The 115,343-nt window shown below is 46.8% G+C and carries 105 protein-coding genes (2 of these 105 cut by a window edge); 31 read left to right on the top strand and 74 right to left on the bottom strand.

What is annotated here, in order from left to right; genetic code table 11:
• Positions 1 to 6, top strand: partial view of a glutathione peroxidase gene (locus H8K32_RS05080; RefSeq protein ID WP_186911391.1) — the final stretch only. 477 nt of this gene lie to the left of the window's left edge; the window shows 6 of its 483 coding nt (coding positions 478–483); the start codon falls outside the window, past its left edge; its stop codon occupies positions 4 to 6.
• A 32-nt stretch (positions 7 to 38) separates the two neighbouring features.
• Here H8K32_RS05080 and H8K32_RS05075 read toward each other — a convergent pair whose 3' ends face one another.
• The 11 genes from H8K32_RS05075 to rplM all read right to left on the bottom strand — a co-directional run bounded on the left by H8K32_RS05075 (position 39) and on the right by rplM (position 8,748).
• On the bottom strand, positions 39 to 764 hold the full coding sequence (locus H8K32_RS05075; protein WP_186911390.1) for an LrgB family protein: 726 nt from the start codon (positions 762 to 764) through the stop codon (positions 39 to 41).
• Positions 761 to 1,093 carry a CidA/LrgA family protein gene (locus H8K32_RS05070; RefSeq protein WP_186911389.1) on the bottom strand — a complete coding sequence of 111 codons (333 nt, stop codon included), beginning with the start codon at positions 1,091 to 1,093 and terminating at the stop codon, positions 761 to 763. Before H8K32_RS05070 ends, H8K32_RS05075 begins: the two co-directional genes overlap by 4 nt.
• A 13-nt stretch (positions 1,094 to 1,106) precedes the next feature.
• The gene (gene glcF, locus H8K32_RS05065) at positions 1,107 to 2,348 is read right to left on the bottom strand and encodes a glycolate oxidase subunit GlcF (protein ID WP_186911388.1); all 1,242 of its coding nucleotides are present in this window, start codon (positions 2,346 to 2,348) and stop codon (positions 1,107 to 1,109) included.
• A gap of 6 nt (positions 2,349 to 2,354) precedes the next feature.
• Positions 2,355 to 3,443: a glycolate oxidase subunit GlcE gene (glcE, locus tag H8K32_RS05060; protein ID WP_246447132.1), complete on the bottom strand. Its 1,089-nt coding sequence runs from the start codon at positions 3,441 to 3,443 to the stop codon at positions 2,355 to 2,357.
• A 37-nt stretch (positions 3,444 to 3,480) separates the two neighbouring features.
• Positions 3,481 to 4,968: an FAD-linked oxidase C-terminal domain-containing protein gene (locus H8K32_RS05055; protein WP_186911387.1), complete on the bottom strand. Its 1,488-nt coding sequence runs from the start codon at positions 4,966 to 4,968 to the stop codon at positions 3,481 to 3,483.
• A 147-nt stretch (positions 4,969 to 5,115) separates the two neighbouring features.
• Complete coding sequence (gene erpA, locus H8K32_RS05050) at positions 5,116 to 5,466, bottom strand: iron-sulfur cluster insertion protein ErpA (RefSeq protein ID WP_186911386.1); 351 nt, start codon at positions 5,464 to 5,466, stop codon at positions 5,116 to 5,118.
• Between the two features lie 50 nt (positions 5,467 to 5,516).
• Positions 5,517 to 5,909, bottom strand: a complete 393-nt coding sequence (locus H8K32_RS05045) for a bactofilin family protein (protein WP_186911385.1) — start codon at positions 5,907 to 5,909, stop codon at positions 5,517 to 5,519.
• A gap of 89 nt (positions 5,910 to 5,998) precedes the next feature.
• On the bottom strand, positions 5,999 to 6,679 hold the full coding sequence (locus H8K32_RS05040) for a DUF6776 family protein (protein ID WP_246447130.1): 681 nt from the start codon (positions 6,677 to 6,679) through the stop codon (positions 5,999 to 6,001).
• Positions 6,680 to 6,730: 51 nt separating this feature from the next.
• A complete protein-coding gene (gene argC, locus H8K32_RS05035) occupies positions 6,731 to 7,768 on the bottom strand; it encodes an N-acetyl-gamma-glutamyl-phosphate reductase (protein ID WP_186911383.1) in 1,038 nt (345 codons plus the stop codon).
• A 149-nt stretch (positions 7,769 to 7,917) separates the two neighbouring features.
• On the bottom strand, positions 7,918 to 8,310 hold the full coding sequence (gene rpsI / locus H8K32_RS05030) for a 30S ribosomal protein S9 (protein WP_162039944.1): 393 nt from the start codon (positions 8,308 to 8,310) through the stop codon (positions 7,918 to 7,920).
• Positions 8,311 to 8,319: 9 nt separating this feature from the next.
• Entirely contained in the window at positions 8,320 to 8,748 is a 429-nt protein-coding gene (rplM, locus tag H8K32_RS05025) for a 50S ribosomal protein L13 (RefSeq protein ID WP_186911382.1), read from the bottom strand.
• Between the two features lie 507 nt (positions 8,749 to 9,255).
• On the opposite strand from rplM, the gene H8K32_RS05020 reads away from it, so the two are divergent.
• On the top strand, positions 9,256 to 9,711 hold the full coding sequence (locus tag H8K32_RS05020) for an OsmC family protein (RefSeq protein WP_186911381.1): 456 nt from the start codon (positions 9,256 to 9,258) through the stop codon (positions 9,709 to 9,711).
• Between the two features lie 38 nt (positions 9,712 to 9,749).
• Here H8K32_RS05020 and H8K32_RS05015 read toward each other — a convergent pair whose 3' ends face one another.
• The 16 genes from H8K32_RS05015 to H8K32_RS04940 form a co-directional block, all read right to left on the bottom strand.
• Positions 9,750 to 10,523: a BPSS1780 family membrane protein gene (locus H8K32_RS05015; protein ID WP_186911380.1), complete on the bottom strand. Its 774-nt coding sequence runs from the start codon at positions 10,521 to 10,523 to the stop codon at positions 9,750 to 9,752.
• Entirely contained in the window at positions 10,520 to 11,485 is a 966-nt protein-coding gene (locus H8K32_RS05010) for a homoserine kinase (RefSeq protein ID WP_186911379.1), read from the bottom strand. The genes H8K32_RS05015 and H8K32_RS05010 overlap by 4 nt, the downstream gene beginning before the upstream one ends.
• A 31-nt stretch (positions 11,486 to 11,516) precedes the next feature.
• Complete coding sequence (locus H8K32_RS05005) at positions 11,517 to 11,969, bottom strand: hypothetical protein (protein WP_186911378.1); 453 nt, start codon at positions 11,967 to 11,969, stop codon at positions 11,517 to 11,519.
• 198 nt (positions 11,970 to 12,167) lie between these two features.
• Complete coding sequence (locus tag H8K32_RS05000; protein WP_186911377.1) at positions 12,168 to 13,217, bottom strand: porin; 1,050 nt, start codon at positions 13,215 to 13,217, stop codon at positions 12,168 to 12,170.
• Between the two features lie 383 nt (positions 13,218 to 13,600).
• Positions 13,601 to 14,836, bottom strand: coding sequence for a multidrug effflux MFS transporter (locus H8K32_RS04995; RefSeq protein WP_186911376.1), 1,236 nt, complete (start codon positions 14,834 to 14,836; stop codon positions 13,601 to 13,603).
• Positions 14,837 to 14,939: 103 nt separating this feature from the next.
• Positions 14,940 to 16,427 (bottom strand): NAD-dependent succinate-semialdehyde dehydrogenase, encoded by a 1,488-nt coding sequence (locus H8K32_RS04990; RefSeq protein WP_186911375.1) that lies wholly within the window; start codon positions 16,425 to 16,427, stop codon positions 14,940 to 14,942.
• Between the two features lie 151 nt (positions 16,428 to 16,578).
• Complete coding sequence (locus tag H8K32_RS04985) at positions 16,579 to 17,790, bottom strand: THUMP domain-containing class I SAM-dependent RNA methyltransferase (protein ID WP_390312141.1); 1,212 nt, start codon at positions 17,788 to 17,790, stop codon at positions 16,579 to 16,581.
• A gap of 149 nt (positions 17,791 to 17,939) precedes the next feature.
• Positions 17,940 to 18,362 carry a CopD family protein gene (locus tag H8K32_RS04980; RefSeq protein WP_186911374.1) on the bottom strand — a complete coding sequence of 141 codons (423 nt, stop codon included), beginning with the start codon at positions 18,360 to 18,362 and terminating at the stop codon, positions 17,940 to 17,942.
• Positions 18,363 to 18,387: 25 nt separating this feature from the next.
• A complete protein-coding gene (locus tag H8K32_RS04975; protein WP_186911373.1) occupies positions 18,388 to 19,653 on the bottom strand; it encodes a glutamate-5-semialdehyde dehydrogenase in 1,266 nt (421 codons plus the stop codon).
• A gap of 200 nt (positions 19,654 to 19,853) precedes the next feature.
• On the bottom strand, positions 19,854 to 20,873 hold the full coding sequence (gene holA / locus H8K32_RS04970) for a DNA polymerase III subunit delta (protein ID WP_186911372.1): 1,020 nt from the start codon (positions 20,871 to 20,873) through the stop codon (positions 19,854 to 19,856).
• Between the two features lies 1 nt (position 20,874).
• Complete coding sequence (locus H8K32_RS04965) at positions 20,875 to 21,384, bottom strand: LPS-assembly lipoprotein LptE (RefSeq protein ID WP_186911371.1); 510 nt, start codon at positions 21,382 to 21,384, stop codon at positions 20,875 to 20,877.
• 22 nt (positions 21,385 to 21,406) lie between these two features.
• On the bottom strand, positions 21,407 to 24,043 hold the full coding sequence (leuS, locus tag H8K32_RS04960) for a leucine--tRNA ligase (RefSeq protein ID WP_186911370.1): 2,637 nt from the start codon (positions 24,041 to 24,043) through the stop codon (positions 21,407 to 21,409).
• Between the two features lie 84 nt (positions 24,044 to 24,127).
• Positions 24,128 to 24,556, bottom strand: a complete 429-nt coding sequence (locus H8K32_RS04955) for an ExbD/TolR family protein (RefSeq protein WP_186911480.1) — start codon at positions 24,554 to 24,556, stop codon at positions 24,128 to 24,130.
• Between the two features lie 35 nt (positions 24,557 to 24,591).
• Positions 24,592 to 25,266 (bottom strand): MotA/TolQ/ExbB proton channel family protein, encoded by a 675-nt coding sequence (locus H8K32_RS04950; RefSeq protein ID WP_186911369.1) that lies wholly within the window; start codon positions 25,264 to 25,266, stop codon positions 24,592 to 24,594.
• 9 nt (positions 25,267 to 25,275) lie between these two features.
• On the bottom strand, positions 25,276 to 26,082 hold the full coding sequence (gene dapB / locus H8K32_RS04945; protein ID WP_186911368.1) for a 4-hydroxy-tetrahydrodipicolinate reductase: 807 nt from the start codon (positions 26,080 to 26,082) through the stop codon (positions 25,276 to 25,278).
• A gap of 12 nt (positions 26,083 to 26,094) precedes the next feature.
• Positions 26,095 to 26,661: an outer membrane protein assembly factor BamE gene (locus H8K32_RS04940; RefSeq protein WP_186911367.1), complete on the bottom strand. Its 567-nt coding sequence runs from the start codon at positions 26,659 to 26,661 to the stop codon at positions 26,095 to 26,097.
• A gap of 76 nt (positions 26,662 to 26,737) precedes the next feature.
• Here H8K32_RS04940 and fur point away from each other — a divergent pair, with 76 nt between their 5' ends.
• Entirely contained in the window at positions 26,738 to 27,169 is a 432-nt protein-coding gene (fur, locus tag H8K32_RS04935; RefSeq protein ID WP_186911366.1) for a ferric iron uptake transcriptional regulator, read from the top strand.
• 59 nt (positions 27,170 to 27,228) lie between these two features.
• On the opposite strand, the gene H8K32_RS04930 is transcribed toward fur, so the two are convergent.
• Genes H8K32_RS04930 through H8K32_RS04920 form a run of 3 tightly spaced genes read right to left on the bottom strand, consistent with a single transcriptional unit; the run spans position 27,229 to position 29,372 of the window.
• The gene (locus tag H8K32_RS04930) at positions 27,229 to 27,609 is read right to left on the bottom strand and encodes a response regulator (protein ID WP_186911365.1); all 381 of its coding nucleotides are present in this window, start codon (positions 27,607 to 27,609) and stop codon (positions 27,229 to 27,231) included.
• A 12-nt stretch (positions 27,610 to 27,621) separates the two neighbouring features.
• Positions 27,622 to 28,641 (bottom strand): heat-inducible transcriptional repressor HrcA, encoded by a 1,020-nt coding sequence (gene hrcA, locus H8K32_RS04925; protein ID WP_186911364.1) that lies wholly within the window; start codon positions 28,639 to 28,641, stop codon positions 27,622 to 27,624.
• Between the two features lie 44 nt (positions 28,642 to 28,685).
• A complete protein-coding gene (locus tag H8K32_RS04920; RefSeq protein ID WP_186911363.1) occupies positions 28,686 to 29,372 on the bottom strand; it encodes an HAD family hydrolase in 687 nt (228 codons plus the stop codon).
• A 74-nt stretch (positions 29,373 to 29,446) separates the two neighbouring features.
• On the opposite strand from H8K32_RS04920, the gene H8K32_RS04915 reads away from it, so the two are divergent.
• From H8K32_RS04915 to H8K32_RS04895, 5 genes are all read left to right on the top strand, one after another.
• Positions 29,447 to 30,340: an NAD kinase gene (locus H8K32_RS04915; RefSeq protein WP_186911362.1), complete on the top strand. Its 894-nt coding sequence runs from the start codon at positions 29,447 to 29,449 to the stop codon at positions 30,338 to 30,340.
• Positions 30,341 to 30,417: 77 nt separating this feature from the next.
• Positions 30,418 to 32,064, top strand: coding sequence for a DNA repair protein RecN (gene recN / locus H8K32_RS04910; protein ID WP_186911361.1), 1,647 nt, complete (start codon positions 30,418 to 30,420; stop codon positions 32,062 to 32,064).
• A 20-nt stretch (positions 32,065 to 32,084) separates the two neighbouring features.
• The gene (hemH, locus tag H8K32_RS04905; protein WP_186911360.1) at positions 32,085 to 33,191 is read left to right on the top strand and encodes a ferrochelatase; all 1,107 of its coding nucleotides are present in this window, start codon (positions 32,085 to 32,087) and stop codon (positions 33,189 to 33,191) included.
• 7 nt (positions 33,192 to 33,198) lie between these two features.
• Positions 33,199 to 34,023 carry a symmetrical bis(5'-nucleosyl)-tetraphosphatase gene (locus tag H8K32_RS04900; protein ID WP_186911359.1) on the top strand — a complete coding sequence of 275 codons (825 nt, stop codon included), beginning with the start codon at positions 33,199 to 33,201 and terminating at the stop codon, positions 34,021 to 34,023.
• Between the two features lie 435 nt (positions 34,024 to 34,458).
• A complete protein-coding gene (locus tag H8K32_RS04895; protein WP_186911358.1) occupies positions 34,459 to 37,344 on the top strand; it encodes a DUF1631 family protein in 2,886 nt (961 codons plus the stop codon).
• A 67-nt stretch (positions 37,345 to 37,411) separates the two neighbouring features.
• Here H8K32_RS04895 and H8K32_RS04890 read toward each other — a convergent pair whose 3' ends face one another.
• From H8K32_RS04890 to H8K32_RS04865, 6 genes are all read right to left on the bottom strand, one after another.
• Positions 37,412 to 38,149 carry a lysophospholipid acyltransferase family protein gene (locus tag H8K32_RS04890; protein ID WP_186911357.1) on the bottom strand — a complete coding sequence of 246 codons (738 nt, stop codon included), beginning with the start codon at positions 38,147 to 38,149 and terminating at the stop codon, positions 37,412 to 37,414.
• 259 nt (positions 38,150 to 38,408) lie between these two features.
• Positions 38,409 to 39,695 (bottom strand): dihydroorotase, encoded by a 1,287-nt coding sequence (locus tag H8K32_RS04885; protein ID WP_186911356.1) that lies wholly within the window; start codon positions 39,693 to 39,695, stop codon positions 38,409 to 38,411.
• A gap of 81 nt (positions 39,696 to 39,776) precedes the next feature.
• The gene (locus H8K32_RS04880) at positions 39,777 to 40,751 is read right to left on the bottom strand and encodes an aspartate carbamoyltransferase catalytic subunit (protein ID WP_186911355.1); all 975 of its coding nucleotides are present in this window, start codon (positions 40,749 to 40,751) and stop codon (positions 39,777 to 39,779) included.
• A complete protein-coding gene (gene pyrR / locus H8K32_RS04875; protein ID WP_186911354.1) occupies positions 40,744 to 41,259 on the bottom strand; it encodes a bifunctional pyr operon transcriptional regulator/uracil phosphoribosyltransferase PyrR in 516 nt (171 codons plus the stop codon). The genes H8K32_RS04880 and pyrR overlap by 8 nt, the downstream gene beginning before the upstream one ends.
• Positions 41,256 to 41,666: a Holliday junction resolvase RuvX gene (gene ruvX, locus H8K32_RS04870; protein ID WP_186911353.1), complete on the bottom strand. Its 411-nt coding sequence runs from the start codon at positions 41,664 to 41,666 to the stop codon at positions 41,256 to 41,258. Before ruvX ends, pyrR begins: the two co-directional genes overlap by 4 nt.
• Positions 41,666 to 42,346: a YqgE/AlgH family protein gene (locus tag H8K32_RS04865; RefSeq protein WP_390312150.1), complete on the bottom strand. Its 681-nt coding sequence runs from the start codon at positions 42,344 to 42,346 to the stop codon at positions 41,666 to 41,668. Before H8K32_RS04865 ends, ruvX begins: the two co-directional genes overlap by 1 nt.
• An 85-nt stretch (positions 42,347 to 42,431) precedes the next feature.
• Here H8K32_RS04865 and H8K32_RS04860 point away from each other — a divergent pair, with 85 nt between their 5' ends.
• Positions 42,432 to 43,925: a cryptochrome/photolyase family protein gene (locus H8K32_RS04860; RefSeq protein ID WP_186911352.1), complete on the top strand. Its 1,494-nt coding sequence runs from the start codon at positions 42,432 to 42,434 to the stop codon at positions 43,923 to 43,925.
• Positions 43,926 to 43,984: 59 nt separating this feature from the next.
• On the opposite strand, the gene H8K32_RS04855 is transcribed toward H8K32_RS04860, so the two are convergent.
• The 6 genes from H8K32_RS04855 to H8K32_RS04830 form a co-directional block, all read right to left on the bottom strand.
• Positions 43,985 to 50,356, bottom strand: a complete 6,372-nt coding sequence (locus tag H8K32_RS04855) for an Hpt domain-containing protein (RefSeq protein WP_186911351.1) — start codon at positions 50,354 to 50,356, stop codon at positions 43,985 to 43,987.
• Between the two features lie 99 nt (positions 50,357 to 50,455).
• Positions 50,456 to 52,789, bottom strand: coding sequence for a methyl-accepting chemotaxis protein (locus H8K32_RS04850; RefSeq protein WP_186911350.1), 2,334 nt, complete (start codon positions 52,787 to 52,789; stop codon positions 50,456 to 50,458).
• Between the two features lie 56 nt (positions 52,790 to 52,845).
• Complete coding sequence (locus tag H8K32_RS04845) at positions 52,846 to 53,430, bottom strand: chemotaxis protein CheW (RefSeq protein ID WP_186911349.1); 585 nt, start codon at positions 53,428 to 53,430, stop codon at positions 52,846 to 52,848.
• 81 nt (positions 53,431 to 53,511) lie between these two features.
• On the bottom strand, positions 53,512 to 53,877 hold the full coding sequence (locus H8K32_RS04840) for a response regulator transcription factor (RefSeq protein WP_186911348.1): 366 nt from the start codon (positions 53,875 to 53,877) through the stop codon (positions 53,512 to 53,514).
• A gap of 27 nt (positions 53,878 to 53,904) precedes the next feature.
• Positions 53,905 to 54,306: a response regulator gene (locus H8K32_RS04835; protein ID WP_186911347.1), complete on the bottom strand. Its 402-nt coding sequence runs from the start codon at positions 54,304 to 54,306 to the stop codon at positions 53,905 to 53,907.
• A gap of 118 nt (positions 54,307 to 54,424) precedes the next feature.
• Entirely contained in the window at positions 54,425 to 54,577 is a 153-nt protein-coding gene (locus H8K32_RS04830) for a rubredoxin (protein ID WP_186911478.1), read from the bottom strand.
• 165 nt (positions 54,578 to 54,742) lie between these two features.
• On the opposite strand from H8K32_RS04830, the gene thiD reads away from it, so the two are divergent.
• On the top strand, positions 54,743 to 55,558 hold the full coding sequence (gene thiD / locus H8K32_RS04825; RefSeq protein WP_186911346.1) for a bifunctional hydroxymethylpyrimidine kinase/phosphomethylpyrimidine kinase: 816 nt from the start codon (positions 54,743 to 54,745) through the stop codon (positions 55,556 to 55,558).
• Between the two features lie 204 nt (positions 55,559 to 55,762).
• Positions 55,763 to 57,043 carry a glutamate-1-semialdehyde 2,1-aminomutase gene (gene hemL / locus H8K32_RS04820; protein ID WP_186911345.1) on the top strand — a complete coding sequence of 427 codons (1,281 nt, stop codon included), beginning with the start codon at positions 55,763 to 55,765 and terminating at the stop codon, positions 57,041 to 57,043.
• 106 nt (positions 57,044 to 57,149) lie between these two features.
• On the opposite strand, the gene H8K32_RS04815 is transcribed toward hemL, so the two are convergent.
• Entirely contained in the window at positions 57,150 to 58,421 is a 1,272-nt protein-coding gene (locus H8K32_RS04815; protein ID WP_186911344.1) for an amidohydrolase family protein, read from the bottom strand.
• 195 nt (positions 58,422 to 58,616) lie between these two features.
• On the opposite strand from H8K32_RS04815, the gene H8K32_RS04810 reads away from it, so the two are divergent.
• Entirely contained in the window at positions 58,617 to 59,624 is a 1,008-nt protein-coding gene (locus H8K32_RS04810; protein WP_186911343.1) for a LacI family DNA-binding transcriptional regulator, read from the top strand.
• Between the two features lie 61 nt (positions 59,625 to 59,685).
• Here the strand turns inward: H8K32_RS04810 and H8K32_RS04805 are convergent, their stop codons facing one another.
• A complete protein-coding gene (locus H8K32_RS04805; protein ID WP_186911342.1) occupies positions 59,686 to 60,246 on the bottom strand; it encodes a YggT family protein in 561 nt (186 codons plus the stop codon).
• A gap of 3 nt (positions 60,247 to 60,249) precedes the next feature.
• On the opposite strand from H8K32_RS04805, the gene H8K32_RS20655 reads away from it, so the two are divergent.
• On the top strand, positions 60,250 to 61,374 hold the full coding sequence (locus H8K32_RS20655) for a hypothetical protein (protein ID WP_222613014.1): 1,125 nt from the start codon (positions 60,250 to 60,252) through the stop codon (positions 61,372 to 61,374).
• Positions 61,375 to 61,550: 176 nt separating this feature from the next.
• On the opposite strand, the gene H8K32_RS20555 is transcribed toward H8K32_RS20655, so the two are convergent.
• The 7 genes from H8K32_RS20555 to H8K32_RS04770 form a co-directional block, all read right to left on the bottom strand.
• Complete coding sequence (locus tag H8K32_RS20555; RefSeq protein ID WP_281388390.1) at positions 61,551 to 61,673, bottom strand: hypothetical protein; 123 nt, start codon at positions 61,671 to 61,673, stop codon at positions 61,551 to 61,553.
• A gap of 86 nt (positions 61,674 to 61,759) precedes the next feature.
• Positions 61,760 to 62,902 (bottom strand): ribonucleotide-diphosphate reductase subunit beta, encoded by a 1,143-nt coding sequence (locus H8K32_RS04795; protein ID WP_186911340.1) that lies wholly within the window; start codon positions 62,900 to 62,902, stop codon positions 61,760 to 61,762.
• Between the two features lie 123 nt (positions 62,903 to 63,025).
• A complete protein-coding gene (locus H8K32_RS04790) occupies positions 63,026 to 65,947 on the bottom strand; it encodes a ribonucleoside-diphosphate reductase subunit alpha (protein ID WP_186911339.1) in 2,922 nt (973 codons plus the stop codon).
• A gap of 574 nt (positions 65,948 to 66,521) precedes the next feature.
• Positions 66,522 to 67,961 (bottom strand): sigma-54-dependent transcriptional regulator, encoded by a 1,440-nt coding sequence (locus H8K32_RS04785; RefSeq protein ID WP_186911338.1) that lies wholly within the window; start codon positions 67,959 to 67,961, stop codon positions 66,522 to 66,524.
• A 2-nt stretch (positions 67,962 to 67,963) separates the two neighbouring features.
• Positions 67,964 to 69,715, bottom strand: coding sequence for a two-component system sensor histidine kinase NtrB (locus H8K32_RS04780; protein WP_186911337.1), 1,752 nt, complete (start codon positions 69,713 to 69,715; stop codon positions 67,964 to 67,966).
• A 21-nt stretch (positions 69,716 to 69,736) separates the two neighbouring features.
• On the bottom strand, positions 69,737 to 69,967 hold the full coding sequence (locus tag H8K32_RS04775) for a PP0621 family protein (protein WP_186911336.1): 231 nt from the start codon (positions 69,965 to 69,967) through the stop codon (positions 69,737 to 69,739).
• Positions 69,964 to 70,773 (bottom strand): cytochrome C assembly family protein, encoded by an 810-nt coding sequence (locus H8K32_RS04770; RefSeq protein ID WP_186911335.1) that lies wholly within the window; start codon positions 70,771 to 70,773, stop codon positions 69,964 to 69,966. The genes H8K32_RS04775 and H8K32_RS04770 overlap by 4 nt, the downstream gene beginning before the upstream one ends.
• 357 nt (positions 70,774 to 71,130) lie before the next feature.
• On the opposite strand from H8K32_RS04770, the gene H8K32_RS04765 reads away from it, so the two are divergent.
• On the top strand, positions 71,131 to 73,293 hold the full coding sequence (locus tag H8K32_RS04765) for a S46 family peptidase (protein WP_186911334.1): 2,163 nt from the start codon (positions 71,131 to 71,133) through the stop codon (positions 73,291 to 73,293).
• A 156-nt stretch (positions 73,294 to 73,449) separates the two neighbouring features.
• Here H8K32_RS04765 and H8K32_RS04760 read toward each other — a convergent pair whose 3' ends face one another.
• Complete coding sequence (locus H8K32_RS04760) at positions 73,450 to 73,797, bottom strand: GlpM family protein (protein WP_186911333.1); 348 nt, start codon at positions 73,795 to 73,797, stop codon at positions 73,450 to 73,452.
• A gap of 189 nt (positions 73,798 to 73,986) precedes the next feature.
• Here H8K32_RS04760 and H8K32_RS04755 point away from each other — a divergent pair, with 189 nt between their 5' ends.
• From H8K32_RS04755 to H8K32_RS04745, 3 genes are all read left to right on the top strand, one after another.
• The gene (locus H8K32_RS04755) at positions 73,987 to 75,495 is read left to right on the top strand and encodes a pyridoxal phosphate-dependent decarboxylase family protein (RefSeq protein ID WP_186911332.1); all 1,509 of its coding nucleotides are present in this window, start codon (positions 73,987 to 73,989) and stop codon (positions 75,493 to 75,495) included.
• Between the two features lie 62 nt (positions 75,496 to 75,557).
• Complete coding sequence (locus H8K32_RS04750; RefSeq protein ID WP_186911331.1) at positions 75,558 to 76,805, top strand: ATP-grasp domain-containing protein; 1,248 nt, start codon at positions 75,558 to 75,560, stop codon at positions 76,803 to 76,805.
• Positions 76,802 to 78,283: a hypothetical protein gene (locus H8K32_RS04745; protein ID WP_186911330.1), complete on the top strand. Its 1,482-nt coding sequence runs from the start codon at positions 76,802 to 76,804 to the stop codon at positions 78,281 to 78,283. Before H8K32_RS04750 ends, H8K32_RS04745 begins: the two co-directional genes overlap by 4 nt.
• Positions 78,284 to 78,377: 94 nt before the next feature.
• Here H8K32_RS04745 and H8K32_RS04740 read toward each other — a convergent pair whose 3' ends face one another.
• The 4 genes from H8K32_RS04740 to H8K32_RS04725 all read right to left on the bottom strand — a co-directional run bounded on the left by H8K32_RS04740 (position 78,378) and on the right by H8K32_RS04725 (position 81,918).
• Entirely contained in the window at positions 78,378 to 78,803 is a 426-nt protein-coding gene (locus tag H8K32_RS04740) for a flagellar protein FlaG (protein WP_186911329.1), read from the bottom strand.
• A gap of 474 nt (positions 78,804 to 79,277) precedes the next feature.
• Positions 79,278 to 80,072, bottom strand: coding sequence for an ABC transporter ATP-binding protein (locus H8K32_RS04735; RefSeq protein ID WP_186911477.1), 795 nt, complete (start codon positions 80,070 to 80,072; stop codon positions 79,278 to 79,280).
• Between the two features lie 7 nt (positions 80,073 to 80,079).
• Positions 80,080 to 80,898, bottom strand: coding sequence for an ABC transporter permease (locus tag H8K32_RS04730; RefSeq protein ID WP_186911328.1), 819 nt, complete (start codon positions 80,896 to 80,898; stop codon positions 80,080 to 80,082).
• 72 nt (positions 80,899 to 80,970) lie between these two features.
• A complete protein-coding gene (locus H8K32_RS04725; protein WP_390312187.1) occupies positions 80,971 to 81,918 on the bottom strand; it encodes an ABC transporter substrate-binding protein in 948 nt (315 codons plus the stop codon).
• Between the two features lie 329 nt (positions 81,919 to 82,247).
• On the opposite strand from H8K32_RS04725, the gene ffh reads away from it, so the two are divergent.
• Together ffh and H8K32_RS04715 are read left to right on the top strand one after the other, a co-directional pair.
• The gene (gene ffh / locus H8K32_RS04720; RefSeq protein WP_186911476.1) at positions 82,248 to 83,615 is read left to right on the top strand and encodes a signal recognition particle protein; all 1,368 of its coding nucleotides are present in this window, start codon (positions 82,248 to 82,250) and stop codon (positions 83,613 to 83,615) included.
• Positions 83,616 to 83,864: 249 nt separating this feature from the next.
• Complete coding sequence (locus H8K32_RS04715; RefSeq protein WP_186911326.1) at positions 83,865 to 84,263, top strand: SWIB/MDM2 domain-containing protein; 399 nt, start codon at positions 83,865 to 83,867, stop codon at positions 84,261 to 84,263.
• Between the two features lie 127 nt (positions 84,264 to 84,390).
• Here the strand turns inward: H8K32_RS04715 and H8K32_RS04710 are convergent, their stop codons facing one another.
• The 3 genes from H8K32_RS04710 to H8K32_RS04700 all read right to left on the bottom strand — a co-directional run bounded on the left by H8K32_RS04710 (position 84,391) and on the right by H8K32_RS04700 (position 87,702).
• The gene (locus H8K32_RS04710; protein ID WP_186911325.1) at positions 84,391 to 85,074 is read right to left on the bottom strand and encodes a hypothetical protein; all 684 of its coding nucleotides are present in this window, start codon (positions 85,072 to 85,074) and stop codon (positions 84,391 to 84,393) included.
• Positions 85,071 to 85,616 carry a lytic transglycosylase domain-containing protein gene (locus H8K32_RS04705; RefSeq protein WP_186911475.1) on the bottom strand — a complete coding sequence of 182 codons (546 nt, stop codon included), beginning with the start codon at positions 85,614 to 85,616 and terminating at the stop codon, positions 85,071 to 85,073. Before H8K32_RS04705 ends, H8K32_RS04710 begins: the two co-directional genes overlap by 4 nt.
• A gap of 352 nt (positions 85,617 to 85,968) precedes the next feature.
• Positions 85,969 to 87,702 carry a proline--tRNA ligase gene (locus H8K32_RS04700; protein WP_186911324.1) on the bottom strand — a complete coding sequence of 578 codons (1,734 nt, stop codon included), beginning with the start codon at positions 87,700 to 87,702 and terminating at the stop codon, positions 85,969 to 85,971.
• Positions 87,703 to 87,927: 225 nt separating this feature from the next.
• On the opposite strand from H8K32_RS04700, the gene H8K32_RS04695 reads away from it, so the two are divergent.
• Together H8K32_RS04695 and H8K32_RS04690 are read left to right on the top strand one after the other, a co-directional pair.
• Complete coding sequence (locus tag H8K32_RS04695) at positions 87,928 to 88,503, top strand: RNA pyrophosphohydrolase (RefSeq protein WP_186911323.1); 576 nt, start codon at positions 87,928 to 87,930, stop codon at positions 88,501 to 88,503.
• Between the two features lie 3 nt (positions 88,504 to 88,506).
• The gene (locus H8K32_RS04690; RefSeq protein ID WP_186911322.1) at positions 88,507 to 89,067 is read left to right on the top strand and encodes a CNP1-like family protein; all 561 of its coding nucleotides are present in this window, start codon (positions 88,507 to 88,509) and stop codon (positions 89,065 to 89,067) included.
• Between the two features lie 114 nt (positions 89,068 to 89,181).
• On the opposite strand, the gene proB is transcribed toward H8K32_RS04690, so the two are convergent.
• The 4 genes from proB to rplU all read right to left on the bottom strand — a co-directional run bounded on the left by proB (position 89,182) and on the right by rplU (position 92,509).
• Positions 89,182 to 90,300: a glutamate 5-kinase gene (proB, locus tag H8K32_RS04685; protein ID WP_186911321.1), complete on the bottom strand. Its 1,119-nt coding sequence runs from the start codon at positions 90,298 to 90,300 to the stop codon at positions 89,182 to 89,184.
• A 216-nt stretch (positions 90,301 to 90,516) separates the two neighbouring features.
• Positions 90,517 to 91,629: a GTPase ObgE gene (gene obgE, locus H8K32_RS04680; RefSeq protein WP_186911320.1), complete on the bottom strand. Its 1,113-nt coding sequence runs from the start codon at positions 91,627 to 91,629 to the stop codon at positions 90,517 to 90,519.
• Positions 91,630 to 91,895: 266 nt separating this feature from the next.
• Positions 91,896 to 92,153 carry a 50S ribosomal protein L27 gene (gene rpmA / locus H8K32_RS04675; RefSeq protein WP_186911319.1) on the bottom strand — a complete coding sequence of 86 codons (258 nt, stop codon included), beginning with the start codon at positions 92,151 to 92,153 and terminating at the stop codon, positions 91,896 to 91,898.
• Between the two features lie 44 nt (positions 92,154 to 92,197).
• A complete protein-coding gene (gene rplU, locus H8K32_RS04670) occupies positions 92,198 to 92,509 on the bottom strand; it encodes a 50S ribosomal protein L21 (protein ID WP_186911318.1) in 312 nt (103 codons plus the stop codon).
• Between the two features lie 285 nt (positions 92,510 to 92,794).
• On the opposite strand from rplU, the gene ispB reads away from it, so the two are divergent.
• The 7 genes from ispB (at position 92,795) to H8K32_RS04635 (ending at position 99,702) form a co-directional block, all read left to right on the top strand.
• Positions 92,795 to 93,775 (top strand): octaprenyl diphosphate synthase, encoded by a 981-nt coding sequence (gene ispB / locus H8K32_RS04665; RefSeq protein ID WP_281388386.1) that lies wholly within the window; start codon positions 92,795 to 92,797, stop codon positions 93,773 to 93,775.
• A 336-nt stretch (positions 93,776 to 94,111) separates the two neighbouring features.
• Positions 94,112 to 95,839, top strand: a complete 1,728-nt coding sequence (gene pilB, locus H8K32_RS04660) for a type IV-A pilus assembly ATPase PilB (RefSeq protein WP_186911317.1) — start codon at positions 94,112 to 94,114, stop codon at positions 95,837 to 95,839.
• A gap of 15 nt (positions 95,840 to 95,854) precedes the next feature.
• Entirely contained in the window at positions 95,855 to 97,081 is a 1,227-nt protein-coding gene (locus H8K32_RS04655) for a type II secretion system F family protein (RefSeq protein ID WP_186911316.1), read from the top strand.
• Positions 97,081 to 97,944 carry a prepilin peptidase gene (locus tag H8K32_RS04650; RefSeq protein WP_186911315.1) on the top strand — a complete coding sequence of 288 codons (864 nt, stop codon included), beginning with the start codon at positions 97,081 to 97,083 and terminating at the stop codon, positions 97,942 to 97,944. Before H8K32_RS04655 ends, H8K32_RS04650 begins: the two co-directional genes overlap by 1 nt.
• Positions 97,944 to 98,567, top strand: a complete 624-nt coding sequence (gene coaE, locus H8K32_RS04645; RefSeq protein ID WP_186911314.1) for a dephospho-CoA kinase — start codon at positions 97,944 to 97,946, stop codon at positions 98,565 to 98,567. Before H8K32_RS04650 ends, coaE begins: the two co-directional genes overlap by 1 nt.
• Positions 98,568 to 98,705: 138 nt before the next feature.
• On the top strand, positions 98,706 to 99,461 hold the full coding sequence (gene zapD, locus H8K32_RS04640) for a cell division protein ZapD (protein WP_186911313.1): 756 nt from the start codon (positions 98,706 to 98,708) through the stop codon (positions 99,459 to 99,461).
• Between the two features lie 58 nt (positions 99,462 to 99,519).
• Positions 99,520 to 99,702 carry a DNA gyrase inhibitor YacG gene (locus tag H8K32_RS04635; protein ID WP_186911312.1) on the top strand — a complete coding sequence of 61 codons (183 nt, stop codon included), beginning with the start codon at positions 99,520 to 99,522 and terminating at the stop codon, positions 99,700 to 99,702.
• A 41-nt stretch (positions 99,703 to 99,743) separates the two neighbouring features.
• Here H8K32_RS04635 and H8K32_RS04630 read toward each other — a convergent pair whose 3' ends face one another.
• The 9 genes from H8K32_RS04630 to H8K32_RS04590 all read right to left on the bottom strand — a co-directional run bounded on the left by H8K32_RS04630 (position 99,744) and on the right by H8K32_RS04590 (position 111,557).
• The gene (locus H8K32_RS04630) at positions 99,744 to 101,303 is read right to left on the bottom strand and encodes a sigma-54-dependent transcriptional regulator (protein ID WP_186911311.1); all 1,560 of its coding nucleotides are present in this window, start codon (positions 101,301 to 101,303) and stop codon (positions 99,744 to 99,746) included.
• Between the two features lie 29 nt (positions 101,304 to 101,332).
• On the bottom strand, positions 101,333 to 101,920 hold the full coding sequence (locus tag H8K32_RS04625; protein WP_186911310.1) for a hypothetical protein: 588 nt from the start codon (positions 101,918 to 101,920) through the stop codon (positions 101,333 to 101,335).
• A 2-nt stretch (positions 101,921 to 101,922) separates the two neighbouring features.
• Entirely contained in the window at positions 101,923 to 103,209 is a 1,287-nt protein-coding gene (locus H8K32_RS04620; RefSeq protein ID WP_186911309.1) for a D-amino acid dehydrogenase, read from the bottom strand.
• A 70-nt stretch (positions 103,210 to 103,279) separates the two neighbouring features.
• Positions 103,280 to 104,398: an alanine racemase gene (alr, locus tag H8K32_RS04615; RefSeq protein WP_186911308.1), complete on the bottom strand. Its 1,119-nt coding sequence runs from the start codon at positions 104,396 to 104,398 to the stop codon at positions 103,280 to 103,282.
• Positions 104,399 to 104,862: 464 nt separating this feature from the next.
• Positions 104,863 to 105,297, bottom strand: coding sequence for an NUDIX domain-containing protein (locus H8K32_RS04610; protein WP_186911307.1), 435 nt, complete (start codon positions 105,295 to 105,297; stop codon positions 104,863 to 104,865).
• Positions 105,290 to 106,168: an ATP-binding protein gene (locus H8K32_RS04605; protein WP_186911306.1), complete on the bottom strand. Its 879-nt coding sequence runs from the start codon at positions 106,166 to 106,168 to the stop codon at positions 105,290 to 105,292. The genes H8K32_RS04610 and H8K32_RS04605 overlap by 8 nt, the downstream gene beginning before the upstream one ends.
• Before the next feature lie 11 nt (positions 106,169 to 106,179).
• Complete coding sequence (gene argJ / locus H8K32_RS04600; RefSeq protein ID WP_186911305.1) at positions 106,180 to 107,418, bottom strand: bifunctional glutamate N-acetyltransferase/amino-acid acetyltransferase ArgJ; 1,239 nt, start codon at positions 107,416 to 107,418, stop codon at positions 106,180 to 106,182.
• 246 nt (positions 107,419 to 107,664) lie between these two features.
• On the bottom strand, positions 107,665 to 110,424 hold the full coding sequence (gene secA / locus H8K32_RS04595) for a preprotein translocase subunit SecA (protein ID WP_186911304.1): 2,760 nt from the start codon (positions 110,422 to 110,424) through the stop codon (positions 107,665 to 107,667).
• Positions 110,425 to 110,594: 170 nt separating this feature from the next.
• Positions 110,595 to 111,557 (bottom strand): M23 family metallopeptidase, encoded by a 963-nt coding sequence (locus tag H8K32_RS04590; protein WP_186911303.1) that lies wholly within the window; start codon positions 111,555 to 111,557, stop codon positions 110,595 to 110,597.
• A gap of 70 nt (positions 111,558 to 111,627) precedes the next feature.
• Between H8K32_RS04590 and H8K32_RS04585 the strand changes: the two genes are divergently transcribed.
• Entirely contained in the window at positions 111,628 to 112,140 is a 513-nt protein-coding gene (locus tag H8K32_RS04585; RefSeq protein ID WP_186911302.1) for a DciA family protein, read from the top strand.
• Positions 112,141 to 112,169: 29 nt separating this feature from the next.
• Here H8K32_RS04585 and H8K32_RS04580 read toward each other — a convergent pair whose 3' ends face one another.
• Positions 112,170 to 112,721, bottom strand: a complete 552-nt coding sequence (locus tag H8K32_RS04580) for a cob(I)yrinic acid a,c-diamide adenosyltransferase (RefSeq protein WP_186911301.1) — start codon at positions 112,719 to 112,721, stop codon at positions 112,170 to 112,172.
• Positions 112,722 to 112,963: 242 nt separating this feature from the next.
• Between H8K32_RS04580 and H8K32_RS04575 the strand changes: the two genes are divergently transcribed.
• Both H8K32_RS04575 and trhA read left to right on the top strand, forming a co-directional pair.
• Entirely contained in the window at positions 112,964 to 113,869 is a 906-nt protein-coding gene (locus H8K32_RS04575; RefSeq protein ID WP_186911300.1) for a LysR substrate-binding domain-containing protein, read from the top strand.
• 230 nt (positions 113,870 to 114,099) lie between these two features.
• Positions 114,100 to 114,714, top strand: coding sequence for a PAQR family membrane homeostasis protein TrhA (gene trhA / locus H8K32_RS04570; RefSeq protein WP_186911299.1), 615 nt, complete (start codon positions 114,100 to 114,102; stop codon positions 114,712 to 114,714).
• A 16-nt stretch (positions 114,715 to 114,730) separates the two neighbouring features.
• Here the strand turns inward: trhA and H8K32_RS04565 are convergent, their stop codons facing one another.
• On the bottom strand, positions 114,731 to 115,343 hold the 3' portion of the coding sequence (locus H8K32_RS04565; RefSeq protein ID WP_186911298.1) for an aldo/keto reductase. The gene runs 311 nt beyond the window's last position; 613 of the gene's 924 nt are visible here — the last part of the coding sequence; its start codon lies off the right edge, out of view; the stop codon is at positions 114,731 to 114,733.

The raw sequence follows: 115,343 nt of genomic DNA, 5'->3' as shown, positions 1-115,343 counted from the left end.
GAATAAGTCAGCAGTATTATTTTGAGACAACCGCGATTTTAAATTACCCCGAGAAGACGTAGTCCAAACGGTAAGAAAATCGCGGTAATCAATCCTGACAAACCCATCGCCAGTCCGGCAAACGCACCCATTTCCTGATTGATTTGAAACGCTCTGGCAGTGCCTATTCCATGCGCACTAACACCCAAAGCAAAGCCACGAATTGCATGGTCTCTGATTCTCAAAACATCGAGAATACCCGCCGCCATCATGGCACCGAGTATACCGGTGAGCATGACTAAGGCCGCAGTCAAAGAAGGTAGGCCACCTACTTTTTCACTCACACCCATAGCAATTGCCATCGTCACCGATTTCGAAGCCAGAGAAAGCACGGTAACCCGCGAGGCTCCCAATACATTCGCAATTAACATAGCGGTGGCAATCGCCGAAGCACTGCCTAATACCGCTCCCACCAGAAAAGCTTTCCATTGATATCGAAGTCGATTCATCTGCTGATACAGCGGAACGGCCAAGGCTACTGTTGCAGGACCGAGCAGAAAATGCACAAACTGCGCACCAGCGAAATACGTTTGATATGAGGTATGCGTACTCAGCAAAACCGTGACTATCAATGCAACGGAAATCGCAACGGGGTTAGCGAGAGGGCTGAATTTGCATTTGGTATAGATAAAATAAGCGATCTGATAAGCAATCAGCGTGGCGGTCAATCCTAACAAGGGTGACGCAGCGAGATAAACCCAGACCGCCGATAGTTGGTGATTCATTTTTGCAGCCACTTCACACAAACAGCGGTAACTACAATCGATACCGCCGTACTCACAATCAAAGCGATACTCAATGGCAGCCACTCTTCCGTGACCATTTTTCCGTGCACCATGATTCCTACGCCTGCGGGAATAAACAAGAGGGACAAATGTCCTAATAAAGTTTGAACACCGGGAACAAGTTTTGCTACTTCGCTTTTTCTTAGTACGAGGTAAATAAACAAGAACAACATACCAATCACTGGCCCGGGCACAGGTAATCCTGTCGCATAGACCATCCCCTCCCCCAGGCATTGGAAAATCAGTAAAACGGAAAAAGTTCGTATCATTTGTTCCTGGATTTTATTCAGAAAGCGCGGAATTCGCGAGTGCTCTGTCGATGAGTTCTATCCAATGTTTTACTGGCGTTTCCGTTCCCGATTGCAAATGCGTGAGACAACCAATATTGGCGGACAAGACCATGTCTGGCTTTGTCGCGAGCAGATTGTGTAATTTATTATCACGAAGCTGGTAAGAGATTTTTGACTGCAAGACCGAATACGTTCCCGCCGACCCACAACACAAATGGCTATCAGCGCACAATTGCACATCAACGCCCAAGGCCTTGAGCAAGCCTTCGACTTTGCCACGGATTTGCTGTCCATGTTGCAAAGTACAAGGCGGATGCCAGACGATGCGCTGCGATAATTTTCCTTGCAGTTTCTGGACTAATTGCGCTTCAAATTCCGGCAAAATTTCACTCAGATCGCGGGTCAAGGCTGAAATACGTTCCGCTTTTTGTGCATAGTTGGCATCATGCGCCAACATATGGCCGTATTCTTTTACGGTGACACCACACCCCGAGGCCGTCATGACGATGGCCTCAGCCCCCGCTTCTACTAGTGGCCACCATGCATCGATATTTCTGCGCATATCATCTAATGCCGCCTCATGATCGTTCAGGTGGTGACGTATCGCACCGCAACAGCCCGCCTTAGGGGTGACGATCAATTCCACACCAAGACTACTTAGCACACGCGAAGTGGCAGCATTGATATTCGGTGCCATGGCGGGTTGCACGCAACCATCGAGCAGTAACATTTTACGCACATGCGAGGTATGTGCCCAGCTTCCTGATTCCTGCCGGACGGGAACTTTATTCTTCAGACTTTGCGGTAATAGCGGACGCAAACTTTGCCCTAAACGCATGGCAGGCTGAAATATCCATGGTCTTGGCAAGATCGCCTTCAGCGTTTCTCTGACGATTTTTTGTGACAAGGGTCGTTGCACTTGCTGCTCTACAACCTGGCGCCCAATATCGAGCAAACGCCCGTACTGGACACCTGATGGGCAGGTGGATTCGCAATTTCTGCAGGTCAGGCAACGATCCAGATGTTGCTGCGTTTTTTCCGTCGCAGGCTTACCTTCCAGAACCTGTTTAATCAGGTAGATACGACCACGCGGGCCGTCCAACTCGTCGCCCATCAATTGATAGGTTGGGCAAGTCGCCGTACAAAAACCGCAATGCACACACTTACGCAGAATGTCGTCGGCTTCTTTGCCGGCACGTGTATTTTTTATAAAATCAGCGAGATTAGTTTGCATAGCGAATTAAAAGTCCTTGTACAAACGGCCTGGATTAAATATCCCAGCAGGATCAAATGCATCTTTAAGGCGTTGGTGTATGTGGAGCAAAGGCGCAGGCAGCGGCGTAAACACACCGATGCTTTTGTTACCGCCACGGAATAAACTGGCATGACCGCCAGCCGCGCTCGCAGCGGCACGTATGACCTCCGGCGTTTCATCGCTAAATAGCCAACGTTGTGCGCCCCCCCATTCGATCAAGGATTTTCCGGTTAAAGGCAATGCTACGGTTGTGGATGGCACAGACAAACGCCACAAACCATGCTCTTCATCTTGAGAAAAAAAGTCTTGTGTCTGTTCACGTAAAGCAGTCCAATAAGCTGCCGCGTCGTGCATCTCTTCACCGCCCAAAACTTGTCGCGCAGACCGTACTGCTGCCTCGGCACCGGACAATCTGAGCATTAAGCGACCAACATGCCAGCAACTGCCAGAAATTGGTAACGCTTGCCCTGCCCACAGATTCATTTTTTTTATCGCGTCAGCCTCAGATAAAGCAAATACCAAGGTCGTTTCTGCAAAGGGGCGCGGCAGTACCTTGATCGAAATATTTAGAACTAAGCCCAGACTCCCCATTGCTCCCGCTAACAAGCGCGACACATCGTAGCCAGCCACATTCTTCATGACCTGACCACCGAACTCTAAAATTTCGCCTTTGCCATCCATTAAAGTCGCACCAAGAACAAAGTCGCGAACAGCACCAACATAAGGGCGACGAGGACCGGATAAGCCCGATGCCAACATGCCACCCAAGGTTGCGCCGACACCAAAGTGCGGCGGTTCAAAAGCAAGCATCTGATTTTGCTCAGCCAATACGGCTTCGATTTCAGATAAAGGGGTTCCGCTACACGCGGTTAGTACTAATTCGGTTGGCTCGTAAGCAATGATTCCGCGATATAGACGGGTATCTACCACATTCCCAACAGGTTCTTGACCATACCAGGATTTGCTCCCGCCGCCGCGAATCTGCAAGGCGGTGCGCTGCTCCTTTGCCTGCAAAATTTGCTCTCTGAAACCTTGCAAAATAGTCGTCATTTCTGCCATTTTCTCTGTCGTCATCTCTGTCTTCATCAGTCAAATTATTTTTTGTTAGAGATTAAAAACGCGGTAAATCGGGAAATGCCAGGCGTCCTTGCTTGACATGCATGCGGCCATATTCAGCACACCGATGCAAGGTCGGGATCGCCTTATCCGGATTCAATAGAGAGCGGGTATCAAACGCACGTTTGACGGCAAAGAAGGCATCCAGCTCTGCGCGGGAAAATTGCACGCACATCGAATTTATTTTTTCTATGCCAACGCCATGTTCGCCGGTAATGGTTCCACCAACAGTCACGCAGAGCTCCAGAATTTCTGCACCAAATGCTTCGGCGCGCTCGAATTCACCAGGTTGGTTCGCATCAAACATAATCAGAGGATGCAGATTTCCGTCGCCCGCATGGAATACATTTGCACAGCGCAGTCCATATTTGGTCTCCATATGCGTAATGCCGATCAAGACTTCGGCCAGACGTTTGCGAGGAATCGTTCCATCCATGCAGTAATAGTCGGGGGAAATACGACCAGCAGCAGGAAACGCATTTTTACGTCCTGACCAAAAGCGCAAACGCTCTGCATCACTTTGAGATACCGCAATCGCTGTCGCACCGGCTTGTTCAAGCACAGCAGTCATGCGGGCAATTTCTTCTTCCACCTCTTCATTGGTACCGTCAGATTCACACAGCAATATCGCCTCGGCATCAATGTCATAGCCAGCTTTAACAAATGGTTCAACCATACGCGAAGAAGTCTTGTCCATCATTTCTAAACCTGCAGGAATAATGCCTGCTGCAATAACATTCGCCACGGCGTTTCCGCCTTTGACCACATCATCAAACGAGGCCATGATGACACGCGCTACCTGCGGTTTGGGAATCAATTTCACGGTCACTTCGGTGACGATACCTAACATGCCTTCGGAACCAATAAACACGGCTAACAGATCCAAGCCAGGCGCATCCAAGGCTTCACTGCCGAGTTCGACTACGTCACCATCAACGGTGACAACACGCACCCGCAAGACATTGTGTACCGTCAGCCCATATTTAAGGCAGTGCACACCACCAGAATTCTCGGCGACATTGCCGCCTATCGTGCAGGCAATTTGTGAGGATGGATCTGGGGCGTAATATAAATCGTGCGCAGAGACGGCTTCAGAAATAGCGAGGTTGCGCACGCCAGGTTGTACAACAGCTGTTCTGGCATAGGCATCGACTTTGAGAATTTTATTCAGCTTCGCGGTGGACAACACAATGCCATCGGCAATCGGCATCGCACCACCAGACAAGCCCGTACCTGCACCACGCGGCACAATAGGTACTTGCAAACGACGACAAACTTCCAGCGTAGCGATAATCTGTGATTCGTTTTCTGGCAAACAAACGACCATAGGGAGCTGGCGAAATGCCGCCAGTCCATCGCATTCGTAAGGACGGGTATCCTCTTCATTGTGCAACACACAGTGCTCAGGCAACACCTGACGTAAAGCGCGCGCCACGTCTCTTTGCCGCATTGCAAAAATCTGCTCTGAACTGATTTGCTCCATACCGACACCTATTTATTTTTTTATCAGTGTAATCAGCTTTGATTCAGCTTGCGATGAATAGTTTGCGCCAACTTGACTGAATTGTTTTCAACGCATAAAAAAAGGACGCCGCAGCGTCCTTTTTACATGATCATCTATCCGGTAAAATCAGACCGAGAAAGAAGAACCACAACCACAAGTTGTGGAAGCGTTGGGATTTTTAATCACAAACTGTGCACCTTCGAGATCGTCTTTGTAGTCAATCTCAGCGCCAACCAGATATTGGTAGCTCATGGAATCGATCAACAGATGTACGCCATTTTTTGTCATGGTTGTATCATCTTCATTGGTAATTTCATCGAAAGTAAATCCGTATTGAAAACCTGAGCAACCGCCACCCTGCACAAATACGCGCAATTTCAGGTCTGGATTACCTTCTTCTTCAATCAATTGCGCAACTTTAGCAGCAGCGCTTTCAGTAAAAACAATCGGTGCTGGCATTTCGGCAACGGCATTCATTTCTTGCTCCTTCAATCTAAGATACTTCCATTATAGTCCTGCTTGCAAAACTATGCATTGGAAGCCGCCAGCATTAATAAAGCGGGTTCCTGCAAAACATCATGGGTTAATTTACCTGAGACCAAAGCACCGCTTAGCATCTCTAAGGTTTTGTAGTGTACGTCGCCAGAAATTCTGGCTTTCGGCTGCAATTCCAGCAATTCAGTTGAAAAGACGGGGCCGTTAATGACACCATTGACCACCACATGGGCGGCACGAACTTCGCCATCAATGACTGCCTGTTCAGAAATCACCAGCATACTGGATCCATTAACATCAGCGATCACATTGCCACAGATGTGTCCATCGATTCGTAAGCCACCTTTAAAATGAAGATCCCCTTCAATTCTGGTGGTCGCACCAATGAGACTATCTATCGTATTCTTTGCTTTTCGGGTAAACATGAAATTTTCCTTTTTCAGGAAGTATTCAAAATGCGATACTTGCTATTCACGTTTATGCACGTAATACCAGTCAGCGATTTTGAAAAAGTTTATAAATTAACAGCCTGCTGCGCGCGAATCACGCCTCGGTCCAGGACTTTTACCTGTACATTTTTCGCTGTCGCGCCATCGGGGAGAGTAATCACTCCCTCCAATCGCTGGTAATGTTTAAACGACAATTTTAATTTACCAGCATCACCCGATTTAACATCAGGGAACTGCATCGTAACAGGTTTTCCTGCCTGAACCAAGCTCACAAAAAATTGCAACTCGCCTTCAAAGTCTTTGGTGCTTTTCACCCCTTGCATCACCAAAGCACGGTAGCGTAGTTGTCCTGGTGCCTGTAGTTCAACTTTCAGATTCTGCACGGTGATGCCGTCCATACCGGTCCCGGATGGCATCAAACCTTCGAAAAAAGCCAAGTCATCTTTGAGCTTTTGATTTTCCGTAGTCAGAGTTTTAACTTGATCAGCTAACTGCTTTTGCATCGAATGATCAATATTGAGCTTACTTTCTATCGTATTGGCTTCGAGTTGCAACTTATCGCGCTCGGACGTCAGTTGCTCTAACTTAGTTTGCAAGTCTTGAACCTGGTCTCTATTAATTCGTGGACCAAAGGCAAAACTACGTCCTAAATCATATGTCCACCAAGCCAGCACGGCTACCAACGCGAGAACCAAGACTGCAATTCCAGCTTTGACATACCAAGGCCAGGCATGGGTAATCGTCATTTTTGGCGCCAGATAGCGCCTCTGCGAGAAACGTGATTTGCCCATATACTGTTATGGCATCACCGGAACATGGTGCAGTCCTGTGGTTTCCTCTAATCCGAACATCAGATTCATACACTGCACAGCTTGCCCTGAAGCACCTTTCACCAGATTATCTTGCACCACCAAAATGATCACGGTCTTACCATTGTTTGGACGGTGCAAAGCGAGGCGCAACATATTCGATGCGCGGGTAGAGCGCGTTTCCGGATGCGCCCCAAACGGCATCACATCAACGAAAGGTTCATCTTTATAAGCTTCAATAAACAAGGCTTGCAGTTCTTCATTGCTGATGTCACGCGTCAGACGCGCATACAGAGTCGAATGCATGCCGCGTATCATTGGCACCAAATGTGGAGTGAACAGCAATTCAACATCTTGCTTGGTCAGACGTTGTAATTGTTCGGTCGTCTCAGGAGTATGACGATGGCCAGATACGCCATACGCCTTAAAACTGTCACTGGTTTCCGAAAAAAGAATGCCTATTTCAGCTTTACGACCTGCACCGGAAACACCTGATTTACAGTCGGCAATCAAACTAGTGGCATCAATCACATCCGCCTTCAACAAAGGTGCATAACCAAGCTGCATGGTGGTTGGATAGCAACCTGGATTGCCAATGACCCGTGCGGATTTAATCGACTCACGATTCAGCTCTGGCAAGCCATACACTGCTTCTTTCAAAACGTCAGTGCAAGTGTGAGGAATGCCATACCATTTCTCGAATTGAGCCACGTCTTGCAGACGGAAATCGGCCGCCAGATCAATGACCTTGACGCCAGCCGCCAACAACTCCTGAGCCTGTGCCATTGCGACGCCATGAGGTGTAGCAAAGAACACTACATCACATTCTGTTAAGTTAGCTTTGTCAGGAGCAGAAAATGCCAGCGCCACCTTGCCGCGCAAAGACGGGTACATATCAGCAACGGGCAAGCCATCTTCTTTACGTGAAGTAATGGCTGTCAATGTTACATCGGGGTGGGTTGACAATATACGTAACAATTCCACGCCGGTATAACCGGTGCCACCTACGATACCTACTTTGATCATATATTTTCCTTGCAAGAAATTTTTCACTATTTTAACAGCAGAGCTAACGATCTCAACGACAGTGTTAAAACTCGTTACATGAAAAAACAGAAAGCAGAAAAAGCAAAAAAGCCGCCCAAAGGACGGCTTTTTGATCCAGCGAAAAAAAATTAACGCTTGGAGAATTGTTTTGCGCGACGTGCTTTGCGCAGACCAACTTTTTTACGTTCAACTTCACGTGCATCACGTGTAACGAAACCAGCTTTTGACAGCTCAGATTTCAATGTTGCATCGTAGTCGATCAGTGCACGGGTGATACCGTGACGAACTGCACCAGATTGACCAGATTCGCCGCCGCCATGAACGTTAACCATAATATCGAATGTTTCGAGATTGTTAGTTAATTCCAGTGGTTGACGGATAACCATCAGGCCAGTTTCACGAGAGAAATATTCATTTGCTGGTTTGCCGTTCACAACGATCTTGCCGCTGCCGGACTTCAGGAATACGCGAGCAACTGCGCTCTTGCGACGGCCAGTTCCGTAGTTGTAATTACCGATCATGGCTAATCCTTAGATGTCGAGTACTTGTGGTTGCTGTGCTGCGTGCGGATGCGTTGCATCTGCATACACTTTCAGCTTCTTGATCATTGCATAGCCGAGTGGGCCTTTAGGCAACATGCCCTTAACAGCTTTCTCGAGTGCACGACCTGGAAAACGCGCTTGCATTTTCGTAAAATTTGTTTCATAGATACCGCCTGGGTAACCAGTGTGACGGTAGTATGTTTTGTTCAGAGCTTTAGTGCCTGTCACGCGCAGTTTACCTGCATTCACTACGACGATGAAATCGCCCGTGTCAACGTGTGGAGTAAATTCTGGTTTATGTTTGCCGCGTAAACGGAGTGCCACTTCGCTGGCAACACGTCCGAGTACTTTATCTGTCGCGTCAATCACGAACCAGTCGCGCTGAACCTCATGGCCCTTAGCGGAAAAGGTTTTCATGTTGAATCCTAAAAAGTTAAATACGCCTTTGTGCGGTGGTTCTACCTATGTTTTGGCAGACTCTCCCTTGTTAATTTCTCGCTCAGGCAAATCGAGAATCGGAAATTATAAGGTTTTCAAAGACTTAGTGCAAGAACTGTTTAAATTTTAGGCAGAAAAAGTGCCGCAATAGCACCCAAGTAGCGCTTAACATGCCCTGAGACAAAAAAATAGCCCGAAGAACTTGCTTCGGGCTGAATCCACCAAAGGAGTAGGTGGAGGAGACAATTGCTTGGTAGAACTTGCATCTGATGCTGCTGAGATGCAATTACTAACCGATGAGTCAATAATAGGATAAGAAATTGTGCAGTGCAAGAAAAATTCTGAAAAATGTGCGAAGATTTCCTCTAAACCAAGACTGCAAGATGAATATGGTCTAGCCAGCAAAATCCGATATCGCAAAAAAATTAATGAATGAATGCAGTACAATTTTAAAGACGACAACAACGAAAGAAAAAAGGGTAACTCATGGAAGCAACCGTACGCTGGACCGGCCCATCAGGAATGTCATTTCTGGCCGAAACAGGCTCAGGCCACGCAGTTTTAATGGATGGTGCGCCAGAAGGTGGCGGTCACAACCGCGCTCCTCGCCCCATGGAGATGGTGCTAATAGGTACCGGAGGGTGCACTGCGTATGATGTGGTGCTCATTTTACGCAAGGGCAAACAAGACGTGCGCGCCTGTGACGTGACACTCAAAGCAGAGAGAGCCGAAACCGAACCCAAGGTTTTTACTAAGATTCACTTTCATTTCACGGTCCGTGGCCGTCAGTTAAAACCGACAATGGTTGAACGCGCGATCAAACTATCTCATGAGAAATACTGCTCAGCGTCCATTATGCTGGGAAAAACTGCTGTCATGACGCATAGCTTCGAGATCATTGATGATCTGACTGATGAATTAGTGTCAGGTGATCAAACCTGACACTAATTCGTTTATATGATGCACTCAGGTATGGAGCTTTAAGCCTGAATACTAATTTCCGGCTTACCAAAAATATCAAGGTAAGTCGGATAAAACGAACAATACAAAATGGTCGTCAACAATGCTGACATCGGCAACATGGTCAGCATCACGACGATAGGATCACCAAATATCACGGCGATCATTACGCTGACCAAGGCTGGCAAAATACCCGCAATCAACATCCACGCTGCTCCGTAGAGCAAAAATGCCTTCCCTGCACGCTTCACGGAAAAAAAACTGTAGAACAAAGCTTTTCCGACAGACATTTTTTTCCACATAATCAGAGGAGCAGCAAACCAGAATGCCATTAACGGCAACAGATAGGTAAGCACCGCGACTAACATACCCAAGAATATACGTTCATCAGGGGCTACTTTAGGGTCGATAGGTTTTTGACTGGAAAGGAAGTCAAAGAGTGCGCCACCATCTACCAGACTAGATACAAATATTGCCAACGCAACCGCCAATACGTAGAAAATCCCCAAAGTGAGCAGACGCCCCAGTGCCTCCGAACGAAATCCAAGCATTAACAGATTTGGATAAACCTTGACGCCATTTTCTATTTGATCACAAGCCTGCATAAAACTCATACTAAATACCGGGATCAACATTAAAGGCAAAAACTCTCCTGCAATTGGGATAAGGCCTAATCCCATCACGATAAACATGTAGGTAAAAAACAAGGTCAGCATCTCTGCGGGTTGCTGGCGAAACAAGATAAATCCTCGTTTAACCCAAAGCAAGCCAGTTGATGGTGTTACTGGATTCATAAATTTTCTGGCAAAGGTGGGACGGGTAAAGATTCACGCAAACGCAGAATACGCTCAAAATGGGCAGGATCATGTGGCGTCAACATTTCTGCATCTCGCGGCTGGTAATAATCATACAGACGCGACAACCAGAATCTTAACGCTGCCGCACGCAGCATAGGCTGCCATGCAATCGCTTCTTCTTTGCTGAATGGCCTTACCTCGTGATAAGCATTCAACATAGCCAGAACCCGGACAATATCGAGTTCACCGGTAGTAATATTGATACACCAGTCATTTACGGTGACGGCAACGTCAAAAATCCAGGTATCGCACCCAGCAAAATAAAAATCAAAAAAACCGGTCAGTCGTTCACCAACAAACATGACGTTATTTCTGAACAAATCAGCGTGAATCGGACCACGCGGCAAAGCACGATACACCGGGGTACTATCAAACGCATCCTGAAAATGCACTTCTGCCCGCAGCAAATGTTGTAGTTCATCCGAGATGAAAGGCAGTACCTTAGGCGTTGTTGCGTGCCACCAATCTAATGCGCGTAAATTCTTTTGATGCAAAGGAAAATCTTTGCCAGCAAGATGCATCCGCGCCAACATGCGCCCGACTTCCGCGCAATGGGACGCTTGCGGCTCCATTTGCGAACTGCCTTCAAGCTTACTGACAATCGATGCTGGCTTGCCATGCAAGGCCACCACCAATTCGCCATCGGCATTGGCGACTGGCGCAGGCACCAGTACGCCATGATCCGCCAAATGGCGCATTAATTTCAGATAAAATGGTAGCTGTTCAAAGCTCAGATTTTCAAAAATCGTCAGAACATATTCACCGGTTTCAGTCGTAATAAAAAAATTACTATTTTCAATTCCAGACGCAATACCTTTGATTGCTAACGCCTTCCCTAGCGGGAATTGATCTATCCATGAATTCAGGTCATTCAGGGTAACAGGTGTAAAAACTGCCATTGATATATCGCAAAAAAGAAGCCGTCAGAAATTATTTATCGGAAGAACTCGCAGAAACTGCTTGCGTTGGTGCTGGTGGCAAAACGGGTAAAGGTTCGACTTCTTTACTTTCTTTTTTACCGCCAAACTGCAAAATCGTCCATTGTGGAGCACGGTTGTTGTCTCCCTGTGCAGTCCCCTTTGGAGCATTGCCAATTTCCGGATCAGCTTTCAACACGTAATGACTACCGCCAGACTGCACCTGCACCTCGGTGACTTTTCCTGCATTATTGCGGATATCTTTAACTTGATTTTTTTGCTCTGGCTTTCCCGCTTTCATGTCAGCGGCTGCTGGGCCCTCTTCCAACACTTCCAATTGTGGCGGTGGTGGTGGCGTCACCAATTCAGTTTTATTAGTTGTTGACTGCGCGTGGACAAATCCTGCCAGAGACACAGCAAATATGCCAGACACCAAGCCTAAACGCAGTTTCAATGATTTTTTCATGGCAAGACCCTGTTGAGCTAAACGTGCTGTCATTGTAACAAATCAAGCAAGTCAAAGTTGCGAATAATTGTCGGCTTTTATGTCATATCAAGTACGCATGCATATTCATGTGACTTTAAAGCGAAGAAAATAAAAAAGAGCGGTCAAAAGACCGCTCTTTCTATCAACTCATTGCTTCAGGCATAAGCCTGAAATCAATTAGAACTGGTGACGTACGCCAGCAGTTAATTCGTTGATGTTTGCGCCAGCTTTAGAGTTAACGATTGCAGATTGTGCATCTTGGTTTGTACGAGCATATGCTGTGTACAAATCAGTACGCTTGGACAATGCATATTGGTAGCCAACAGCGAACTGTTTAGCAGAACCGATTGCAGAGCCAGCTTTCACTGTGTCGTCAGTTACTTTAGTGAAAGTAGCAACAACTTTACCAGCTGCATCAACTGGAGCAGTTACACCCACAGTCATGTACTTAGTGCTTACGCCAGCGTCATCAGATTTCTTTTGGTAGATAAATACTGGCTTAGCTACGCCGAAATCGTAGTTAACAGCGATAGTGTTAGCTTTGATACCGTTTACACCCAATGCTGCGGAGTAAGCATTGTCTTTAACATAGTTGTAAGCGATGTCCAAGCCATCAGCTTTATAACCAAAAGTCGCGCCCAAAGAACGGCCAGCAGAGTTGTCACCAGCTTGTTCGCCAGCAGCATATTCGCCAACAGCGTAGAAACCACCCAATGTAGCTGGTGTGTAGTAGAACACAGCATTGCTATCACGGCCAGTTGTGTTAGCAGCAGTTGTTGCTGTTGTAGACTTACCACCGATGAAGTAGATTGCTTTCAAACCACCACCGTTGTTGATGAAGCCTGAACCAAACGGATCAAAGTTATCGAACAATTGGAAAGTTGGTGTCTTATCGCGACCCAGATTAACTGTACCGAAATCACCAGACAAGCCAACAAAAGAACGACGACCGAATGTCAAATTATCTGAAGATGCACCAGTATCAACTGCGATACCTTGTTCCAATACGAAGTTAGCTTTCAAACCGCCGCCCAGATCTTCAGTACCTTTGAAGCCCAAACGGGAACCAGATTCTTGGCCGCTTTCAACTTTAGCTTGTTTGCCGTTACCATTGCTCAAGCCTTGAACGCCAACGTCTACGATACCGTAGATAGTTACAGAAGATTGCGCGAATGCCGCACCGGAGAAAGCACTCATCAGAGCAAGTGCGAGGAATGATTTTTTCATTGTCTAGTATCCAAAAATGAATGTTAATTTTTTTGCTGCAGCACAAAACCCTAGCGCGGCAAAAAGCTGAATTGCAGGTCTGTTCAAAGCCTCGAATCGAACATTGATTCAATGACAAATGCCAAGATACCTGCTGAAAATGACATTTTGATGAAATCAAACTACTATAAAAACAAGGTCTTACAAAACGTTGCAATTTAAAGACACGCCAAATCGGGATTAGTTCAAAAAAACAAAAACTGATTTATCGCGGCTTAAGGCTACATTATAGGCAATTTTTATGATTGCTGCATAGCACAAGCGATATGAGGAATATCTGAAACATTTCAAGTGAGGTAAAAAAATTTTCTTTTAAGCTTTTTAACCGCGACTTTGATTGTCATTTAACCAATTGTTTCCAAGGTACTTTCCTTCTGTGCTGTTATTGCTCGCCAGTAGATGCGACCGGTATACCACAGCATCGATCCTATTAACGCGCATCCCAACTGCCCTAGTGCCAGACTGAATGCGGAATGGTCGAGAGCGGGTGCGACGATTCCAGCAATAATAGCCCCGAGCAAAGTAACTGTTGCAGATTGACAAGATGCTACGATGCCACGGATTGTCGGGAACAAATCCAATACCAATAAAGTTGCGCCTGGTGCCACCAAAGACATGCCAAATGTATAAAAGAACAAGGGCATGACTGACCAAAACAAGATAGGCTGCGAGAGAAAATTAAAGATTACATTAAATAAAGAAGCCCCAATTAAAAAACAAAAACCAATGCTGACTTGCTTCCAGACTGAGATCTTTCCAGCCAGTCTGTTCGCCATTAAAGCACCCAAAAATATCCCTGCAACCGAAGGGATAAACTGCCAACCAAATTGATCTGCACGCAATTTAAGATGTTGTGTAATGAACACGGGCGCAGAAGATATGTACAAAAAAAGGCCACCAAAATTAAAGGCTATCGTGCCTGCTTTCAAGTGAAATAGCGGCGATTTAAATACTTTCAAATAACTTTTCCAAAGAAACTCCGGACTAAATTCTTGCCGGTTCTCACGCGGCAAAGACTCCGGAAGAAATTTGTAACAAGCCAAAAAAAGTAACACAGTGTATCCAAATAACAACAAAAAGATACCACGCCAGGTCGAAAATCCGACTATCCAACCACCTAAAATCGGCGCGATCGCAGGAGCAATCGAAAAAATCATGGTCACCATCGACAATAAACGCTCAGCCGAAGCACCAGAATACAAGTCACGGATCAGCGCCCTTCCGACTACCATCCCGGCACCCGCTGACACGCCTTGAAGAATCCGAAAACCCCATAAATAATGAATACTATGTGCGGATGCACAACCAAAACTGGCCACACAGAAAACCAATAACGCCACTAAAATCACATTTCTGCGACCAAACGAGTCCGACAAGGCACCGTGCCACAAGGTCATGACGGCAAAAGACAACATATATGCAGTGAGGGTTTGCTGAACTTCCAGAGCACTTGCCTGCAAACTAGCCTGTATATTCGGGAAAGCGGGCAGATAGGTATCGATGGAAAACGGTCCCAGCATCGCTAGCGCAGCCAGCAAAGTGGCTAATCCCGCATTACTGAGCTTGATATTCGATGGCATAAGCAGCAATTCAATGACTTGATAAATAATAGGGCGGAAATCGCTCCGCCCGGGCAATTTAGGTTGACCTATCCTCAGGGAAGCTTAGCTAGTAATACATTTACTAAACTCCCATACCGCCAAGACACAGGTACTTCATTTCGAGGTATTCATCCATGCCATACTTTGAGCCTTCGCGCCCTAAGCCTGACTGTTTAACACCACCAAACGGGGCTACTTCATTCGACATCAATCCAGTGTTAATACCCACCATACCGTATTCGAGTTTTTCTGCGACACGCCAGACCCGGCCAATATCACGTGAATAAAAATACGAAGCCAGACCAAATTCAGTATCATTTGCGGCTGCAATGACCTCTTCTTCGGAAGTAAATTTGACCACCGCCGCCACCGGACCAAAAGTTTCTTCATTCATGATCAACATCGCAGGAGTGACATCGGACAAAACTGTAGGTTCATAAAACAATGACCCCGCGGTATGCTGCTTACCACCAGTAACCAGACGTGCGCCCTTAGTTTGCGCGTCTGCCACATGCTCAGTCACCTTCGAAATCGCTTGCGCATCAATCATCGGCCCCTGCTGTACGCCAGTAACAAACCCGTCGCCAACCAGGATTTTTTTCGCGCCTGTCGCCAGCTTTTCAACAAACTGATCATAAACAGAAGCATGGACATAGAAACGATTGGTACAAACACAGGTTTGGCCAGCATTTCTGAATTTCGATTGCAAAGCACCTTCGACCGCCGCATCTAAATCTGCATCATCAAATACAATGAACGGCGCATGACCGCCAAGCTCTAACGCAAGCTTCTTCACTGTTGGTGATGACTGACGCATCAAAATACGACCGACGGGCGTGGAACCAGTGAATGATAAGTGACGTACGACCGGACTATCGCACAGCACTTTACCAACAGCGATAGAGCGCTCAGCATCTGCAGTCAAGACGTTGATCACGCCAGCAGGAATACCTGCACGTTGCGCTAACTCCACCATAGCAAGCGCTGACAAAGGAGTTTGCTCTGCGGGCTTAATAACGATGGTACAGCCAGCCGCTAAAGCTGGAGCGACCTTGCGGGTAATCATCGCAATCGGAAAATTCCAAGGTGTGATAGCAGCACAAACGCCGATAGGCTGCTTCAACACAATGATGCGCTTATCTGTCCAGGTTGAAGCCATCACATCACCGGAAACACGCTTTGCTTCTTCGGCAAACCATTCCAGAAAACTGGCACCGTAAATCACTTCACCCTTTGCTTCCGCCAATGGTTTGCCTTGTTCTGCCGTCATGATGGCAGCCAAATCGTCTGCGTGCTGTATCATCAAATCAAACCAGACACGCATGACGGCTGCACGTTCTTTTGCAGTTTTCGCTGCCCAGGCAGGGAATGCCGCCTGCGCCGCGGCGATCGCGTCATGCGTATCGATCTCAGTCACATTGCTTACCCGGGCCAACACTTGTTGCGTCGAAGGATTACTCACTTCAAAACGTTGGTCTTTCACTAACCAGTTCCCATTAATAAAAGCGGCGTCACGCAATAAGTTGCTATCTTTTAATTTCAATTGATCAGCGATGTGATGTAAAGACATAATGCGGTCTCCGTAATGAGGATAAATAACTGGAGCAATACAGCCCAAAAACTAGCAGGCCTCAAGCCTAAAGCAAAACGGTCAGGTCTGCTGAGACCTGACCGTTTTTGATATTGATATTGATATTGATACCTAGCCAGACAAGCTGAAATTAATTCTGCTCTTTGGGTTTCGCTTCCTCGCGACGATTGAAACCTGCGACCATATCAAAACGGAACAAACGGCATTCTAGTGCGCCGTTGAAAAATGGCGTTTTGCGAGATTCTTTTAAACGCAACATTTTTGGTACAGTTAAATCGGCAGTGAATAAAAACACGCTCCAACCAGCAAAGCGTTGCTTCAATGTTGAACTAAATGCCGTGAAAAATTCTTTGGCCAATTCATCCGTTTCCAGCGTGCTATCACCACGAACACCGATACGCTCACCATAAGGTGGGTTAGTCAGTAACACACCAGGCTGCGTAGTCGGTGCTTTGATTTCTTGCGCTTCAATTTGCTTGAGCGGCACTTCAAAGCGGATACCGGCTTTGTTCAAGTTATTGCGGGTCATCACAACCATATCACCAGAAATATCGCTACCAAAGATACTTGGCTCAGCTGGTAAGGGATTTGGTTTGACACTCGCTTTAATCGCCTGCCATTCAGTCTCATCAAATTGATGAAATTTCTCAAAAGCGAATTCACGCTTCAAACCTGGCGGGATACCGGCGAGGATTTGCGCCGCTTCAATCAAAATGGTGCCAGAGCCACACATAGGATCAAACAAAGGCACACCCGGTTTCCAGCCTGCGGTACGCAATAAGCCTGCGGCCAGATTTTCACGCAGAGGCGCGTCACCAGTTTCCATGCGCCATCCACGTTTAAACAAGGCTTCACCGGATGTGTCGAGGTAAATTGTAAAATTGCGCGCATCCATAAAACCAACGATACGCATATCCGGCGTTTTGGTATTCACCGAAGGGCGTTGGGTAAATTGATCACGGAAACGATCACAGATTGCGTCTTTGATTTTGAGTGTCGTAAATTCCAGACTCTTGAGCGGTGACTTGACTGCGGTCACATCCACGCGGATCGTGTGATGATAGCCAAACCAATCTTCCCATGGCTGCTCTAACACCAGATCATAAATATCGTTTTCATTGACATAGCTCGATTGCGCCATACGCATCAACACACGGGAAGCAATGCGCGAATGCAAATTGATGCGCCAGCTATCTTGCAAACTACCCGAGCAATGCACACCACCTGGTACCTGATTGTGTACCGACATCGTGCTACCAAGAGCAGCGATTTCATTCAACTCTTCAGCAAGAGCGATTTCCATACCGCGTGGGCATGGACAAAAATAGGAATGTCTTGTCATGGGGGAACCTTTTATCCGTTAAAAATCAAAAAACCTTCATAACGACGAAAGAGTCGTTACGATAAATAAATTACATCAACACAAATTGCCGTTCAAAAAAAGGCAGGGGCAATCGCAGCGCGGATTGCACCCGTCCTACAAAAGCTTGCTTAAAATGGTTTGACTACAACCATGATTAACACGATCAACAATAAAATCACGGGCACTTCATTGAACCAACGGAACCAGAAATGGCTGCGTTGATTCATACCTTTTTCAAATTTCTTCAATAAGCTACCGCAAGCGTGGTGGTAGCCAATCAGCAAGAGCACGCAAGTTAATTTAGCATGCATCCAGCCATTACCCGGTCCTTTGCCAATACCAATAACCAGCCACAAATATAAACCTAATGCCAGCGCCGGAATGGCTAAAACGGTCATGAAGCGATACAACTTACGCGCCATCAACAATAAGCGCTCAGTAGTTGCAACATCGTTTTCCATCGCCAGATTAACGAAAATGCGTGGCAGATAAAATAAGCCAGCAAACCAGGAAATCACAAACAAAATATGAAAAGCTTTAATCCAGAGCATTATCTACTTTCTGTACTTTCAAAAATTATTGACGGACTTCACCATGGCCAAATACCACGTATTTTAAGGATGTTAAACCTTCCAAACCCACCGGGCCACGTGCATGTAATTTGTCATTCGAGATGCCAATTTCTGCACCGAGACCATATTCAAATCCGTCTGCAAAACGCGTCGATGCGTTCACCATCACCGAGGCCGAATCTACCTCACGCAAAAAGCGCATAGCACGCGTGTAATCTTCAGTAATTATCGATTCTGTATGTTTAGATGAATAGTCATTGATGTGGGTAATCGCTTCATCTATGTCTTCGACCACTTTGATCGACAAAATTGCTGCCAGATATTCAGTACTCCAGTCTGCCTCTGTTGCTTTCGTCAGATACGGATAAGCAGCCAAAATCTGTGCAGCAGTTTCATCACAACGTAATTCTACTTGCTTGCTAGCGTATAACTCACCTAATGCCGGCAAAACCTGCGCCGCAATACCACGCGCGACCAATAAAGTTTCCATCGTATTGCAGGTACCGTAGCGATGACATTTAGCATTGAAAGCGACGTCGATTGCTTTTTTCAGATCCGCTTTATCATCAATGTAGACATGACAGATGCCATCCAGATGTTTAATCATAGGCACCGTGGCTTCACGCATCAAACGCTCAATCAAGCCTTTACCACCGCGGGGTACAATTACATCTACGTATTGTGGCATGGTGATCAACTCGCCAACCGCAGCACGATCTGTTGTCTCGACAATCTGTACTGCATCTGGCGGTAAACCGGCACCTATCAAACCTTCTTTAACAATCCTGGCAAGTGCCTGATTGCAATGGATAGCTTCTGAACCGCCACGCAAAATAGTTGCATTACCACTTTTAATACATAAGCCAGCGGCGTCAACTGTCACATTAGGACGTGCTTCGTAAATGATACCAATTACGCCTAAGGGAACGCGCATTTGTCCTACTTGTATACCGGTCGGTCGATATTTCATGTTTGAAATTTCACCAATAGGATCCGCCAGACTGATAATTTGTTCCAGACCTTCTGCCATCGTCGCGATGGCTTTATCGGACAGGGTAAGACGATCCAGCATCGCAGCTTCCATACCAGCAGCTTTAGCAGCAGCCAGATCGAGCTCGTTTGCAGCACGCAAAGCGGCAGCGTCACGCCGTATCGCGGCGGCAATCAAGCGCAAAGCCGTATTTTTTGTTGCGGTATCAGCTTTGGCCATTGCACGGGAAGCAGCACGGGCACGTAAGCCAAGGTCATTCATGTAATGCTTGATATCCATGATGTCATTTCCTGAGGATTTTCCTCAGCATATTCTTGAGTTTACTCTTAACGCATCCTTAACTTAGACAGGACTCAATCCCGGCTCAAGGACGGCTCACCTATTTATTTAAAATGCTCTGCTATTTTTAATGAAAGCATGACAAATATTATGCGGTTTTGCCGGTGTCTTATGAACTTGGACAAACCCTGCGACTACAACTAAGAGGCGCGTGCCACCCTGAGTCCCAATTGTAATAATGCATCCCAGGCATCACCTGCAAATGCTTTGGCGCGTAAACCTTTGACCATTTTATCGACTTGCGATGCTTCTTGCAGCGCAGTTTGCAAGGTCTGCAAACTTACTCTTCGGAGAGCAGGATCCATAAGTTTTTCACGTGGGCCCCAGATGCGGTATTCTTTCAGCAAAGCAGACAAAGGACGCCCTTGCGCCATACCAGACTTCAATTTAAGCAAGGTGCGAATTTCTTCAGCCATTGCCCATAATACCAAGGGTAAGGCTTCGCCCTCACCTTTTAAGCCATTCAACATGCGTGATAAACGCGCTACATCACCACTCAGCATGGCTTCATTAAGTTTAAAGACATCGTAACGGGCGACATTTAACACCGCATCATGAATTTGCTCAAAACTCAATTTACCGGCTGGATGCAATAAGGCGAGTTTTTGGATTTCCTGATGCGCTGCCAGCAGATTGCCTTCAACCCGGTCAGCAATAAAATCCAGACTTTGGCGATCCGCGCTTTGTTGCTGCAAACCCAAACGCTGATTAATCCAATTCGGTAACTGAGGACGCTCGACCAATGGGATATCAATATACACTGCAGCTTGTTGCAGGCTGGTGACCCAGGCAGCTTTTTGCGTTGCCCAGTCTAATTTAGGCAGCGTAATCAAGGTCAGATTATCTGGCGATAAGTTGCCAACATAATCCTGCAGAGCCTGACCGCCATCTTTTCCCGGCTTACCGGTAGGGATACGTAAATCAATGAGCTTTTTATCACCAAACAAAGACTGTGACTGATTGGCCGCTAACAAAGCACCCCATTTAAAACTGCGCTCTACGCTTAAAATTTCACGTTCAAAAAAACCTTGCGCCTTTGCAACGCGACGAATTTTATCCGCCGCTTCCAGCGCCAGCAAATGCTCATCACTGGTAATCACATACAGCGGTGCCAGTGTTTTCGCCAGATGGCCATCGATGGCATCGAAGCGTAATTGCATATCAATCGTCCATTTTCACAACCGAGAGGCGTCGCATAACTTGTTGCACCAGATCATTTTGCATATCACGGTACAAAGCTGCCTCTTCAGATTCTTTCGCCAACACCACCGATTCGTTAAACGTAATCGTCCGTTTTAATTGTATTTTTACAGGTTCCAGATATTCTTTTCCCGAAGCATTACGTAAACGGAAACTGAAGTTGTACAACAAGTTATATTCACGCACACGACCTTGACTATTCAGGGATAAGACTTGCTTCTCTCTGGAATCAAGTAGGACCTCCATAATGACTTCAGCATCTTCGGACTTGGTCGTGACTTGCGTCTGACCGTTGGCTCGAATCTGGCGCCGCAACAGCGCGCCAAATTCAGACGTTTCAGGAACACCGACATAAATGGAATGAAACGGAAAACTTACCGGTCCACGCAACTTAAAACCGCACGCTGACAAACTCATCAACACGGCGATCATCAGTAACCATGTCAGACGACGTGAAAAAAAATGACGCATGCGGTACTCTCCTGAAGTATTGTTAAGCAACGATGTTGACTAATTTTCCTGGTACAACGATGATTTTCTTCGGTGTGCCTTCGATGAAACGTTGGACGCTCTCACTTGCCAGCGCAATCGCTTCTATCGTCGCTTTATCCGCATCCTTGGCAACTTTGATACTGCCACGCAATTTGCCGTTGACCTGTATCATCAATTCGATTTCGTCTTGCACCAACGCAGCTTCGTCAACCACAGGCCATGGTGCATCAATCAATTCGCCAAGTTCAGACGCAAAGCCCAACTCTTGCCATAAGGCGTGCGTGATATGCGGGCAAACTGGATACAAACCACGCAACAAGACGCTGAACGCTTCACGTATCGCTGCCGCATGACCTTCAGCTTCCGACTTAAACGACTCAATAGTATTGAGTAATTTCATCGCACCAGAAACGACCGTGTTGTATTGCAAGCGGTCGTAGTCGCCATCAATTTGCTTCAAAGTCAAATGCACTTCACGACGCAAAGCTTTGACATCTGCCGCATAGTCCGCTGGTGCAACGGTAGTGGTAGCACCGGCGGCAATCGTGCCGGACAAGCGCAAAGCATTTGCCCACAAACGACGCAAATAGCGCGAAGCACCTTCAACACCACTATTGCTCCACGCCGCGCTTTGATCCGGTGGACCTGCAAACATGGTGAACAAACGCGCTGTATCAGCACCAAACTGGGTGATGATATCTTTTGGTTCAACCACGTTGTTTTTGGATTTCGACATTTTTTCGATGCCGCCCATTTGTACTAGCTGACCGTCGCTTTTCAACATCGCTGAAATCGGGCGACCTTTGTCATCGTGTTGAACTTCGATCTCATTAGGATAGAACCAGGTTTTTTTTCCATTGTCTTCTTCACGGAAGTACGATTCATTGAGCAGCATCCCTTGTGTAAACAAGTTTTTGAATGGCTCGTCGATCTTTACCAGACCCAGATCGCGCATCGCTTTGGTCCAGAAACGGGCATACAGCAAATGCAGAACGGCATGCTCTACACCACCGATATACTGATCCATCGCCATCCAGTAATCATTGCGCTCATCGACCATTGTCTTGGCATCCGGGCAGGTATAACGCATGAAGTACCAGCTCGAATCCACGAAGGTATCCATCGTGTCAGTTTCGCGCTGTGCTGGCTTACCACATTTCGGACAAGGCACATTCAAAAATTCGGCGTGGGTTTTCAATGGATTGCCGGAACCGTCAGGAATACATTCGGTTGGCAAGACCACTGGCAAATCTTCGTAAGGAACCGGCACATCACCGCAGCATTCGCAATGAATGATAGGAATTGGCGTGCCCCAGTAACGTTGACGTGAGATACCCCAGTCGCGCAAACGCCATGTGGTTTTCTTTTCGCCCAATTCTTTTGCAGCAAGATCCGCTGCAACAGCATCAACGGCTTCTTTGTAAGTCAGGCCATCGTATTTGCCCGAATTCACCGTTACACCGCGTTGTTTATCGCCATAAGAATCGGCCCAGGCATCTGTCGTAAAGACCTCACCTTCAACTGCGACAACTTGTTTAATCGCGATATGATATTTTTTCGCAAACGCAAAATCACGCTCATCATGCGCTGGTACGCCCATGACTGCGCCATCGCCGTAGGTCATCAGCACATAGTTACCAACCCAGACTTCAACTTGTTCGCCAGTCAAAGGATGCGTCACAAACAAACCGGTAGGCAAACCTTCTTTTTCTTTGGTTGCCATTTCGGCTTCCGTGGTGCCGCCTGCCTTACATTCTTCAATGAAAGCGGCGAGTTGCGGATTGTTTTTTGCAGCCAAAGTCGCCAACGGATGCTCTGCCGCCACCGCGCAGAATGTCACGCCCATAATCGTATCTGGACGGGTAGTGAAGACAAACATTTTACCGTCTTGCACCAATACGCCAGATTCGTCAGTGATCTGATGCGTGAACGCAAAGCGTACGCCTTCGCTCTTACCGATCCAGTTGCGCTGCATAGTACGCACTTGCTCTGGCCAGCCGTCGAGTGTTTCTATACTGTTCAACAACTCATCAGCGTATTGGGTAATACCGAAGTAGTAACCTGGAATTTCGCGCTTTTCAACTAAAGCACCTGAACGCCAGCCGCGACCATCGATGACTTGTTCGTTAGCGAGCACAGTTTGATCAATCGGATCCCAATTGACGACCTGGGTTTTTTTGTAAGCGATACCTTTTTCGAGCATCTTCAAAAACAACCATTGATTCCAACGGTAATAATCTGGATCACAAGTCGCCACTTCGCGCGACCAGTCAAATGCAAGACCGAGCGGTTGCATCTGCGATTTCATGTCTTCGATGTTGGCGTAAGTCCATTCTGCAGGCGATTTTTTGTAAGCGATCGCTGCATTTTCTGCAGGCAAACCAAACGCATCCCAACCCATAGGCATCAGGACGTTATATCCCTTCATGCGTAACTGGCGCGCCAGCATGTCATTGATCGTATAGTTACGGACATGCCCCATATGCAACTTACCGGAAGGGTAAGGCAGCATGGAGCAAGCATAATACTTGCCTTTCGGGAAACGAGGGTCGTTTTCCGTTGCCGTATAGGCATCAATTTTTTTCCAATGGGATTGCGCCGCTTGTTCGACGTCGGAGGGAGTATATTTTTCTTGCATGGCGTGACCGGAGATAGGTGCGAAAATGACTCAGAGCCTTAGATTATAACTGCTTACGTGTCATTTATGAGCAAAGCCGAGACTTCACTTGGGTGTATCGGTAACAAATGAGATTTTATTGACGCCTTTTGACTGAGCTGCCGACATCAGTTTGGCGATCATTTCATAGCGTGTGGACTTATCGGCGCGTAATTGCAAATCAGGTGGAACCGCTTGCCGACCAGCGGACTCCAGCTTCAATTCTAGCGCTGGAAAGTCAATCTGCTGGTCATTCCAGTACAATAAACCTGCACTATCGATGGCAATGTGCAAAACATCGGTGGGCTGCGGCGCGGCTTTGGCGGCTGCCTTAGGCAAATCCAATTTAATGACTGGGGTCATCAAAGGGGCTGCAATGATAAAGATCACCAGCAGTACCAACATTACATCTACCATAGGTGTAACGTTGATGTCAGCCATGCTATGCATAGGCTTGGAAGATGAGGAGCGTTCGTTGAATTGACCAAAAGCCATGTTCATGTTCGCATTAATAAGAAAAGCACATTATTTCAACATGCATTATTCTCTTGTTGACGACTCAGATGCGCATGTAAGTCGTGAGCAAAACCATCAAGCTCGGCAAGGGTAATGCGGTTAATCCGGTTAAATGCATTAAAAGCCAGCACTGCCGGAATGGCGACGATCAGCCCAAATGCCGTCATGATCAAGGCTTCGCCCACTGGCCCCGCCAATTGATCAATTTGTACCATGCCAGCCATAGAGATGCTGGTTAAGGCATGATAAATGCCCCAAACAGTTCCTAGTAAACCAACAAAGGGCGCCGTCGCACCAATGGATGCCAGGATGGTTAAGCCATTTTCTAATCGTGTCGTTGCGCTTTGCAGTTCCTGACGTAAAGCCCGCATCAGCACTTCACTTATGCCACTATCAACGCTCAAGGTAGAGGCGAGCTGCTGACGATCAGCGGCACTGACGGCAGTTTCTGCCAGCGTCAGAAAGATTTTTTCTTTATCCCGTAACCGCAATAAAGTCAGCGCGTCGGTCATTGTTGGTGCTAGCCAAAATGATTTAATCGAGGGAGCGGCCTTACGTACCCACCAGAATGACCAAGCCTTGGACAGCATCAAAGTCCAACTCAACAGGGACATCAATAACAGCAAATACGCAATGGCATGACCAAACTGATCTGACTGTTCCCAATAATGACTGATCGCTGCGTCCATAGAGGCGAATCAACGCAAGTTCAGCACATCGAACATGTCAAACAAGCCAGTGGATTTGTCAGCGAGGAAACGTGCTGCACGCAAACTGCCATGCGCATACGTGACGCGACTTGAGGATTTATGTGAAATTTCTACACGCTCACCGATACCTGCAAATAAGACCGTATGGTCACCGACGATGTCGCCACCGCGAATCGTGGCAAAACCAATGGAAGATGGGTCGCGTTCACCCGTCACACCTTCACGTGCAAATACACCGACTTCGTTGAGGTCACGTCCGAGTGCATCAGCAACGACTTCACCCATTTTCAGAGCAGTACCAGAAGGCGCATCCACTTTATGTCGATGATGGGCTTCAATGATTTCAATGTCGTAGCCAGTCGCAAAACTTTTCGCTGCCATTTCCAGAAGTTTGAGGGTGACATTCACACCGACGCTCATGTTAGGCGCAAAGACGATCGCGGTTTTTTCTGCAGCGGCGGCAATAGCAGCTTTACCTGCATCATCAAAGCCAGTCGTACCGATGATCATCTTGATACCGTGCTCAGCACAGTAAGCAAGATGCTTCAGCGTTCCTTCAGGTCGCGTGAAATCGATCAAAAAATCAGCGTTTGCCAGTGCTGTCGACAAATCAGCTTCGATCTTGACACCCGCAGGTTTACCCAGAAAAGCACCTGCATCAACACCTAAGGCAGGTGAACCCGCCACATCGAGGGCACCAGTCAGTTGCAAATCATCATCTGCGCTGATCGCCTCAACCAACATTTGCCCCATGCGCCCAGACGCACCTGCTACCGCAACTTTTAATACTGTCATACCGAGTTCTCTTTATTTTTTATCTTTTTTCTTAGGTGTACCATCAAGATCGTTCAACGATTCAACCTTGTCCAGCCCTAATGCTGATTCGGTAATACGCGCCAGATATTCTTTTTCAGTAGGCAAATTGCCGCCTTCAAATTTGGATACGGTATTATTTTTAAAATAAATCGTGACCAGACTCGTGACCTGTTCACCCTTAGGTTTGGTCAGGCGGAATGGATAATCCCAGCGATCTTCGTGAAACATATCGGTCAACAATGCTGTACCCAATACAAAGCGTACTTGTTCGCGCGTCATGCCTTCTTTAATCTGCGCCATCATTTCTTCAGAGACAAAGTTGCCTTGCTGAACGCTGATGCGATATGGGGAAATATAGCCCAAAAACTTTTTGACGCCTGTCGGGGTATACACTTGGGTGCCAATGGCTGTATTTGCCACCACGCCAGAATTAGCAGTTGCCCCCTGATCAGCCATTAGCGGCGATTTTGAGGCACAGGCAGTCAGACTTAACATGAGCGCCAGACTTGTTAAACGCAAAGCTGGTGCTTGAATCAATTTCGAAAACAACAATCGCATAGGTACCCTCAGTAATTGAGCAATATGCCCTAAAAACCTATATCATAAAGCAGATAGCATTCTTTTGACCGAAAACATGACAAACAGCACTTCAAATCTCAAAGCAAGCGGGCTAAAAGCGACTTTGCCACGACTGAAAATCCTCGAAATCTTTCAAAATAGCAAAGTAAGGCATTTGACCGCAGAAGATGTCTATAAGATATTACTGAATGAAAACATGGACGTAGGTCTGGCGACGGTCTACCGCGTGTTGACGCAATTTGAACAGGCCGGATTACTTCACCGCAATCATTTTGAAACTGGCAAAGCTATTTTTGAATTAAATGAAGGCTCTCACCACGATCATCTGGTATGCCTTGATTGCGGACGCGTCGAAGAATTTTTTGATGCTGAAATAGAAAAAAGACAACACACCATCGCTTTAGAACGTGGATTCAAAATTGCCGATCACTCGCTGGCAATTTACGGTAGTTGCACAAAAGAAAATTGTGCGCACAAAGACAATTAAGACGAACTACCTGTATTAAAAGGGCGGGTGCACCTGCCCTTAAATCAAAAATGAGTTTTTTACTTAATTTTTGCCACAACGCCTTCGACCGTATCCAGAATTTTTTGCGCATTAAATGGCTTCAGAATAAAGCCATGTATTCCCGCTTTCACGGCCTCCGAAACAGTTTCGGAGTCTTTGCTTGCAGTCACCATTAATACCATCGCTTCTGGCAGCATCTCTTTGATTTTTGGCAAAATTTCCAGACCACTAATCTTAGGCATGACCACGTCCAACAGAATGATGTGAGGCCTCAGTTTTAACGCCATATCCAGACCCGTGCCACCATCCGTTGCCTCCCCAACAACGTTATACCCCTCGCTCCGCAATACAACCCGTAGCACTTCGCGCGTAATATCGTTATCGTCAATCAACAAAATAGAGACATTTTTGTTCAACATAATATGACCTTTCTACTGACTCAACGCATTTGAAAGCAATTTGGCAGTAATGTCGACGATAGGGATCACCCTTTCATACGCCATACGAGTCGGACCAATGACTCCCAGGGTGCCGACAATTTTACCGTTCACACCGTACGGTGCTGTGACTATACTCATTTCGTCCATAGGCACCAATTGCGATTCGCCGCCAATGAAAATTTGCACACCTGTCGCCTTGCTAGATACATCCAACAACTGCATTAAGCCACTTTTTTGCTCAAACATGTCAAATAATTTGCGCAGTGAATTCATATTAGAAGACAAATCCTGCACATTGAGTAAATTACGCTCGCCGGAGATAACAACTTCTTCGTTTTGCTCCGCCAAAGCATCACTACCCGCTTCCACTGCCGCCTGCATGAGACTGGTCATGTCACTCTGCAACTGCCGCAATTCACTATTGATACGCAAGCGTGCCTCATCAAAACTTAAGCCGCCAAAATTCTGGTTCAGATAATTAGCTGCCTGCACCAATTGTGCTGGCGTGTAATCCACATCGGTCAACAACAGTCGGTTATGCACGTCCCCCGAAGGAGCAACGACGACCAGCAAAATGCGTTTTTCAGACAAACGCAGGAATTCTACCTGCTGAAATATCGACTCCGTACGCGGCGTCATGACCACCCCCGCAAATTGCGACAGCGAAGACAGTATTTGTGCCGCGTTCGCGATAATTCTTTGCGGTGGCTGCGTTAAAAACCCCGGCTGGAGACGAGAGCTTAATGCGGATTCATCAATTTCTTGCACAGTTAACAATTCATCGACAAAAACGCGATAACCCCGCGGGGTTGGCACACGCCCGGCAGAAGTATGTGGACTGGCGACAAAGCCGAGTTCCTCTAAATCAGCCATGACGTTGCGTATCGTCGCTGGAGACAGTTCCAGACCAGAAATTTTAGACAATGCTCTGGAACCTACAGGCTGACCGTCAGCGATGTAGCGTTCTACCAGAGCTTTTAATAACGTTTGGGCGCGGATATCAAGTTGCATATTTTTATTTTATGCGACCTAAGCCAAGTTGAACACTACGAAATTCACAACCATTGTGTCAAATCATGTAAATCTTTAAATTCTGCGTCGGGTTTGACATGAGAATGGCGTGGATCGTCATTGACCAGACTGCGTCGGTTCATCCACCCAGCCTTCAGGCCTGCTTGCTGAGCACCTTGCACATCAAGCAATAAATCATCGCCTACATACAACACTTCATACGGAGCCAGACCCAATCCATCGCAGGCAGCATGAAATATTCTAGCATCCGGTTTGGCGCACCCAAATTGATGGGCAGCAACCGATACATGGAAATGCCCGGCCAATCCTATCGCTTGCAGATCAGCGAAACCATTCGATATCGTCCCCAATTTCACACGCTGCCCAAGTACACCTAATGCCGGCGCCACGTCCGGGTACAGGCTGACCTGATTGCGCGCGTGAGCAAAAACTGCCATCGCCTGATCCGCTTTGCCAACATCTTCATCATATTGCCTGAACACGTTTTGCAATAATTGATGACGCAAGGCCCATAAGTCATAAGAAAAACGCGGATCAGTTGTCACCAACGCCTGCCTTAACGATCGCAAAGAAACGATGTCATGCTGCGCAGTGACGTTCGGAACATGTTGCTGCATCCAGGTGTATAAAGTGGCTTCCGCATGCTGAATGACGGGTGCGACCGGCCATAAGGTGTCGTCTAAATCGAGTAATACGGCTTTAATTGTCATATAGAGCACTCTGTTAGTTCATTTTTTTCATAATTATGGTCTAATCTGACGAATCACGTCACCCTTCATTTTCTATGACTGTACAGGCTAAAACGATTGCACTTGTTGGTAAATATAATGCTGCCGGCATTACTGATTCTATGACCGATCTGGCGCGCTTTCTGGATCAGGCTGGTCACAGAGTGGTACTGGAAGAAGAAACCGCCCGCTATATTCAACTCGATAACCTGGCTGCAATGTCGGTGGCTGACATCGGTAAAACTGCTGATGCTGCGATTGTGGTCGGCGGCGATGGCACTATGCTCGGCATTGCGCGCCAGCTCGCACCGTACAACGTGCCTTTAATCGGAATCAACCAGGGGCGACTCGGATTTATCACAGATATTCCTCTTGATAGGATGATCCCGGTGATTAGCGAAATGCTGGAAGGCAAATACGTGTCTGAGCGGCGCAGTTTATTGCAAGCGATCGTCGTGCGCGATGGCAATCAGATTTTCAGTGGGGTCGCTTTTAACGACATCGTAGTGGCGCGAGGTGCAGGCTCAGGCATGGTAGAGCTGAGGGTGGAAGTGGATGGCTTGTTTATGTACAACCAACGTTCGGATGGTTTGATCGTATCTACACCGACAGGTTCTACTGCTTACGCATTGTCGGCAGGTGGGCCACTTTTACACCCTAGTCTGAGTGGCATCGTCATGGTTCCGATTGCACCGCATGCGCTGTCCAACCGCCCTATCGTGCTGCCCGATAGCAGTGAAATTGTGATTGAAATCGCCGCCGGGAGAGACATCAGTGTTAATTTCGATATGCAAACTTTTGCCAGTCTGATGCATCAGGACAGAATTATCGTCAAACGCTCTACCCATACAGTGACCTTTTTACATCCGCAGGACTGGAATTACTACAATACCTTGCGTGAGAAGTTACATTGGAATGAATATCCTTCAGTAGAAGGTGCACTCAATTAATCACAGGTTGTTACAATAGCAGCTCATCGGCTGTTCGCTTACTTAATCTCATTTACTCTAACTAAAATACCGCTCCTATGCTGCGCACGCTCGCTATTCGTGATTTTGTCATTGTTGATGTTTTAGAGCTTGAATTTTCCTCTGGTTTCAGCGTTTTAACCGGCGAAACTGGTGCTGGAAAATCAATATTGATCGACGCTCTTAGCTTGGCACTTGGTGGTCGTGGAGACGCCAGCATGGTGCGCGAATCTGCCGCTAAAGCCGATATCAGCGCAGAATTCTCTCTCAATGATGCCGTTACAGGCTGGTTGGAAAACAATGAGTTCAGCGATCCTGAGCAACAATTGATTTTACGCCGTACCATCGATAACGCCGGGCGTTCAAAAGCCTGGATCAACGGCATTACAGCCACCGCTACCCAATTGCGTGAACTCGGTGATTTTCTGGTGGATATTCATGGCCAGCACGCCCACCAATCGCTGCTCAAATCTGAGGCGCAACGTGCGCTGCTTGATATGCAAGGTGGATTACAGCCACAAGCTCAAGAGGTCGAAACTGCCTACAGACTGTGGCGGAATCTGAGCAAGCAACGTGAAGAATTTGAAACTAATGCCAAAAGCGTTTTACAAGAAAGGGAACGGCTTGAGTGGCAAGTAGGCGAACTTGATAAATTGCAGATCAAATCCGGTGAATGGGAACAAATTTCGCAAGAACATAGTCGCCTAGCACATGCAGCAAGCTTGCTTGATGGCGCACAAGAAGCGGCTACGTTGATATCGGAGTCGGAGCATCCCGTCTTGTCTCAGCTGTCAGCTGTCCAGCAAAAATTACTCAAACTACTCGACTATGACGCAGCGTTAAAACCTGTGACTGATGCACTTGAATCTGCCTGCATCAACTTACAGGAAACAACCTATGCGCTCAACGACTATCTTAGCCGCACCGAACTTGATCCAGCGCGCTTGCGTGAAGTCGAGAACCGTGTCGAAAGCATACACTCAACAGCGCGACGTTTTCATGTCGTTCCAGAAAAATTGCACGAGGAGTTTGCAACCCTGTCAGCACAATTGCTGCAATTATCCAATGCGACTGACATTGACGCACTCAAAGTGCAAGAAGAAAAAGCTTACCAAACGTATTTGAAAGCCGCACATAAATTAAGTGCATCACGCCAAAAAATTGCCAAAGAATTGAGTATAGCGGTTACCGCAGCAATGCAAGATTTAAGCATGAGCGGCGGTAATTTCGGCGTTTCTCTGGTTCCCTGCGAAGCGGCAGCTTATGGTCTGGAGCAAATAGAATTTCTAGTCGCCGGGCACGCAGGAGTGCAAGCACGTCCTCTCGCAAAAGTGGCTTCAGGTGGTGAGTTAGCACGAATTTCATTAGCAATTTCGGTTATTACTTCTTGTGCAACAGCAACCCCGACGCTGATTTTTGATGAAGTTGATAGTGGCATTGGTGGTGGCGTAGCAGAAGTTGTTGGACGACTGTTAAAACGTCTGGGACAAGACCGTCAGGTCCTCTGTGTGACACATTTACCGCAAGTCGCAAGCCAAGCCAATCAGCACTTTCAAGTCAGTAAAGTCAGCCGCGAAGGCAGAACGATTTCATCAATCACTCCACTCGATAGTAAACAACGCGTGGAAGAAATTGCGCGTATGCTAGGCGGCATAGAAATCACGGCGACAACCCGCAAACACGCCAGAGAATTATTGGCTTCCTAAATTTATTACAAAGAATACTCATGAGCTTCCTGAAAGAACCCGATTACTCGCACGGAAAAATAGGCAAGACCGCCGTTGTTTTGGTCAACCTCGGCACGCCCGATGCACCAACCAGTTCCGCAGTACGACGTTATTTGAAACAATTTTTGTCAGACAAGCGCGTCGTCGAAGTACCGCGCCTGATCTGGTGGTTTATTCTGAATCTGATTATCCTCCCATTTCGCTCGGGACAATCCGCAAAAAAATATGCGTCCATCTGGACCAAAGACGGTTCGCCTTTAAAAATACACACCGAAAAGCAGGCATTGCTGCTTAAAGGTTATCTCGGTGAGCGCGGACATGAAGTGCACGTCACTTACGCAATGCGTTACGGTTCACCTTCCATCCCTTCGGTATTGCAAAAATTAAAAACCGAAGGCTACGAGCGTTTGTTGATTTTATCCGCATATCCGCAATATTCTGCGACGACAACAGCATCTAACTTTGACGCCGTGTTCAGCCATTATCAGCAAGTGCGTAACGTCCCTGAATTGCGCATGGTTAAAAATTATCACGACCATGAAGCATATATCGATGCCTTAAAACAATCAGTTCAAGCGCACTGGCTCGCCCACGGCCGACCTGAAAAACTGGTGATGAGTTTTCATGGTTTGCCTAAAGCCTTTTTATTGCGTGGCGATCCTTACCACTGCGAATGCTATAAAACTGCGCGTTTGTTGGCTGAAGCATTGGGACTCAACAAAGAACAATATCTTGTGACGTTTCAATCGCGTTTAGGACGCGCAGAATGGCTTCAACCATATACCGCGCCAACGGTTCAAAAACTTGCCAAAGACGGTGTTAAACGTATCGATGTGATATGCCCGGGTTTCATTGCAGATTGTCTGGAAACACTGGAAGAAATTGCGATGGAAGTACGTGTCGATTTCTTAAATGCGGGCGGTAAAGAATTTAATTACATTCCCTGCCTCAACGAGTCGCCAGCATGGATGCGGGGATTGGCGGAAATCGCTGAACAACATTTAATCGGCTGGCCAACGATGATGACAACCAGTCTGCGCGAAGAACAAAAACAACAAGCCTTATTGAGCCGTTCAGAAGCAAAACGTCTTGGTGCCGAACACTAAAGAGAGTATGGCAAACACTTACTTCATTGGTGACCTGCAAGGCTGTGCTGATCAACTGCAAACGTTGATTAGTAAAATAGAACAGATTTCATCGAACAATTACTATATCTTTGCCGGCGACTTGGTCAATCGTGGTCCAAAATCTTTAGAGACTTTAAGGCTAGTTCGCAAGCTGCAGCAAACCGGGCTGGCCGAAAGTGTTTTAGGTAACCATGATCTACATTTGTTAGCAGTCGCCAATGGCATACGCCCAGCACACCGGAGCGATACGCTCGATGATATTTTAAACGCACCGGACAAGGGTGAATTATTGCATTGGCTACGCCAACGCCCTATGGCTATTTTAAAAAATCAACATCTGGTCGTGCATGCGGGCGTGTTTCCTTCGTGGACAGCCAAACAGACAATGGCACTCGCACATGAAGTTGAAGCCGAGCTCAAAAGCCATGAACACACCAACTTTCTAAGATCCATGTACGGCAACACGCCAGACGCCTGGAACGATAATTTAACAGGCAACGATCGTCTGCGCTGTATCGTTAATGGCTTAACCCGAATGCGTTTTTGTACGGCAGATGGACGCATGGATTTTGCCACCAAAGATGGCTTGACGGCGGCACCGACTGGCTTTGCTCCGTGGTTTGATGTAGATCGGGAAACGGCTGATTGCACGGTGGTATTTGGTCATTGGTCTACCTTAGGTTTATTGCTACGACCCAATCTGATCAGTCTTGACACCGGCTGTGTGTGGGGTGGAAAACTCACGGCAGTATCACTGCACGATCGCCAGATTATTCAAATTGACTGCCCGCAACAACAAAAACCTGGCTGACCATACTTACCTGATACCTCTGTTGCAAAATCATTATCTTCAGATTATTTTTGCATTGCAAACAACAATCCGAGGCATTATTTTGCTCTGTTCCATTGGTGTACGAATCCAAAACTCAAATACATGACGCGCCAATGTTATCAATAGCTATTGATAACACTTGCTTCGCTGTCTTCTAACGTCTAATTTGAATAGAAACATACAAAGACGCTTTTGCATATTTTCACATTTAACTGCTATTTCTGTAACAATGGCTCCGCGTAAATACCAGTTCCTTGAGGCAACATCTGTCATTTCACGTTAAAAGTTTAAAAGTTGTCAAAAATGTTCAAATCTCTGTTTACGTTGTTTCTAGCGAGTCAAAAGCGCATATACTGTGGAATAGATAAATAAATAGCATTATTTCCAACTATGTCAGGCCGCCAAGGGAAAAGCATGGACCCCAACGAACTTCTACCAATAACTCGTACGGAATTTCAAAAAACCTTCGTACAGTCCTTGGAGCAAGCTCTCCCACAATCCGTTGAAGTACTTTTCAGAAAAGCCGAAAGCTCGTACACCTCAGTTGAGCAAGGGCGCTATCTGCACGCCTGTACTTTGCTGCGCAGACCCGATGAGCTGATACAGCAAATGAGTATCAACATGGATGCCTTGCTGACCCGAAGTTTTCAGACGACCTACAATACGTTCCGCCCGGTATCGGCGCTGAGCATGAAAAGTAGTAGCCTGTCGTTGGTCGATGCGAATGCGTTTGACGATGAATTACTACTAAATGAAATCACTGAGAGCTTCAGAATTGAAGCGGGCGACCAGATTCGCGATTTGAATATTCGTATTGCAATCTTGTTTGCACAAGACAACATTAAAGAACGGGAAAATCCGTTCCGCCCCTATCTTCTGGCGCGCTGTATTGCAAATACCATCGATGCATTAAATCTGGAACGTGAGCTGTGTAACATTCTGGAAACCCAGATTGCTGAGAATTTTTCCCGTCACGTTTTAAGAATATACGAAAACGTCAATCATTGTCTGGCCTTGAACGGGGTTGCCGCCGAGCTCCAATTTAAGCTGAAGAAAACCAATCTTGCGACGCCAGCACAGTCCTCAAACAATGTGATGGAAGATGAGCTGGATACCGCCACAGATGAAATCGCTCAATCAGGTGAAGCCAGTAATCAATTTCCTGGCGTTGGGCAACAAAATCAGTCGCGTGTGCAGCAATACCCAGGTGGTGCCCCATCTGCGCAATCCGGTATCGTAGAGATTGGCGGTAAATTTTATAATACCGCCTCTCGGGAAATCTCCAGTGATCAGCCAAGGAGTCCAGTTGAACGACTATTCGAAACAGTACGTGGAATAGCTGCCGGTATCAGCGGTGCGATGACTCAACCTCAGGTCGCCGGTGTCGGTCAGGTTAGCGGTAATGGTTTTGCAAAAGCATTCAGTAATGGCTACGAGACTGGATTTAACAGCGGAAATAGCCAACGTTACCCAAATGCGGCCGAGCAGAATTTTGATCAACAAACTGCGCAAAGCACGGGCAGCCCATTTGGCGCAAACCAGTTTAAATGGTTAGCACAAAATCAAACTATCGGCAGTGTCTTACGCAAAGTATTTGGTGGACAAGGCAACACAACCACTACCAACGGTAACGGCAATACAACGCAAATGCATTTATACAATGACGAGAGTAGCGATGCAGGTGCAGAAACGACAAATGGCTCTATCTCGGAGCATGCAGCCAGATATCAATCCGGTGGCAATGATAGCGCTGGGGGTGACGCGCAGAGTAACAATACCCATCCCGGCGGCGCCAGTTCCGACGCATCTAACTCCAGTCAGTTTAAGGAAATGCCGCGCTATTCTGAGTCAGGGATTGTTCAATCAGTCCATCAATTACAAAAAACGCACACTGCCCCAATAGAGCAGATGTTCGACCAACTAGGTCGGATCCGAAATCTGATTCTTGAGCAACGCGCACAACTCAATGACATGACAGAGGATGTCGATGAGCAAATGACGATCGATGTGGTCGCCATGTTGTTCGAATTTATTTTGAGTGACAACCAGGTTCCTGCAGAAATCCGTGCTCAATTAGGACGTCTGCAATTTCTGGTACTCAAAATTGCTTTGCGTGATCAGAGTCTGCTTACACAAAAAGGGCATCCAGCGCGCTTACTGATTAACCGCGTTGGCTCTATCTCACTCGGTTTAAAACAAATCGATCCGAGTGGTGTTCACATTACTCAGGAAATCTGCCGGATAGTCGAAACCCTGCTGGAAGACGAAAGCGAAAATTCTCAGTTATTCACCCGCATGCTGGACGAATTTGATGCGTTCATTGCGCGCGAATTACGCAATAGCGATAAGCAACTCGATCAAACCGTCGTGGCAGTTGAAGAAGCACAAAACCGTACACTGCGCCTGGTACACATCACCGCACAGTTACAAGAAGTATTGAAAAAATTGACGATCAATTCTTTTCTTCGTGATTTTCTCGAAAGTACTTGGGTCTCCGCAATTGAGGTGACAGAACGTGACGATATCAGGCGCGGTACCCGTTACCGCCTGTTAGTACCAGACTTGCTTTGGAGTATAGTCCCCAAAGCAGTTGAAGATGATCGTACACAACTGTTTGCTTTACTGCCGATTATCCTTGGGACAATTCGCGAAGGATTGGCATCGATAAATTGTGATCCGAAGTACCAAAAAGAATTACTCGACTGGCTTGTTGATGCCCACACTGCGGCTTTACGTACTACGCAGAGCAATGTCCAAATGCGTTCATTATCACTGCCCTCGGTGCATGAACATTTTCATCATTTTGTATATCCAGATGAAGAAACACGACAAGACTTGCTGGGTGAAGCAAGAACCCCTGAAATACAGAAAATATTGGATAAGGCGATTCGCGATCTGGATATCAAAGTCGAGATGCTGGATCAAATTTGCAGCGAAGAATTAGCGACGGAATCAGCGCCAATAACAACTGACAACGGAGGATTATCCGACGCAGCTACGCCGATCGCTACCGCTACACCAGAGATGATCAAGGAAAGATTGCGCACAGGTGTCAGCCTGGAGCTACATTTAGGTTTCAAACCAAGTGTTGGAAAACTCAGTTGGGTAGACCCACAATTACAAAATCTCGTTTTGCGATTGGATGGGCATGATAAACCTTCACTGGTCAGCGTGCGTATGTTCCGTCGCATGATTGCCCACGGCCGAGTCAAATTTATGGAAGCTGAACCATTATTTGAAAGAGCGGTTCAAGCCCTGCTGACATCTGCCGACGTCGTAGATCAACCCATAGCCGCTTAAAATTGCGGCTCCAGTGACGGTGCGACGTGCGAAAACGTTTTACTATCACTGGCAATTTTTAACGCACCTATACTTCAGCGATACCCAACTCTTGCAATACTGCAGTTCTGGCGTACTGCGCAACTTCGCGGCGGTGTGCACCCTCGGTGGAGATCGCTGGCAACCGAATCAACTCGGCGGTCATGCGTGGCGCTCGCAATATCACTGCCATACTCTCCGCAAATGTCATATCACCGATAAAATCAGCCGCCTGATGAAACTTGCCATCGGCATCCACGTAACGCACAACAAATGGTTGCACAGGTACTTTAGCCTCGATAGCAGCTTCAAATAAGTTCGCATGAAATGGCAACAATTTTCCTTGCGCCGAAGTTGTGCCCTCAGGAAAAAAAGCAATTCGCTTGCCGTCTGCAATCTGGTGTACCAGACCTTCATAGATACGACGTACTTCGCGTTGTTTGCCACGTGCTAAAAAAATCGTACCGGCTTTTTCGCACAAAAATCCAATCATAGGCCAATTGCGAATATCTGATTTAGCAACGAAATGGCAAGGGTGCAGAGTATTGATCACAAAAATATCCAACCAGGACACGTGATTAGAGACAATCACCGCACGATCCGCAATCACGCCGTTACTAGCGTCTTTAAATCTGACATCAACCGTACAAATTTCCAGCAATTGTTGTGACCATAGACGGACTTTGCTTTGTTGTTTTTCAACATCAATAAATGGAAACACAAAAACACACGTCATCAAACCAGAAAGCAAATGCAAAAAGACGCGGAAAAAATACCAGAAAAGCATGCTGAACTCACCAGATACTCAGTCAGAGTATCAATTAATTTTTTAATTTATTTAAATAAAATAAAGGGGAGTGAGGTTATAAAAACCTATACTCCCGCATTTTTCTTATTTCCTTGATTTTCTTCTGTAGCGCCGACTACTCTAATTATTTGAAGGACATAGAGGCATCCAACAAAATACTCTAATCAGAGATCACTACACAAGTAATAAATGCAAAGCACTAACGCACCGGATTGATGCACAGTATTAATGCAAAGTATTAATGTAAAGTATTAAAAGCAATGCGGCCAGAAACCATCGTCACCTTAACCACACCAGGCAATTCGTAACCAAGAAATAAAGTGTGCTTGCCTTGACTGATCAACGCTTTGGCTTCGACTTTCCAGCGATCTGCCGGATCAAAAATACACAGATCAGCACTATCTCCAACGGCCAACTTTCCAGCACCAATGCCTGCGACTTGCGCTGCCTTATAACTGATCGCCGCCAATGCCTGGCTGACAGACACTTCACCGCGACTGTCCTCTGCCCATTTCAATGCAAGTGACAATAACAATTCGAGGCCTGTTGCACCCGGCGTTGCCTCAGCAAACGGCAATAATTTTTCGTCGTCATCGACTGGTGTGTGATCCGAACAAATTGCGTCAATGGTGCCATCCACTAAGGCAGCCTTAATCGCATCGCGATCACGTTGACTGCGCAATGGTGGCGTCATTCTGGCGTTCGAATCAAAGAAGCCAATATCAGCATCCGTCAGATGCACATGGTGTGCGCCGACATCACAAGTTAATGGCAAACCTTCTTTTTTCGCCTTACGAATTAAATCTAAACCAGCAGCCGAAGAAATGCGGCATAGATGTACTTTCGCGCCAGTTGCACGCATGAGTTCAAACAGGGTATGCAATGCGATGGTTTCTGCCATCACCGGTACGCCAGATAAGCCCATACGCGACGCCAGCGGTCCACTATGTGCCACGCCACCTTTACCAATGTACGCATCTTGTGGGCGCAGCCAGACTGTGTAGCCAAAAGTCGCGGCATATTGCAAAGCACGTTGCAGCGTATTGGTGTCCGCTATCGTCTCTTCTGCCTGCGAGAAACCAATACAACCGGCATCCGTCAACGCTGACATCTCGGTCAAAGATTGACCTTTCAAGCCGATTGTTAACGCTCCGAGCGGATAAACGTGCGCTTTGTTTTGCATACGTGCTCTTTGCTTGAGCATCTCGACCAGACCCGATTCATCGAGTACCGGATCGGTATCTGGTGGACAAACCAGACTGGTCACGCCACCGCGCATCGCGGCTTGCAATTCTGATTCCAAAGTTGCTTTATATTCAAAGCCAGGTTCGCGCAAACGCGCGCTCAAATCGACCAGACCTGGCGCAACGACCAAACCTGTGGCATCAATCAGCTGATCAGCGACAAAGCCCTCAGGTGCCGCTCCCAGAGCAAGAATTTTTCCGTCTGCAACGAACACATCTTGAACGCTATCTTTACCGCTGGCTGGATCAATCACGCGACCATTTTTAATCTGTATTTTCATGTTCTTTATTCCCAGGACATCGCCACAATCAGGTGGTCTTTGAACTACCAACTTGACAACCTGATGAGCTTGTACGATTCATCAAATGTCGCCGCCGCTATTGCCTGCAACGATACTCATCACTGCCATACGGACAGCGATACCAAACGTCACTTGCGGCAAAATCACAGCCTGCGGACCATCTGCGACAGCAGAGTCGATCTCCACGCCACGATTCATTGGCCCTGGATGCATCACAATCGCATCCGGATGCGCCAGCGCCAGTCGTTCCGGGGTCAAACCGTAGCTTTTAAAATATTCCTGCGCTGAGGGCAGCAACGCACCACTCATGCGTTCGTTTTGCAGACGCAACATGATGATGACATCGACGCCTTTCAAACCTTCGTTCATATCGGTAAACACACGTACACCCATTTGCTCCAAGCCACCCGGCAGCAAAGTGTGCGGCCCGATAACACGAACTTCAGGAACACCCAAAGTGGTCAACGCATGAATGTCCGAACGGGCAACACGGCTATGCAATACGTCACCAACAATTGCGACAGTGAGATTCGTAAAATCTTTTTTGTAATGACGGATGGTGTACATATCGAGTAAACCCTGGGTCGGGTGCGCATGGCGACCATCACCTGCATTCACAACGTGAACATGGTGTTGCTTCGTATCATTGAGATGTTTGGCAATCAGGAATGGCGCACCAGACGTAGCGTGACGTACGACAAACATATCGGCATGCATCGCCGCCAGATTATCTATCGTATCGAGCAGCGATTCACCTTTACTGGTACTCGATGCCGCGATATTTAGATTGATCACGTCGGCAGATAAACGCTTGGACGCAATTTCAAATGTGGTACGGGTGCGGGTAGAGTTTTCAAAAAACAGATTGAAAACACTCTTACCGCGCATCAGCGGGACTTTTTTGACTTCCCGGTCACTGACGCTGACAAACGACGAGGCGGTGTCAAGAATGTGATTGATAATGGATTTTGGTAAGCCTTCTATCGTCAGCAAATGCTGAAGCTCACCATGTTTGTTTAATTGGGGATTATGCATGATCAATAGAGAAACTTAGTGTGCCATCGTCTGCACGTTGCAGATTGACAGAGACGGCGGGTTCAAATGAAGCGACATGAGCAATAAAATCAGCAGTGACTGGCAGCTCACGACCACCACGATCAACCAGTGCTGCAAGCATGACGCGAGCTGGCCGGCCATAGTCAAATAATTCGTTGATAGCGGCGCGGGTAGTACGGCCAGTATATAAAACATCGTCGACCAAAAGAATATGGGCACCATCCACTTCAAAAGGAATGTGGGTAGGTTTCACCTCCGCGTGCAAACCTTTGGCAGCGTAATCATCGCGATAAAAAGAGACGTCAATCTGACCTGCATTGTTGGTTAATCCTAAATCCCTCACCAGCCGCTCTGCAATCCAGACTCCGCCAGAGTAAATGCCAACGATAGAAATAGGATAGGCAACAGTTGTGATGTGGGTTTTGATGTGATTTAAAAGCTGCTGGTATAGCGCTTCTGCATTGAGGTTACTTGCAAGAGAGGTCATAGTGTCTCGTCAAAATATTGTTGCAGAATTAAAGCCGCGGCGTCATCGTCAATGTGTTCACCGCGTTGTCCATTGAGTACCGCTGATGTGTAGCGTTCATCAACCAATACCGTCGGCAAACTAAATCGACCTTGTAGCTGATTCGCAAACCGCGTGCAGCGTTGCGTCATTTCATGTGCTTCACCGTCAGGGTGCATAGGCAAACCAACCACGCATAATACCGGTTGCCAGTTTTTAATCAGTGCGGCCACTTCGGCAAATTTGGCGTCATTTGTCGTGGCATGAATAATTGCTAAGGGTTCAGCTTGTCTGAGGAAAGTATTCCCGACCGCGACGCCTATCCGTTTCAACCCAAAATCGAATGCCAGAACCGTACCTTCTGCAGATATACGCGCTGCGTCTTGCATCAGGCATGCCCCGCTATCGTCGCCAGCATCAGGGGATCAATCCCTAACAATTTAATGGCTGCATTAAAACGTTCTTCGAGCGGCAAAGAAAACACGATCTCCGGGTCAGCAAGGACGGTCAGCCATTGATTATCGAGTATTTCTTTTTCCAATTGTCCGGCACCCCAACCTGCGTAACCGACACTCATCAGAACGCGATCAGGGCCATCACCAGCAGCGATCGCTTCGAGCACATCACGCGATGTCGTGAAAGCAATATCATCGGTAACCTGCAATGAAGAAGTGTATTTGCCAACTGGGGCGTGCAAAACAAAGCCTCTATCGTCTTGAACCGGCCCACCAAACATGACAGGATCTTTACCCATAGGGTGTGAATCAGGAATATTTTCCAGCTTGAGATCAATGCGATCAAACAGACCAGCAACATTCATGTCCGTTGGGCGATTAATCAACATTCCCATTGCCCCACGCGGGCTGTGCTCACAGATAAACACCACCGAGCCGCCAAACACCGGATCTTGCATAGATGGCATGGCAATCAGGAAGTGATTGGTCAGATTTAACTCGGTAGACGAACTTTTTTCATCAGTCGCAGAACCATCTGTGTCTGACAATGCCATTGAAGGCGCAGACTTGTTACCAGCCAAGTCTGTTTTGAGGGTTTTTATTTGCTTCACCATCCTCGTATTCTAGCAGTTTTAACGTGTTTTTTCGATGTGTGCTAAGGTGTAATACTACCCTTAGTCTATTGATTTACAGCATTTTATGAGTGAAATCACCACCCCCTTCCCTCTCTCCCTGGTCTGGTTCCGCCGGGATTTGCGAAGCTTTGATCATGCCGCACTATTCCAAGCATTGCGTCAAAGCAAGCAAGTCATTGGCGTATTTGTTTTCGACAAAACCATCTTAGACCATTTGCCTGTAAATGACAGGCGCATCAGATTTATTCACGACAGCGTCATTGAATTGCAACAAGCCTTGCTCGATCTTGGAGGAGGTTTGATTGTCCGCTATGGAGAAGCGACTGATGTCATACCAGAATTAGTTGCGGAATTTGGTGCGCAGGCGGTCTTCGTCAATCATGATTACGAGCCTGCTGCTATTCGTCGCGATCAACAGGTTGCCACGACATTGAAGACACTTTCTTGCGAGTTAATTAGTTACAAAGATCAGGTCATTTTCGAAAAAGAGGAAGTTTTATCGTTATCGAACACGCCGTTCTCAGTATTTACGCCTTACAAAAATGCCTGGCTAAAAAAGTTTTATACGCAGAGTGATGATTTTTATTCACGAGCGTATCCCGTAGAAAAATATGCAGCAAATCTGAAAGCTGTGTCGCATTCTGAAGTTCCACTATTAGCGGCAATAGGGTTTGCTGAGGCACAGCAAAATCCAATTAACTTACCGGCAGGCATGTCTGGCGGGCAGCAACTGCTGGATGAGTTTACGAATCGCATGAAAGATTACGATATTGCACGCGATTTTCCTGCAATTAAAGGGCCGTCATATCTGTCGGTCCATCTGCGTTTTGGTACCGTTTCCATACGACATCTGGTACGTGAAGCGATGCAACAAATACGTACCGCGGCAAATCAGGGTGCGCAGATATGGTTAAATGAACTCATCTGGCGTGATTTTTATTTCATGATCTTGCATCATCATCCGCGTGTAGAAACCTCAGCATTCAAACCCGCCTATGATGCAATCCAATGGGAAAATGGTACGCAGGCCGACGCGCTTTTTCAAGCGTGGTGTGAAGGAAAAACCGGCTATCCGCTGGTTGACGCAGCGATGCATCAACTGAATCAGACGGGTTATATGCACAACCGCCTGCGCATGGTAACAGCCTGCTTTCTGATCAAAGATCTTGGTATAGACTGGCGTCGCGGGGAAGCTTATTTTGCGCAAAAGTTAAACGACTTTGATTTGTCTGCCAATAACGGTGGGTGGCAATGGGCTGCCTCTTCTGGTTGCGATGCGCAACCGTATTTCCGGATATTCAATCCCATCACACAATCTGAGAAATTTGATGCGGAAGGAAAATTTATACGTCGCTATCTGCCGCAATTAAGCAAGTTGGATAAACGCTCAATTCATGCACCATGGAAAGCTGCTCCATTGCTGCTACAGCAAGCAGGTGTCAAACTTGGTGAGCATTATCCTTATCCAATTGTTGACCATGACAGCGCCCGAAAGGCAACACTGACACGCTATGCAGTCGTGAAGAAAATTGATACCACTACGGAGTCAGAACATTAATCAAGGCAAAAATAAAAAAGCAGGGTTTCCCCTGCTTTTTTTGTTTTAAACGACTGGCATCAAACGATTACTGCCTGATCTTTCCCGACAAATTTCACAATCGCCGCCATCAAATCATCCTCGCGATAAGGCTTACCGAAGTATTCATTGACACCTAATTCTCTGGCGTAATTACGGTGTTTATCGGCAGTACGTGAAGTAATCATGATGATAGGAACATGCGCAGTACGCGCGTCGCTACGCACGTTACGGGTCAGATCGAAACCATCCATACGCGGCATTTCAATGTCGACCAACATAATGTCTGGCGTCACCGATTGTAATTGTTCCAACGCATCAATACCGTCTTTAGCCAGAATCACCTGATAGCCTTCACGTGTCAGCAAACGTTGCGTGACGCGACGTACAGTCAGAGAATCATCGACAACCATCACGGTATGCTGGGTACGTAATCCTTGTACAGGCTCTGTATTGACAGCAGTTTGTTGCTGCTGTTGCCGCAAATCAGCCACTGCACCCACATTCACTGCATCAGTACCGGCTTGTGGCAAACGCGCATGTTCATGCTCAAGACGATGCGCAAGTGGCACTGGATTAATAATCAATACGATCTCACCTGAACCAAGCACCGTCGCGCCAGCGATACCGATCATGCGAGATAATTGTGGGCCGATGTTTTTCACCACCACCTCGCGGTTACCGACGATATCATCCACGTGGATCGCGACACGGTCAGTACCACTCTTCATGATCAATAACGGTGTGTATTGCTGCGCCAGGGGCACTGCATCTCTGTGACCCAACAAGGCAGATAAATAATGCATAGAGACGCGTTGATCCTGCCAGATAACAGCACCATCGTTATAGGCGTTTGCCAGAGCATTCGCCTTTAAATGCTGAACTTGCTCTACCAAAACAGACGGTACGGCAAAAGTCCGACCACCAGAACTCAGCAACACAACCTGTGTCACCGCCAGAGTTAATGGCAAGTGAATCGTAAATTCTGCACCCTTACCTTCAACACTGGAGACCTCAACCCGACCACCCAAGGTTGCGGCTTCAGCCCGCACCACGTCCATACCCACACCACGGCCAGCTAACTCGGTAACCTCGGTCGCTGTTGAAAAACCGGGTTCAAAAATCATGCCCGCTGTTTCTGCATCAGATAAGGTTTCACCTTCCAGCAACAAGCCTAAAGTTTGCGCTTTCTGGCGGATATTGGCTAAATTCAAACCTTGACCATCGTCATTAAAGCGGATAACGACTTCGTTACCTTCTTGACGCACTTCGATGAGCAATTCACCGGTTTCATCTTTGCCAATCTGACGACGTGTTTGACGTGATTCGATACCGTGCACGATTGCATTACGTAACAAATGCTCAAACGGGCCAACCATTTTTTCCAACACGCCACGGTCCATCTCTACTGTGGTTCCACGGATATCCAGATTGACGCGCTTATCAATTTCCTTAGCTGTCTGGCGTGCAACGCGATATAGACGTTCAGAAACGCTGGCGAACGGAATCATACGCACGCGCATCAGATCTTGCTGTAGTTCACGTGTCAAACGAGCCTGCGTATGCAGATTCGTCGCGGCACCATCGATTGTACGATGCAGATTGTTTTGCACGGTTGCCACGTCGCTGACGCTCTCAGCCATCATGCGCGTCAATTCTTGCAAGCGCGTAAAGCGGTCAAATTCCAGAGGGTCAAACTCACGATCGGCGGAATGTGCCATACGGGAAGTAATCTGCGTTTCAGCCTGAATTTCCACTTCACGTAACTGATCGCGCAAACGAGTGACGTTTTCGGTCAACTCACCAAGCGAAGAGCGCAAAGTACTGACTTCATTCTCAAGACGTGAACGCGAAATAGAAACTTCACCTGCCTGATTGACTAAGCGATCAAGTACGTCAGCGCGCACCCTGACTAGCGGAACTGGTGCACCCGGTGCAACTGGCGCATTCAAGGCCGCATTCAACGCTGGCATCGCTTTGGTTGCCGTGGCACCAGCCAAAGGCATGACGGGCTTCAGGCTGACCATTTCGGTACTTGGAGCTGGCTCTGCATCACCTGCTGCGACGCTTTCCTGGAATTGATCAAGCTCTTGCGCAGCTGTCAGAGGCTCCTGGTTGAGCATAGGCACAGGATGTGCATCCGGATTTTGCAATCGATCGAACAGCAACATGCTGTGATCGTGTCTGACCAGCAAATCTTCTAACAAAGGTTGGCGCACCAGGCTACCTGCGTGCATCAGACTTTCGATACGGCTTTCCATATCGTGGATATGTTGCCCCAAGCCCATTGCACCAGCCATCCGCGCACTACCCTTGATGGTGTGCATGAGTCGCGCGATAGATTGAGGGATGGCGGTATCAGAAGGATGTTCTTGCCAGTTGCGTAGTAATTGGCCAACCATGGGCAAGAGATCATGCCCCTCTTCAAGGAATACTGGCAATAGATCCAGATCCAGGTCATCTTTAATTTGCAGACTTTGATCAGCAATTTGATGTGCCAATGCAGTTGATACAAGTTGCGCCGCAGCATCTTCGGACGCATTCGCAACAGTTGTCTGTGACGTTACATCATTATCTGCAGACCAATCCTTCAAATCTAATTTTTCATTAGTTGAAGTAATAAACTCTTCGTCAGCACCTGCATCAGAACGAGAAATAACATCCTGCAGTAAGAGTTCTAATTGACGAACATCGTCTTGCGCAAATTCAGCAATTTCTGACAAGGCAAATTTTTGCAGCATGCGTTTCGCTGTTTCCAGCGCGTGCTGCAAAGTATCAAATTCAGATGCTTGCAAAGTGACCGGATGACGTTCAAGTCTTTGCAATACCAGTTCCAGACTATGCGCCAAATCTTGCAATGGTTTCAGACCTACAGTGGCCGAACTACCCGCTAAAGTATGACTTGCGTGTATCGCATGTGTGGTTACGTTACGATGCGGCTCATGACGCCATTCAGCAAAATCTTGCGACAAGAAACGCACGATCTCATCGGTTTCTGCCATGTAAATTGAGTACAAGGGCAAACTAATTTCGAGATCACCGATGCGTTTGATATTGTCATCAAGACTCTGCGCAGGTTTGATCAAATCTGGGAAGTCCAGAATTTGTGCGTTTGATACAGGTTCTGAAATACTTTCTGAAGCTACGTGTTCATCGATAAATTCTGCACCGTGGTCTGCGACATGCTCTGGGACTTGTTCAGATACCGTCACGTCTGAGCTCGGCGCCGTATCAACGAGCGCGGCAGGAGCAAGTAATTCCGGCAAAATGACGTCAGCAGCAATCGTCGTCGTTGTTCCTAACGATGCGGCCAACAGATCATCCATGCTTGGCGTTGGTGATAAATCTACAGCAAATTCTGCTGCTTTGTTCAAGTCTGCTTGAGCCTGAGCTAACTGCTCAACATGATGAGTAACTTCTGGGTCATGCGTTAACTCAACAGCAGAATCTGTCATTTCTGGCAATTCTTCAAACGCTGGTGCAACAGGAGTAGCCAGATTCGATGATATGTCATTATGCAAAGAAATATCGCTTCCGAAATCAAACGGTTCCAGATCGCCTGACTCTGGCACACTTACGGCTTCAATTTCAGGTAAGGCTGACGCGACGATTTCCTCATTGTGAGGTGGTTCGATTGCCTCATTCACTTGCAGTTCATTGAGGTCAAAATTCAGAGATTCTAAACCAACATCAGCAAGCTTATTATCGTGAATCAGATCATGCGTTGGGGCTGGAGATTCAGAGAGGCTTGCTAGCTCTGAATGTTTTTCAAGAATGACATCAAGATGATTATCGACCGCAGGGGTAGCATTTGCAACGGGTGCTGGATGTATCGCCGTTTCAATTGACGCTTCCTGATAATCAAGACCAGCTTTAACGCGCTCTGCTGCAGCAATAATGGCGTTGCCAGTTCTTGCAGAATGCCCGTGCTGTTTGAGTTCTCCAACCCACAAAACCATTTCCGCTGCCGTATGTTCCAGTAAACCATACAGATTGTCATTACCAGGGCGTGACTCAGACAACCACGAGTTCATGACTTGCTCAATATTCCAGGCAGTCTCACCAAACACATTCAAACCTACCATGCGGCTGCTGCCCTTCAAGGTATGGAATGAACGACGTAAGCTAGTCAGATATTCTTGATTGTCACTATCGCGTTTTGATAATGGCAAAGTTTCCTGCACAAACGCTAGTACTTCCTCAGCTTCGCTCAGGAATATCTCCAACAGTTCGGCATCAATAGCTTCATCTGTTTGCGGCAAATCGACATGCACGTCCGCATGAACTGGCTCAGCAGCGCCGCTAGTAACAGCAATGATATCTTGCAAGTTCTCTGCAGAATGTTCTTCGTTTGTCTGCGCCAATAGATCGATCGCTGCATTGGCTCGTTCACTTGCATTAGTATCATCGAGCAATTTCGCCACAGAACGTTCTGACTCCAGAGAATCTTTGAGCTGTGCTTGCAGCTCTTTATCTTCCGGATTTTCAGACAGAGAAACGGCCAGACGCGCAGATTCATGCTGCTGATGCAGCAACTCTTCTTCAGCCGTTGCCACGTATGCCTGTGAATGATCTTGATGCTGGTTGCTATCAGTTGTATCAGTTGTATCAGGGCTTTGAATGTCTTCCGCTGTCGGTAATAGTTCTTTATGTGACACTGCTTCCAATAAATTCGAACGGAAGGTACCAGTAACTTCATCAAAGCTGAATTTCTTCTTAGCCGTTTCTGGCTGTGCTTTCAGCGTCTCGATAAAGAAGCTCAGTGCGCCGATATTTTGCGCAACTTTTTGATGCTCATCCACGCGTTCAGCAATGGCTGGCTCATCGTCAGAACTCACTGGAATCGCAAACTTGGCCACCAAGGAACGTGTCTGATTGACGGCCTTCATCGCATCATCCTGATCCAACATGGCCAATGCACCGCCTATCTGATGCAATACGTCATCGACGTTTTTCAATGATTCATGATGGCCCGGATCACGGAAGTATTCATCCAGATTTTTCTCAACCTGGCGCAAACTGACTTGCATTTCCGCAACCAGTACGCCCATCGTTTGACGCTGCTGGGCTTCGCGGGAAATTTCACCCATCCATGCAGTTTGCGATTGTGGTTCATCACCAGAAACAATAGACAACAAGCGCGCTGTTATTTCTTCCGCCCGTTCAGAAAAGTGCGCAGGCAAGCGAGTGATCTGGTCTAATGCGGTTTCGACGAATAATAAGCTTGTAGCGAGTTCTATGCCCAACTTCGAGGTATCGGCAGAATGTGCCACATGACGTGAAATACCGCTTAATTCGCGCAAAAGTTTGGATAAAGCTGGCGCATTTAAACCGTTACCGGTTTCTGCCAGATCTTTCATTTTTTGCGAAAATTTATCGGCTAGGCCATTTTCGCCGTTAGCAATGCGTCCCCACAGATTTTTGACAGCGGTTAATTGTTCTTTAGCGGCACTCAGCACACCGGCTGCGATCTGACCGTAATTTTTTTGGTCATAATCAAATGGAACGGTATTATCTAACTGGTAGGCCTGCCGTATACTAGCAACCAATGGCGTTGGTGATTTAGCTTGAGCCAGAAAGAATAATGCATCTCTTAACAAACGTTCAGGAATAGCGGTAACGCCATCCACCAGACGACGGATCTGCAAATTGATGCGGCCAAATATTTGTTTAGCGTATTGTTGATTGTCGATCCCGCCTTGGGCCACTGCTTCCACAAAAGCGCACATGACAACCCAAAATGCCTTCGCCTGAGAATTGGTTTGAGCCAAATCGATTTCATGCACCACGTCACGCATGGATTGGGCGGCAGCACGCTGTGCTTGCTCATCTTTGCTTGTCAGAAACGTTAGCAATAATTTTTCAAAACGCTGACGTAAGCCGACATAAGAAGCCAACGAGTTTCCGTTTATAACCGCTAATTCGGGTACTCTACTTTGCGCCGACAATGCGGGGAAAAATAAGTCGGCTGGATGAATGCGTTCGGCACCTTTTAGCTCCAACAAGGCGCGATAGTATGGGAACAGTCTGACTGGCTGATGTGCAGACCCAGACAATAAATCTTCGAGATAACGCAATACGGCGTGAAACGCATCGAGAATGACATCGACATTCGACGCATTCATTTCTAGCTGTCCGGTTTGCAATCGCTCAAGCAATTCTTCTATGGTTTCGGTAACAATAGAGACGCCATCAATATCGACAATCTGCAAGGCTCCATGCGCCTGATGCAAATAGCTTTTTGCATGCAAGATCGTGGTTGATCTGGTTTCTAAATCTTGTGCAAGTGCCTCTTTGAGCATCTTGCCTGCATTAGTAACTGCTTCACGCACTTCCGCCATAACCCAGGAAAGCGGTCCAGTATCAAACTGATCCTGGGGCAGAGGTGACGAATTTGGAAAATCGGATGTCATGCGTGCTCCGCAAACTCAAGAGACGATGAAACCAAGTTCATCGTCTTGAAATAGGACAGGGTCGTCACACAATGAGGCAACGACCCAAAGACAGGAAAATCAGGCAGCCACACGGAAACGTGATACGGAGTTTTTCAATTCTTCCGCTAACAACGACAATTGTTTAATAGAGTCTGCTGTTTGTTGCGTACCGTTTTGGGTTTGCTCTGTGATCGTCAAAATGTGTTGAATGTTTTGTGCAACACCGTTCGCTGATGTCGCTTGCTGTTCTGTCGCCAGAGAAATGCCTTGAATCAGTTCTGCCAGACGGTTAGAAACGCTACGAATCTCGGACAACGCCGTACCGGCCGCATCTGACAAACGTGCTCCCTCAACCACACCCTGAGTCGATTTTTCCATCGCAGCTACTGCATCATGGGTATCTGTCTGAATCGTACGTACCAACGCACCAATCTGTTTGGTCGCTTCGGCTGAACGTTCCGCCAGTCGCTGAACCTCTTCCGCAACCACCGAGAAACCTCGACCCGCTTCACCTGCAGATGCCGCCTGAATCGCCGCATTCAACGCCAAAACGTTGGTCTGTTCGGTAATGTCAGAAATCAGTTCAGTGATCTCACCAATCTCTTGTGAAGATTCACCGAGTCGTTTAATCCGCTTGGATGTTTCCTGAATTTGTTCGCGAATCTCATTCATACCCTTGATCGCGTCTTCCACGGCATGAGCACCTTGCTCCGCCGCAGCAACCGATTGACGCGCAACTTCCGCTGATTCGTTAGCTGAGCGTGAAACGTCGGTAATTTCTGCAGCCATTGTCAAAACGACCTGGCCTGCATCGGTAATTTCACGTGATTGTTGCTCCGAAGCTTCCAACAAATTATTAGAAACACCCTGCGCATCATTCGACGCTGAAGTAACCTGCTCTGCTGTTTTAGTAACACGACCAACCAGTCCACGCAACTCTTCCACCGTGTAGTTTACCGAGTCGGCAATCGCGCCGGTAATGTCTTCGGAAACGGTTGCTTGCACCGTCAAGTCACCATCCGCCACTTCCTGCAATTCATTCATCAGACGCAAAATCGCGGCCTGATTTTGATCGTTTGCGGCTTTTGCCTCTTCTTCTTGCTTTTGCGCTTGCAACATTTGTGACGCGGCTTCTTGACGACGTTCATTCGCCTCTTTAGCACGGTTGCGGCTATCCTGCAACAGAACCAATGCAATACCAACCGCTGCTAACAACGCGACAGCACCTGAGACCAGCAGCAACCAGAAAGATAAACTAATCGAATCTTGCTCTGCAGTATACGTTTTCTGGAGTTTGGCAAATTTAGTTTTTAAATCTTCGTTTTCGTTAAACACCAACTGCTCAGACTGTTTTGCAGCGATAAAATTTTGCAAGTTGCCGAGGATGGTAGAGACTGAAGCACGATAGTCTTCAAACGTTTTTTGTAGTTCTTCGAGTTTGTCCCGGGTATCCGCATCCTTAGTCACCGTCAGACGCAATACATCACTACCTTTTAAGAAACCATCAACCAGATCACGGAAAGTATTAGTATCCTTACCCAACAAAAACGCTGTTTCCGGATTAACACCTTCAGATGTCAGGAATTCATTCGCGCTACGACCCAGACGTTGGGTCAACATGACCAACTGACCGGATGCAGAAATTTCACGAGCAGAACCGCCGCCTTGCACTTTCAAGGTCGAAATTTGCTCAGTCAACTCGAGCAAAGCTGGGGACAAAGAGTTCAATTTTTGCAAAGTTTGACCGAAACCAGTCAACTCTTTGCGACGAGACAAAATAGTCTCCGCAGCTTTATTGGAGTTTTGCCAGGTCTTTGATGTATCTAGCAAAACCGCTTCTAGCGCAGAATTTGCTTTATCAACGTTACGGCCTTGATAGTTACCGCCTTTAAGCAAAATTTCCAGATCAGAGTTAATCTCTTTGCGACTATCTTCCAGCTGCTTAAACGCTTCAACGTTACCCTGAATCGCATTCGGAGCTGCCTTACCGATACGCTGGGAGTGCATCAGCATGTCACCAGAAATCTGTACCTGGGTAGAAACCAGCGCTGATTGACTAGCATTCAGCCATACAAAGAAACCACCTGCTATCAGCGCCGCACCCATCGTGGTGGACAATACGCGCATCTGCTGTTGCAGCGTCATCTTGCCAATGACTGGCAAGCGAATATCGCCACCTTTTTCTAAGGCGTCACCAATAAAAGTCGCGTCCGCCTTATTGTCCAGCTTGTCATTTAATACTGCCGGGTTAGCGTCAGTTGACGCGGCAACCTCGGGATTCAACATTTTGACGTTGTTCGCGTCTTCAACTTCAACCGAATCAGCATTACCGAACGACCTTGCCGCGACTTCTGCTCCGTCTATTTCCGGATTTTCTTTTCCCTTGGACAAGAACGGTAGTTTAAATGCCATTACTAAGTCTCCTAAACGATTGACAAGCTTTCAGTATTGCTTTAAATACAAACTGACTACAAACCTATTTGCAAAAATTCCTGGTCTTGCACTAAAGCAGCCAGGCTCAACTTATGCCAGATATTCCCATCACGGTCACGATATTTACACTGCAACCATACATGCTTTTCTGACAAACCTTCATCGGACACAACTTCTTCCATTTCAGCGATATTTCTCAAGCCCAAGACCTGCGAAACCAGCAAACCGCTATTAAATGCTAAAACTGGCGCAAATGCGACAATCCGGCAAGCATTATCAAGTTTTGTGCCTTCATTTCCCTGAAAACGCGGCAAATCAACGACACTTGTCAAGTTACCGCGAATGTTTGACAAACCTACATACCATTCCTTTGTCAGCGGAACATTAGTCAGCGACGATGCACTTACAATCTCACCAGCCTCACGCAGTTCAAGTAAATAACGTACTTGTCCAACCATAATGCCTAACTGATTGACTTGGGTAAAGTCACCGCGCTGAGCGGCTTGCATGCGTTCAACCAACTGCGCCTGAAATTCGCGCAAACGCGTACGTCGTACGCCACCTTCAGGTCTGGTTACTTCCAGATTGGCGGCAACAGGGTCACTCAAAGTCTGGGTCATGAGGCTATCCGGGTATTTCTAAAAATGAACACGAAAATCTGATCTATCTGTTCTGCCAGGCCGTTAAGATGCAGACTAGTATTAGCCGAGTGCGGCAATCTTAGCCAGCAATTCTTGCGGATCAATCGGCTTCACCAGGTAATCGCGAGCCCCTTGACGTAAGCCCCAGATGCGATCCGTTTCCTGATTCTTGCTAGTACAGATAATCACTGGAACATCTTGCGTCTCAGGATCTTTAGCAATCGCACGGGTAATCTGAAATCCATTCTGTCCCGGCATCACAACGTCCATCAAAATCAATTGCGGTTTATCCGCTTTAATTTTTGTCAGCGCCTCTTCTCCGCTTTCTGCTGTAGAAACAGAAAAACCATTTTTAACCAGAACGTCCGTTAAAAAATAACGTTCTGTTGGGGAGTCGTCTACTACTAAAATTTTCTGAATAGCCATTTTCTTCATACCTCACGTAAAACTGATTTATTTACTATGCTCTTCGGAAGTGTAATTCCGCACAGTTTTCAGCAGACTATCTTTTGTAAAAGGTTTAGTCAGATATTCATCTGAACCCACCATGGCGCCACGCGCTCTGTCAAATAAGCCATCCTTGGAAGACAGCATAATAACGGGAGTATCACGGAATTTCGCACTCTTTTTTATCAGTGCACAGGTTTGATAACCATCGAGCCGTGGCATTAAAATGTCGCAAAAAATCAAATCCGGATGAGAATCGTTGATCTTTGCCAGAGCATCAAACCCGTCTTCGGCTAATACGATCTTATAACCAGCTTGCCCAAGAAATATCTCAGCCGATCGACGTATAGTACTACTATCGTCTATCACCATGATTTTCAGGTTTTCGTTGCTTGCCAGAATTGACATAGAATCATCTCTTTTCAACAGAATTGTCTCAAGCTAGCACTGTAGCAAAATTTTTTGAATTGGCGTTTATTTTCCGTGAATAAACATTTAATACAACTAAAAAAATGCAAATTCGCGGTTAAATCGCAACCATTTCAAAGTCTTCTTTGCGCGCACCACACTCAGGACAAGTCCAATTCATCGGAACATCTTGCCAACGCGTGCCAGCAGGAATGCCTTCTTCAGGCAACCCTTGCTCTTCATCATAGACCCATCCACAGATTAAACACATCCATGTAGTAAATTCTTGCTGACCACTTGCATTATCGCTCACGACTAAAACCCTTCAATCAAGTAAAATATTAAAACTAACGCATGAAATTTTCAAAACGACATCAAATTCCATCATTCGGGCTAATACGAATTTATTAAAGCTAGCTATATTAATCTACCCAACGTGCAAAACCAAATTTCCCCGCTCATTCTTAGCTTCGGCGCGTCAGATCCCGTCGCCGCCACCGGTTTATTTGCCGACCTTGCCTCGTTTGCTGCTATGGGTTGCCATGGATTACCGATAATTACCGCGGTATTGACTGGCGATACAGCACAAATTGATAGTATCCATCCAATCGACGCCGATCTGGTTGATGAGCAGGCGCGAACGATATTAGAAGATATGACGGTGGTAACTTTTAAAGTCGGTCAGGTAGGCAGCGTTGACAATGCAACAACGATTGCCGAAATCGTTTCCGACTATCCGGAAATGCCTTTAATTCTCGATCCATTCAATACCACGATCACCGAACAAATAGCTGATGCTGAAGATTTGACCTTATCGATTCGCGAATTACTCATTCCTCAAGCAACTTTGCTATTAATTTCGGCAGTTGAGCTGTCACGCCTGGCGGAAACCTGGAAAGAAAATACGGAAGCTGAAGATCTGACCGCCGATGTCATGACGCTCATCGATTCTGGCTGCGAATTCGTGCTGGTCACAGGCACACCGAGCGCCAATGGCGAAATTGCCAACACCTTATTCAATGAGTCGGGCATCGTCAGAAGAGACATATGGCCACGAATTCCCGGCTCGTTTGCCGGTGCGGGTTCGACACTATCTGCAGCAATTGCCGCGCTGATGGCAAATGGCCTTGAAGTTCCTGAGGCAGTTTTAGAGGCACAAGAATATACGCAGGCCGCTATCAGCCACTCACAGCAATTTGGCATGGGGAAATTCATTCCCGACCGATATTTCTGGGCTAAAGAAAATGAATAAAGCTGGTGTCAAGCAGATAGACAGATTCAATTAATCTTCCTATCTGCATGACCTACAAAGTAATACTCGAAGATGAAATCATTCCCTAAGCGCTGACATATTACCTCTTTGTTTATCTGACATTGAAAGGGGCAGCCTCGGTAGCACAGACATGCAGCATGGATACTTTAGTTACACAAAACACTCCCACTCTGATCGCACATCATGACGAACAAGAACGAAACCTTATTTAACCGAGCCCAAAAAACTACGCCAGGTGGTGTTAATTCACCAGTACGCGCCTTCCGCTCAGTCGGCGGCACCCCACGTTTCATCACACGTGCCGAGGGCCCTTACTTCTGGGATGCGGATGATCGTCGTTACATCGATTACATCGGCTCATGGGGCCCGGCGATCGTTGGTCACGCACACCCACAAGTCGTCAGCGCAGTACAGGTTGCGGCAGCACGTGGCCTGAGCTTCGGAGCACCAACTGAAGGTGAAGTTCTGATGGCAGAAGAAATCTGCAAACTGGTTCCTGGCGTTGAACAAGTGCGCCTCGTGTCTAGCGGCACTGAAGCGACCATGAGCGCATTACGTCTGGCGCGCGGCGCAACAAAACGTGACAAGATCATCAAGTTTGAAGGTTGCTATCACGGTCACGCTGATTCACTGCTGGTCAAAGCGGGCAGCGGCTTGCTAACCTTTGGCAATCCAACCTCGGCTGGTGTTCCAGAAGACTTCAGTAAGCACACATTGGTTCTTGATTACAACAACTGCGAGCAACTGGAAGAAGTGTTTCAATCCATCGGCGACCAGATTGCTTGCGTGATTGTCGAACCCATTGCTGGCAATATGAATCTGATCCGTGCCACGCCAGCGTTTTTAGAAACCATGCGTCGCCTATGTAGCGCACATGGCAGCGTTTTGATTTTTGACGAAGTGATGTGTGGTTTCCGTGTTGGTTTACATGGTGCGCAAGCACTGTATCAAGTGCAAGCCGATATTGTCTGCATGGGTAAAGTGATCGGCGGCGGCTTACCGGTCGCTGCCTTTGGTGGTCGTGCAGACCTGATGGGGCATATGGCACCTTTGGGTGGCGTGTATCAGGCGGGTACACTGTCTGGCAATCCAGTCGCTGTAGCCGCTGGGATGACAACACTGAAAATCATTCAGGAAGATGGTTTCTACGAAACATTGAGCGCACAAACACGCAAACTGGTTGATGGTCTGGCAGCGGCAGCCAAAGAAGCTGGTGTCACGTTCTGCGCAGATGCCGTGGGTGGTATGTTTGGATTGTATTTTGCAGCTAAAGTACCTACATCCTATGCGGAAATGATGGCGAGTGACAAAGAAAAATTCAATCGCTTTTTCCACCTAATGCTCGATGCTGGCGTCTACCTTGCACCATCAGCGTTTGAAGCCGGCTTCGTATCTATCCAGCATGACGATGCGATTGTTGATGCTACGATAGCGGCGGCTATGCAAGCATTCGCTCAACTTTAATTTAACTAGATTAAAAAATAGTCTGAGCATGTAAGCGGCTTACCAAGGCAAATGCTTTGCTAAGCCGCTTTCCTATTGAGTGCAGCGTTTATTATCTTACTTGTGCTTATTTTCTGAAATCAACTTCGGCAATCCGTCCAGGCAAATTGAGCTTCGCCGTTGGTTTCGCGGTTTCACTGATGATTGTGCCGCGCCGGATAACGTAGCGCCGCACTGGTCTGATACGCAAAGCCTCAATACTATTGCTCGCATCAAGAATGACAAAATCGGCATAACATCCGGGTACTAATCCGTACCGTTCTAACCCGAAAATCTTAGCTGGTGCCATAGTCACTGCATCAAAACATTGACGCATTGCTTGCTGCCCGGTCATTTGCGCCACATGCAAACCCATGTGAGCAACTTCCAACATATCGCCAGACCCCAGGCTGTACCATGGATCCATCACGCAATCATGGCCAAACGCGACATCAATACCTGCCGCAATCATTTCGGGTACTCGCGTCATGCCACGGCGCTTTGGATAGGTATCGTGCCGCCCTTGCAGGGTGATATTAATAAGTGGATTGGCAATGGCAGCAACACCAGCTTCACTAATCAGCGGTAATAGTTTACTGACATAATAATTATCCATAGAATGCATCGAGGTCAGATGCGAACCAGCGACCCTCCCCTGCATTCCCAGTCTTTGTGCCTGATAAGCGAGGGTCTCAATATGACGTGAGAGTGGATCATCAGATTCGTCGCAATGCATATCTACTCTGAGCCCGCGATCTGCCGCAAACTCACATAGAATTCGTATCGATTCAGCGCCATCGGCCATGGTGCGTTCAAAATGGGGAATTCCGCCCACCACATCGACGCCCATAACTATTGCGCGCTTCAGATTGTCCAAAGCAGTTTTGCTGCGCAATAATCCATCTTGTGGAAATGCCACCAATTGTAAATCCAGATACGGTGCGACGCGACGCTTTACTTCCAATAATGCTTCAACTGCCAGCAAGCGATCATCACAAATATCGACATGCGAGCGAATCGCCAGCAAACCTTTAGCAACGGCCCAATCACAATATTGCATTGCTCTGGTAATCAATGCTTCTTGTGTTAGCGAAGGTTTGAGCTCGCCCCATAATGCAATACCTTCGAGCAAGGTTCCGGATTGATTTACTCGCGGCAATCCATAACTGAGTACCGCATCCATATGAAAATGTGCATCAACAAATGGCGTTGTCAGCAAATTGGCCTGCGCGTCGATTTCAGGTAAGCCACTGACAGCTAAATGCTTACCAACTTCAACAATTAGTCCTTGTCGCACTAAGATATCTACGCCTGTTTGGCCATCGGGTAAATTGGCGTTGCGAATCAACAGATCATTCATACATATCCTTTTACAGAAAAAACCTCATACCACGCCAAGTCTGACCAGTCTTGCAACGCTGCATTTCTGCAATACGTGCTCAAAGCCGCTTCAACTTGGATTCGAATAGCATTTGCTTCTAAAACTAGTTTGCAAAAATTTTAACCGTTCCGGCGATCCTACGGCATAATCTAGGCACAGAAAGGCAGGATTTTTATGGCAACAATGAAACAGGTCGCAGAAAAAGCAGGCGTATCAACCACTACCGTTTCCCATGTTATCAACAACACTCGCGTGGTCAGCGAAGATGCACGTGAACGGGTGCTGTCCGTCATCCAGGAATTACGTTACATACCAAGTGCAGTGGCGCGCAGTCTGAAGAATGATCGTACCCACACCATAGGAATGATGATCCCGAACAACTCCAATCCATATTTTGCCGAGGTAATTCAGGGGATAGAGGACGCGTCGTTCAAGCTTGGTTATAACATCATCTTATGTAATTCTTACGATGACCCGAAAAAACAAGCTGCGTATATTCGCGTGCTAATGGAAAAACGGATTGACGGCCTGATTTTAGTCTCGTCAGGCACGGATGAAGACTTAACCCAATTGCTGGCCAACGAAGGTATTCCTAAGGTACTGGTCGATCGCGAAGTCACTGGCGTAGTAGCAGACCTGATTGAAGCTGATCATGTACAAGGTGGTTATGACGCAACACGGTACCTGATCGATCTGGGCCACAAAAAAATCGCCTGTGTCGCCGGCCCCAAAACCCTGCTTCCGAGTGGTGGTCGGGTAACTGGTTATTTGCGTGCTTTACAAGAAGCCGGTATCAACTTCAATCCAGCCTATTTGATTCATAGTGATTTTACCAGCCAGGGTGGGTTCAATGCTTTTCAGGAATTGTTATCGCGAGATGATCGTCCTACAGCAATTTTTGCGAGTAATGATTTGATGGCGATTGGCGGTATTTGTGCAGCGAATCAAGCCAACGTCAAAATACCGCAACAACTATCAGTAGTTGGTTACGACGATATTGCGCTTGCGTCTTTCAGCACACCGCCATTGACCACCATCTCTCAACCAAAACACGCTATCGGTCAGCTAACTGCACAGATTCTGGTCGACAGAATTGCCAATCCTGAGTCACCAATGCGGCGTGAGATGCTGAGTTCCCAATTAATTACACGCCAATCGACTTCACCACCGGCTGAGACATAAACTCAAAGAGCCTCCGTTTAATGAAAGCGCTTTACATTTACATTACCAGGAGGCCTCTTATTTAAAAGAACATTAAGTTCGGTAATAACTCGTTTTGCAATGCCACCAGCACACGGTTAAGGACTTGCAAAAGAATCAGCGCCGCCATGGGGGAAAAATCCAAACCTCCCAGTGGTGGCAACACTTTCCGCAATGGAAATAGTACTGGCTCATTCAAAGCACGTACAAAAGGCGCGAAAGGCGCATGTGGATTGACCCAGCTAAAGATCGCCTCAAGCACCAATAAGGCCATAAGCCCATAAATGATCCATTGCAACACACGGAACAATGCTAAGACCGCAATCGCTACAATTGGAAAACGAGCCATTAACCAATAGTCAATTGCCATCGATAAGAAAGCAGCCAAAAAAACCGCAATCAGGCTTGCCCAATCATACCCCCTAAATCCCGGTACCACCCTGCGTATTGGGTGCACAATCCAGTCCGTCAATTGAAAAATGGCTTGCGCCAAACCCATCGGTGGTCGCACTCGTTGGACTTGCATCCAAAAGCGGAGCAGCAAAAAACCAGCCAGTAGTCCAGTCACCGTATCAATGACAAAAGTTAAAATATCGTGCAGCACAAGTTGTCCTTAAAAAAAACCCACCGGGTGACGAATCACGCAGTGGGTATTGTGCCTGAATTCAATCAGGCGTCCAAGCATATAAAGAATTACGCTGGACGATTACCAGTTGGGAAAGGCCATGCTGCATTTGCACTAACAACTGTTTTTGCATCAGGTGTTGCTGCTTTTGCCGCTACCTTTTTCGCTGCTGGTTTAGCTGCTACTTTTTTAGCCGCTGGCTTTGCTGCTGCTTTCGCTGCTGGCTTTGCTGCTGGCTTTGCTGCTGGCTTTGCTGCTGGCTTTGCTGCTGCTTTCGCTGCTGGCTTTGCCGCTGCTTTTTTAGCTGCTGGCTTCGCTACAGCTTTTGTTGCTGCCTTAGCTGCTGGCTTCGCTGCTGCTTTTTTAGCAGCTGGTTTCGCTGCTGGTTTAGCTGCTGCTTTTTTCGCTACTGGCTTTGCTACTGGCTTTGCTACAGCTTTTGTTGCTGCCTTAGCTGCTGGCTTCGCTGCTGCTTTTTTAGCTACTGGCTTTGCAACTACTTTTACCGCTGCTTTTTTTGCTGCTGGCTTAGCTGCTGCCTTCGTTGCTTTTGCTGCTGGCTTAGCTGCTACCTTTGTTGCCTTTGCTGCTGGCTTCACTGCTGCTTTTTTCGCTGCTGGTTTTGCTGCGACTTTTTTAGCTGCTGGTTTTGCTGCGGCTTTTGTTGCTTTCGCTGCTGGCTTAGCTGCTGCCTTCGTCGCTTTTGCTGCTGGCTTAGCTGCTGCCTTCGTTGCCTTAGCTACTGGCTTAGCTGCTGCCTTCGTTGCTTTTGCTGCTGGCTTAGCCGCTGCCTTCGTTGCTTTTGCTGCTGGCTTAGCCGCTGCCTTCGTTGCTTTTGCTGCTGGCTTAGCCGCTGCCTTCGTTGCTTTTGCTGCTGGCTTAGCTGCTGCCTTCGTGGCCTTAGTTGCTGGTTTAGCTGCTGCTTTGGTTGCTTTTGCTGCTGGCTTCGCTGCTGCCTTAGTTGCCTTAGCTGCTGGTTTAGCAGCTTTCTTTACTGCTGCCTTTTTAGCAGGCTTCTTCGCTACTGCTTCGTCCGCAGACGGTTGTGGTGCTGTTGCCATTTTGTTTCTCCTTCGATCGAGATGGAAAAAATCAGGTAAAAATTAAAATCCGCTCTATCCTTTCAAGCGGATTATTCAAAGGCGCAAACAAGATAGCTGTTTGCGCTAATGAATACGGCACCAGCTGAACTGCTGCATTGCCTCTGTAAATGCAGCACTTCAGCCATATGATTTACTCTTCATGTAATGAGAGGAAGTGGTAAACCAAAAAAAACGCCCGCATTACATGCCGGCGTCGGTATCTTTTTGTAGAACACGCAGAGCACGACCAAAAGCCGCAAGTCCCAGCCTTGCCAGGAATTGCGGCACTAACAGTTCAAAGCTATGTAGTCTTAGACTGTCCATTCAGTTTGGTGAGGCCTCTCGAGTTTTACATCTCGTGCAAACCGTGAGCATTCCATTTCAGGAATCGGGGCGCTGACTTCAGCTGTTTATTCCCAATTCAAAGCTCCACCGGTTTGATACTCAATCACGCGCGTTTCAAAAAAGTTGCGTTCTTTTTTCAGATCTATCATTTCGCTCATCCAAGGGAATGGATTCTCTTCTTGAGGGAACAAAGCATCTAGACCGATTTGCTGTGCGCGGCGATTTGCGATAAATCGTAAATATCCTTTAAACATAGGCGCATTTAAACCTAGCACTCCACGCGGCATTGTATCCTCTGCGTAGCGATATTCCAACTCCACCGCACGCAAAAACAACGATTTAATTTCATCGCGAAACTCTGCAGTCCACAAATGTGGATTTTCCATCTTTATCGTATTGATCAAATCGATCCCGAAATTGCAGTGCATCGATTCGTCACGCAAGATGTATTGGTATTGTTCGGCAGCGCCCATCATTTTATTTTGACGACCCAAAGCCAGAATCTGCGTAAAGCCAACGTAGAAAAACAGACCTTCCATCAAGCATGCAAACACGATCAGAGAACGTAATAAAGTCTGATCCGCTTCAGTCGTACCAGTCTTGAATTCAGGATTGGTCAACACGTCAATGAATGGAATCAGGAACTGATCTTTATCGCGAATCGATTCAACTTCATTGTAGGCATTGAAGATTTCTCCTTCATCCAAGCCCAGTGACTCAACGATATACTGGTAAGCATGGGTATGAATCGCTTCCTCAAAAGCCTGACGCAATAAATACTGACGGCACTCAGGTGCAGTGATATGGCGATAGGTTCCCAACACAATGTTATTCGCAGCCAGTGAGTCTGCAGTCACAAAGAATCCCAGATTACGCTTAACCAGACGGCGTTCATCTTCAGTCAAACCATTCGGATTTTTCCACAGTTCAATATCACGTTGCATATTGATTTCTTGCGGCATCCAGTGATTTGCGCAACCTGCCAGATATTTATCCCATGCCCATTTATATTTAAACGGAACCAGTTGGTTGACGTCTGTCTGACCATTAATGATGCGTTTGTCAGCAGCATTCACACGACGCGCCATATCGTCCACACTTACCGCCTCTGCCTTTACAGCAACCGCAGGGCTCATCAAAACATCAGATTGTTGCGCAGGTTTCAATACTGGCGCTGCGGGAGTTACTTCATCATCCCAAGATAACATTTCTTTATTCCTTACAAAATTGGATCAGGCATGGCTACTTTTCATTCCATGCCAACGAGAACCAGAAAGAGCGAAAGGCAAACATGCAAATCAACATGTTGCCATTCGCTCACAATTTAATGATTACTGGCAAGCTTCGCATTCTTCAAAACCTGGATCGCCAGGGCGCAGATAGCAAGCTGCGCCTTCCGCTTCTGGTGCAACTGGTGCTGCCGCAGGGACCGCAGGTGTAGCATTAAAACCCGCACTACCACCATCAACCGCTACCGCATTCAACGCACCCGTTTTTGATGTCGACTTTTCTGTATGTGTTGCACCAATGGTACGCAGGTAATAAGTTGTTTTCAAACCGCGTAACCATGCGAGTTTGTAGGTTTCATCCAGCTTTTTACCAGAAGCACCTGCCATATAAATATTCAGTGACTGTGCCTGATCAATCCATTTCTGACGACGGGATGCAGCCTCAACTAACCAGGATGGACTGATTTCAAACGCAGTCGCATACAACTCACGCAGATCTTCAGGGATACGATCAATACGCGCCAGGCTACCGTCAAAATATTTCAGGTCGGCGATCATGACTTCATCCCACAAACCGCGCAATTTCAGATCGCGAACCAGATGTTCGTTAATTTCTGTAAATTCGCCGGACAGGTTCGATTTCACATACAGGTTTTGGTAGGTCGGTTCGATACAAGCCGACACGCCAATGATGTTAGAAATCGTTGCTGTCGGTGCAATTGCGACGCAATTCGAGTTACGCATACCGTGTTGTTTGATACGTTCACGAACCACGGTCCAATCCATCGTTTCAGAGAAATCCGCTTCCAGATATCCGCCACGTTCTTCAGCCAGCATTTTCAAAGAGTCTTGCGGCAGGATACCTCTGTCCCACAAAGAACCTTTGTATGAGCTGTAAGTGCCGCGCTCTTCGGCCAATTCCGTCGACGCCAAGTAAGCGTAGTAGCACACTGCTTCCATCGAAGTATCAGCAAACTGCACTGCTTCCATCGACGCATAAGGAACGCGCATCATGTGCAAGCAATCCTGGAAACCCATGATCCCCATGCCGACCGGACGGTGGCGCAAGTTAGACTCACGCGCTTTCTGTACTGCATAGTAGTTAATGTCGATGACGTTATCAAGCATACGCATCGCAGTACGGATAGTTTTTTGCAACTTAGCGTGATCGAGCTTACCGTCTTTCATGTGCGCCGGCATATTGACTGAGCCCAGATTACATACAGCGATCTCAGATTCATTGGTGTTCAGAGTGATTTCTGTACACAAATTCGATGAATGAACGACGCCCACGTGTTGTTGTGGTGAACGGATATTGCAAGGATCTTTGAAAGTAATCCATGGATGGCCAGTTTCGAACAACATCGACAGCATCTTGCGCCACAGATCGAGCGCAGGGATTTTTTTAGATAGTTCTAATTCACCAGAAGCCGCTTTAGCTTCGTAAGCAAGATAAGCTTGTTCAAACGCTTTGCCAAATTTATCATGCAGATCAGGCACGTCAGATGGCGAGAACAAAGTCCAGTCGCCTTTTTCCATGACACGCTTCATGAACAGATCAGGAATCCAGTTGGCGGTGTTCATGTCATGCGTACGGCGACGGTCATCGCCAGTGTTTTTACGCAGATCGAGGAACTCTTCGATATCCATGTGCCATGTTTCGAGGTAGGCGCAGACCGCACCTTTGCGCTTACCACCCTGATTAACCGCAACTGCGGTGTCATTTACAACTTTCAGGAAAGGCACCACACCCTGAGACTTGCCGTTAGTTCCTTTAATATGTGCGCCGAGTGAACGTACCGGTGTCCAGTCATTACCCAGACCGCCAGCGTATTTAGCCAACAACGCATTTTCTTTAAGCGCATCGTAAATACCTGCCAGATCATCAGCAACCGTAGTCAGGTAGCAAGAAGACAGTTGCGAACGCTGTGTACCTGAATTGAACAAGGTCGGTGTCGAGCTCATAAAATCAAAGCTGGACAACAGGTTGTAAAATTCAATCGCGCGGGCATTGCGATCTTTTTCTTCTAAAGCCAGGCCCATCGCTACACGCATATAGAAAGCCTGTGGCATTTCGATGCGGGTACCGCGGACGTGCAGGAAATAACGATCATATAAGGTTTGCAAGCCAATGTAACTGAATTGCAAATCACGATCAGAAACCAGTGCCTTCGCCAGACGTTCCAGGTCGAACTCAGCTAATTTGGCGTCCAGCAATTCTGCGGCAATCCCTTTTTGTATGAACTGTGGGAAGTAAGTGACATATTCCGCGGCAGCATCTTGCTGCGCTACTTCTTTTGCAAAGACTTCTTTACGGATCGTGTGCAATAACAAACGCGCCGTCACCAGACTGTATGCTGGCTCTTTTTCCATCAGCGCACGTGCTGCCAGAATTGCAGATTTGTGCAATTCTTCTACTGGTACACCGTCGTACAGATTTTTCAGGGTTTCAGTCAGGATAGCTTCAGCATCTGCCAGCTTGTCCAGACCAACACAAGCAGCAGTAATCAAAGCGCGTACCTTTTCGATTTCCAGAACAACGCGTTGACCATCTATCAAGACGTGAATTTTCGGCAGTTGTGCTTGTGAAGCTTGTTGCGCTTCACGTTGTATGCGACGCTCTTCCTGATGTTTGGCACGATACAACACATATGCACGTGCCACATCATGTTCGCCGGAACGCATCAATGCCAGTTCAACCTGATCCTGGATATCTTCAATATGAAAAGTGCCACCAGTAGGTTGACGACGCACCAAGGCGGCGACCACTGTCGCAGTCAATTGCTCAACCAATTCGCGAACACGTGCCGATGCCGCGCCCTGACCGCCATTCACCGCCAAAAAGGCCTTGGTCATTGCAATGGCAATTTTGGATGGTTCAAATCCCACCACAGAACCGTTACGGCGAATCACGCGATATTCAGCGTAGTTCACAGCGAGTGTACCAGTGGGCGAACCTGTAGCAGCCAATAAGGAGCCAGATTCAATAAGAGATGTCGTTGATGTTTCAGTTGAAGAGTGCATTGAGCCTCCGGTGTCAGTTAGATCTTGATACGCAGCCAGTCTGTTTAAAACTCACTTAAAAGACCATCGCCACGCTCGGTTTTAATCGGTATTGCGCATCACTACAAATAGCTAAACTTCGCTAAATTTCGCTAAAAGTCGTGCTATTTCTTATTTTTCAAATCAATTGCAAAGACTAAGGGGGGAACAAGAAGCAAGAAAGGTAAAACAAGAAAAAACCACTACATATAGTGCACATTTTTTGAATAACCCTAATTCTAGTACCCCACCAAATCAGATGCAACCGCTATTTGGACATGAAAATGATTTATTTTTTATTGAAAATTCCATTTTAGCAATTGACTTTCAGGGAGCCACAGGAATCCGCAGCAGAATGCGTAAGTAAGCACTAACGGAAATTGAGATCGGTCTGAGAAAGCTGGAAATGTCAATGGCAAATAAGTCTAACCTGCATAGACATCAGGGGAATACTTGATCGTCTTTTGTAAGCGCACAAGACTGAAAAAATAATGCAACATTCAGCCAGCGCATCACCATCTCAGATTTTTATCAGCAAAGAAAAGTAGCCTGGATACTAATCCTGGATTTTTAACTTCTGAATCTGGTAGCGCAATTGTCGGAAACTGATTCCCAATAACTCCGCTGCCTGCGTCCGGTTATTATTGGTTTGAAGTAAAGCACGTCGTATCATTTCAGTCTCGACGCTTTCCAGGAAAGCGGGTAAAGAACACGGAAGATCTGTGGAAGAAAGCAAACTGGCAATGGGCGGCAACGGCGCACTTTCTGCTGGTACCAGTGTTGCGATTGGTGACACTTCCAGTAAAGGGTGAGCGATTTTTTGTGTTCCACGCATCGCAAGATCAACGACCTGAATACAGGAATCGTTAGCGAAGGCCAGCGCCCGCTCAAGTATATTTTCTAACTCCCGGACGTTTCCTGGAAAATCATACCCAGACAAGGCATACAAGGCCGCATCAGAGATCCGTATTCCATCCGCGCCCAGCTTATTCAAAATCGCAGCAGACAAATCGGCAATGTCTTCCAACCGCTCACGCAAAGGTGGTAAATGTAATTCAATCACATTCAACCGATAATATAGATCCTGGCGAAAACGTCCTTCAGCAACACATTTGGACAGGTTTTGATGGGTCGCACTGATAATACGAACATCGACCGCTTCTTCAATAGTCGCGCCGACTTTGCGGATACTACGCTCCTGAATGGCGCGCAAGAGTTTCACTTGCATCGCCAGCGGTAAATCAGCAACTTCATCGAGCATCAAGGTGCCACCGTTCGCAGCCTGAAAAAAACCTTCCCTGTCATCTGCCGCACCAGTGAATGCCCCTTTGCGATAACCAAAAAACTCGGCTTCCATTAAAGTTTCGGGTATAGCACCACAATTGACCGCAATAAACGGTTTATTTGCACGCGCACTACGGAAATGAATTTCGCGGGCAGCCAGTTCTTTACCGCTTCCCGATTCACCAGTGATAATGACGGGAGCCATACTGCGAGCCAAGCGGCCAATTTGTTCACGAACCGCCTGCATACCTGCTGAGCGGCCAATCAGGAATGAGTCAGGGATGATCGGAGTCACCTCGGTCATTGGTTGGGCTTTGAGCGCCACTTCGTTCATATCCAGCGCTGACCTGACTAATTTTCGTAACTGATCGAGAGCGACCGGTTTAGAAACATAATCAAACGCACCCGCTTTAAGGGCCACCACCGCATTGTCCGCACTTCCAAATGCAGTAATGACGGCAATTGGAGTAGTCTTATATAACGCGTTAACCTCCGCCACCAGCTCCATCCCAGAACCATCAGGTAAGCGCATATCGGTTAATACCAGGGAATATGTCTTTTGTGCCAGATACGAACGTGCATGGCTAATATTTTCTGCGCTATCCACGTCCAGCCCCATTTTAATGAGTGTGATCTCAAGCAGCTCACGTAAATGGGCTTCATCGTCAACGACAAGAATACGGGGACAGGCAGTAGCAGAAGTAGCACTCATCGTTATGCATTAAATCCAGAAAAATTAATTACAAACCTGCCGCTCGGCTCGGCATCGCCCGCATCGACACGGTATTCATAATCCAACAAAGAACGGTTATTTAAGCATAACTCACGCGCCATATATAAGCCCAATCCGGTTCCCATGCGCGAGGTCGTATAAAACGGTTCAAACAGATGTGCTCTGACATCATAGTTGATCGGTGGACCATCATCCTGAATATGCAATTCCTGTCTACCGGTGCCGTTTAACATGGCGTACAAACGCACACTTCCCGGTTTACCACTCGCATAACGAATCGCGTTTGACATTAAATTAGTCACGATCTCAATCAAATGACCGGGATCAAAGCGCACATAAAAATCGAATTCTGTACCAACTGAAATTAAATCTGGCGATAATTTCCGCATTTCAACAAACTCTTGAACGCAAGCATTGATTGCTTGCATTAACGAATAGGGCTCAACGTCATTTTTAGCCTTGCGTGACAGCTTCAAAATATCTTCGATCAACTGGTTTAGCCTTGTGACATTATCATCCACGATTTTTAAAAGGCGCTTCGCCTGCACTTTATTGTCTTCAATATTAGCAATATCTTCATTTAATAAAGAAGCTGCATACGAAATAGAAGACAAAGGATTGCGAACTTCGTGGGCGATACTCGCGGTTAAACGCCCCATTGAAGCTAATTTCAATTGTTGCGCCTGATTTTCAATATCGGAAACGTCCTGCATAAAAATAATAATGTAATCACCAGCAGGCTCATTGAGATGAAGAACATTGGCATCTTTAACCACAATAAAACGCAATTTGAGATGAGTCACGAATTGTTGACGCTCCGTACGCCCGGCCATATTGCCAGTTTCCGCACTAAATTTACTCAGCGTATTGGTATCATCGATGTAACACGGAATAGACACAAAAGACGCCTCTTCATCGAACACTGTCTTATTTCTTTCGGCACTACGTAGCTGCATATCCGTCAGGGTTTCTATCATAGGACGTAAAGCAACGATATTTGACAGCTTGATACCGACCATTTCTTTCGTTAAATTGCCGCCCAACATGCGTTCTGCAGCAGGATTGATCTCAAACATACGACCAGAATGATCCAGAACCAGAACGCCGTCCCCCATGTCGGCGATCACCAAGCGGTTAATCGCCTGCTGCATTTTCAATTCGTTTCCACGTTGAGTAGCCAATTTCTCTTGGCTGATCAAATTACTGGCCAGACGATTCACCAGATAAACAACAGCAAAATACGATGCGCCAAACAAACCAGCTTGCGAAATCAGATTGCCGTCACTCAATTCAAACGAACGATAGGCTCCTTCAACTAGCAGCAGCAGGCTGACAATGGCACAAAAAAAGAAGGCCCATAATAATGGCGTTAAAATCGCCACGCCCGCCAAAGGAAATAAAAACAAGATGCTCAATCCACCTTTGCCCCCACCCGATCCCAGATACAACAGCGAAATGACCAAAATATCCAAGGCAATCTGTGACAACAGCTGCAAGGCGAAATGTTGTTTGTGCGCAATTTTTAAAAGAAAAAAACTGATACTGGTAGTCACATAAACCAAGCAAATATTCTGAGCAAGTACGTGCGTATATACCCAAGCATCTTTCAGGCCAGATAAGTTCAATAAAAACAATAAACATAACGCGATAATAATGCGCGACAAATTTAAAGTTTGCAGTGAACGCCAGAACGAAGGGGTCGGTTCAGAAAAATTGGGAAAAATAGCCGACATTTTCACGTGATCATGCCAGTATTAGTGCGCATCGGCATGCGCAGCGGAACAATAAACATTTCCCCCACAATGTACCGCTTCCGAGGCCGGAAGATAAATATGGCAATGCGCACAGCTAACCATATTTTCAGCAACAGATTCTTGTTGAGCAGTACGCACTTCATCTGGCGTGGAAGCGGTCAAAGGCTTTGCTTTTTTTCTGATCGCTAAAACCACTAAAACAATAAAGATTAACCATACAACTAATTTCACGCGAGCCCCCTGTGTAACAAGACTTCCAGCACAAAGCGGCTACCAACATACGCCAACATTAAGGTCAAAAAGCCAGATAAAGTAAAACTAAGCACAGTCTTGCCGCGCCAGCCGCGCCAGTGGCGCCCAGCTAACAACACTGCAAATAACATCCAGGATAGTAAAGAAAGAATGGTTTTGTGATCCCACTTGAACGCCACCCCTAACACTTGCTCTGAAAAAACGACCCCCGACAACACCGTCATCGTCAATAAAACGAAGCCCAATGAAATTAAACGGAACAAAATCTTTTCCATCTTCATCAACGGCGGCAGATTATCGATCATCTGGTTGAGGCGCGGACTCAGCGGCTTAGAGCGAAGTTTGTGCAGGTGCTTATCCTGCAGCGTCATAATCATCGCGTGAAAGGCGGCAATTGTCAGGGTGCCATAAGCAAGCAGCGCAACCGCTACATGCCACGGAAACATCACTGTCTTTCCAGCAAGAAAAATCAAAGTACCCGGAAAAATAGCCGGCAATACAGTCACCAGAGCGACCGGAGGCAACAATAATAATTTTAAGCCTTCCAGTGAAAAATTACGGTTTTCCAGCAAATAAACAGAAACCGTGACCCATAGAGCCGACGACAGCATGACGGCAAAACCAACCCGTAAAGCATCACTCGAAAAAATACTGCCCCATAATGTCGCGCCATGCACCAGCCACGCGAGCACACTGAGGCTCACAGCCAAGGTACGCTGACCAGATGGAACAAAGAGTACGGCAAGATAAAGTGCCGCAGCTAAAAATGGTAAATAGATTTGCATCATCCAAGTTTACACCATGTAGATATTTTTTTTGAACTTGGATTGAACTCTTGACATTCATCAAAGATAAAACGAGCGCATTGATCACTAATCACCCTCATAGCAGCTCAAAACGGGCTCTCAATCTGGTTTAAGATATAGAAAGTAAGCTAAGTATTGAATTTAAGGTTTTTTTTGAACTTTTTAAACTATTTGCTCACTAAATACTGCGGTTATAAGAAGTACGGAAAATGAATCGAACCAGCGTAGTTATCGATCTGTGGATGATGCTACGAGAGCAACACAGCACTAGCGGTTGCGGTTTTAGAATTTCTCCGTCCCTTCCCTTATCTAATCAAATTAACTCATAAAATAACGATGAAAAAGACACTCATAACGCTAGCAGTCTTCAGTATTTACAATGTTGCCTATGCCGATGAAGGTATGTGGATGCCACAACAATTGCCACAAGTCGCCAAACAATTAAAAGCGGATGGTCTCAAACTTGACCCTGCAAATCTGACCAAATTGACTGAATTTCCTATGGGGGCAATCGTCAGCCTCGGTGGTTGTTCCGCATCATTTGTATCGCCACAAGGCCTGGTTATCACCAATCATCACTGTGTATATGGCAGCGTTGCGTACAACTCAAAACCAGAAAATAATCTATTAGCCAACGGTTTTTTTGCAAAAAGTCTGGATGAAGAGTTGCCAGCTTCACCTGGGTCCAGAGTTTTCGTGACTAAGGAAGTAACGAATGTCAGCAGCAAAATCATCGATAAAGACGTAGCTAAACTGACTGGTAAAAAACGGGTCGATGCTATCGAGAAAAATTCCAAAGCTATCGTTGCCGAATGCGAGAAAGATGCCGGACATCGCTGTAACGTCTATCCGTACTACGGCGGCCTGGAATTTTACTTAATTAAACAAATGGAAATTCGTGACGTGCGTTTGGTTCATGCACCTCCGGAAGGTGTTGGTAAATTTGGCGGTGACACAGACAACTGGATGTGGCCACGACACACTGGTGACTACGGTTTCTATCGCGCTTACGTCAGCAAAGACGGCAAAGCAGCTGACTACAGCAAAGACAACGTCCCTTACGTTCCTAAATTTTATCTGAAGCTGGCAAAAGAAGGCGTCAAAGAAGGCGATTTCGTCATGGCTCTCGGCTACCCGGGCCGCACCAATCGTCATCGACTGCCATCAGAAGTCGCTTACACCTTCGATTGGAATTACCCGGCGTTCGTGAAGTCCTCAGGCGAATCGCTGGCAATCATTGCCAAAGAAACCGCCAATGATCCGGATGCGAAGCTGAAGTACGCAAGCCAGGTTGCAGGTATCAATAATTACTACAAAAACCGTCAGGGCATGCTTGATAGCTATGCCAAGAGTGATTTCCTGGCCCGCAAAACCAAGGAGCATGAAGAACTCAAAGCATGGGTCAATAGCAACCCTGCCCGTGTCAAAGAATATGCACAGGATATTGCACAAGTTGAACAATTAATTGCCAAACGTGATGCAGAAGAGAAAAGTGATTTCTATCTGGATCGCTCTTTCCCACGTCTGCTCAATTCTGCTCGCGTAATGTATCGCCTTGCTAATGAAAGCGCTAAGCCAGACGCTGAACGCAAGGCTGGCTTCCAGACCCGTGATCTCCCACGCATCAAAGCAGGTATTGAATCTGTCGAACGCAGCTATGCTGAAAACGTCGACAAAGCATTGGTGCTGAACAACCTGAAGCAATACGCAGCACAAGCAAAGAACGAGCGCAATGCTGACTTTGATGCGGTGATGGGAATCAAAGATGGCATGTCTGACGCTGATTTGAAAGCATTGTTAGATCAAATGTATGCCGGTAGTAAATTAAGTGATAAAGCAACCCGGACTGCATGGTTAAGCAGTAAGCCGGCTGATTTTAAGACCAGTGACGATAGCTTTATCAAAGCTGCAGTAGCAATGTACGACGGCGGGCTGAAGCGCGAAGCGCATGAGGAAGAACTAGCGGGCAATCTGCAACAAGCGTATGCAAATTACATGAAAGCAAAAATCGCCTTCATGCAAAGCAAAGGAAAGGCCGTTTATCCTGATGCCAACAGCACTTTACGCGTAACGTTTGGTAACGTTGCAGGACGTGATCATGGTACTGCGGATGGACTCGCATGGTCTGCCTTTACGACAGTTGATGGCATTCCACCAAAAGCTACTGGTAGCGGTGAATTTAATGCACCAGCTGCGGAGTTAGCCGCAATTAAAGCACGCGACTTTGGTCAATATGCAGATTCAAAACTGAAAACCGTACCTGTCGCGTACCTCGCAACCTTGGATATTACGGGCGGTAACTCAGGTTCAGCAGCATTGAATTCCAAGGCTGAACTGATCGGCCTGGCATTTGATGGCACGCTGGATTCGATTATTTCTGATTGGGATTTCAACAAAGCAAACACACGTTCTATTCAAGTTGATATACGCTACATCCTATGGAACATGAAGCATGTAGAAAAATATGACCGCCTGATCAAAGAGATGAACGCAGAGTAAGTAACATCGATTCTCATCTAAATTTTGAAGTAAAAAAAACGCCGGAAATAAAAATCCGGCGTTTTTTTATAAGGATAATCATTTTGTAGATACCGTTATCCAATGCGAACCTGACTCGGACACAAAACCAAGGCCGTCCGCCCTCTCCCTACGGATTTACTGTTGCGAAAATACCCGAAACCATACTACTAACATCAATACCGCACAGACGACCCACACCACAACCGCAGAAAACAAAGTCATGCTCAATGAAGTACGCGTACTTAAAAAATAAACAGTACTAAGATAAGCAGCATAAGGAATTAAAGACCACAAACCAAATAAAGCGGTGGTTTGCAAAGCAGTCACGGAACGACTGCTTCCTATAACGACGTGAGCAATCAATGCGAATGTCGGAAATAAAGGAACCAGACCCGCCAACACAAAGTAACGGGATTGGGAAGCCAGAGCAATCAGCAAAACAGCAAAAGCACCGGTCAGACACTTCAGAAGTAAAGAAATCATTTTTCAACGTCGGCAATTCAGATTAAATCGCAGTCTAGCAGAGCAACGAACATGCTTCCCTCTGATTTTTTGTTTAAAAAATTCTTAGACTTGTCATCGGAAGCCACATTTTTTGATGAAAAAATGGAAAGTTTGCGCAAATTCTTTCGCAAGTGAGATAATCGGGCATTGTTTTTTCAAGACAAATTGATGGATAAGTTGCCTAAAGATCCCACTGCGGATCACCCCCAAGACGCACACCAGAGTCTGGACCCGGAAGACTGGAGTGCATTTCGCCAGCAGAGTCATCGTATGCTCGACGATATGCTGGATTTTGTAGAACATTTACGTGAACGCCCGGTCTGGCAACCCATTCCGCAAACATCCCGCGCTAAATTTCAGGTGACACTGCCACAGCAAGGTCAAAGCCTCGAAAGTGCGCATGAGACTTTCATGCAAGATATCTTGCCGTATGGGCCTGGAAATAGTCATCCCGGCTTCATGGGCTGGGTACAGGGCGGCGGCACGCCTGTCGGGATGTTGGCTGACATGTTAGCAGCTGGTTTAAATGCCAATGTTGGTGGTCGAGATCAAATGCCAGTGGAAGTCGAACGACAAATTGTACGTTGGATGCGTGAATTGTTTGCCTTTCCTGAAACTGCCAGCGGCGTCTTTGTGACTGGCACCTCAATGGCAAATCTGATGGCGGTGTTAGTCGCCAGAACCGTTGCGCTCGGCAAATCGGTACGTCAACAAGGTCTGAGAGAATTTGCGATGCAACTGACCGCTTACACCTCGGTGGAAGCACATGGTTGCGTAGCGCAAGCAATGGATCTGGCCGGTTTTGGTACCTCCGCATTGCGTCGGATTCCGAGCAATGATTTATTCGAGATGGATACACAAGCACTAGAGGCGGCTATCGAAGCTGATCGCGCTGCTGGATTTCAGCCCTTCTTCATTGCCGGAACAGCAGGAAGCGTCGATGTAGGTGCAGTTGATCCGCTCAATGAGATTGCCGATATTGCGGCTCGCCAGAATTGCTGGTTCCATGTCGATGGCGCTTTCGGTGCGCTCGGTATGATGTCCCCAAAAGTCGCGCCGCTATTGCAAGGGATTCAGCGTGCAGATTCGATTGCATTTGATTTTCATAAATGGGGACAAGTGCAATACGATGCTGGATTTTTATTAGTACGCGATGCGGCCCAGCATATGGATGCTTTTGCTGCACCTGTCGCCTACCTTCGCCGCGAGAGCCGTGGCCTGGCAGGCGGATCCCCTTGGCCATGCGATTTCGGCCCAGATTTATCGCGCGGTTTCCGTGCATTAAAGACCTGGTTTACTTTACAGGTTTATGGCACGGAAAAATTAGGCAACATCATTTCCCAAACCTGTGATCTGGCGCAATATCTGGTGCAGCAAATCAGCCAACATTCATCGCTGGAGTTAGTCGCACCAGTTGCGCTCAATGTGGTGTGCTTCCGTTATTTAGGTGAAACTAAATACAATTCAAGTCAACGCAATCTTGATGACTTGAATCGTGACATCGTGGCAGATTTACATGAATCCGGCATCGCTGTTCCCTCCACTACGACAGTCAGAGGGCAGCTCGCGATTCGTGTGGCGATTGTGAATCACCGCACACATCGTGGCGATCTTGATGCGATGCTCAATGCAGTCATTGCTGTGGGTAAAACTCGCACTGATCAAGCGACTGAGTAAAAGAAAAATTGAAAGAAAAAGTACCCCAATAAGCGACAAATCAATTACCGCAAAGGAAGTGTATGTCCGATCGCCTTGAGTTTGCCTCGCAAGCATTTGCCCCCTTCATTGGTGTTGCACCTTTGATGCGCCTCGCTTTCGCCAATGAAGATATAAAGCCTATCGGTGAAGCCTTGCTCAAACGGGCAGAGGAAAATATCACTGATGCCAATGCGTTAATGGATTGCTCGGTGTATTTACAAATCATCGGACACCACGATTTAGCCTTAGCAATGCAAGCTCAGGCAATCAAGACGCAGGCCTTATATTCGATTCCGGCAAAAAAATCAGCGCCAGGTATCAAACTATTGGTGATCATGGGGCCAGGCGATTTGATGTCCAATACACCGATAGAATTTTTAATAGAGGACTCGGACGTTGCCCTCGATATTTTATACCTATCACTTGATGCCAATTGGCCAGAGATCGTTCCTGAACATGATGTCATGTTAGTCGGCATTGCTGAATCGGAATCCAATCAGGCGTTGTTGAAAAAAGTGGGTTTATTTATTGCAAACTGGCCACGTCCCGTCATCAACTTGCCGGAATATATTGCACAAACATCACGCGATGGTGTGTGCGCTGCCTTGAGCGACTCCACGGGCATTGAGATGCCAGTTACAGTGCGCACTAACAGAACCACTTTAGGTCAGCTAAGTGCAGGAATAATCGACGTTCATACCTTACTTTCTGGTGATCATTTTCCACTGATCATACGACCATTAGGCTCGCATGCAGGCAAAGATCTGGAAAAAATTGAAGATGCAGATAGCCTGCAAGCCTATCTGGAGCGCATTCCTTCTGAGTACTTTTATCTTTCACGTTTTGTCGACTATCGCAGTGCCGATGGTTTATTTCGCAAATACCGGATTGCACTGATCGAAGGCAGACCCTATGTCTGCCATTTCGCGATTTCATCGCATTGGATGATTCACTACCTGAATGCAGGGATGGGAGAAAGCGCTGAAAAACGCGCTGAAGAAGCTGAATGCATGGCACACTTCGATGAAGAATTCGCAAAGCGCCATGCTACTGCTTTAGAAACGATCTACCAACGTATGGGTATGCAATATTTGGGCATCGATTGTGCGGAGACCCAGGATGGAAATTTACTGATTTTTGAGATCGACAATGCAATGGTAGTACATGCAATGGATCCGGCTGATATGTATCCATACAAAAAGCCAGCGATGCAAAAAGTTTTCAATGCCTTCAGACAAATGCTGGAAAATGCCCGCCACAAATCAACTGCGAACGTAGAAAATCCATGAAAGAATTTCCGGCAACGATTGATTTACTTGTCTCTGGTGGCGACTCCAGAATTACACCAAATCCACAAACCGGGCTAAATAAATACGGCTGTAGCACCTTGCCAGATAATGAGCTGACCGCCTTAGGTTCTTCCACCGCGTCGGTCATTTCATTGCGTGGAATGACCGCGGCGCAGGCCTTACGCAATCGATGCGCTCAACTGGTTCTACAAGATACGCAGCAACATATTTACGACCAGCAAATACGGGCCTTGCGATCAGAGTTCTTATCGCTGTGTGGACTCAGCGAAGAGGATAAAGTTGACGCTTTATTTGCCGCCTCTGGAACCGACATTCACCTATTACTAGCGCAGTGGTTGCAGCCTGATCTGACGGTCATGATAGATCCTGCTGAAACTGGCAGTGGCCTTGCAGCAGCCTTACAAGGCAAACATTTTAGTAGCGATTCAACCTGCGCCGGCGGCACTCCGGAAGGTGCCGCTGTCAGCGACTGGCGCGGTGAACTGCTTACACTGGCCGCGCGCTCGCAGGATGGTAAGCCACGTGATATCGCCAGTGTTGATGCCGAATTGCTCAAAATCGTAGAGCAAGCTGTTAAAACAAAAAAACGACTACTTTTAATACTGACTGACGTGTGCAAAACAGGTTTGATTTTCCCTGGCATTGCGAGCATCAAGAAATTGCAACAACGTTGGCCCGATCAAATCCAGGTAGTGGTTGATGCATGTCAATTTCGCTTATCAAAACAAAGCCTGCGTGCCTACCTCGTACACCATTTTTGTGTTGCACTGACAGGGTCAAAGTTTTTAGGGGGACCTACTTTTTCTGGTGCCTTACTCATTCCCCATTTGGTCGCGAATATCTGTCAAGAACGGATTTTGCACGAAGGCGCTCGCGCTTACTCCCACTCCGCAGACTGGCCAAGTGGCTATAAGGCGTCTTTGAATTTGCATCCCGGCACTAACTTTGGATTGCTACTGCGCTGGGAAGCGGCCATGGCGGAACTGCGTGAATTTGCACAACTGAACGAGCAACAAATTCGTCCATTTTTACAAGCATTCCGTAAAGCAGTCAGCGATCGAATACAACACGATCCTCACTTTGAAGCCGTTAGCAATCCTGCGCTTGATCGCAGCGAGATCGGTAGTGCAGGAAACTGGGATGAAGAACAAACCATTTTCCCATTCGTCATTTATCGTATTCTGAGTAATGGAGAAAAGCGTCCCTTAACCAGGAGTGAATCGGCAAAGGTTTATCAAGAATTACAACAACCTGCTGATGCACAACAACATCGTCGCTTTCAACTTGGGCAACCAGTTTTATGCGGCGAAAGAATGGGCACCCCAGTCAGCGCATTGCGAATTTGTATCAGTGCACCGATGCTCGTCTCAGCCCAAGAAAAACTGTCCGCCGAAAAAATCATTACTGAAGCGCTGCTAGCGTTTGAGCGTATTGTGGAGATTATTGATACGCTGTGAGTTGCGGCGCGTATTGTTGAAGAAAAGTTAGAAAGAAAACAAACGAAGCAATCACAAAGACGCCAAGTACAACTTTTATGATCAATGTGATCACTTATGCCGATTCGTGAATCAGATTACCTGCACCACCACTACCTATCGTTTCCGACAGGATTAAGGCTACCTTGGAAGGAATTTGCAATAAAACTTGTTTAGTCTCCTGGTCAACAACTCTCAGCACCATTTTATCGGACTGCTGGTCAACCGTGTATTCGATACTGCCAAAATGCGGCTGGGAATTTTGATTCAAAGCCGCTGCGGACTTTCTGAGGGAATCAGTTTCATTCGCCTGTGAAGAAGGGCTACCTGCATTAACATTGGCCGGGGCGACAGGATTGGATGTTTGATCGCTGATTATGGGCGAAGAACTGGAACTGACTGATGCGCTGGCAGCAGACGTCAATCCCACACCGTATTGAACGGGCGGGGACGATATAGCCACATTTGCTTGCCCGGAAAGAGCAATTGCGCTAAGGTCCATCACAAACTCCTCAACATCTTTTACATAATCATATTAGACACTAACTCAGCAATATGCGAGTTTTATTGGTATCGGTGATTCAATCTGAACCACATTCGATAAAAGTTTCTTTCCTCCCCCCTCAGTAAATCGTCAATCAGCTTCTTGATTTTTCGCCGATGATAAAACTAATTAAGGTAATTTTTCCATTGTCGGTGTTTTTTGTGTCAACACTACAGATAACTTGTAACATAATATATCAACATCAATATAGCCAATATACTCCCCCGATATTTGTAGAAAATATATGCTAAATCCCTTATCTGATAAGGGGAATTTTAAATACTGAGGGGAAGTATTTAACGTTTAAAAAAATGTAATGACGGCGTTTCAATATAAACCACACGCTTTTCTTTAGCCAAAATCCTAAGTTACGTATGCTAGGAGATTTTAGCAACTACAGGTCGATCGCATAGGTATACCCTTTCATCCCAATCAATCTACAATCGCCTGTTTCAATTCATCATTGTGGTGTCGTTGTTGCTCTTCCATTACTAATTGTCCCAACTCACGCTTCAATTCATTAAATTGAACCGAAGACGGGTCTCGCAAACGCGGTAAATCCAATAAAATATCCTTCTTCACAGTGCCAGGACGATAAGTCATCACGATGATCCTATCGGCGAGATAGATTGCCTCTTCGATGCTATGGGTCACAAAGATAATGGTCTTTTTCAACTCAGACCAGATACGTAACAGCTCATCTTGCAAGTTACGACGGGTCAAGGCATCCAGTGCACCAAAAGGTTCATCCATCAACATAATCGGTGAATCCAGCGCCAGCACACGCGCAATCGCAACGCGTTGCCGCATCCCACCCGATAAGTCTTTAGGGTAACGCTGCCGGAATTCATACAGACCCAACATCTGCAATAAGTTGCTGACACGTTGCTCGATATCGACGTTTTTCATTCCCTTGATTTCAAGGCCAAAAGCAATGTTTTTTTCCACCGTCATCCACGGAAATAAAGCATATTCCTGGAATACCATACCGCGATCAGGACCTGGTTCTCTGACCTCCTTACCGTTAGCAATGATGCTACCGTCGGATGGTAAAGCAAAGCCCGCGATCGCATTAAGCAAAGTTGATTTGCCGCAACCGGATGGCCCTAGCAGACAAACAAACTGTCCTTCGGGTATCTCCAAATTAATATCATGCAGAGCAACCACTTCTTTATCAGCAGTCTTAAATATTTTGTTTACTGCATTGATCTCAATGTGCGCAGACATCGTCATTTTAATTCTCCAATCCACGGTGCCAACGCAGTAAATGCTTATTCAACTTATTCATCGCCAGGTCAATTGCCAAGCCCAACAGACCAATACTAACCATGCCAACAATAATTTTGTCAGACCAAAAATATTCGCGTGCTTCCAGAATACGGAAACCCAGACCGTTATTGACGGCAATCATTTCTGACACAATCACGACAATGAAAGCGGTGCCGATACCAATCCTCACACCCGACAAGATATAGGGCACGGCGGCCGGTAACATGACTCTTAAAAACATGGTCGACTGACTTGCACCTAAATTTCGCGCTGCACGAATATAAATACTATCGACATGATGAACGCCCGCAATGGTGTTCATCAGTACAGGGAAAAAAGCGCCAATAGAGATCAAAAAAATCGCCGGAGGATTACCCAATCCAAACCACAAAATCGACAAAGGAATATACGCGATTGGCGGAATAGGACGCAACACCTGCAATAGTGGGTTAAACCATGCATACACGCGGGCACTCGATCCCATGAGCAACCCCAAAGGTAAGGCCAGCCCTGCACCAACAACAAAACCAACGATGACGCGATACATGGTACCCATCGTATCTCTCAGCAACTCGCCCGACAATGTCCATGCTAACCAACTTTCGCTGGCTGGATCGTAAGGTGTCATTGGCGATGCATATTCCAACCATTTTTTGAGCACCGCCCATGGCGACGGCAAGACTTGCGGATTCACCCACTCCAGACTACAGGCAGCTTGCCATATCGCGATCAGCACAACGGGGACAACGAGTCCAGCGCCAATTTCACGCCACTTCAATTTCATATCAATTTCCTGTCTTGATTAAAAAAGCAGAAAGACATGCGCCTGCCTTCAGCCTTTTTGTCACCATCAGCATTACTGAATGTTCAGTGTTTTCTTTGCTTGTTCTAACAAATCGGTTTTTACCCAATCTTTAGCAATTGGTGGCTTCGCCATTTTTCCGACGCCATACTTTTGCATCAAATCAGTGGTGATCTGAACATGTTCAGCCGTGATGTCATAGGTGTAAGGAGAATTTTCTATTGCATTAATAAAATCTTCATGATTGACCTGACCTTTGAACATGTTTTCACGCACATATTTTTCTGCCAGTGCTTTATTGTCGATAAAGGTTTTAGTTGACTCAACAAAGCAGCGCATAAATTTTTCAGCGGTTGGGCGATGTTCTTTATAAAATTTTTCAGTCATCACCATCGTCCGCACCGGTTCTCCGATTGCGGTGTCATACGGTTTGATAATTTCTTTACCAAATCCTTTGCTCAGAGCTTGCGACGAATATGGCTCAGATTGCATCATGGCATCGATATTTTTCCCCATCAGTGCCTGATTCAAATCCGGAAAGCCAAGGTAAATAATTTGTACATCTTTTCCTGGTTGATCTGAATATGTCAGACCGTTTTGCGATAATTCGGCGGCCAGCAAAATATCCTGGATACCACCACGTGTGACGCCGACTTTTTTGCCTTTCAAATCTTTCACGGTTTTCAAAGGCAAATCGCTACGTCCAACCAAACGTACTCCGCCTTTGGCAAAACCTGCAACCAAATAAATCGGCGTGCCGCTGGCGCGCGCAGAGATGACTGCTTCTGAGGACACGGCTGCAACATCGAGTTCACCAGCAATTACCGCCTGCATGGCATCGAGGCCTTTTGGAAACACTCGCTCGTCGACTTTGATACCGCATTTCGGTGCAATTTCTTTGATATACGACACGGCACCGTAATGGGCAAATTTAAGATTTCCTAAGCGAACTGCTTCTTGTGCTTGCGCTTGCAATGCGACACTAGTGATCCCAGCCAACATCAACGCGCTGACCAATATTTTTCTAAACATGCCTATCTCCTGTCTCAATTATTTGTACACATGCATTTCTGCAGACTTATTTTGCTGTCTTAGTATGATAGCTGAACTCCATACAAAGTTGATACTTCTACAAAAAGCCCGTCTATCAAAGCGAATTGCGACGGCAAATCACGCTGATCAGGTAAAATGCCAGATTAATTTGCATAAGCAGATGACGATAGACTGGTATTTCATTCGATTCACTATCGAATAAGACGCTGATGACATCGCTTTACATCGTCTTCGCTTGGCAATCATTGCAATTTTTCAAAGAAAATCTATTCTTCGCTATGCTTGATAATCTTACCCAACGCCTCGCCAAAGTCGTCAAGACCATGCGCGGCGAAGCCCGCCTGACTGAATCTAATACCGCTGACATGCTGCGCGAAGTGCGCATGGCCTTGCTGGAAGCCGACGTTGCCTTACCAGCCGTCCGTGAACTGATCGCCCGTGTTAAAGAAAAAGCCATGGGCGAAGAGGTTATTTCCTCTTTAACGCCAGGACAAGCACTGGTAGGTGTCGTACAAAAAGAATTGGCAGCCTTAATGGGTGCCGATCTGGGTGAAGAAGCATCGCAACTCAGTTTTGCTTGCCAACCACCTGCAATTATTTTGATGGCTGGCTTGCAAGGTGCGGGTAAAACCACGACCGTTGGTAAATTAGCTAAATATTTACGCGAACAGAAAAAGAAAAAAGTTCTTACTGTTTCCGCCGACGTTTATCGCCCCGCTGCGATTGCACAGTTGCAAACTGTGACAGAACAAGTTGGTGCTGACTTTTTCCCATCCACACCAGATCAAAAGCCAGTCGATATCGCGCTGGCAGCCTTAGATTTTGCAAAAAAGCATTACCATGATGTCTTAATTATCGATACTGCTGGTCGTCTAGGTATTGACGAGGCGATGATGCAAGAAATCGCTGCGGTTCATGCAGCAGTCAACCCAATTGAAACGCTGTTTGTGGTTGATGCCATGTTGGGTCAGGATGCCGTTAACACTGCCAAAGCCTTTAACGATGCGCTGCCATTGACTGGTGTAGTACTGACCAAGCTCGATGGTGATTCACGCGGTGGTGCGGCTCTATCCGTGCGCCACGTCACTGGCAAACCAATCAAATTTGTCGGAGTTGCTGAAAAACTCGATGGTCTCGAGTCCTTTGATGCGACCCGCATGGCAAATCGCGTCCTGGGTATGGGCGACATTCTGGCCTTGGTCGAATCGGCGCAAAAAGGCATGGACGTTGCCGCAGCACAGAATTTAGCGCATAAGCTCAAAGACGGCGGCAAGTTCGACCTCAATGATTTCAAAATGCAGATGTCGCAAATGAAAAACATGGGTGGCTTGTCCGGTTTGATGGATAAGTTGCCGGCACAAATGCAACAGGCAGCGGCTGGCGCCAATATGGATCAGGCCGAAAAACAAGTCCGTCGCATGGAAGGCATGATCAATTCCATGACCCCTTTGGAACGTGCCAAGCCTGAATTAATCAAAGCTTCGCGCAAGCGCCGTATCGCGGCCGGTGCGGGCGTACAGATTCAGGAAGTCAACCGCATGCTGGCGCAATTTGAACAAATGCAGAGCATGATGAAAAAGTTACGCGGTGGCGGCATGATGAAAATGTTGCGCAGCATGAAGGGCATGATGCCTGGAAAGCGCTGATTTTTTCAGCGACAAAATACATCACAGAAATTTGCCGTTTCAGAGGGGAAAACGCTCTGAAACGGCTTTTTTTCGTACTTAAATCCAACGAAGCCCGATTTCCTGCATATTTTCGTCGAAAAGCTGCAAAAAACACTTGCATCAGTGTAAAAAGCGCACCACTATTAGCAGTGCGTAAAGTGACGCAATGCAGGAGCTTTTCAACTATGATCAAAGCTCCGTCCACGAAATTTGTGAAGGAGGCTATTTATGGCAACAGCACCAAAAAAACCAGCAGCAAAAGCAGCCGCTAAACCAGCAGCTAAGCCAGCAGCAAAACCTGCCGCAGCGGCCAAAAAGCCAGTAGCAGCAAAAGCAGCAGCGCCTAAAAAAGCAGCAGCTAAACCAGCAGCAGAGCGCAAGCCAAACGCAGCGTTCATGAAACCAATGACTATCTCCCCAACTTTGGCGGCAGTGATCGGTGCAGCACCAATTCCACGTACTGAAGTCACTAAAAAAGTATGGGAATACATCAAGAAGCACAATCTGCAAGATGCAGAAAACAAACGCAACATCAACGCGGATGACAAACTGAAAGCTGTTTTCGACGGCAAAAAGCAAGTTTCCATGTTCGAAATGACTAAACTCATTTCTGGTCACCTGTCCTGATTCTTAGTTCCGGTTACTAAAGTTGCTTTGGGAGACTTAAAGGGAAGTAGTTAGTGTCCCATCCCAAACAAAAATGCCCGCATCGCGCGGGCATTTTTGTTTGGTGAAGCAGCATCTTTACAATCGTTTAAAAGCTCATCTGACCCGGGCATGTCATTACACGCATTCCCTGCCCCTCACGTTGGATGATGGTTGCTCCCCCTGCGGAATTTGGGGCTGATACACAGTAAGAACCTAAGCCGGAGGTCACTTTGGTGATTAATGTCCCATCAGCAGTCGTATAGGTTTGATAGATCAATTCCTGATTTTTAGCGGCGGCAGCGATATTTTTTTTAAAGGCTTCAAACGAACCTTTGGCGGCGATAAGCTCTTGTGGAATCCGGTTTGGAAAGTCTTTTCTGAGATCTTTATCCATGTCTTTGGCGAGTTGCGTGACATCACGATTAATCATCCGTGGAACAGGTTCGGCGACAGACTCAACAGTGATCGTTTCTGATGGCGCGACGATATTGGCAGCAGACTCTACAGTTCGATTAGTGAGCACGTTTCTCTGCGCCTCGATATGAGCTGAGCGCGCTTTGGCGGGAAGGGGCTTATCTGCCGCTGGTGTTATTGTCGGCTTGGTTGGTGATAACAACCAGATCAACCTGGTTGAGCGTGACGATTTTTGGCTCTGCAGATAAGTATTAAACTTGGGAATCAAGCTGATGATCGCCATATGCGCAGCGACTAGCAGGATAAAAATCAGTGAATGCAATAATTTATTTTCGGTACCAGATGAAAATGGACTTATGGCAGTCGCTGTTGTCATTTTTTGTATTCCCAGTTCTTCCAGTTAGCTAGCACTGCATTTGGGTATTCGGGTTTACCACGACTGCCGTTATAGCGACCAAGAGCAAGGTATAAATCACCTTTTTCCATATCGATGTACATACGCAAAATCGAGCATCCGTAACGCAAATTAGTTTGCATTTTAAATAGCATCTTGGCGTTACCATCGCCGATCACGCGCGACCAGAATGGCATAACCTGCATATAGCCACGCGCCCCAACAACAGACGTCGCGTATTTACGAAATCCCGATTCGACTTGCATGAGTCCCAATACCATTGCCGGATCAAGACCCGCACGTTTTGATTCGTACCAAACCGTTTCGAGAAATTCTATACGGGTTTGATAATCGGGGATGCGACGTTTTAAACGTACCGACATTTCACCCAACCAGTTCAGGTATTTAATACGTTCATCAATATTAGTGAAGCTGGGTTTAGGTGGACTAGCATCAGAAACAGCTTTTGACAGCGCTAGACGCACCGAGTCAGCCATTGCTTCTTCTAGTTGGTTACCAGCCATCGCCTGAGGGGAAAGCCCCAAACCAAGTAGCGCGGCACATATGCTTATGAGGAGGGCAAAAAAACGGGTGGAGATCAACTTCACTTTTGATTATTTCCCAAAGGAAGGGAGGAGTATTTTGCAATCATCTGAATTTAACTTTAGCCTGAAACAGCAGGAGATCCAGCCTGCGCTTGAAAGATAATCTCGGGCGGGTGAAACCCGCGCCGCCTGTTAAACTCGGTCGATGAAAAATCCCCTTGCTGTTCATCATATTTTTATCAGCAACAAAATTATCAACAACAAAAAGGATATTTAAATACTCCAACCCTGAATTAAAGCAGTGGTTAACTTATCGCCAAAAAAAACAGGTTCAAGTTGCCAGTTTCGCTTTAACAAATGCCAACATCTCTTCGACAGGAACAATCGTTGCCTCGGCATCTCGGCGGCCAACGTATTCCAGCTTGCCGTCTTTGAGACCACGGTCACCGATAACGATGCGATGTGGTACGCCGATCAACTCCCAATCAGCAAACATCGCACCAGGACGCTCACCACGGTCATCCAAAATTACGTCAACGCCTGCGGCCAGCAAAGCTTGATACAGCTTCTCTGTCTCGGTTTTAACGGCATCGCTTCGGTCCATTCCCATCGGGCAGATTACTACTTCGAACGGCGCAATCGAGGTTGGCCAGATGATGCCTTTATCGTCGAAATTCTGTTCAATAGCAGCACCCAGAATACGCGTTACGCCGATACCGTAGCAGCCCATTTGTAATAATTGTGGCTTGCCGTTTTCATCCAGGAAGGTGGCCTTCATGTCTTGTGAATAGCGGGTACCTAACTGGAATACGTGACCAACTTCGATACCGCGTTGAATCGCTAATACGCCTTTCCCATCTGGTGAAGGATCGCCATCAACGACATTACGCAGATCAGCAACAAGCCCTTCGGGAATATCGCGCCCCCAGTTTGCACCGGTGAAATGGAAATCAGCTTCATTTGCACCGACGACAAAGTCAGCCATATTCGCTACGGTACGATCAGCAACGATGTGGACTGCTTTCTTAGTGTTGATAGGACCAAGATAGCCTGGCTTGGTGCCAAACCATTCAACGATCTCTGCTTCGGTCGCCATGCGGTGATTCGCCAGACCCGGAACCTTTGCAGTCTTCACTTCATTCAATTCATGGTCGCCGCGCAACAACAACAGCCAGACTTGTTTACCAGCTTCGCCTTTTTCCTCGTCTTCTACCGTCAAAACGATAGATTTCACGGTGTTTTGCAGAGGAATGCTCAACAATTCAGCCACATCTTCGCACTTGGCTTTGCCTGGGGTTGCTGTTTTGGTCAAGGCTGCACTTGCTGCTGGACGTTCAGTGCTCAGAGCCAAAGCTTCTGCGGCCTCCATATTGGCCGCGTAGTCGGAAGTCGGGCAATACACTAAAGCATCTTCGCCAGTCTCAGCAATGACGTGAAATTCATGCGATCCAGAGCCACCGATCGCACCGTTATCCGCAGCTACAGCACGGAATTGCAAGCCAAAACGCTGGAAAATCCGGGTGTAAGCATCAAACATGATTTGATACGATTGCTTCAGACCTTCAACGTTACGATCAAAAGAGTACGCATCTTTCATGGTGAATTCGCGGCCACGCATCAATCCAAAGCGCGGACGACGTTCGTCACGGAATTTGGTTTGGATGTGGTAAAAATTCACTGGCAACTGGCGATACGAACGAATATCGGAACGTACAACATCAGTAATCGCTTCTTCGGAAGTCGGTTGAATAATGAAATCGCGGCCATGGCGGTCTTTCACGCGCATCAATTCAGGGCCCATTTTGTCCCAGCGACCGGTTTCTTGCCATAATTCGGCAGGCTGGACGACAGGCATCAGCATTTCAATGGCTCCAGCACGATTCATTTCTTCGCGGATAATATTTTCTACTTTACGAATCACGCGCAAGCCCATCGGCATGTAGTTATAGATGCCAGAACCAAGGCGTTTGATCATGCCGGCACGCATCATCAGTTTATGGCTGACGACTTCGGCATCGGCAGGGGCTTCTTTAAGTGTAGAAATAAAAAATCGAGTAGCTCGCATGACAGTGATTCTTTTTAAATGGAAGGTTATAATCAACTCAATTTTAAAGGATTAGCTGGCTAATGCGCCCACTCTTTGCACATTTGATGAAGGAAACCGCGATTTGTTCGCCAAACTGGCTGCCGCCCGCGGAAAATTGGGCTCACTTTTTGACGTAACGACGCTTTTTAGCACGTCCAATTGCAGAGATAAGCCATTTAGCCACAGAAAGTTTTGAGGTTAGATATGCTAGATCGTGAAGGCTTTCGCCCTAACGTTGGCATAATTTTGCTTAACGCCAACAATCAGGTCTGGTGGGGAAAGCGTGTGCGCGAGCACTCGTGGCAATTTCCACAAGGCGGGATTAAGTATGGTGAGTCTCCTGAGCAGGCGATGTTTCGTGAATTAGAAGAAGAAACAGGGCTGCTTCCGGAGCATGTCAAAATTATCGGCCGCACCCGTGACTGGCTCCGTTATGAGGTTCCAGATCATTTTATCAAACGTGAAATTCGTGGGCATTATCGCGGGCAAAAACAAATTTGGTTTTTGTTACGTATGATAGGTCGCGATTGCGACGTGAATTTACGTGCCAGTAATCACCCTGAATTTGACGCTTGGCGATGGCACGAGTATTGGGTGCCGTTAGATGTGGTGATTGAATTTAAGCGAGGCGTGTATCAACTTGCCTTGCAAGAATTATCCCGTTACATCAACCGGAATGACAATTCTGGTGGAAATCGCCACCGCCACACACGTCCTCCTGCAAAGCTAGAAAATAAGGCTGGGGAGCCACAAAAAACTGAACAGGAAGAACATAAATAATTTATGCCCAATTCCACATCACCTAGTTCTACAAAGCAATTGATGGGCCGCGCGGTATTGGTCAGCTTGAGTTTATTGGCAGTTTCATCCCTGAGCTTTGCCGGGCAAGCAACACAAACTACGCCACCGGATGATGAGCCAGAAAAAGCCTGGGCAGAAGTAGATCTGCAATTACCCGCCGCTCCCAAACCAGAAAATCTGGTGAATTTTTATAAGAGCGATAGTCAATCATTTGCCATTGATAAACTATCGCTCAGTGTGGCGGGTGATGGGACGATACGTTACACACTAGTCGCAACAAGTAACGCGGGCGCCAAAAATATTAGCTACGAAGCAATACGTTGTGAAACCTATGAACATAAACTATTTGCTTTCGGTCGTAGTGATGGTTCATGGTCGCGCTCCCGACGTAATCAGTGGGACAAAATCTTCAATACTGGTGCAAATAAACAACATCATATTTTATTTACTGAATATTTTTGTGAAGGCACCACGGTTGCTGGAAAAGCGCCGTTTTTATTGAGCCGCCTGCAGGGAAAAGGCTCGCCTTTTATCGGTAAATAAAAAGTTTAATACTTCGGCAATTTGAATAAAGAAAAAGAGGGATGCGCATCAGAGCATCCCTCTTTTTCTTAGGTGCAGAATTTTTACCCAAGGTTTAGAGTCATTGAATCCTTTTTAAACAATGACCATGTTATCTCTATGAATCAATTCTTGCTCTTCTACAAATCCTAGTATCGATTCGATTTCAGAGGATGGCTTACGCTTAATTTTGCGTGCGTCAGCGCTGCTATAGTTGGATAGCCCACGGGCAATAGCAAGTCCAGCTTCATCGACGCACGTAATTAACTCGCCACGGCCGAACTCTCCCAACACGTCCAGCACACCAATCGGTAATAGCGACTTGCCTTCCATGATCAGTTTTTGTACCGCACCAGCATCGAGTTTCACTTTCCCCGTTGTTTGTAAATGATCGGCCATCCATTGTTTGCGGGCAGCAAGTGGTGCCATCTCAGAAATCAACTGAGTACCAATTGCCTCACCACGCGCAAGACGCAGCAAAACATCCTCTTCACGCCCCCACGCTATCACTGTATGTGCGCCGGATTTTGCACCACGCTTAGCTGCCAGAATTTTTGTCAGCATCCCGCCACTGCCTACGCTGGAACCAGCACCACCCGCCATCGCCTCTAGAGCAATATCTCCCGCTTTCGCCTCTTGCACAAATTGTGCATCGGGATTTTTACGTGGATCAGCGGTGTATAAGCCGCGCTGGTCAGTCAAAATAATCAAAGCATCAGCTTCAATCAAATTAGCGACCAATGCTCCGAGCGTGTCGTTATCACCAAACTTAATTTCATCTGTAACAACAGTATCGTTCTCATTGATAATCGGTACGATGCCAAAACGCAAAAGGGTAAATAAAGTCGAACGTGCGTTCAGGTAGCGTTCCCGATCTGCCAGATCAGCATGGGTCAACAAAATTTGCGCAGTGCCAATATCGTGCGCTCTGAAGCTAGTCTCATATATCTGCGCCAAGCCCATCTGGCCAACTGCAGCACATGCCTGCAACTCGTGAATGCCCGTCGGACGCTTATCAAAACCAAGCCGCTGGCGCCCTTCAGCAATGGCACCAGAACTGACTAATACAACTTCTTTGCCCATCGCACGCAAAGCGGCGATTTGCGCAGCCCATTTTTGTATGGCGTGACTATCTAAGCCTTTGCCATCATTGGTGACTAAAGAGGAACCTACTTTAACAATCAGCCGTTTGGCTTGTTGGATGACAGAATGCATAGTAAAGATACGGCCTTGTAAGAACAAGAAAGCTTAAAATTATACTTTATGTTGATAGATGATGAATATTCTAAATTTAATTTAGACATATTAAATTTTTATTCACTAAAATATCGATTTATTATTAAAATTAACACTTTTAACTATTCCGTAAAATCAGACGAAAAAAAACCTGATAGCATTACCATCAGGTTTTTCTTTGAATTAAGTAAAACTTTATTCTTCCCACACTTTAAAACGCGGATCATCTGGATCAATCGACAAGATCCCCTGAGCTTCTTCTTTCATCTGGGTTTCTTGTGAACGTTGTTCTTGCGTGCGCTTTTCTTCAATATCTTTATAGATTGCCATCACCAAGTCTTCGCAACCTTCGCGATTCAGTGCAGAAATCTCAAATACCGGACCTTTCCAGCCGAAGCGTTTGACGAAGTCTTTGACCTTCTTCTTGCGTTCATCTTCGCTCAATACGTCCAGCTTGTTCAAAACCAACCAGCGTGGCTTGTCGTACAAGCTTTCATCGTATTTGCGCAATTCTTTGATGAGTGCTTTCGCATCCTTGACTGGATCAACATTGTCATCAAACGGCGCCAGATCAACGATGTGCAATAACAAGCCAGTACGTTGCAAATGCTTCAAGAACTGTACGCCGAGACCAACACCATCTGCAGCACCTTCGATCAGACCAGGAATATCAGCAATCACAAAGCTTTTTTCGTGACTGACACGAACCATACCCAGATTCGGATGCAAGGTAGTAAATGGATAATCGGCAATTTTGGGGCGTGCATTCGATACAGCTGTGATGAATGTGGATTTACCTGCATTTGGTAAACCTAACAAGCCGACGTCAGCCAATACCTTCAATTCCAGACGCAATTCACGGCGTTCGCCTTCTTTGCCCTCAGTACGTTGGCGCGGCGCACGGTTAGTGGAGGTTTTAAAGTGAATATTACCCCAGCCGCCTTCACCACCTTTAACCAGCTCAACCTGTTGACCATGCTCGGTCAAGTCAGCGATCACTTCGTCGGTGTTGCGGTCAGCAATTAAAGTTCCTACAGGCATGCGCAGGAAGATATCGTCCGCACCTTTGCCGTAGCAGTCAGCACCACGGCCATTTTCGCCGTCTTTCGCTTTGTGCAGTTTGGAATAGCGATAATCAACCAGTGTGTTGATATTACGATCAGCAACAGCCCAGATACTACCGCCGCGACCACCATCACCACCGTCCGGGCCGCCAAATGGGCGGAATTTTTCTCGGCAGAAAGAGGCAACACCATTACCACCGTCGCCGGCGATGACTTCAATTCTGGCTTCGTCAATAAATTTCATTTTTAAGCACCTAAAAAAGCTTGTATAAATCCTTGCTACCCAGATGGGATTCCATTTTAGAATTAAAACAGCAAATGCAAACAGAACCTGAATACCCTATTTTAGTAAGGCAACAGCAAATGCAAAGTTTAATTATGTACGCGTCTGCATACAGAAATGGGAGAACAACCGATTTATACAGGATCTCTCGAAACTAAAAAGGCTCTACCAATGGCAGAGCCTTTTTGTCGTATTGGCTTGCGCCTTGCTTTGAATTACATCAAAACTTAAGCTGCAACAACAATCGCGTATTGATGCTTGTTAGCACCTTTAATTGCGAATTGTACTTTACCGTCGATCAGAGCGAATAAAGTGTGGTCTTTGCCCATACCAACATTTTCACCAGCGTGTACACGTGTACCGCGTTGACGAATGATGATACCGCCAGCATTGATTGCCTGGCCGCCGTAAACTTTAACGCCTAAGCGTTTTGACTCTGAGTCACGGCCGTTGCGCGTGGTGCCGCCGCCTTTTTTGTGTGCCATTTAATAGCTCCTTGGATACTGGTAATTAACAGATAATCAGACGATTAACCGTTGATAGATACGATTTGCAGTTCAGTAAAGTTTTGGCGGTGGCCTTGACGCTTCTGGTAATGCTTACGACGACGCATTTTGAAAATGCGCACTTTGTCGTGACGACCGTGATCTATTACCTTAACCAGCACCGTAGCACCTGCAACCAACGGAGTACCAAATTTAATGGTTTCTCCAGCACCCATAGCGAGTACTTGATCAATGGTGAATTCGGAGCCAATGTCTGCAGGTATCTGTTCTACTTTAAGTTTTTCACCAGCGACAACTTTATATTGTTTGCCGCCGGTTTTTATGACCGCGTACATGTGAAACCTCATCGAATAAATAAAAGGATTTTCTCCCCCACCCAACAAATTTAAACCTTATTGCTTAGGAATTCGGGAAAACCCCAAATTATACATAGACTTATCTGCAGCGTCAAAAACAATTTGCATATTTTTTCAGCACCCCTGATAGGTTGAAAGGAAGATATTCATTAAATATTAATTTAAAGCATCAAAAGTCATGCTTTTCTGTCTTCTTAGACAGAGCAATTTTGATCACAACATCGTATAATCGCGGGGTCTTGGATTAAATAGCAGGATTACCCCTTGTCTGCCACCGTACAACAGAACCCTATTACCGATGCCATTGCCCATGATATGTCGGCGGTTAATCAAGTTATTCGCCAACAACTTCACTCGGACGTCGCGTTAGTCAATCAGATCGCTGAATATATTATTAGCGCCGGCGGCAAGCGCATTCGCCCAGTATTAGTACTGCTGGTGGCCAATGCACATGGTTATGCTGGAAAGCACCATCACGAGTTGGCTGCTATTGTTGAATTTATACACACGGCAACGCTGCTGCATGACGATGTCGTTGATGAATCGTCTTTGCGCCGTGGCCGCGAGACAGCCAATGCCTTATTCGGCAATGCAGCCTCCGTATTGGTCGGTGACTTTCTGTATTCACGCGCATTCCAAATGATGGTGTCGATTAACAGCATGCGCGTTATGCGGATACTGGCTGATGCGACAAACGTCATCGCAGAAGGCGAAGTGCTGCAGTTGCTGAATATGCATGATCCGGACGTCACTGAAGATCGTTATTTACAAGTTATTCGTTCAAAAACAGCAAAGTTATTTGAGGCAGCCGCTGAAATCGGTGCCTTGATCGCGGGTGCCAGCGATGAACACATTAATGCGGCCGCAGAATATGGGCGCTGCTTAGGCACCGCGTTCCAACTGATTGATGACGTCCTCGATTACTCCGGAAATGCTGAAGATATAGGTAAAAATGTCGGCGATGATCTGCGCGAAGGCAAACCAACGCTACCCCTGATTTATCTCATGAAACACGGCACTGATACCGAGAAAGAATTGGTTCGTCTGTGTATTGAACACGGTGATGAATCTCAATTCGATGCTATTTTGGCCGCTATCACCCAATCTGGGGCATTAGATTACACAACAAAACAAGCAGTAATCGCCTCTGAACGGGCTGCCGCTGCGATACGTTCACTACCAGACTCACGATATAAAGAAGCACTACTGGCGCTCAGTCACTTTGCTGTCTACCGGAATCATTGATTTTCTGGAAATGATGTATTGCAATAAGCTGCAATAAGCTGCAATAAGCTGCAATAAGCTGCAATAAGGTTGCTCTTTGTCGTACATCATTAATACAGCAATCCCTCACCTCAAACAATCAGACTTTGCGAGAAATCGCACAAAAAGTGAAAAAAGCAAAAAACAGGAATCAGTTAAATTCTATAATTGACCCTGGTAATGCGACGTAAAGACGACTTTTCTTATTTTTGCTACGCACAGAGGTGTAAAAAAAAGTAGCATGTCTTTACAAATCCCACCATCAGTTGCATTATCGCGAAGCAACGATTGTTTTGGTAACCTTCACTTAAAGTCACTATGTCCGCAGCCCCACCAAATTCTGCAACACCCGTTTTGACCTCAGGACTTGCTCGCGCGTTGATGCAAGGAAGCTTGCTTACCGCCGCCCAGGTCGATACGATCCAAAAAAAAATTCAGGTGGACAAACTACCGTTTATCGATAGCCTACTGCAAAGCAAGTTTGTTAGTGCGCGTGACCTCGCGACTTTTTGCTCGGAAACTTTTGGCTATCCATTGTTAGACCTCTCTGCTATCAATGAAGAGATGTTGCCAGAAAAATTGGTTGATCAAAAGCTGATGCAGCAACAACGTATGGTACCAATTGCCAAAAAAGCTAACAAGCTAACGCTGGCGGTATCAGATCCGACAAACAATTCCGCGATCGATCAAGTTAAATTTCAAACAAATTTAGCGATAGAACTCGTCATGGTTCAGCATGACGCACTGCTCAAGTTATTAGATAAAATTGGAAAGACGTCAGAGCAAAGTTTGAGCGACCTCGCCGGCGATGATTTTGAGTTCGAATTTAAAGAAGATGACTCTGGGCAAGCCGCAGCTGACGCCCAGGCAAACGAGGTTGACGATGCACCTATTGTCAAATTCCTGCAAAAAATGTTGATCGATGCGATCAACATGGGCGCATCCGATTTGCATTTTGAACCATTCGAAAAATTTTATCGAATTCGATTCAGGATCGATGGAGAACTACGTGAGATCGCTCAACCCCCATTGGCAATCAAAGACAAGCTTTCCTCACGCATTAAAGTTATTTCAAAATTAGATATTTCTGAAAAACGTGTCCCACAAGATGGACGCATGAAACTTCTTTTAAGTGCAAATAAATCAATCGATTTCCGCGTTAGCACTTTGCCTACCCTGTTTGGCGAAAAAATTGTCATGCGTATTTTGGATGGATCGCAAGCACAAATGGGGATTGATGCGCTTGGTTACGATCCTGATCAAAAAGAAATTCTGATGAACGCGATCCAACGCCCTTACGGCATGGTGTTGGTAACCGGACCAACGGGCTCAGGTAAAACGGTTTCTTTATATACCTGCTTGAATGTCATCAACAAACCAGGAATCAACATCTCGACTGCGGAAGATCCGGCAGAGATTAACTTGCCAGGCGTGAATCAGGTGAACGTCAATGACAAAGCTGGTTTAACCTTCGCCGCTGCATTGAAGTCGTTTCTGCGTCAGGATCCTGATGTCATCATGGTGGGTGAGATTCGCGACCTTGAAACCGCAGATATTGCGATTAAAGCAGCGCAAACTGGTCACATGGTATTTTCAACTTTACATACTAATGATGCGCCATCAACGTTAACGCGCCTCATGAATATGGGCGTCTTGCCGTTCAATATTGCATCGTCTGTTATTTTGATCACTGCCCAACGTTTGGCAAGAAGACTTTGTACCTGCAAACGACCGACAGAAATCTTGGATGAAGTACTCCTACAGGCAGGCTTTAAAGAAGAAGAACTAGATGGTAGCTGGAAGCCCTACGAACCTGTGGGCTGTGAGCGCTGTAGCGGCAATGGCTATAAAGGCCGGGTTGGTATTTATCAACTAATGCCAATATCAAATGCGATAGAGCGGATTATCCTGGCCAGCGGAAGTGCTATGGAAATTGAAGAACAAGCTCAGCGAGATGGCGTAAGAAATTTGCGCCAATCAGGTCTTATGAAAGTCAAACAAGGACTCACTAGCTTAGAAGAAGTCCTTGGATGTACCAACGAATAATCGGAGAGCAGTCACATGGCAACAAATATCGCCAAGCCAAATAAGCCTATAAAAGAAGTCATTTATGCTTGGGAAGGTAAAGATAAATTTGGTAAAACAGTGACGGGAGAACTGCGTGCTGGTGGCGAAGCTATTGTTAACGCTACCTTACGTCGTCAGGGTATTTTAGTTACCAAACTGAAGAAGAAGAGCTATAGCTCGGGGAAAAAAATTACCGATGCTGACATAACCCTCTTTACTCGCCAATTAGCGACAATGATGAAAGCGGGCGTTCCGTTACTACAATCGTTCGATATTGTAGCGAAGGGTAATGCTAACCCTTCCGTATCCAAATTATTGCAAGACATCCGCGGCGACGTGGAAACCGGTACCAGTCTGAATCAGGCATTTCGTAAGTTTCCATTGTATTTTGACCCTTTATTTTGCAATCTGGTCGGTGCGGGTGAGCAAGCAGGTATTTTAGAGGACTTATTGACGCGACTGGCGATTTATAAAGAAAAAACCTTAGCAATTAAAAAGAAAATTAAATCAGCACTAACCTACCCAGTGTCAATTCTTGCCGTCGCGTTCATCGTTACAGCTGTCATCATGATTTGGGTCGTGCCAGCGTTTAAACAGGTTTTCACCAGCTTTGGTGCGGATCTACCTGCTCCCACACTAATCGTGATGGGAATTTCAGACTTTGTCGTTAGCTATTGGTATTTAATTTTCGGCGGTTTATTTGGAGCTCTTTATTTTTTCTTCCAAACCTGGAAACGTTCGCTGCAAATGCAAAGAACGATGGATAGACTACTCTTACAGACACCTATTTTTGGTGATGTCATCAGAAAAGCGACCATTGCACGTTGGACCAGAACATTAGCCACCATGTTCGCTGCTGGTGTGCCACTGGTTGAATCCTTAGATTCGGTTGGCGGTGCATCCGGCAATGCGGTTTATCTTGACGCCACTATAAAAATACAAACCGAGGTGAGTACCGGTACCAGCCTGACTGTCGCCATGCAAAATACTAATTTGTTCCCAGCAATGGTGACACAAATGGTTGCCATTGGGGAAGAATCGGGGGCATTGGACAGCATGTTAGGCAAAGTCGCTGACTTCTATGAAGAAGAAGTCGATGAAGCTGTTGCCTCACTTTCCAGCCTGATGGAACCGATGATCATGGTGATATTGGGGGTATTAATTGGTGGTCTGGTAGTCGCACTCTACCTGCCTATCTTCAAATTGGGTTCAGTGGTCTGATGCTAGAAGACATTTTTTTTAAGCTACCTGAAAATACATTCAGCACTGTAACGCTGGGGATTTTCGGGTTGCTGATCGGTAGTTTTTTAAACGTCGTTATTTTCAGATTACCGAAGATGATGCAGCGCGAGTCAGATAACTATATTGCGCACGAAACTGGCCAACCACTCCCTCACACCACTGCTTACAATCTGGTGGTTCCGCGTTCTGCCTGTCCACATTGCGGTCACCAGATCAGTGCTATGGAAAATATTCCTGTCATTAGCTACCTCGCAATAGGCGGTAAATGTCGCGGCTGCAAAGCACCTATTTCTATTCGCTATCCAATCGTTGAATTGGTAAGTGGCTTGCTGGCTGCGGCAATGACTTGGCATTTTGGTAGTGGCATCGCTGGTGTGTCAGCAATGATTTTTTGCTTTTTGCTGATCGCAATGACCATGATTGATGCCGATACGCATTTATTGCCAGATGATTTAACATTGTCTCTATTGTGGTTAGGTCTGCTGGTCAACCTGAATGGTACCTTCACCTCATTACCTTCAGCGGTCATCGGCGCCGTAGCGGGCTACCTGAGTTTATGGTCGATTTATTGGGCATTCAAACTCATTACCGGCAAAGAAGGCATGGGTTACGGTGACTTCAAACTTCTTGCAGCCTTGGGTGCGTGGATGGGCTGGAGCATGTTGCCTATCATCATTTTACTTTCATCAGCAGTGGGTGCCGTGATTGGTGTAGCGATGATAGTCCTGACAAAAATGGGAAAAGACACGCCATTACCATTTGGTCCCTACCTGGCTGGCGCCGGGTTAATTGCCCTCATCTGGGGGAAGCAGCTAACGCAACTCTATCTGGGATTTGTTTGATGTCATCAGGTCGTACATCGCCATATGCAATCGGACTGACGGGCGGGATAGGTAGCGGTAAAACCACAATTGCCAACTTATTTCAGGAATATGGGATTAATGTCATCGATACCGATGCAATTGCCCATCAGTTAAGCGCACCAAATGGATTAGCCATACCTGCTATACGACAAGAATTTGGTGATGCGGCGATTGCCCCTAATGGGGCAATGGATAGAACTTGGATGCGCGAGCTAATTTTTTCCGACTCAGGCGCAAAACAAAAGCTAGAACGTATCCTGCACCCTTTAATTCGCCAGGAATGTGAAAAAGCAGCGGCAATGGCAACGAGCACATACGTGATTTTTGTCGTGCCTTTATTGGTTGAATCAGGTAATTGGCGCGAACGTGTGAATCGCATTGCTGTCGTTGATTGTCCGGAACAAACACAGATTTTCCGGGTGATGACACGAAATAACTTAAGTCAGGAGCAGGTTTTGGCTATCATGCGGGCCCAGGTCAACCGTGAACAGAGACTCGCCGCCGCAGATGATATTATTAGGAATGAGGGCGACTTAAGCGCAGCTAAAAAACAAGTGTACGAACTACACCAGCAATGGACGGGTCTAGCGAAAGCCCATTGACTATCGGTGAATGGCTGCTAAAACTAAGAAAAGACAATTCTGCGAAAAAAACTTCACGCGACGTTTGTAATTTTTTACAGTATGGTTCAGAATCACGTGAAGCTAAGAATTGCATAAATTTAAAACAGGGACATTATTTTGATTGTTTACGAATACCCTTTCAATGAGCGTATTCGCACGCTACTGCGATTGGAAGACCTGTACGAAAAATTTATATTTTTCCTGCATCAATCCGATCCGCTGCAACATCATGTTGCGCTCGCAACCATTTTCGAAATGTTGGAAGTGGCAGGCCGTGCTGACCTGAAATCTGATTTATTGCAAGAACTTGAACGCCAGAAACATACACTCATCGGTTTCAAATCCAATCCCAATGTGCAAGCAGAGATGCTCGATAAAGTGTTGGAAGATGTGGATCGCGCCAGTACCTCACTGATCGCTTGCACCGGAAAAACCGGCCAAAACATCCGCGACAATGAATGGTTAATGAGCATTCGTGGTCGTACCATCATCCCGGGCGGTGCCTGTGAATTTGATCTGCCTAGTTATCATGCCTGGCAGAAAAACTCGGCAGAAAAGCGTTTTACCGATATTTCTGCATGGTTCGCTCCAATTGCACCCTTGTTTGATGCTATCAATGTCGTTTTGCGCTTATTGCGTGAATCCGGCACAACCACCAAAGTGATTGCACAGGCTGGCAGCTACCAGCAAATGTTGCAAGGCAAGGTCTACCAATTGTTGCGGGTCAGCGTTGCCCGTGAGTTGGGAGCGATTCCAGAAATTTCTGCCAATAAGTATATGCTGTGGATACGCTATATGTCGCAAGATGGCGATATGAAACCAAAAGCATTTGAAAACGATATCCCGTTCGATCTGACCCTGTGTAACTTCTGATCATCCGAATTTGATCACCGAATTTGATCACCGATTTTGACTACCGAAACACCTGAACATGGCTACCTTTGTAAACTGTCCGACTTGCAACACCAAAGTAGAATGGACGACTGAAAACCGCTTCCGTCCTTTTTGCTCAGAACGTTGCAAGCAAATTGATCTGGGCGCCTGGGCTGAAGAGAAATACACGATTCCAGCCGTCAACTTGCCAGAAGATCCGGAAGCTGAAGATTTGCATTAATACCGCCATTGGCAATCCTTAATGCAAGCTTCAGCCAGAATTCAACGCTTACCCGGAATCCCATACTTACGCAATTTCGTTGCAATCATAGAGTGCGATGTTTGTAATCTAGCCGCTAACTTGCGGCTAGATGGATACTGAGGATAGAGCCGCTCAAGCAAAGATTGCTCAAAGGCGCTCACCGACAACTCCCAATTTTCTGTTGTATCGAGATTGACTTCATCGGCGCTGATACTGCCTTCTGCCCAATCCAGATCAACGGCATCTAACACGCGCTGATCGGACATGGTAATCGCCCTGAATACCACGTTTTGCAATTGCCGCACATTCCCTGGCCAGCGATTCGACACTAAAACAGCACAAGCGGACGAATTGAGGCGACAAATCGGCTTTTGTGATTGCGTGCAAGCACGTTCAATAAAATGCCGCGCTAAGGGCAAAATATCATCTGGACGGTCTCGCAGGGCTGGTACCTCCAGATGCAAAACGTTCAGCCGATAGAACAAATCTTCGCGGAACAAGCCCTCCTGTACCATTTTGCGTAAATTTCTGTGCGTGGCGCTGATGATGCGGACATTGACTTTGACTTCCTTGTCGCCGCCAATACGACGAAACTTTCCATCATTTAAGAAACGTAATAACTTGGCCTGCAAATACAAGGACATTTCACCGATTTCATCGAGAAAAACCGTACCACCGTCAGCCATTTCAAATAAACCGGGTTTGCCGCCGCGTTGCGCGCCGGTAAATGCCCCAGACATATAGCCAAACAATTCGCTCTCCGCCAGACTTTCTGGTAACGCGGCACAATTAAGTTCGAGAAACGGTGCGTTCGCTCTGGAGCTCATACCGTGACAAGACTGCGCCAGCAATTCCTTGCCAGTGCCCGTTTCACCGGTAATTAGTAACGGTGCGTCGACCACCGCAACACGTGCAGCCTTGATTTTCAAAGCACGGATTTGCTCTGACTCACCAATGATTAAGTCAAAACCATTGCCAGCTGAATTTTGGAGCGCGTGTAACCGCCCACCGATACGGGCTGGCGTATGAAAACTCAATACTGCGCCGACAGAGCGACCGCTTGGAGATAGTTCCTGAATCAGTGGCTCAGATACTGGCGTCACTTCCATAAAGAAAGGTTCGCCCTTGAGTGTCACTTCACGGCTAGGTATCCGGAAGCCAGCCTTGATCAATTCATTCTGCGTTTCGGGATCATCCAGCAGCTCACTCAAGCGCATCCCGCCAAGTGCTGTTTCACTTGCCCCCGCAACAGCTGCGGCCGCTGCATTTGCAACCATGACACGACCATTCCCATCGATCGCCAGCACGGGATCTTCCATAGCCGCCATCATGGTATCGAGATGCAATCGGCGCCGTATACCGGGTAGCACGTCGAGAACCTGAATTTCACCTACCCCTTTGACCTGCTGGCAATCGGCTTGCAGGTCGGGCAGCATGTATTCAAGCAATTCAGGGCTGTCGATGTAGATGTTGGGTGGATCCACCTCCACCGCCACGACGTTCAGACCACGTTTGGCCAACACCGCCAGAATTTCGTGAGCAATCCCTACCCTGTCCTTGAACTGAATATTAATGCGCATGAAAGGGCTTTATTGTTGCGTTGAAGATATCAGTACGGCTCAGGAATATAGCCCCGTGGACGCGCATACTGAGTGCGGAACGCTGCCGTAGTGGCCAAGCCGCGCAAGCGGCTCAGATCAAATTGCTCCAATTGTTGAACAACTGCTCGATTGACTGTCATTTTCACTTGCATCATCAATAAATCGACGCTGTGCTGACTGGAACTGCGCAGTGAACTGCTTTCTGTTTCAACGTCATCCGCATCGCCTGGCTTAGCTGCGTCGTTTGCGCTTTCTGCGTTTTTCTTCGCTGCTTTGGCTTGCGCACGCTCTTCAGCATCGGCAAAGCAACGATACACATCAGCCAAAGTGATGATGCCATTGCAGTCACGGCAATGCCATGCATCTTTATCTTTGGCGTCACGACCAACCAGACCATCCTTGCTCAGTGTCGACAGTATTGAACGGATTACACGCGGGGTTTTGCCCGTTGCAGATGCCAGACTATCGACCGTCGTTGCACGTGGCATCACCATCATAGTTTGGGCCAACAACTCGATGGCAGTATAAAAACGGGCGTTCAGACTTGCATCTGCGAACACCTGCGTTGATGAAAGCAATTGTTCAAACTGGGTCATGCCTACTCCTTGGGGACAAAAACTGGTCGATTGATACTGCCATATCGATCCATAAATAAACCTTCGGTTGAAATTGCCGGACGCTTGCCTGAAACAAGATCCGCAATGAACTGACCTGAACCACAAGCCATGGTCCAACCTAAGGTGCCATGACCGGTATTCAGGAATAAATTACGATAGGGTGTAGGGCCAACGACTGGCGTGCCGTCCGGCGTCATAGGACGCAGTCCAGTCCAGAATTCGGCCTTACTCACATCGCCACCACCCGGGAATAAATCAGTAACTGAGAATTCCAGTGTGTCGCGACGATCTTTGCGCAAATCCAGGTTGTAACCTGTGATTTCTGCGGTGCCGCCGACGCGAATGCGGTCACCTAGACGTGTGATTGCCACTTTGTAAGTTTCATCCATCACGGTTGATTCCGGTGCTCGTTGGGCATCGGTAATCGGTACAGTAATTGAGTATCCCTTAATCGGATAGACTGGGATCTTGATACCAAGTTCACGTAACATGATAGGCGAGTAGCTGCCTAAGGCAAGTACGTAGGTATCGGCCTTCATTTCACCTTCAGACGTTATGACGGAGGTAATTTTGTCACCTTCGTGCACCAGTCTTTGAATGCTGACGCCGTATTTAAATTTCACTCCCAAACCTTCCGCCAGTTTGGCGAGGTTTTGTGTAAATTTAAAACAGTCGCCTGTTTCATCACCTGGCAAGCGTAAAGCGCCAACGAATTTGTCCTGAACGTTCTTTAATGCTGGCTCTACTTTTAAACAGCCAGCTTTGTCCAAAGTCTCATACGGAACATCGTAACGTTTCAGAATATCGATATCCGCTTGTGCGCCATCCAATTGCGCCTGATTACGGAATAACTGCAGCGTCCCTTGGGTGCGTTCATCATAAGAAATACCCGTGTCAGCACGTAATTGCTGCAAAACGTCGCGGCTATATTCGGCCATACGCAACATGCGACCTTTATTGGTCTCATAACGTGCTGTGGTGCAGTTCATCAGCATCTGAGTGACCCAGCGCCAGGTATTTAAGTCAAATGTAGGACGAATTGCCAATGGGCTGTGTTTCATCATCAGCCATTTAACTGCTTTCATAGGCACACCAGGGCCTGCCCATGGTGCCGAGTAACCAGGTGATACTTCACCGGCATTACCGTAACTGGTTTCTAACGCTGCGCCTGGTTGACGCTCAATGACGGTGACTTCGTGACCTGCTTTTGCCAGAAAATAGGCTGATGCTGTACCGATAACGCCTGCGCCGAGAATGATGACTTTCATGTTGTTGCTCCTGATATGCTGTTTTCGTTAATGCTGATGATTGAATTGGGATGAATTTTTTAGCGTAAGACTAGTTATCTGACTTATGGTCTGAATATACGCGGTGATAACGCGCTCCCAGACTCGTCAAAATTTCGTAACCAATGGTGTTCGCTTTTGCTGCGACCTGATCCACTGTGTTCGTTGCCGAAATCAAATCTACTAATGTTCCTGGTTGTAAATACTCCGGAGCGATGTGAGTCACATCCAGCGTAATCGTATCCATAGAAACATTTCCCACCATAGGCGCTGCAATTCCTGCAATATGCGCCACCCCACGGTTACTCAAACTACGTAACCAACCATCAGCATAGCCAACAGCTATCGTCGCAATGCGACTTGTTTCCTTACTACGCCACGTAGAGCCATAGCCCACACCCGTTCCCGCCGGAATTTCACGCGTCTGGATAATGCGCCCCTGCAAATGCGCTACTGCACGTAAAGGATTTTCCTGACCCGCAACCGGTGCTACACCATACAAAGCCGCACCAGGACGAGCCAGATCAAAATGAAACTCGCTGCCTAAAAACACACCAGAAGAATTCGCCAGAGTGGCTTTACTGCGAGGGAATAAGGCGCGAAGTTCATTAAATTTTTCCAACTGCTGACGATTCATAGGATTTGCCTGATCTTCAGCACTAGCCAAATGACTCATCACATACCGCACATCAATGCTGCGCAATAAATCTGGATCATCACGTAATACTTCAACTTCTTTCGCAGACAGCCCCATGCGCGCCATACCTGTGTCAACTTGCACGATGGCTGGCAAAAATTGTTGCCGTTCTCGCGCGAGTACAGCCCAATCCTGAATTTGCTGGATGCTATTCAACACTGGCATACACCCATGTTGAACAAATTCTGCTTCACAACCCACTGGCGAGCCGTGCATGACGATCAAATCCGCATCAGCGGGCAATCCAGGACGCAAAGCGATCGCTTCTTCCAGATGAGCGACAAAGAAATGTCGGCATCCTTCTTCGTATAACACCCGTGCTACTTGCTCGGCTCCCAAGCCATAGGCGTCCGCCTTCACCGCTGCGCCGCATTGAGCCAAGCCCAGGCGACCACGGAGTAGTCGGTAGTTATATCGAACTGCCTGCAAATCGATACGCAGTACAGCTCCGGTTCTTTCTGCTATTTGTTGCATAGTTTTTAGCACTCCATCGCTACAGAGAAAAGTTTGCTTTACCCTAGCAATGCTCATGCCATTAATTTTTATCAAACAAATTCAATGACTTACAAAATAATACTGAAATTCCGAAGGCAGAGTGTATGCAATTCAATACAGGCCTTTTGATTGCACAGCCAATAATTACCGAGCGTCCCCTCTACAGCGTATCAAAAATTGAACAGTGTACACAAAACAATACACTGTATTATTTTCAATACACATTATAATCAAAACGAATAAGGATAGTCGCAGCCAGAAAAGCATCCGGCAATAAGTAGAAGTACGGAGTGAGTTGCAATAAAAAGACAGATAAAACCTGACTTGACAGCATGGAAAGATCCATCAAGTGGTATCTTAAGTGCGTGAAACCTCAGGAGGTATCACGCTGGTATGAATAATTCGAACAACAGTGCTAAGTTGCTGAATTTATTTAGCTGAATTTAAATGACTGAATTATTGGCGTCGGTTTGCAATATATCCAGCCATTCGAGCAGAGGTATTGTCGCAGGCAGCAGTGGCTCTACACCCACCTCACCTTGCCACGCAAATGCCTGACCTTCGAGACTTTGCGGTTCACCGTCCCATTCGCGACTGATGTAGAAGTGCAAGCGTACGTGAGCATGTGGATATACATGCTCTACACCGCACCAAGGCTCAGCACTCAGTATCCGTATGCCAAGCTCCTCGACGAATTCACGTTTTAATGCATCCAGTATCGGCTCGCCCGCTTCGACTTTACCGCCGGGAAATTCCCAATACCCTTCATAGGGTTTACCGGTGGGACGCTGCCCCAATAAGACATCACCGTTTGGCTTCATCAAGATGCCGACAGCAACATCCACTGGCTTGATATTTTTTGACGCGACTTCAAACATGGTCTTTATCCATTAATTTACCTGCATAATCACGTGCAAACTGCCATGCCACGCGACCAGAGCGCGAACCTCGCTGCAATGCCCAACGCAAAGCATCAGCACGAGCAGAGCTAATCTGATCTTCGGTGCAAGAGAAACTGCGCAACCAGTGCGCAACGATATCAAGATAGTCGTCTTGTTTGAACGGGTAAAACGATACCCATAATCCAAATCGTTCAGACAAAGAAATTTTTTCTTCTACCGTCTCGCCAGGATGTAAGTCGCCATCATCGGCATGGTGGTAGCTGGCATTGTCCGACATTTTTTCTGGCATCAGATGACGACGGTTCGACGTCGCGTAAATCAGCACATTGTCGGATTGCGCAGCAATACTGCCATCGAGTGCAACTTTGAGCGCCTTATAACCCGCCTCACCTTCCTCGAAAGAAAGATCATCGCAAAAAATGATGAAGCGTTCAGGACGCTCAGCGATTAAATCGACAATATCTGGCAAATCTGCCAGATCAGCTTTATCAACTTCGATTAAGCGCAACCCCTGGTGAGCAAATTGATTAAGACAGGCTTTGATCAAAGACGATTTTCCGGTACCGCGCGCACCAGTCAGCAGCACGTTATTGGCTGGTTTGCCGTGCACGAATTGCAGCGTGTTTTGCGCTATCAACTGCTTTTGCTGGCTGATATTGTGTAAATCATCCAAACCGATCACACAAGCGTGACGCACTATCTGCAAATAACCTTGTCCACCACGTTTGCGCCAGCGAAAAGCATGACCCAATTGCCAGTCAGGTACGGCAACAGTTCCAGGCAATAGTGCCTCAAGACGACTTAGCACATGCTCGGCACGTGCTAAAAACTGATCAAGCTGGGTCATCGTGGATTTGATTAAGAGCGGTAATCAGCATTAATCGTCACGTAGTCATGCGACAAATCGCAAGTCCAGACTGTCGTCTCGACATCACCACGACCGAGCTTAACGCGAATCGTGATTTCGCTTTGCTTCATCACGCGTTGACCATCTTCTTCACGGTATTCTGGATTGCGGCCGCCATTTTTAGCAACCAATACATCATCCAGATATAGGTCTAACTTGCTGACATCAAGATCATTAACACCAGCATAACCAATCGCTGCCAAAATACGTCCCAGATTTGGATCGGAGGCAAAGAAAGCCGTTTTTACCAATGGGGAATGGGCAATTGAATAGGCAATCTTTCGGCATTCGTCCAGATCACGACCCTGTTCAACAGCGATAGAAATAAACTTGGTGGCACCTTCACCATCACGGATAATCATGTGCGCCAATTTTTGTGACAAATCGATCACCGCTTTCGCCAGAATCGCATATTCTGGTGTGTCAATATCATTGACTTCAAGACTGCCAACACCAGTCGCGATCAGAATGAACGAGTCATTTGTCGACGTATCGCCGTCAATCGTAATGCAGTTGAATGACTTATCTGCTGCTTGTTTAATCAGATGATCGAGAACTGGTTGCGCAACTTTGGCATCCATTGCCAGGTAACCTAACATGGTCGCCATGTTAGGTTTGATCATACCCGCACCTTTACTGATACCAGTCATTGTGACGGTGTGGCTACCAACTTGCACGGTCGCAGAGGCGGCTTTTGGCTGGGTATCCGTGGTCATAATTGACTCAGCAGCCAGGAACCAGTTGTCTTCTTTCAAATTAGTGATAGCTTGCGGCAAACCAGCAATGAGGCGATCAACTGGCAATGGTTCAAGAATCACACCCGTTGAAAACGGCAGAATTTGCGCCGCTTCACAACCGAGTAAATCAGCCAGCGCACTACAAGTTTTATTCGCTGCAGCCAAGCCTGCATCACCCGTGCCAGCATTCGCGTTACCGGTATTGACTACCAGGGCCCGAATTGGACCTGAACTCATGTGCAAGCCTTCCAGATGTGCTTTACAAACTTGCACCGGCGCAGCACAAAAACGATTGGTGGTAAAAACGCCGGAAACAGTTGCCGTAGGAGCTAACTCCATGACCAATACATCTTTACGATTGGCTTTACGAATACCCGCCTCTGCATGTCCAAGACGAATACCCGCTACTGGTTTTAAATCAGCAGCGACAGGGAGTGGAGAGTTGACGGCCATAGTAGTTTCCTTGCGTTGAAATCAAGCCGTCATTGTAGGACATTTTTGTTGCAGATCGATTACCCTTTAAATGAATTTTATTGATGCAATCAGAGATGATATTTATTAAGGGTAACAAAGTTGACCAAAACCGTGAATCAATCAAAATAAATAGAGAGCAAAACCGCGCGGGTTGCACCTTCCCTGCAGATAAACAAAAAAAGGGTGAATTTCTTCACCCTTTTTTGACGACCACTCCAGCAATGCTCAGGCTAATTTGCCATGACACTGTTTGAATTTTTTACCACTACCGCATGGGCATGGGTCATTGCGACCGACTTTCAATGCGTAGCTTAATTCTGGTTGATCATCAGCAGCAAATGCCGCTGGTGCCATGATTTCTTCTGGCGATGCGCTAGCATCAAAATCAGCGTGTTGGAAATGGACATTCTCTACTTGTGGTAATGCCATTTGCTCTTCAACCGCCTCGATCTCTTCACGGGATTGAATACGGACGGTCACCACCGTACGCACCACGTCGTTTTTAATCATGTCCAACATTTGCGCAAATAATTCAAACGCTTCGCGTTTGTATTCTTGCTTGGGATTTTTCTGTGCATAACCGCGCAAATGGATACCTTGACGTAAATGATCCAGTGCCGCCAAATGTTCGCGCCAGTGCGTATCAATACTTTGCAACATGACGCTGCGTTCAAAGCCAGCAAAGGACTCTTTGCCAACAATGGCCACTTTCGCGTCATACGCCTGATTCACGGCCTGATGTACGCGATCCAGAATATCTTCACCAGTCAAGCTTGGCTCAGACGCCGCCATTTTGACCAATAGCAGATCAATTGCCCATTCAGCAGACAATACTGCTTCCAGACCTGGTAAATCCCATTGCTCTTCCACTGATTCCAATGGCACATGCGCATGAACGATGTCAGCAAACATTCCGTGACGCAATGAAGACATCAGTTCTGTCATGTCATGTGCTTCCAGCAATTCATTACGCTGTTGGTAAATCACTTTGCGCTGATCATTGGCAACGTCATCGTATTCCAGCAATTGCTTACGAATATCAAAGTTACGCGCTTCAACTTTACGTTGCGCCGATTCGATAGAACGTGAAACGATGCCCGCTTCGATTGGTTCGCCTTCTGGCATTTTCAATCTGTCCATGATCGCGCGTACGCGATCACCGGCAAAAATACGCAACAACTGGTCATCCAAAGACAAATAGAAACGGCTGGAACCTGGATCACCCTGGCGACCAGAACGACCGCGCAACTGGTTATCTACGCGGCGAGATTCATGGCGCTCAGTACCAATAATATGCAAGCCACCTGCTTTCACAACGTGTTCGTGGAGCGAATTCCATTCGTCCCGCAATTTTTGCGATTGTGCGGCTTTATCAACTTCAGTTAAAGCATCATTTGCTTCAATTAGTTGTACTTGCTTAGCAACATTACCACCCAACACAATATCGGTACCGCGACCAGCCATGTTGGTCGCAATCGTAATTGCTTGCGGACGACCTGCCTGTGCAATGATTTCCGCTTCGCGTGCGTGCTGCTTCGCATTTAATACATTGTGTGGCAATTTTGCTTTGGTCAGAATGCCAGACAATAATTCAGAATTTTCGATCGAAGTCGTACCAACCAATACTGGCTGACCACGTTCGTAGCAATCCTGAATGTCTTTGAGCATCGCGCCATATTTTTCTTCGGCGGATTTGTAGACCTGATCCTGACGGTCTTTACGTTGTGAAGGACGATTTGGCGGAATGACCACAGTTTCGAGACCGTAGATTTCCTGGAATTCGTAGGCTTCTGTATCCGCCGTACCTGTCATGCCCGACAAGCGGGTGTACATACGGAAGTAATTCTGGAAAGTAATCGATGCCAGGGTTTGATTCTCGTTTTGAATCCGCACGCCTTCTTTGGCTTCTACCGCCTGATGCAAGCCATCAGACCAGCGGCGACCAGTCATCATACGACCAGTAAATTCATCAACGATGACGATTTCATCGTTCAACACCACATAGTGTTGATCTTTGAAATACAAAGCATGCGCACGCAAAGCGGCATACAAATGATGGATCAACGTGATATGCGCTGCATCGTACAGAGACGCGCCTTCAGGCAACAGACCCATTTGCGTCAGAATTTTTTCTGCCTTATCGTGACCGGCTTCGGTCAGCAATACCTGATGCGCTTTTTCATCCTTGGTGTAGTCACCAGGAACTTCAATCTTGCCTGAGCCATCGGGCGTTTCTTCACCGATTTGCAAGGTCAGCATCTTAGGTACTTCGTTGATTTTGTAATACAACTCAGTGTGATTTTCAGCCTGGCCAGAAATGATCAACGGCGTACGCGCTTCATCGATCAGAATCGAGTCAACTTCATCGACGACGGCAAAGTTCAGGCCACGTTGCACGCGGTCTTTGGCTTCAAATACCATGTTATCGCGCAGGTAGTCGAAACCGAATTCGTTATTGGTACCGTAAGTAATGTCCGAACCGTAAGCCACTTGTTTGGCATCATGGTCTAGTTGCGACAAGTTGATACCTGTGCTTAGACCCAACCAGCTATACAACTGCCCCATCCATTCAGCGTCACGTTGTGCGAGGTAATCATTGACGGTCACCACGTGCACACCTTTACCTGACAAAGCGTTCAGATAAATTGGCAGTGTACCCATCAGGGTTTTACCTTCACCGGTGCCCATTTCAGCAATTTTGCCATAATGCAAAACCATACCGCCGATCATTTGCACGTCGAAGTGGCGCATTTTCAGAACACGCTTACTCGCTTCGCGACATACGGCAAAGGCTTCTACCAAAATGCTATCGAGCGTTGCTCCTTCTGCCACACGTGCTTTAAATTCAGCAGTCTTGGCTTGCAAAGCCTCGTCCGACAAAGTTTCCAGCTGGGGTTCCAATGCGTTGATCTCACGCACCGTCTTTTGGTATTGCTTCAAAAGCCGTTGATTACGGCTGCCGAATATCTTGGTCAGGAATGACATGCTATGAACGGAAAGTTAAATTCTGAAAAACGCCGCGACAAAAAATTGCTTGCACAGCAACAATATAGGATAACTCACGATTTTACCATGCTGCAAGGGCTTCACCAGTAAATCCCTGATCAAATCCCTACAGCATTGATGAATTGGTGGCTAAATACGCAAAAACATGGCTATTTTTGTTTGAGCGCAGCAAGTTTTGCCTGATTTGCACCGGCAGTGAGAAATTTATTCGGATCTTGCGGGACATCTTTGATACGAACCTCAAAATGCAGATGCGAACCGGTCGAACGTCCAGTCGAGCCAATATCGGCCACATGTTGTCCACGCTTCACGATATCACCGAGCTTGACGTAAATTTTGGAGGTGTGTGCATAACGCGTAATTAATTCTCCGCCATGATCAATCTCTAACATATTGCCAAATTGCGGATGAAATTCCGAGGCAATCACCACACCGCCGGCGGCCGCCACAATAGGTGTGCCAGTCGGCGCCGGAAAATCAATTCCTTCATGAAAAGCGTTACGACCAGTAAAAGGATCAAGACGCCAACCAAAGCCAGAAGCATTATAAGTAACATTGACGGGTTGAATTGTTGGCAATAATTTGGATTGAATTTTAAAACTCATCAAATTCGTTTCAACCACATTTAAATAATCTGAGCGATGCTCTACGTCTTTTTGAAAAGCATCTAACGCGGCTTGCAGCTCTGCCATATTCAATTCACGGGAGGGTGCATTGGAAATTTCTGGTCCACCGCGCGGAGGTAATTCTTTAAAATTAAATTCTTCAGGCTTTACACCAGCAAGGCCTTGCACCCGTTCACCAAGGGCATCCAAACGCATTAATTGCGCTTGCATTTCGCCTAATTTAACCGCCATGGCAGTTAAATTTTCTTTCAAATAACGGTCTTTCCCATTCGTGTCACCCGACAAAGGTGACGACACTGAAGCCGGTAAAATACTTCGTAAAATAGGAAGATCAGCACTAGCCAGACGCAAAGTCAGTGTCGCCATCAAAGCGCCACTAACAGCCATGAGAAGGATAAACGCAAAAATGGCCAGAAAAACGTGACGTGAAGACAAAGTTACAGACTTTGCCTGGGTGAAACGAGAATGCATTAATATTATCTGCATCAATACTTTCCCTCTGTAAATACGTAGCAAACAAGGATGGAAATACACGGTTTGTGGTAATGTAACGCCCATGTCTGCATCATCATTACCTCCGCATCGTATTCATATCAAACGTGGTCGCCCGGTTTCCGTTACCAGCGGAGCGAGTGATTTTCTGCGTGCAAACGATAAAATTGCCGCATTATTACCAGCAATACAACGAAATCTGGCTCTTCAAAGAGACTGCGAAGCAGTTTTGTCGTCTCTCTTTGAACTCTGTGAAGTCATGCAACTGGCCGATGGTCAACTGGTACTTGCAGCCTCCAACGCTGCTATTGCGACAAAACTCAAGCAGCAATGCCCGAATTTACAATTAAAGTTACAACAACGTGGCTGGCAGATTAACGCAATCCGTATCAAAGTACAAGTTAAGCGGGTTATCGAAAAACCATTGCCGGTAAAACAATTAGCCATTCCCGAAACTGCAATTCAAGCCTTGAGCAATCTAGAAAAAAATATAGAAAAGACCGCGCAAAACGCCGACTTACGTGCAGCGTTGATCCGCTTACTGTCCCGCCACCGCCAATCCGGAAGCGAGAAGTAAGTACTCAATCTGCGTAACGACCTGAAGTATCAACGAGTACGATCTTTTTCCCACAATACGTCACTACCACCATCAACGCGATTCAAGACGCGCGATAAAACAAATAACAAATCAGATAAACGATTCATATATTGGCGCGGATGGTCATTGATTGTTTCACTCTTACCAACACTGACAATTGCCCGTTCCGCGCGGCGACATACGGTACGGCAGACATGCGCTATCGCGGCGGCTTTGGAGCCACCTGGCAAAATAAAGTCTTTTAATGGAGGTAAATCAGCGTTGTATTTTTCCAGCAATGCATCCAGCCTCGATACCTGAGCTTCTGTAATCATGGTGTAGCCAGGAATACACAACTCGCCCCCCATATCAAACAAATCATGTTGTATTGACGCCAATTCATGCTTCATGGTTGCTGGCAACTCTTCGCACAACAACACACCGATATGCGAATTGAGCTCATCCACGTCGCCCATGGCGTGTACCCGTAATGCGTCTTTATCCACGCGGCTTCCATCACCAAGGCCGGTAGTTCCTGCGTCACCAGTACGTGTTGCAATTTTAGAGAGTCGATTACCCATAGCAAATATAATTTGGAAAGAAGTCGCAGAGCATAAGCCAAAAACGGCAAGAACGCATCATAATAGAGAGGATAGACGAGGCGCTAGCTGCTGAAACTTTCGAAGTTATATTCGCAAGCCCATGTCGTCAACAATCGACTTTGAGTCGCCGTACAACGCTTGACCGAACCAGACAATTGAATATTGCCAGGCAATTCAGACAAAGATTTTGTCTGGCGTGATGTATAAAATCAGGACATAGAATGGCAACAAGACTCCCCCCGGTACATGCACTTTCCGCCTTTGAAGCAGCCGCACGTTTTAGTTCTTTTGCAGTCGCTGCAGAGGAGCTGTGCATTACACCCTCAGCTCTGTCACATCGTATTCGCTTATTGGAAGAACATTTGTGTGAACGCGTATTTGTGCGCGAAGGACGCAGCGTCACGTTGACTGAATTTGGTCGCCGTTATTTGGACGTGGTCAGAGCGGCATTAAGAACCTTGTCTGATTTTCCTTTGCCAAACAAAGTCACGCAGAACCAGATGAAAGTTAAAGTAACGGTACCACCGACGTTCGCTCGCTACATGTTTATGCCACGGTTGGCGGATTTTTCTGAACAACATCCAGATATAGAAATCGAAGTGTATCTGTTTGTGCCTCTGTATGACCTGAGCCTATCCGAGAGCGATGTTGAAGTACGTTTTGGTGCCGGAGAATATCCTAATTTGGTCACTAAAAAATTGTTTGTAGAACCAAGTTTCGCGGTCGCCAGTCCTGGCTATCTCAAAACCATACCTGCCATTAAAACGCCAGCAGATTTGCGCCATGCAAAACTATTACGTTCTGCATTAGAGCCATGGCAGCCATGGTTTGAAGTTGCAGGACTGGACTTTCCTGAACCCAGTAATGGATTGCGGATCGACGACCTTGGACTTTTGCTGGAAGCGGTAAAACACGGTCACGGTGTCGGCCTGACGCGCCAACATTTTGCCGAGGATATGATCAGAACCGGCGAGGTTGTTCGACTCTTCGATACTCAACTTGCAACCCCACCACACGCGTATCATCTGGTGCATGAAGCCCAACCAACCTTGCGTCCGGAAGTCGAAATTTTTATTAACTGGATGCAATCCACGTTTCAGAAAATGGAAGCGTCGCCCGCAGCCTGAATAAACTGAGATCGCAGTTTAGAACATCTGAAAATACAGTACCGAAGTCTTTAACTGGACCTTGTAGGATTATTGGAGTCATATCTACGGCTGACAAAATTTATCCCTGAACCTATTCAACAAATCTACCTATAAAAAACGAACAGCGGAGAGTCAGCCCTCATCGCACGGCTATTTCCTAGATAGTGCACAATACGGACTACCACTTTATTCAAAGAAACGAAGCTTTTATGTATTACGGCGAAAAATTTAATAGTATCAGCCACATTGCGGGTGCTGCGCTAGCGATCGGCGGCGCAGCAGTATTGATCACCATCAGCGCACGTCTTGGCGACCCCTGGAAAATCGTTAGCTTCAGTATTTATGGGGCGATGCTGTTTTTACTTTACACTATTTCGGCGCTCTACCACAGTCTCAAAGGCAAGGCCAAAAACGTATTTCAAAAACTCGATCACTGCGCAATTTATCTATTGATCGCAGGTAGCTACACTCCATTCACTTTAGTGACCCTTCGAGAACATTCTGGGTGGGTCTTATTTGGCCTCGAGTGGAGCCTGGCTATCATCGGTATTGTGCAGGAAATCTTGTTTGCCAAAGGTGCACGCTGGCTATCGCTGGCGATCTATGTCGTCATGGGTTGGTTGGCAATCGCCGCTATCGTGCCGCTGATGACGATACTGCAAAATGGCTTTATCTGGCTGGCACTGGGCGGCTTATTTTATACCGTAGGCATCATTTTTTACGCGACGGATGAAAAACTCAAACACGGGCATGGCATCTGGCACCTGTTTGTTCTCGCCGGTAGTATGTGCCAGTATTTCGCCGTGCTGTTTTACGTCGCATAAATTTACATAATGCTTTTTAATCGACGTTCTTACCAGCGGCAGCACACCACAGACTAAACCATTGCTCACGTGTCAGTGTATGCTGACACGCCAGTGCCGCCTCTCTCAAAGCCGCAATCCGTCCAGAGCCAGTCAGCACTAAAGGGTGCGATGGATGTTGCAATATCCACGCAAGAGCAACCGCACTTGCAGGTAGCTTCAATTCTGACGCCAAGGTATTTAAAACTGGTCGGACACGTTGAATTTGCGGGTTGCTGCTTGGCGTATCCCGCAGCAAATCGCCACCACCTAAGGCTGACCATATCATCGGCGCAATGCGCAACTTCTGACACAGATCCAGCGTACCATCATGCAAAGGCTGCAAATGCAATAATGACAGTTCTACCTGATTCGTCACTAATGGAAAACGTGAATTGAGTAATTCAAATTGTGCGGGCGTAAAATTGGATACACCAACATGTTTAACCTTGCCGCTAGCCTGCAATTGCTGAAACGCTTCTGCCATTTCATCCGCATCCATCAAAGGATCAGGACGGTGGATGAGCAACAAATCGAGTTGTTCAATCTGCATGGCGCGCAAAGAATTTTCTGCTGAAGCAATGATATGTGCGCGGCTGGTATCGTAATGT

This window comes from Cognatundibacterium jejuense (genome assembly GCF_014284255.1).
Classification (GTDB): Bacteria; Pseudomonadota; Gammaproteobacteria; order Burkholderiales; family Burkholderiaceae_D; genus Undibacterium; species Undibacterium jejuense.
Note: the sequence above shows the minus strand (reverse complement) of the source record. Positions and strands in the feature narration are given on the sequence as shown.

Excerpts from the sequence above, each read along its gene's own strand:
- H8K32_RS04995 (WP_186911376.1), bottom strand. The coding sequence starts at position 14,836 with ATGCCATCGAATATCAAGCTCAGTAATGCGGGATTAGCCACTTTGCTG.
- H8K32_RS04860 (WP_186911352.1), top strand. The coding sequence starts at position 42,432 with ATGAGTGAAATCACCACCCCCTTCCCTCTCTCCCTGGTCTGGTTCCGC.
- H8K32_RS04785 (WP_186911338.1), bottom strand. The coding sequence starts at position 67,961 with ATGAGTGCTACTTCTGCTACTGCCTGTCCCCGTATTCTTGTCGTTGAC.
- H8K32_RS04585 (WP_186911302.1), top strand. The coding sequence starts at position 111,628 with ATGTCTGCATCATCATTACCTCCGCATCGTATTCATATCAAACGTGGT.
- H8K32_RS05020 (WP_186911381.1), top strand. The coding sequence starts at position 9,256 with ATGGAAGCAACCGTACGCTGGACCGGCCCATCAGGAATGTCATTTCTG.
- glcF (WP_186911388.1), bottom strand. The coding sequence starts at position 2,348 with ATGCAAACTAATCTCGCTGATTTTATAAAAAATACACGTGCCGGCAAA.
- H8K32_RS04855 (WP_186911351.1), bottom strand. The coding sequence starts at position 50,356 with ATGACATCCGATTTTCCAAATTCGTCACCTCTGCCCCAGGATCAGTTT.
- H8K32_RS04895 (WP_186911358.1), top strand. The coding sequence starts at position 34,459 with ATGGACCCCAACGAACTTCTACCAATAACTCGTACGGAATTTCAAAAA.
- H8K32_RS04700 (WP_186911324.1), bottom strand. The coding sequence starts at position 87,702 with ATGCGAGCTACTCGATTTTTTATTTCTACACTTAAAGAAGCCCCTGCC.
- hemH (WP_186911360.1), top strand. The coding sequence starts at position 32,085 with ATGAGCTTCCTGAAAGAACCCGATTACTCGCACGGAAAAATAGGCAAG.
- H8K32_RS04980 (WP_186911374.1), bottom strand. The coding sequence starts at position 18,362 with ATGCTCTGGATTAAAGCTTTTCATATTTTGTTTGTGATTTCCTGGTTT.
- H8K32_RS04710 (WP_186911325.1), bottom strand. The coding sequence starts at position 85,074 with ATGACAACAGCGACTGCCATAAGTCCATTTTCATCTGGTACCGAAAAT.
- H8K32_RS04745 (WP_186911330.1), top strand. The coding sequence starts at position 76,802 with ATGAAAGAATTTCCGGCAACGATTGATTTACTTGTCTCTGGTGGCGAC.
- H8K32_RS04850 (WP_186911350.1), bottom strand. The coding sequence starts at position 52,789 with ATGGCATTTAAACTACCGTTCTTGTCCAAGGGAAAAGAAAATCCGGAA.
- H8K32_RS04790 (WP_186911339.1), bottom strand. The coding sequence starts at position 65,947 with ATGCACTCTTCAACTGAAACATCAACGACATCTCTTATTGAATCTGGC.
- H8K32_RS04815 (WP_186911344.1), bottom strand. The coding sequence starts at position 58,421 with ATGAATGATCTGTTGATTCGCAACGCCAATTTACCCGATGGCCAAACA.
- H8K32_RS05015 (WP_186911380.1), bottom strand. The coding sequence starts at position 10,523 with ATGAATCCAGTAACACCATCAACTGGCTTGCTTTGGGTTAAACGAGGA.
- H8K32_RS04950 (WP_186911369.1), bottom strand. The coding sequence starts at position 25,266 with ATGGACGCAGCGATCAGTCATTATTGGGAACAGTCAGATCAGTTTGGT.
- argC (WP_186911383.1), bottom strand. The coding sequence starts at position 7,768 with ATGATCAAAGTAGGTATCGTAGGTGGCACCGGTTATACCGGCGTGGAA.
- recN (WP_186911361.1), top strand. The coding sequence starts at position 30,418 with ATGCTGCGCACGCTCGCTATTCGTGATTTTGTCATTGTTGATGTTTTA.
- H8K32_RS04750 (WP_186911331.1), top strand. The coding sequence starts at position 75,558 with ATGTCCGATCGCCTTGAGTTTGCCTCGCAAGCATTTGCCCCCTTCATT.
- H8K32_RS04635 (WP_186911312.1), top strand. The coding sequence starts at position 99,520 with ATGGCTACCTTTGTAAACTGTCCGACTTGCAACACCAAAGTAGAATGG.
- rpmA (WP_186911319.1), bottom strand. The coding sequence starts at position 92,153 with ATGGCACACAAAAAAGGCGGCGGCACCACGCGCAACGGCCGTGACTCA.
- H8K32_RS04730 (WP_186911328.1), bottom strand. The coding sequence starts at position 80,898 with ATGAAATTGAAGTGGCGTGAAATTGGCGCTGGACTCGTTGTCCCCGTT.
- H8K32_RS04725 (WP_390312187.1), bottom strand. The coding sequence starts at position 81,918 with ATGTTGGCTGGGATCACTAGTGTCGCATTGCAAGCGCAAGCACAAGAA.
- H8K32_RS05055 (WP_186911387.1), bottom strand. The coding sequence starts at position 4,968 with ATGGAGCAAATCAGTTCAGAGCAGATTTTTGCAATGCGGCAAAGAGAC.
- H8K32_RS04990 (WP_186911375.1), bottom strand. The coding sequence starts at position 16,427 with ATGTCTTTACATCACATCGCTGATCAATTGAAATTAAAAGATAGCAAC.
- H8K32_RS04830 (WP_186911478.1), bottom strand. The coding sequence starts at position 54,577 with ATGTGTTTAATCTGTGGATGGGTCTATGATGAAGAGCAAGGGTTGCCT.
- H8K32_RS04740 (WP_186911329.1), bottom strand. The coding sequence starts at position 78,803 with ATGGACCTTAGCGCAATTGCTCTTTCCGGGCAAGCAAATGTGGCTATA.
- H8K32_RS04780 (WP_186911337.1), bottom strand. The coding sequence starts at position 69,715 with ATGTCGGCTATTTTTCCCAATTTTTCTGAACCGACCCCTTCGTTCTGG.
- dapB (WP_186911368.1), bottom strand. The coding sequence starts at position 26,082 with ATGACAGTATTAAAAGTTGCGGTAGCAGGTGCGTCTGGGCGCATGGGG.
- erpA (WP_186911386.1), bottom strand. The coding sequence starts at position 5,466 with ATGAATGCCGTTGCCGAAATGCCAGCACCGATTGTTTTTACTGAAAGC.
- rplM (WP_186911382.1), bottom strand. The coding sequence starts at position 8,748 with ATGAAAACCTTTTCCGCTAAGGGCCATGAGGTTCAGCGCGACTGGTTC.
- H8K32_RS04770 (WP_186911335.1), bottom strand. The coding sequence starts at position 70,773 with ATGCAAATCTATTTACCATTTTTAGCTGCGGCACTTTATCTTGCCGTA.
- argJ (WP_186911305.1), bottom strand. The coding sequence starts at position 107,418 with ATGGCCGTCAACTCTCCACTCCCTGTCGCTGCTGATTTAAAACCAGTA.
- H8K32_RS04705 (WP_186911475.1), bottom strand. The coding sequence starts at position 85,616 with ATGGCTGGTAACCAACTAGAAGAAGCAATGGCTGACTCGGTGCGTCTA.
- H8K32_RS04690 (WP_186911322.1), top strand. The coding sequence starts at position 88,507 with ATGCCCAATTCCACATCACCTAGTTCTACAAAGCAATTGATGGGCCGC.
- leuS (WP_186911370.1), bottom strand. The coding sequence starts at position 24,043 with ATGCAAGAAAAATATACTCCCTCCGACGTCGAACAAGCGGCGCAATCC.
- H8K32_RS04715 (WP_186911326.1), top strand. The coding sequence starts at position 83,865 with ATGGCAACAGCACCAAAAAAACCAGCAGCAAAAGCAGCCGCTAAACCA.
- H8K32_RS04880 (WP_186911355.1), bottom strand. The coding sequence starts at position 40,751 with ATGCATAATCCCCAATTAAACAAACATGGTGAGCTTCAGCATTTGCTG.
- H8K32_RS04620 (WP_186911309.1), bottom strand. The coding sequence starts at position 103,209 with ATGAAAGTCATCATTCTCGGCGCAGGCGTTATCGGTACAGCATCAGCC.
- H8K32_RS04900 (WP_186911359.1), top strand. The coding sequence starts at position 33,199 with ATGGCAAACACTTACTTCATTGGTGACCTGCAAGGCTGTGCTGATCAA.
- alr (WP_186911308.1), bottom strand. The coding sequence starts at position 104,398 with ATGCAACAAATAGCAGAAAGAACCGGAGCTGTACTGCGTATCGATTTG.
- H8K32_RS04865 (WP_390312150.1), bottom strand. The coding sequence starts at position 42,346 with ATGGTGAAGCAAATAAAAACCCTCAAAACAGACTTGGCTGGTAACAAG.
- obgE (WP_186911320.1), bottom strand. The coding sequence starts at position 91,629 with ATGAAATTTATTGACGAAGCCAGAATTGAAGTCATCGCCGGCGACGGT.
- H8K32_RS05075 (WP_186911390.1), bottom strand. The coding sequence starts at position 764 with ATGAATCACCAACTATCGGCGGTCTGGGTTTATCTCGCTGCGTCACCC.
- rplU (WP_186911318.1), bottom strand. The coding sequence starts at position 92,509 with ATGTACGCGGTCATAAAAACCGGCGGCAAACAATATAAAGTTGTCGCT.
- H8K32_RS04735 (WP_186911477.1), bottom strand. The coding sequence starts at position 80,072 with ATGTCTGCGCACATTGAGATCAATGCAGTAAACAAAATATTTAAGACT.
- H8K32_RS05005 (WP_186911378.1), bottom strand. The coding sequence starts at position 11,969 with ATGAAAAAATCATTGAAACTGCGTTTAGGCTTGGTGTCTGGCATATTT.
- trhA (WP_186911299.1), top strand. The coding sequence starts at position 114,100 with ATGTATTACGGCGAAAAATTTAATAGTATCAGCCACATTGCGGGTGCT.
- fur (WP_186911366.1), top strand. The coding sequence starts at position 26,738 with ATGACAAACAGCACTTCAAATCTCAAAGCAAGCGGGCTAAAAGCGACT.
- H8K32_RS04760 (WP_186911333.1), bottom strand. The coding sequence starts at position 73,797 with ATGATTTCTTTACTTCTGAAGTGTCTGACCGGTGCTTTTGCTGTTTTG.
- H8K32_RS04625 (WP_186911310.1), bottom strand. The coding sequence starts at position 101,920 with ATGACCCAGTTTGAACAATTGCTTTCATCAACGCAGGTGTTCGCAGAT.
- rpsI (WP_162039944.1), bottom strand. The coding sequence starts at position 8,310 with ATGATCGGTAATTACAACTACGGAACTGGCCGTCGCAAGAGCGCAGTT.
- glcE (WP_246447132.1), bottom strand. The coding sequence starts at position 3,443 with ATGACGACAGAGAAAATGGCAGAAATGACGACTATTTTGCAAGGTTTC.
- H8K32_RS05010 (WP_186911379.1), bottom strand. The coding sequence starts at position 11,485 with ATGGCAGTTTTTACACCTGTTACCCTGAATGACCTGAATTCATGGATA.
- H8K32_RS04920 (WP_186911363.1), bottom strand. The coding sequence starts at position 29,372 with ATGACAATTAAAGCCGTATTACTCGATTTAGACGACACCTTATGGCCG.
- H8K32_RS04655 (WP_186911316.1), top strand. The coding sequence starts at position 95,855 with ATGGCAACAAATATCGCCAAGCCAAATAAGCCTATAAAAGAAGTCATT.
- H8K32_RS04940 (WP_186911367.1), bottom strand. The coding sequence starts at position 26,661 with ATGCGATTGTTGTTTTCGAAATTGATTCAAGCACCAGCTTTGCGTTTA.
- hrcA (WP_186911364.1), bottom strand. The coding sequence starts at position 28,641 with ATGCAACTTGATATCCGCGCCCAAACGTTATTAAAAGCTCTGGTAGAA.
- H8K32_RS04810 (WP_186911343.1), top strand. The coding sequence starts at position 58,617 with ATGGCAACAATGAAACAGGTCGCAGAAAAAGCAGGCGTATCAACCACT.
- H8K32_RS04915 (WP_186911362.1), top strand. The coding sequence starts at position 29,447 with ATGACTGTACAGGCTAAAACGATTGCACTTGTTGGTAAATATAATGCT.
- ruvX (WP_186911353.1), bottom strand. The coding sequence starts at position 41,666 with ATGCAAGACGCAGCGCGTATATCTGCAGAAGGTACGGTTCTGGCATTC.
- H8K32_RS04795 (WP_186911340.1), bottom strand. The coding sequence starts at position 62,902 with ATGTTATCTTGGGATGATGAAGTAACTCCCGCAGCGCCAGTATTGAAA.
- H8K32_RS04930 (WP_186911365.1), bottom strand. The coding sequence starts at position 27,609 with ATGTTGAACAAAAATGTCTCTATTTTGTTGATTGACGATAACGATATT.
- H8K32_RS04840 (WP_186911348.1), bottom strand. The coding sequence starts at position 53,877 with ATGGCTATTCAGAAAATTTTAGTAGTAGACGACTCCCCAACAGAACGT.
- H8K32_RS04650 (WP_186911315.1), top strand. The coding sequence starts at position 97,081 with ATGCTAGAAGACATTTTTTTTAAGCTACCTGAAAATACATTCAGCACT.
- H8K32_RS05045 (WP_186911385.1), bottom strand. The coding sequence starts at position 5,909 with ATGTTTACCCGAAAAGCAAAGAATACGATAGATAGTCTCATTGGTGCG.
- H8K32_RS05070 (WP_186911389.1), bottom strand. The coding sequence starts at position 1,093 with ATGATACGAACTTTTTCCGTTTTACTGATTTTCCAATGCCTGGGGGAG.
- H8K32_RS20555 (WP_281388390.1), bottom strand. The coding sequence starts at position 61,673 with ATGGACAGTCTAAGACTACATAGCTTTGAACTGTTAGTGCCGCAATTC.
- H8K32_RS05000 (WP_186911377.1), bottom strand. The coding sequence starts at position 13,217 with ATGAAAAAATCATTCCTCGCACTTGCTCTGATGAGTGCTTTCTCCGGT.
- secA (WP_186911304.1), bottom strand. The coding sequence starts at position 110,424 with ATGTCATTCCTGACCAAGATATTCGGCAGCCGTAATCAACGGCTTTTG.
- coaE (WP_186911314.1), top strand. The coding sequence starts at position 97,944 with ATGTCATCAGGTCGTACATCGCCATATGCAATCGGACTGACGGGCGGG.
- H8K32_RS05040 (WP_246447130.1), bottom strand. The coding sequence starts at position 6,679 with ATGACGATTACCCATGCCTGGCCTTGGTATGTCAAAGCTGGAATTGCA.
- H8K32_RS04630 (WP_186911311.1), bottom strand. The coding sequence starts at position 101,303 with ATGCGCATTAATATTCAGTTCAAGGACAGGGTAGGGATTGCTCACGAA.
- H8K32_RS04835 (WP_186911347.1), bottom strand. The coding sequence starts at position 54,306 with ATGTCAATTCTGGCAAGCAACGAAAACCTGAAAATCATGGTGATAGAC.
- H8K32_RS04845 (WP_186911349.1), bottom strand. The coding sequence starts at position 53,430 with ATGACCCAGACTTTGAGTGACCCTGTTGCCGCCAATCTGGAAGTAACC.
- H8K32_RS04965 (WP_186911371.1), bottom strand. The coding sequence starts at position 21,384 with ATGCGTCATTTTTTTTCACGTCGTCTGACATGGTTACTGATGATCGCC.
- H8K32_RS04885 (WP_186911356.1), bottom strand. The coding sequence starts at position 39,695 with ATGAAAATACAGATTAAAAATGGTCGCGTGATTGATCCAGCCAGCGGT.
- H8K32_RS04890 (WP_186911357.1), bottom strand. The coding sequence starts at position 38,149 with ATGCTTTTCTGGTATTTTTTCCGCGTCTTTTTGCATTTGCTTTCTGGT.
- hemL (WP_186911345.1), top strand. The coding sequence starts at position 55,763 with ATGACGAACAAGAACGAAACCTTATTTAACCGAGCCCAAAAAACTACG.
- H8K32_RS04975 (WP_186911373.1), bottom strand. The coding sequence starts at position 19,653 with ATGGATATCAAGCATTACATGAATGACCTTGGCTTACGTGCCCGTGCT.
- proB (WP_186911321.1), bottom strand. The coding sequence starts at position 90,300 with ATGCATTCTGTCATCCAACAAGCCAAACGGCTGATTGTTAAAGTAGGT.
- holA (WP_186911372.1), bottom strand. The coding sequence starts at position 20,873 with ATGCAATTACGCTTCGATGCCATCGATGGCCATCTGGCGAAAACACTG.
- H8K32_RS04610 (WP_186911307.1), bottom strand. The coding sequence starts at position 105,297 with ATGTTTGAAGTCGCGTCAAAAAATATCAAGCCAGTGGATGTTGCTGTC.
- pyrR (WP_186911354.1), bottom strand. The coding sequence starts at position 41,259 with ATGACCTCTCTTGCAAGTAACCTCAATGCAGAAGCGCTATACCAGCAG.
- H8K32_RS04755 (WP_186911332.1), top strand. The coding sequence starts at position 73,987 with ATGGATAAGTTGCCTAAAGATCCCACTGCGGATCACCCCCAAGACGCA.
- H8K32_RS04605 (WP_186911306.1), bottom strand. The coding sequence starts at position 106,168 with ATGACCCAGCTTGATCAGTTTTTAGCACGTGCCGAGCATGTGCTAAGT.
- H8K32_RS04575 (WP_186911300.1), top strand. The coding sequence starts at position 112,964 with ATGGCAACAAGACTCCCCCCGGTACATGCACTTTCCGCCTTTGAAGCA.
- pilB (WP_186911317.1), top strand. The coding sequence starts at position 94,112 with ATGTCCGCAGCCCCACCAAATTCTGCAACACCCGTTTTGACCTCAGGA.
- H8K32_RS04695 (WP_186911323.1), top strand. The coding sequence starts at position 87,928 with ATGCTAGATCGTGAAGGCTTTCGCCCTAACGTTGGCATAATTTTGCTT.
- H8K32_RS04765 (WP_186911334.1), top strand. The coding sequence starts at position 71,131 with ATGAAAAAGACACTCATAACGCTAGCAGTCTTCAGTATTTACAATGTT.
- H8K32_RS04590 (WP_186911303.1), bottom strand. The coding sequence starts at position 111,557 with ATGCAGATAATATTAATGCATTCTCGTTTCACCCAGGCAAAGTCTGTA.
- H8K32_RS04580 (WP_186911301.1), bottom strand. The coding sequence starts at position 112,721 with ATGGGTAATCGACTCTCTAAAATTGCAACACGTACTGGTGACGCAGGA.
- ffh (WP_186911476.1), top strand. The coding sequence starts at position 82,248 with ATGCTTGATAATCTTACCCAACGCCTCGCCAAAGTCGTCAAGACCATG.
- H8K32_RS04955 (WP_186911480.1), bottom strand. The coding sequence starts at position 24,556 with ATGGCTTTTGGTCAATTCAACGAACGCTCCTCATCTTCCAAGCCTATG.
- H8K32_RS04985 (WP_390312141.1), bottom strand. The coding sequence starts at position 17,790 with ATGACAAGACATTCCTATTTTTGTCCATGCCCACGCGGTATGGAAATC.